Genomic DNA, 115,343 nt, shown 5'->3' on the forward strand with positions numbered 1-115,343 from the left:
TGAGGGTGCTGAACGACGTGTGGCAGCGCTTGGAGCCGTGGGGAGACAGTGTCACTGGCCTTGAACGCTTAAAGTCTCAGTTTATTATTGCCCCTTTATCGAATGGAAATGTGTCGCTTTTAACCCATATGGCGAAACACGCCGGACTGCCGTGGGATCTCATTTTATCGCCGGAGTTTATCAAAAGCTATAAACCGGATCCGGCCGTGTTTCAAATGGCGTATCATTATTTGGGGTTGGATCCTGACGAAATCGTGATGGCAGCAGCGCACCCGTCTGATCTTCAGGCAGCAGCGGAACAGGGCATGAAAACGGCGTATATTTGCCGACCGCTGGAACACGGGATGAACCAGATAACGGAAACGGTAACGCCGGAAGACGACTGCGATTACATGGCGCGGGATATTGTGGATTTAGCCAACCAGCTCATTGACTCGTAACAACACCCACCAAACGTGCCGCCCACGTCATTAAGCATAAAAGGGGCTGGGACATAACTAAAACGTTAGACACTATATACGAACGATTGTCCAAGTAATTTACTACAATGTTGGGATACGTTTTAACCATCGCTGCGGAAAAATACTTCGCTTTCCGGGGGCGGCTGATGAGCCTCCTCGTGCTTATCGCACTGCGGGGTCTCATCTAGGGCCTTTGCTCCCCCAGGAGTCTGCGTATTTTTCCTCCGCTAATTGAGGCAACCCCCGTTATATAAAGAGAAAAATCCGAACTGATTCAAAATCCATCTCTAGAGTTTTGAATCATAGTTCGGATTTTTATTTGACTAAACGTCTTTTGTCCCAGCCTCTTTTCGTCAACGTTATTAACTAAACATATTAATCGTTGTAATAATGATCGGCATGGCAAATACGTCGATTAGAAACGCGCCGACAATCGGTACGACGAGAAAGGCTTTACGGGACGGACCGAATCGGCTGACGATGGCATCCATATTGGCCATTGCATTGGGCGTGGCGCCGAGTCCGTGTCCGGTAAATCCGCCGACCATCACGGCCGCATCGTAATCTTTTCCGAGCAAGCGGAACAAGACAAATGTGCCGAACAAGCCGATAAATAACACTTGTACCAGGACGATGGCCAATAATGGTAACGCGAGATTGGCGACTTCCCACAATTTAATACTCATGAGCGCCATGGATAAAAAGATGCCCAACGTTATATCGCCAATGAGAGAAATGCTTTTCATCTGAATCAAGTCTTTGTTATACAGATCAATGATATTCCGTACAATCACAGCGATAAACATCGCACTGACATAGTTTGGCAGCGAGAATCCTGTTAATTGCGTGAACAAGTCCCCAGCATACGCCCCAACGGCCATGCATAACGTAATAATAAATAATTGCACCATGACACTTTTCGAGTCCATGCTCTCGTTTTCCGTGTTGTTGATGACCGGATTCTCCATCTGCACTTCGGACTCGTCCGCCTTCAAGTTATGCTTGTTGACCAAATAGCGGACGATGGGACCGCCCATCAACCCGCCGGCGACGAGACCGACCGTTGCCGCAGCCAAACCAACAGATAACGCGGAGTCCACACCCATATCCTTGATCGTATTACCAAACGCGGTAGCGGCACCGTGACCGCCTTCCATCGAAACCGCACCGACGACGACACCAATGAGTGGTTCGATGTTGAGAAGCTTGGCCATGGAAACGCCGATCACACTTTGTACGAGCGCCAAAACACCGCAGGATACCCAGTAAATGACCAACAGCTTCCCGCCTAATTTAATCAAACCAAAACTGGCCCCAAGACCGACCGTTGTGAAAAACGTCAACATGAACAGCCCCTGTAAGGACGTATCCAACGTAATCGTCAACAAACCGGTCCCTTTTAATATCGTTGTGATAATAGCAAAAATGAGTCCACCCACGACGGGGGCCGGGATACAAAAGCGACTTAAAAAGTTGATTTTCGAATTTAAATATTTCCCTACTAAAAAGACGGCAACAGCTAAAAATATCGTCGTAACTTGCGTCAGTTCCAGTTCCATCATGACACCTCTTTTCTACGTTTTTTCTGATGTGTTAATGTGTTTCATCGCATAGGCCAATAAATAAGCCGCCAGTTTAACCGTTTTCCCATTCTCATCCACGTCCGGATTCACTTCCGCTATATCAAAACTGAGCACGTTGCTTTGACCAAGACTGTAACGCAATACGGTCCGCACCACTTTCGGATCCAGTCCGAATGGCGATGGCGCACTGACCCCAGGTGCCGCATTGGCCGCAATGGAATCGGTGCAAAACGTCACGATGACATGATCATAGCTTTCCGCAAAAGCCTGAATCGTTTGAAACGTATCGTTAAAATGATTCGCAGCGACGTCCTCTTGCAGAATATACTGACAATTATAATAATCGGCTGTGTTGAATAACGCTTTCGTATTGCCAAATTCCTGAATCCCAAGGCATAAATACCCGGCATTCGGATCGTTTTCCATTATTTGTTTAAACATCGTTCCGGATGACCGAAATGGCTCATCACGCATGTCAAAATGAGCGTCAATATTAATAATGCCTAACGACTGCTCGGCACCGATAAACTGTCTGGCTCCCAAGTAGTGCCCGTAAAGCGTTTCATGACCTCCCCCGAGAATGACGGGTGTCAATCCGCTTTGATAGATGAGCGGAATGGTCGCGCCGAGTTCTTCCTGCGCGGCTTCCAATTGATCATCAACGCAAGCGACATTACCGGCATCGATTAGCTTGGTATCAGAATCCAGCATGAACGGGAGCGAGGCGAGTGCTTTGCGAAGGTCGTTGGGAGCTTTCCTAGCACCGGTCCGCCCTTTATTACGTTTGACCCCTTCATCGCTTTTAAATCCGATAAAGGTAAAACCGCTTTCAAATGATGGTAATTTATTGACGTCTATTAATTTGATCACTTGATGCATTCGAAACGCGTCGATATGGTGTTGATCATCGATTCGTCCTGTCCAATAGCGACTATCGGCTGATGTATACATTGTGACTCACCTCACTGTCGATTTCTGAAAGTACTGTTTTTATTTTATAACAATGATGTGTATAATTCTAATTGACGTTTTAAATGAATGCATAGACGCCATCTATGGAAAGGAAATCGTTGTCATGGAATTACGGGAGCTGCAATACTTTGTCACCATTGTTGAAAACGCCTCATTTACCATTGCCGCTGAGATGCTGCACATCACCCAACCTACATTAAGCGCGACCATTAAAAAGCTGGAAGACCGAATCAGCCTGCGTTTATTGGATCGGGGGGCACGGGACATTCGCTTGACCAATGAGGGGACGATCGTTTATCAAGAAGCGAAAAAACTGCTGAATCACTACGATCATGTATTGGAGGAGGTCGAGCGATTGCGGGTGCAAGGCCCACCGGAAATAGCTGTCGGTATGATTGAATCGGCCAAATACTGGCTGCCGGACGTTCTGGCCGCATTTAAACAACAGCACCCGGACGTCCACTTGAAAATCTATGACATTCTCAGCATGCATAATGTCGAAAAATCGCTCATGAATTTTGACATCCATTTGGCCGTAACCAATCAGTACCTTGATCATCCGGAGATCCAGGCGGACCCGATCTATGAGGAAGACCTCGTCGCTTTAATCCCGCATACGTTCGATGTGCCAAACGACGACCACGTGACCATTCATGATCTGAAAGACACACCGTTTATCGTTTGCAAAGAGGGCTACCAGACACGTGCGGATATTTTAAACGCCTTCCGCAAAGCTGGCATCAAGCCTGATCTCCAGTTTGAAATCGAACGTTTCGAAACCGCCTGCAGCCTGGTGGAAAAAGGACTGGGGATGACAGTCGTTCCTAAAAATTATGTCACCTATACCGACGAACAGCATTTTTTCATTAAACCCATTAAACATTCCCATCTATCGCGAATGGTATATGTCGCCACCAACAGCAACCGCTACCTGCCGCCCATCGTGCAGGAGCTAATTGCCCAGGTGAAACGGCATTTTTAATAATATATCGTCGGTTCAACGCGAGGGGGCTGGGACAAAACACGTTTAGTCAAAGAAAAATCCGAACTATTATTCACAAATAATCTGAATCAGTTCGGATTTTTCTCTTTATATAACAGGTTTTTGCCTCAATGAGCGGAGGAAAAATACGTAGACTCCTGGGGAGCAAAGGCCTTAGATGAGACCCCGGAGTGCGGTAGCACAAAGCAAAGCTTCCATGAGTAGGCTTCGACCTGCGAGGAGCGTAGGCTTCGGCGAATAAGCTTGAAACGCGACGAGCACGAGGAGGCTCATCAGCCGCCCCCGGCAAAGAAGACACTGTGAAAGCGACCAAAGGAAGCTTGAACAGATGTCGCACTTGTGCCTGGTAAGGTGAAAGCGAAGTATTTTTCCGCAGCGATGGCTAAATGTATCCCAATATTATTCTAAAGTATCTGGACAATCGTTCGTATTTAGTGTGTCTAACGTTTTATTTATGACCTAGCCCCTTCGTTGTAAAAAGGTTTTCATGCACGGCTGGCTGCATGTTGTACCAAGCTGTTGACGTCTTATGCAAACCCGCTAGCCGAACAAGCGGTCATCTATCATAATGGAAACAAATCGGGGGTGATACGGTGAAGATTCACATTGACATTGATGAAACCCATGAGGAAACATCAGTCACGATTCATGCCAACGAATGGAGTGACGACTTACATGCGCTGGTAAAGACATTGAAAAACACAGACCCTGGCCGCCTTGTTGGAACGGACGGCGAGCAATCCGTCCTTATCGACCCGTTGGACATCGATTATGTATTCGCACAAAAACGAAACGTATTCGCCGTGATGGGAAAACAGCGTATTAAACTGACCATGAAATTGTATGAAGCGGAAGAATGGCTTCAACCACACAACTTTCTGCGCTTTTCAAAATCCGTGATCGGCAACATCAATCACATACAGCGATTTGAGCTCGCATTCAACGGCAATTTGTGTGTGTATTTTAAATCCGGCAACAAGGAGTATGTCTCACGCAACTATGTATCCGCGTTAAAAAAGCGGATTATGATGGGAGATGATGACGATTAATATTCTATCAAAAGTAATGATTGGCTTCGGATTCGGCGGTATTTACATCTTTATTTACATGACCATCCTGCAACTAGCGGGGGCCCTGCCCAGTTCCGAATTATGGTGGGCAACGCTGGCTTGCCTGTTAATCGGCCTCTACTTCGGCCTGTCGTCGCTTATTTATGACAATGACGATTGGAGCTTGCTCAAACGAACGGTTACTCATTTTTTCTTATCGCTGGTGGTCTTTTACACGATTGCGCTCAGCACCGGTTGGATTCCGCTGATGACTGGGGCCGTACTGTTGAGCCTCATCATATTTGTCGTCATCTACGCCGGCATGTGGCTTGGTCATATGTTGTATTATAAAAAAGTGATTGACGACATGAACAACCGGATTAACTAACCCCTGATGCTGGACTGTCAAGTCATTGCCATTGTGGCGCAGAATACCATGACAATGGAGGGGGCTCGTTTTCCCAATGCTTTGCCGCCAACGTCAATCATACGGTTGTAACGGCGAAAGGTGAATTGTCCGGCTTGATGACTTATCAGCACCCCTTTGCCATGCCATCCCGCAGCAAAGGGGTTTTTTGGATAACATGATAGTGACCATTTCTATGATGGTATCTTCTCAAAAATATCATGCACTGTGAAACGTGCTTTTTAAACGCTGATCCACAACAAACGTCGAAAGAACGCTTAACCTTTGATACCGTGTCGCATTTTTATTGCCCGGGAAATATTTTAGGGGAATATGTCATGTTATTGCACGTATTTTTGAGCGAGGACTGCTGAAATCAATAGATGAGCGGGGAAACGGATTCGAATGGCGCGAGATCGGGCACTTATCGCGTACGTTTGGCCTTAAACTGCGCGAGGTTCGGTCGATACTGCGCGAGTTTTGGCTGTTACCGCGCGACCCTCTCCACGAACGGCGCGACCTCAACCGATTATTGCGCGACTCGCACCCTGAACCGCGCGACCTTCTTGATCACTGCGCGAGTTTTGTACCGAATTGCGCGACCCACACAATAAACCGCGCGACCGCCCCCTCGAACGGCACACCAAAAACAGACCAGCGCCGCGACGCTGGTCTGTTTCGTTATAGTTCGATATCCTGCACGTTTCGTTCGACGATGCGTGCTTCCTTGATCGAAACGACGTCGCCGCCGGATGATGTGAACGCATTTTGGGCGATAATTTCGTCCATGGCTGCTTTGATCGCAACGGGGTCAGCGGGTTCGACCGGTTTTTCCAATGAATACGTAACGGTCCTGCCGTCCTGATTTAAAAATTTCAATTCAAGTTTTTTCATCGTTCTATCCCCTTTCTAATGGTATGTTACTCCTGTGTGATGTCGAAACTGTCATTACGTTCGACATTCATGAGCGGGCGTTGCTGCAATGGTGTAACAGCGTTTGCGATGGTGTAAAGCTGATCCGTTGTCGCATCGGTCTTGACGTTGTTGAAGCCTTTCGTTTTGTGCAGCTGCTTGCCGGATACATCATCCACCCCATCGTCAAGAATGAGACGCATGCGCGAATCCATTTTTTGGGCTACGGCCATGGCGAGCACCTCCTTTCACCCTTACAATCGATTGGCAAGCGAGAAAGGTGCCGCCAAATCATGTATTTTTTCCTCCATCATACGACACATTTTTTCGACATCCTTCGATGATAGGAAACCGATTCATTTTCAATTCGTTTAACAAAAGCGTTTTACGAACAGGCTTATTCATAGTAAAATAACGTTAAGGTTTTGTTTAATGGAAGGATTGGTTGGATGGCACATCGTCGCCATAAAAAAAGAAAATTAAACAAAAAACGCATTTTTCTGGTTTTGCTTATCCCGATTATCATTATTGCGTCAGCGACGATTGCTTATGGTATGCATCTGATGAATAAAGCGGAAAATACGGTGGATGATTCATATCAATCAGTTGATCGTGACAATCAACAGTCCTCTCTTCGCCATGAAACGGTTAATCCCATAGAGGATAATGTATCCATTCTGATCATTGGCGTGGATAACAGCGATAAGCGTGACTATGAGTATGGCCGGTCAGATGCGTTGATGTTGGCAACATTCAATAAGGATAAACAAAATGTAAAGCTCGTAAGCATTCCACGTGACACGTATACGTATATCCCGGAAGTTGGCTACAATACCAAAATCAACCACGCTCATGCGTATGGCGGCCCGAGCGCTACGTTGGAAACGGTGGAAAATTTCATGAATGTGCCGGTTGATTACTACGTCCAAGTGAATTTCAATGCCTTTATCGAAACGGTCAATTCCCTTGGAGGCATTCCGTATGATGTACCATTTGAAATGTACGAAATGAATTCGGATGATGAAGACAGATCCATCCACCTGCTGCCTGGTGAACAGGAGCTCAATGGTGAAGAAGCGCTCGCCCTGGCACGGTCCCGCAAATATGATAATGACATCAAACGCGGCGGACGCCAGCGCGACATCATCAAAACCATTGTCGATCAAGCAACGTCGGTGTCGTCAATCACGAAAATCGGGAATCTCATCGACTCCATCGGGAACAATATGAAAACAAACATTTCGTTCAATGAGATGAAGTCTTTTGCCAAATACGGCCTGAATCAAGAGTTGACTATGGAATCGATCACGCTGAAAGGCGATGGCGGTTATATGGATGACGGATTATGGTATTATCAGGTTCGTGAATCAAGCAGGGCACACGTAGAGAAGACACTACGCAAGCATCTGGATTTGCCGATACAGCATCAGAAAACAACGGAATTTACGAATAAACATCCGGATGCCGATCCTGCTTTCTAACGAATGTATCTATCATCTTTAAAGGAGACCAATCATGAAAACAGTCATTACTTACGGCACGTTTGACTTGCTCCATCAGGGGCATATCAACCTGCTGCGCCGTGCCCGTATTCTTGGCGATTATCTGATTGTTGGCGTCTCAACGGATGCATTTAATGCGACAAAACATAAACAAGCCTATAACGCTTATGAAAAACGGAAAAACATGCTGCGCGCCCTTCCTTATGTGGGAGACACCATAGCTGAGACGTCGTGGGATCAAAAAATACGAGACATCTCGACCCATCATGTGGACGTTTTCGTGATGGGGGATGACTGGAAAGGGGCGTTTGACGGCCTCCGCGCGTTTTGTGAGGTGGTCTATCTTCCCCGGACAGCAGGCATATCCACAACGACGATGAAACATGACCATTTGAAACGCAAATAAACAACGGCGTGAATAAATGGAGGTTGGACAACATACTATTGGATAACTCTGTCTGAAACGTTTCCCCTTCGTCCATCGTCTATTTATTTACGCGTTTATCACGTTGTAATGATATTGTTATTTTACGGTAGGCGTCTTTCCTAGTACAATAATGAATGGTAATGACCATGAAGGGGAATTTTATTATGGTAGATAAATCAACACAATCACGACTGGAGCGTCGAAATCATAAACGAAAACGCCGCAAATGGATGCTGCTGATCGTCATCCCGCTTTTAGCTGTGTTCCTTGGTGTTTCCAGTTATGCAACATATTTATACGTTAAAGCCGAAAGTGTTTTTTCCAAATCCCATGAAGACGATGGACGGGAAAAATCCGAACTTCGCGACAAAGCTGTCGACCCGAGCGAAGATAATGTATCGATTCTTATTGCCGGGGTCGACGCAAGCGATGTGCGTAACAACGCAAGTAATGCACGGACCGATACATTGATGCTCGCTACTCTTAATAAGGAGAAAAAGAGCGTGCGGCTGTTAAGCATTCCGCGTGATTCGTATGTCTACATCCCGGAAAGAGGATACAAAACAAAAATCAATGCTGCCCACCACTGGGGCGGGATGTCGTCAACCATTGACACTGTGGAAAACCTGATGGACATTCCGGTTGATTACTACGTTAAACTGAACTTCGAAGCGTTTATCGATGTCGTCAACGCTCTCAACGGTATCAAAACCAAGGTACCATATGAACTGTATGAACAGAATTCTAACGATGTCGACGGAGCCATTCACTTGCAACCCGGTGAGCAGCAATTAAACGGTGAGCAAGCACTGGCATTGGCCCGTACTCGTAAACTGGATAACGATATCGAACGAGGTAAACGCCAACAGCAAATTATTAAAGATGTCGTCGATAAAGCAACGTCGATCGGTTCCATTACCAAAATTGACAACGTCATCGAAGCCGTTGGCAGCAATATGGCCACCAACATGACGTTTGACGAAATGAAATCGTTTGTCTCATATGGATTGGAAGGGTCTAACATTGATTTTAAGAAGATGACCCTTCAAGGCAGTGACTGGTGGACGGATAGTGGCTATTATTGGAAAGTGGATAAAACAGCATTGGCGGAAACAAAACAAACGTTGAAAGAGCATATGGAACTGATAGAGAAGACGAAGACGGACAAAACGGCTGCACCAAACACGAACAGCCAATCAGACGCGTCCAGTTCGCCATGATGATCGAAAGTGACTGGGACAAAACGAAATAAATTACTTCTAAATACGAACTATATATTTAAGACGTAGTCGCCGCTACGGAAAAACACTACGCTTTCCGCGGGCGCTGCTGAGCCTCCTCGTGCTTATCGCACTGCGGGGTCTCACCTAGGCTTTTTGATCCCGCAGGAGTCTCCGTGTTTTTCCTACGCTAAACGAAAAATCCGAACTGATTCAGATCATTTGTGAATCATAGTTCGGATTTTTGTTTGGCTAAACGTCTTTTGTCCCAGTTCCTTTTCTGACGTGAGAACGGGACGCAAAACTCATAATCGAAAATCTCGCGCGGCTCAGGGACAACCTCGTGCAATAATCGAAAATCCCGCGCGGCTCAGGGACAAACTCGCGCAGTAATCGAAAATCTCGCGCGGCTCAGGGACAAACTCGCGCAGTAATCGAAAATCTCGCGCGGCTCAGGGACAAACTCGCGCAGTAATCGAAAATCTCGCGCGGCTCAGGGACAAACTCGCGCAGTAATCGAAAATCTCGTGCGGCTCAGGGACAAACTTGCGCAGTAATCGAAGTACTCGCGCGGCTCAGGGACAAGCTCGCGCAGTAATCGAAAATCTCGCGCGGCTCGGGGACAATCTCGCGCAGTAATCGAAAATCTCGCGCGGCTCAGGGACAAACTCGCGCGATAATCGATAAACTCGTGCGGCTCAGAGACCATCTCGCGCAATGTCATGACACGCACGCGTCCCTCCCGCACCATACACCTTTTAGTGTTCCATTTGTTTGTGGTTCAATGCCAGGCCGAGCAGCAGCAGTATTCCTGTTACGGCGCCACCGATGGCCAGCGACAGGAGATGGCTGGGCACGGGGATAAACGTCGTGCTGTAAATCACCGGGGCCGAGACCGCGACAAAACCGGCCAGTTTGCCGATGGTTGTCCAATCGCCGATGACCAAGCCGAGTTTTCGTTTGGCCGCCACCAGCAAAAGCACCATATTGACGATGGATGCGACAACGGTTCCCAAGGCGATCGCCTGTGCACCCAGGTCATCGATCAACAGCGTAATGACGGCTATATTGACGCCAAACACCGACATGACATTCATCACAACGGGCGTGTAGGACTGTTCCCTGGCATAAAAAAATCGGGTTACATACGTATTCAAGGCAAGGGCAAACATACCGAGTGCGAATACTTGCAACAGCGGGTACGTGTCGCGAATGGCATCCGCCTGGAAATGGCCATAGCCAAAAATGAGGCTGATGATCTCTTTGGCATAACTAAAGACAAAAACCGTCGCCGGCAACAACAGTATGCTCAGCATGCGAAACCCTTTTTGATACGCGTTTGTCACTTTCCTTTCGTCTTTTTCACCGACCGCTTTGGCGAGCATGGGATAAATGATCGTCGTGACACTCGTCATTAATACCGCCTGCGGAAATTGCGTCATTTTCGATGCGTAGTTCATCGCTGCAATCACGCCTTCGCTTAAGTCCGCTGCAAAGATGCGCTGAATGATAAAATAAAATTGAATGGTGGCACCGCCGAAAACAATCGGAAGCGCCATTTTAATAAACCGTGTCATCTCCGGCATTTTGACAAGCCGAAAACGAAACGGCATGATCGCTTGTTTCCTTATGTATGCGACGAGGACGATGAGCATCAGAAATGAGCCTAGTAAGGCACCGAGTCCATACGAGTAGGCCGACATAAACGGCGTCAGTCCGAAGCCAACCACAAGAAACACAGCATTAAACAGCAATGTAGACGTCGCAGTCAGCCGGAAGTTGCTGTGCACGTTATGCAAACCACTTAAAGCCATCGCCAGCGCCAGGAAGAAGGCCCCTGGTGCCATCAGGGCAAACAGCTTGCTCGTCAGCTTCATCGCTTCCGGGGACAGCCCGCCAAAAAACAGGTTCATCCAAAACCCCGGCCAAACGACAAACAGAATGGTCAACACGCCCATAAGAAGACCGAGCCCACTTAGCACTGTCTGGGCAAATGTGTGTTTCACCGATTCGGTTGTTTTACTATAAACAGAAATGAACGCTGTCGTAATCGCCCCACCGACAACAATGTACAGAAAATTTGGAATGGTAAAGGCTGTAATAATGCTGTCGGCTTCATAGCCTGTCCCGTATTGGTACCCAATGATAACCTCCCGGGCAAATCCGAGCAACCGGGCGATAACATTGATCAGAGCGACCGTTCCGAGCAGCTTCAAAAACGTGCGTTTCATGAACGGCCACCCTCTTTGGACAGACCGTACAGCGCGATAACATCCTGTATCAATTGGTCCTGGTCGTATACTTTCGCTTTTTCCAGACCATTGGCCATAAGCCGGTCGTACGTCGCCTCATCTGAGAGCACATGGTCGATGGTCGCGGCCAATTCATCCGGATCATGCGGCGCGGCCAACAAGCCGGTGTCGTCTGCGAGCAAGTAGCTCAAACCGCCGACGTCGGTTCCGACAACAGGCAGCCCGCATGCCATAGCTTCCAGCGCCACCAGTCCGAAGCCTTCCATATGGGACGGCAGCACAAACACATCGGCAGCGGCCATCCACTCAGCTATCCGCTCCTGCGGCAAGGCGTCATGGATTCGTATAGCGTCGCGTTTTTTCACCTCTTCGCTTAAGCTCGCAAAATAGGTTGCGTCCTTCGCCTCCCCAATCAGATGAAGCGAGACATGGTTGTGACGATTGCTGACATTATCGTACGCAGCGATTAAGTCATCCAACCCTTTCGCACGAATCAGATTCCCGACAAAAAGGAGAACGGTTTCGTCGGCAGCCAGACCGAGCCGCTGTCGCATCTCCGTCTTGTCCTGGCGGCGAAACACATGTCGATTGACACCCATATTGATAATGGAGATTTTACCGGAATCAATGGAAAAAGCCGTCAGCATCTCTTCCCGCAGCCGCTCACCAACGACGATAATCCGGTCCGATTGCTCGAGTATCTTCTTCGTGAACCATTGGACGATACGGTTTTTTTGGCTCATTTGGTCGATATCCCCACCATGAGACGTGACGATCAATCGTTTGCCGAGCAGTTTTTTATACAACAGCCCGACGAGGCCGGTCGGAAACAGATAGTGCGCGTGCACAGCCTGATAATGCCGCCCCTGTGCCACGAGGTTCCACAAGCTGTGAAGAAGGAAGCCTCCGTACTTTTTCAACAGCAGCCACGTACCTTTGCGCGGGTCGTCAATGGCGATGACATCGGTGTGCAGCCCTTTCGTGCGGAGCAGCTCAACCTGATTTTTGACAAAAATACCGAACGTTTGCGAGTGACCGGACGGGTACATGTTGCTTAACACGAGCAGTCGGTCCCGGTCATCGCGGAATGTCTCCTGCACAAGCGTCATTCCCTTGTCCGACATTTGCTTCATGTCTGCTGCAACCGTTTTAAACCGCTCCTGTGTTGCCGGCCAGTCCTGTTGCATCGTGCGCAACGATGACGCAAAAAACGCATCATCCGTATGAAGCTGGCCAATCGGAATCGTATACTCATCACAGGCAACCATGTCCATGAAGTCCTGCACTTTATGGTGATACGACACAGCTATCACCGGCGTATGCGACACTAGAGCCAGGATCAGCGAATGAAGCCGAGTGCCGATCACCATATCCTGCTCGCCAGCGAAACGGGTGATTTCCTGATGGCTCATGCTGACGTTCTGCATCGTACAATGGTCGCTATAATCCATCCTGCGCCTGATCGCCTCCGCAACTTGCAAATCTTGCGGGTACTTTGTTGCGAAAAAATTAACCGTCGCATCCGGATTTTCAGCGAGCAGCGTATCCAGATTGCGGGCCATTCCCGTCACATAGTCCTCATATTTGGCCATATCTTCTTCCGGCCAGTAGCTGCGATGATGATACGGGACCGCTGTCACCCCGATTTGCATCCCGTCATGGCTACGCTCGGATGCAGCAGGCTGACGGACCTGGAAGGCCGGGTCCCCAATCACATGAATGGCGGATTTGACCCCGATGGACTCGAGCAGTTTCTTCGACTTCGGATCACGGACGGTCACCAGTTTTGCCAAATGGGCCAACGACCGGAGTATGGTCTTTCCGATTTTTGTAAGAATCGGCCCCGCTCCGACGCCATACAGCACCACCGGCGTTCGGGACAATTTGGCGAGCCAGCCATACATACCGAACAGGAAGGCTTCACGGCCGTACAGATCCATAAAAATACCGCCACCGCCGATCAGCAGCAAATCCAGATTGCGGATGATCGAGCGATTTTTATGCATGGTGCCCAGCATCGTCGTTAATGAACTTTTGTTTTTGTAATAAAGTTTTACCGATTGCACCCCATACGTTGCCGCTGTTTGTTCCGGCTGATTGGAAAAGACGATAATCTCTTCCCGGCTGATTTGATGGGTCTCCTCCAGTTGCAATAGAATCCCCTCGAGAATCGCCTCATCACCCTGATTATTATTTCCGTAATTGCCTACAATCCCGATTGCCATCGACGTTCAATCCTTCTTCATCATTTTCACTGGACGTGTTCGACATGTTTCCTTAGTATTATTTTAACACGAATCACACTGGTAAGAAATAAACATTCCCCGTCCGACAAATAACCATGCCAACTGTCCATATTTATGTTATACTAGTCACGATCATAACAGTTAAGGAGTACTGGTCATGCAACTTCTCAAAAACCGAAAACAATCAAAAGATTATCGCATGCTCAAAACATATTATAAAACCGTTGATAAAATCAATCAGCTGGAGGCGGATATCGAACGCTTGACCGACCAACAGCTCAGCGATAAAACTACCGAATTCAAGGATCGCCTGCAAAACGGAGAAACGATTTATGACCTGGCACCGGAAGCCTTTGCGGTCGTGCGGGAAGTGTCGCGACGTGTGCTCGGCCTGCGCCATTATGATGTGCAACTCATCGGCGGACTTGTGCTTTTGGAAGGCAACATTTCCGAAATGGCCACTGGGGAAGGAAAAACGCTCGTCGCCTCCCTGCCGAGCTATCTTGTCGCTTTGGAAGGCAACGGGGTGCATATCATTACCGTCAACGAATACCTCGCCCGGCGTGACAAGGATTTGATCGGACAGATCCATGCATTCCTCGGCCTGGACGTCGGATTGAACGTCGCCGGATTGAGCCCTGCTGAAAAACAAGCAGCCTATCAGTGTGACATTACGTACGGTGTCGGCAACGAATTCGGCTTTGACTTTTTGCGGGACAACACCGTGCAGGCGCTGTCACAGAAGGTACAGCGCTCGTATCATTACGCCATCATCGATGAAGTTGACAGTGTGTTGATCGATGAGGCCAAAACACCGTTGATCATTGCCGGCAAAGACAAGCCGAGCGACCGGTTGTATGACGTGTGTGCCCGGGTCATTAAAGGACTCAAGGAAGATGACGATTTCACCTTTGACCTTGAACTGAAGACCGTTAACTTCACGGAAAAGGGAATGAGCAAATGTGAGAGCGTCTTCGGCGTCGATAACTTGTTCGATCTGGAACATAGTTCATTGTTCCATTCACTGCTGCAAGCTTTACGGGCACGTGTGTTGTTTGAACGGGACGTCGATTATATTGTTGAACAGGGAGAAATCAAACTGATCGACATGAACACCGGCCGTGTCATGGAAGGGCGCAGTCTCAGTGACGGCCTGCACCAGGCGATTGAATCCAAGGAAGGCCTAGTCAATACGGACGAAAATAAAACCCACGCCTCCATCACCGTGCAGAACTACTACCGGATGTATCCGAAATTGGCCGGCATGACCGGTACCGCGAAAACGGAGGAAAATGAGCTGCACAAAATTTACGGCATGGGTGTTGTAACGATCCCGCCCAACAAGCCGAACCAGCGCGTCGACCTGACCGATATGGTTTTCATGACGCGGGAACAGAAATACGACCAGCTTGTAAGCGAAGTGCAGAATCGCCATGACAAGGGACAACCCATACTGATCGGAACCACCTCGGTCCGTCAATCGGAACAGGTCGCTGCGTATTTGGACAACCATAGCATATCGTATCATCTCCTGAACGCGAAAAGTGTCGAACAAGAAGCCAACCTAATTGCCATGGCCGGACAAAAGGGACAAATTACGATCGCGACGAATATGGCCGGACGTGGAACGGACATTATGCTCGGCGAAGGGGTTGCTGAACTCGGCGGCCTGCACATCATCGGCACCGAACGCAATGAAAGCCGCCGCATTGACAACCAGTTGAAAGGCCGCTCGGCACGCCAGGGAGATCCGGGTTCGACCCAATTTATTATTTCGCTGGAAGACTATCTGTTCATCCGCTATGCCTCTGATGAGTTGGAACGCATGAAGCCAAAATTGAAAGAAGGACGACATGGGTTCATTAAATCCGACAACGTTCATAAATTGGTCGATACAGCACAAAAAATTAGCGAAGGCATGGCGTATCAATTCCGGGATTTCAATTTAAATTTAGAAGATGTCATCAATGACCAGCGCCGTGTCGTGTACCAGCTGCGGGACCATTTGCTGGAGGCGGATAACCCGATCGCCTTTATTACCCGGCAGACGAGTGATTTGCCCGAGCAGTTAATCGCAACGTACTGTCCAAACGATGTACCGGACGACTGGGACATCAACGGACTGGAGCAAGCATTGGATGCCATTTTGCTTTCCGATGTCGCATTTAGCGACACCGAATTCGAAACTGTGGAAAGTATTAAAACGCATATCCAGCCGTTTATCGACGACCACCGGAAAATGCTGCAATCATTAGAAGAAAACGACCAACTGCAAACAGCCGCACGTGCTCAAGGGTTGTTTGTCATCGATTCCCTATGGAAAAAACATTTGGACCAGATGACCCAGCTAAAAGAAGGCATCGGTATGCGCCAATACCAGCAGGAAAACCCGCTCGATCTCTTTAAAAAAGAAGGGTACCGGCTTTTCGAGGAAACACACGAGGAAATCATGTACCAAATGGTGGACCGCTTGCAACAGATTTATCAGAAAGTACGGAAGCAGGAAACCTCCGACAACACGGCCAGAAAGGAAGGGTAAGCACATGCTTGGTTTTTCCAAAAAGAAAAAGAATAACGACGCGAACGACAGCGTCGACGCCGCTGCCTATATGGATTCAGTTACGGAAACGGACGAACAGGAAGGCTTGGAAACCAACCTGTCCATTCCGGACGACTGGACCATCCCGAACGAGGATCGATACGTTTACGCATTCCATAACACGGAAAGCCCGAAGCTTAAAGCCAACCAAATCTCCATCTACGGTATGGAGTTGTCGAAGCTGAAAAACAACAGCTTCGTCGCCACCGCTCTCATCCGTAATACGGTGACTAAGTCAATCCAATTCGGCCCGACGACCATTTTGTTGCTCGGACCGGATAAAGAAGTGATCGCCAAGAAGGAATTTGACCTCGGCCGGCTCGGTGACATCCCGCCGAATGGGGCACGCCCGTGGACATTGACGTTCCCGACAGAGGACATTATTCAGGACATGGACACGCCACATGAATGGTCCCTCGCCTTCGAGCTGAAGAAAAAACACCAGCTGGATCTCGAGGAATCATGGGAACAATCCATCGCGGATGAAACGAAAGCCAACCTGGAAAAAGTCGTCGAAAACGCGCAGCCATTGAAACCTGGCGAAATGAATTTCATGGGACTCAGTGCGAAACGGCAGGATGATGGTGGACTGGCCGTCACTATTCTCATTCGCAACGGCTCGGATAAAAATGTAAACCTCGAGCAAGTGCCGCTCGGCTTCAAAGATGCAACGGACGATGAAATTGCCAGGGGCAGCTTTAAAATGGACAACTTCACGATCAAGACCAATACGAGCAAACCGTGGACCTTTATTTTTCCCGCTTCCATGATTAAGCAAGACGACATCGACCTGTCCCGATGGCAAGTTTACCCCATTCAATAAGGCTAAAGAGGAAGACTATCGCCCAATGAAGCGATAGTCTTTTTTATATGGTGGTCGCGGCGCGGGAGTTGCGCGAGGTTGAGAGGGAGTCGCGCGAGGTCGGGGTATGCTCATGACCCTGTCAAGTAGACACCATAAAAATCGTGCAAATTATGCTGTTTTCAACCGATAATCAACCGGACTCATTTTTAGTTGGTTTTGTAATCGTTCATTGTTAAAATAGCGCATATAGGCGTCTATTGCGTTTTTAATGTCAGCCAACGTTTCCATCTTATAGAAACAAGGTGCTTCTGTCTTGAAGTGGCTGAAGAAATTTTCAACGCAAGCATTGTCCCAGCAATTACCTCGACGGGACATGGATTGGGTGATGCCCATTTCCTTTAGACGCAGCCTATATCCGGGATTTGTGAATTGGATGCCCTGGTCGCTATGCAGGATGGCACCTTTCTCAAATCCCTTTTTCTGTAATGTATTCAAGGCGTCATAGACCAGTTCTGTTGATTGATTGGTATCCATGGAATACGCTACGATTTCACGGTTAAATAAATCCTTTATGGCGCATACATAAAGCCAGGGATGATGGCTTCCATGGACCGGAACATATGTGATATCCACTCCCATTTTAATGCCGGGTCTTAAAGCTTTGAAATCACGATCCAGAACATTCGGTATGTCCCCATAAGGCTGACGCACGCCCTTTTTACGCTTTCGTCGGATTTGGCAACGCAAACCATATTTTTTCATGACGCGTGAGATGCGCTTTTCGTTAACAATCATGTGATAGGAATGGTCCAGTTCCGTTTTGATTCGCTCACGTCCGTACGTCCCCCCGTGTTTTCGATAAATCTCTAATATCTTCTGGTAAAGCCTCTCATCTGTCTTATCCTGTTCATAGCTTTCTTTACGGGATTTCCATCTGTAATAGCCCGAACGGGAAACAGAGGTGACGTCAACTAATTTAGCTATCGAATACACGCCCTCATATTCTCGTATGAATTCAAATTCAGCCTGTTTACGTCTCACCTCCTTTGAAGATCCAATAACTTTTTTAAATACATCACCTCTAATTTCAAGGACTCATTCTCTTCTTCAAGAGACCGTTCCCGGGCATGATGACGATCTTTCTTTTTGGAACCACGTTGGTCCTTTAAGGCTTCATAGCCGCCCTTAAGAACTTGATCACGCCATTCATAAATGCGGTTACGATGCGTTAGGTCATATTCCTTCACCAATCGGCTGGAGGGGTACCCCTCCATGTACTTCTTAACAACCTCCACCTTTTCGTCATATGAATACTTTTTTAGTTTCTTCCCCATAAATAATCGCCTCCCCATCAACAAACTAACATACATGGTTGCACGATTTTAATGTTGTCTATTTTATGGGGACAATATCAGTAGAGCTGCGCGAGGTTGGAGGGGTGTCGCGCGAGATTGGGGTGGAGCTGCGCGAGGTTGGAGGGGTGTCGCGCGAGTTGAGGCGCTTGTTGCGCGACCTGTCTCGATTACTGCGCGAGTTTCGCCTCGTGCTGCGCGACCTTGCCGATTATCGCGCGAGTTTCGCCGTGAGCTGCGCGACCTCGTCCAATTATTGCGCGAGGCGTGGGCGCGATGGCACACATTGCTGCTTCTGTGCTCAAGTGCGCTATTTTAATTGGTCGATTTTCGGCAGCTGCCGAAAATCATCTTTTAAGATACAAATATACCACGTGAGGAAAGCATACCATTGCGAGAGTTGCGCGAGATCGGCGTGGAGCTGCGCGAGGTTGGAGGGGTGTCGCGCGAGTTGAAGCCCTTGTTGCGCGACCTCCCCCAATTACTGCGCGAGTTTCATCTCGAGCTGCGCGACCTTGCCGATTATCGCGCGAGTTTCGCCGTGAGCTGCGCGACCCCGTCCAATTATTGCGCGAGGCGTGGGCGCGATAGCACACATTGCTGTTTCTGTGCTCAAGTGCGCTATTTTAATTGGTCGATTTTCGGCAGCTGCCGAAAATCATCTTTTAAGCTACGAACATACCACGTGAGGAAGGCATACCATTGTGGGAGTTGCGCGAGGTTGACCAGGAGTTGCGCGAGATCGGGGTGGAGCTGCGCAAGATTGAAGGGGCGTCGCGCGAGTTGAGGCGCTTGTTGCGCGACCTGTCTCGATTACTGCGCGAGTTTCGCCTCGAGCTGCGCGACCTTGCCGATTATCGCGCGAGTTTCATCTCGAGCTGCGCGACCTAGCCAATTATCGCGCGATTTTCCACCTGAGCTGCGCGACCTCCCTCGATGATTGCGTACGTGAGCACTAAAACGATGCGGGCTAGGACAAAAGATGTTTAGTTAAAGAAAAATCCGAACGATGATTCATAAACAATCTGAATCAGTTCGGATTTTTCATTTAGCGCAGGAAAAACACGAAGACTCCTGCGGGATGAAAAGTCTAGATGAGACCCCGCAGTGCGATAAGCACGAGGAGGCTCAGCAGCGCCCGCGGCAAAGAAGACACTGTGAAAGCGACGAAAGGAAGCTTAAACAGATGTCGCGCTTGTGCCTGGCAAGGTGAAAGCGCAGTGTTTTTCCGGAGCGGTGATTACTTCTTAAATATATTGTTCGTATTTAGAAGTGATTTGTTTAGTTATGTCCCAGCCCGCATCGTTTTTCTAGTTATCCTTTTTCTTCCAAGTAATCCTGATGTGCCCACGCTTCATCGCCTTTATAAATGATTTTGTAGTAATCATTCTTTTTGATATAGTCGCCGTTATCGCCAATAGCGCCGCTTACGATATCGCCATTCGTTAAATGGCCGATCGATTCGGTATCTTTATTCGGCTCCGGCCGCACATTCAGAACAGTCCTTATATTGACAACTTCCAATGGGTTTGGTTTTTCAAGGAAATCTCCGGAGACCCAACCGGTTTGTTCATCACTTTTAACTTTGTACCAGTTGCTGTTCCCACTGATAACGACCACGGTGGTTCCTTTAGGAAGCATTGTTTTCACATGGCCCCATGGATACGTGCGGATATTCAGATCAGACGAGGTCGCATAGGTTTCCCCTTCTTCCGATTCATCTATTGCAAATTTATCTTCACCTGTTGGTTTTTGACCGGCATCAGGTGACTGTCGGTATTCCGGTTTCTCAAACTGTAATGCAAAACGGTCCATCAATCCAGCTTTATCGTACATTTTTTCAATTCGTCTGGCTTGAACCGTCGCCCATTCCACATGGGTTGCATATTGATGATTTCCCGGAACTTCCGGATTCCATCGCATTTTATACAGTGTATCCTGCCCTTGACCGATATAGCCATTCGTAATAAAACGGGAACCGCCTATAACGGCTTCTGACGGCGAGAACCACCCTTCTTCATACGCACGTTCGGCACCGCATTCTTTCGGGCAGCTATCATACGCTCCGATACCGAACATATTATAAGTTGTTTTGATGTCTGTTAAATCATCTTTATTGTCAGACGTTACATATTGCGGTTGATGGTTTTTATCGAGACCAACTTTCAGGCCGCCAGCCAATGCGGACGTGCCATCACCTGTTTCATGCAAGGCATGAGCGATCAAATAGATAACATTAATATCATGTTTTTTTCCCGATTCAATAAAAGCTTCAGCCGTTCCTTTTAGGCTGCCTTTATAAGCAAGAATTTGGTCATTGATAGTATCTGCCTTCAAACCTGGTTCATAGGACAGCTTCAGAAATTGAAAAAACTCTGGTGAGCCTTTCTTGAAGTTATTGGGATTGGCGTAGTATGACATTAATTCGTCGCTTGCTATAAATTGACCACCACCGTCCAATTTCGGATACCGTTGCTGACTCATCGCGTAAGAAAAGCTGATATTATACGAGGTGGTCGTATAATTATTTTCAGCTGGGTTATCCGGTTGTGGTGGCTCCTGTCCTGAATCCGACTCTTCATCTGATGAATCGGAGTCTTCATTTGGCTTATCTCCATCCGGGTTATCCGGTTTCGATGAGCCCGACCCTGAGTCCGACTCTTCATCCGATGAATCGGGATCTTCATTTGGCTTGTCTTCTCCCGGGTTGTCCGGATTCGATGCGTCTGACCCTGAATCCGACTCTTCATCTGATGAATCGGAGTCTTCATTTGGCTTGTCTTCTCCCGGGTTGTCCGGTTTCGATGAGCCCGACCCTGAATCCGACTCTTCATCTGATGAATCGGAGCCTTCATTTGGCTTGTCTTCTCCCGGGTTATCCGGTTTCGATGAGCCCGACCCTGAGTCCGACTCTTCATCTGATGAATCGGAGTCTTCATTTGGCTTATCGCCATCCGGATTGTCCGGTTTCGATGAGCCCAACCCTGAGTCCGACTCTTCATCCGATGAATCGGAGTCTTCATTTGGCTTGTCTTCTGGTGTTTCGTCTTCATTCGAGTCATCATTAGCTGATGAGTCCCCGATCATGTCGGTCGAAATCATGGACTGATGTAAAAATGTCGCGAATTGTCCTCGCTTCACCGCTTCTTCTGGCCGAAAATGATCAAGCTGATTGGTTATATCATGCTGTGCCAAAATCTTTACATTTTCGCGGTGCGATTGATTGACATTATCCAGATTGATGTCCGGATTGGTTCCGTCATCCTTTAAGTCAAACGCACTCACAATGGTGGTCGCCATCTGCTCCCGTGTCATATCGGCATTCGGGAGAAATGAACCATTTGATCCCGCGAATATTTCCGGCGTTACCGCTGCAATCTTTGTCGCATACATATCGTTTGCATCGACATCATCATATCGGCTTAAACGTTTCTCCGTGCTCGCTATGTCACTCAGACCTAGCGCCTCATAAAAAAGAATGGCTCCGTGATTTCGCTGCAATTGTTTGTGCACGCCAAACTCACCGTTTTCATAACCGCTTACAACATCTCGTTTTGCCAGTTCCATAATGGCGTCATAATGGGAATTGGACGAATCCACATCATCAAACGATGGGCTTGAAGCCAACGTTAATGCAGGTGTTACCAGTAACATCCCCAACCCAACGACGCCAACCATTATCGTTCGCCATAATTCATGGCTGGTCATGCTTTTTCACCACCTCAAAAAACTCTATTAAACCAATAATAGTCTATTAAAATCTGAAAATAAAGGGGCCTTCTAACTATTTTGCAACCTTTTTAACGGTCATGGTTGCCAACGACCATGGTTCGTGCACTATCCATTCATATAATTATAGAGAAACAGGGAAAAATGCTCTCTACTGATCGGCTGTTCCGGTCGGAATGTGTGATCCGGATACCCTTTGGCCATGTCATTGGCCGCAAGTATATCGATGGAATCATGGGCCCAATGACCGTTCGGGACGTCGGTAAAACGGTCGTTATACGCTCCTGTTAGATCATAGGCTGACACTAACATCGCTGCCATTTGTCCACGGGTAAGTTGACCGCCGGCATCGAAGGATACATCCTCTTTTCCGTTGATAAGATCGAGTTCAGCGGCTTTGGCAATCGCTTCATAGCCATAGGTATCGGCGTGAACGTCTTTAAAGCCGGGGTCGGATACGGTCGCCTGATCACCATCTATGTCCATTTCACTTAATAACATTTGAACAGCTTGCAACCTGGTCACATTTTGGTTTGGTTTGAATGTGCCGTCTGAAAACCCATGAATGATGCCTTGTTGCGTCAGATACTGAATTTCGTTCGCATATCGCTCGACGTCCGGAAATTGTTTGCTGATGCTGATGTCATAAGGGACCGTCGACCAGCGGTGGTGCTTGGTTTGAACATTCAAATAATACGTCCCCGCATCCGCTGTGAATGTATCATGCTCGTCCCCTCCAGCCGCTTGCGCATCCAACGTTGCCATTGGACCATCCGCATCATGTAGTTCTGCCGTCAAATCAAGCGTCTGTGATGGATTAGACAGCTTGATCGTCACTTTACTGCGTTTATCCACCTCCAAACGATACCAGTCGTTATCCATCGAATGATTGATTTTTTCACTGACAGGTTGATCAAACGCCAACGCTTTGGCCGACGCTTGTGTATTCGGTACATCGTCGCTCCAACCGTCCAAATCCATGGTTAAAGCGCGGTGTGCATTCACTTGCCCGTAGCCGAAATAACCAGTCCACTCGGCTTTATCTGGAGACACTGCACTTGCTTCCAATGCTTTTTTTAATTGAACGTTTGACCAACTCGGACGGTGCGCTTTCAGCAAACCACCTATTCCGCTCACAATCGGGGTTGCGTACGATGTCCCTTGATACGTGTCATACCGATCCCCTTTATGTACCGTGTAAATCGATTGTCCTGGTGCTGTCACATCGACTGCATCACCATAATTGGAAAATTCAGCGTGATCGCCTTGTTGGTTTGTTGCAGCAACACCTATAACAGCCGGGTATGCTGCTGGGTAGCTCGGTTCATTTATCGCTTTATTACCGACCGCAGCCACTTGCAAAATACCGGCCTCATAAGCTTTTTGAACAGCATTTTTTTCGAGTTTGCTAGATCGATAGGATACAAAACTCATATTGATAACGTCTGCACCCTGATCGATCGCATACTGAATGCCTTCCAAAATATGATAGACGGATGCCTCACCTGCATTATTAGCAATTTTGACTGGCAGCAATTCAGCGCCTAAGTCAATGCCCGAGACCCCCTCTTCATTGGCGTTGGCAGCAATGACGCCGGCCACAGACGTTCCATGGCCATTATCATCATCCGGATCACGGTCATTATTGACAAAATCATACCCGGATCGGACGCGTCCGTTCAGTTCCGGGTGACCTGCGTCAACACCCGTGTCCAAAACAGCAATCGTGACATCCGATGATCCCGTTTCCACATCCCACGCTTGGGGCATTTGAATGCGGTCCAAATACCACTGTTTGTCATTGCCGATGTCGGATGGGACGGTCGTTTTTTGGCGTATATAGTCCGGTTCGGCCATCGCTACATTGGATGCCTGCTTGATGTCGTCTAACGTCTCTGTGTAATCCATGTGATTCGGAATCCGTACCAGATTATACTGATCGCGCAGAAGTTGTTTGGATGTTATTTCCTGGATCCCCCATTTATCCGCAGCGAAATGGTGATCGTCCTTAACCTGAATAATCACCCGGCGGTTATTCACATCATTTGTCATAGATTGGCTTTCTGCCGCAGCCAATGATCCGGATGGATGAATAAGCATGACGATAAGATTGATCAAAAACATAATAGAAAGTGTTCGTAGGTACATAGGCATCCTCCATGTATAGTAATCTAGTATTTAAGACGACGGCGCTTTGACAGCTCATAACAGTCGTTCCCCTTCCAAACGGCCCGTTAGCTACTGGTTTCAACGTCGACCATGGTGCGATAAATAAAGATGGCAAATTGGGAACGTGTAATCGTTTCGTTTGGCCGGAACGGATCGGCGGTAGTGATATGATTGTGATACATGGTGTTTACTTCCTCCAGATTCCAGATCTTTTTCGCATCGTCAAATGAGTGCATCGATTCAGGTTTCTCGTAGTACGATTCGAACGCTTCACTCATAATTTGAGCCATTTGTGCACGGGTGACATACTCTTTCGGACGCAATTTGCCGCCACCGCCAAGCAAACCATTGTATTCAGCCTTTCGTAACGGCTCACGATAATCGTCAATGGATTCAGCATCCGAGGCTTGTATGTCGTAATCATCCGGGGCGTCCAGGGATAATATGTTAGCCAGAATGACCGCAGCATGCTCTCGTTTCAAACGATCATTGGAACCAAAGTCACCGCTGGGATACCCGTTTGCATAATTTTTCATAGAAACAAAGGCTTGCGCCGCCGCGCGATGATCATCCATCGTGTCGTTAAACACCATATCGTCATGACCGTCATTGATGTAGGCTGATGCGACATACCCTTTAACATCGATCCCTGACACGTGGTAATAAGCAAAGTCGTTGGCGGGGTTTGATGACTCAATGGGATAAGCATTGGTCAACGTTAAAGGGGTATACGGCCATAATGGCGTTGCATCGCCTCTGATGCCGTTATGTCTGATGTTGGCAAAACCTTCCCGTTCATCAATGAAAACCGTGTCGTTCTCGTCATACATTTGCTGGGATGGTGTGGTCGTACCGGTTTCATAATGATCGCTGTCTGGCGGGAAAAAGATCGTGTCGTTATTGTCTTTATAGTTGATATCTATATCCGGGAATTCAAAGTAGGATTCGTTTTCCCCGTAAAGAAGCGATGACTGTTCGATGCGGCGATAGATTTTCTCTTGGTATGTATCGCCTGAATGGATGGTTGGATCATTTGTTTTGGACAGACCATTGTAAGCCATAACGGCAAAATACCAGTCTTCTAAAACGGCTTTATCATGGTCATTCATCTGTGGCAGGAAGTCTAAGTTCCATTTGTTAAGTAACACTTGCGCGCCCACGCGAATGTTATACTCCGAATCCGTTTTCAACTTTTCCTTATCCACATCCATATCAACATTATCCGGTGTCACCTGCATGATGCCAATGCCGCCGTCCGATGATATATGCGGACTCCCGTCGGCATCAAATTGCTTATAATTGGATTCGTTAGCTGCAATCGCTTTTAAAATCTCAGGCGGAATGCCTTGCTCACGAGCCTCATTCGCTATTTTTTGTTTCACGCCACCCACCGGAGGATTCGTATGCCCGTCCGCATAAATCCGGGTAGGCAACAAGACGGTTGTCACAATACATACAGCGGTTACAAATAAAAACGTTTTCTTCACATTTCAAACCTCCTCAAGAAATCAATCACATTTCTATCCATTATAACGTGTTCATAGAATCAGCGCCAGTAGATTTAGAGATTAAGTGCCTGGCACCGAGATTCAGTGCCTGGCACCAAAACGATTGCGAATTGTCTAAATTGTTGAAGTGCCTGGCACCGGAAAGATTCTGAATTGTTAGAGTGCCTGGCACCAAAAAAAACGTTGGAATGAGTGTTGTATCTCATTCCAACGTTTTCTAGATTCAGTGTCTGGCACCTATGGAACATCGACGGATACGGCTGTTGTGTTAATCGTGTTGTCCGTATCGTCTTTAACGGAGAAAATAACGTTGCCTTGGTCGCCGGATTGGACCGTATAGGCTGTGTTATCTGTGATGGTTAAATCTTTATTTCCAGTCCATTCGATTGAACCGACGATCTCATCACCGTCTGTCAGGCCGTCATCACCGTCTTTTTCAATATAGAAGTTATTATCGTCAACGTAAACATTTTCATTCGTGGAAACGTCGACGCCTGTAACGATGCCTGTGTCTTCTTCATAAGAAAGAACCGTTGACGCATTCACGGTTTCGCCGGCTTCTGTCACTGCGTCCGTTGTTTTAAAGGCTATCGCATTCATCTTCGGCGTTGAATTTTTGACAGTCACGGTTTTTTCAGCAACAACCGTACCACCGTAACTGACGTCCAAATCAATCGTTCCGGTTTTGCCTTTAGCCGTCACAACGACGTCATTGTTGCTAACTTGGACATTAGCATTTGTGTCGTTGGAAATTTGAACGGTGTATTCATCAGCGGTTTGTTCTTTTGCAGTGATGGATTCTTGTCCAATTTTAAAGCCGGCTTCATTATATTGATTCAAAGCCAGGCGGACGCTTGAATCCTTATCCCTTTCATCTCCGGTTCCAACGGCATAGGCATCGATGGTAGTATCATCGGACTCGCCTCCGACTACCTCAAATTTACGGTTATCGACATTGAGATCTCCGGACACGTCAACGGATACCGACCCTAATGGATTCCCGTTTTCTTCGTCATATACAGCTACATTGCCTTGACCTTCTACCGAGCCAGTAATAGAAAAGTGTCCCTTGCCATTGTCAATCGCGACGTTGGATGAATGGCCCTCGGCAAATTCAACGATCGGCTTCTGCGTTTCATCCACTTGAACGGTTGGCCGTTTGACGTAAACCTCACCTGTATAAATTTCGCCAAATTGATCCGTCACGGTCAGATCCACTTGCTGCTTACTGCCATTGTCTGCGACGAATTCAACGGAAGACGGATCGACCGTTACATTGGAGGCTTCGCGTGTGTCAGCAGAGACCGTCAATGTAAACGATGTTGTTGTCTCGCCGGTAGAGATGGTTACTTCAGTTGCTCCCGCTTTTATGGTTGTCAGTTCGCCTTCAGAATTAACATACGCAACATCCGGATTCGATGAGTCAATGGAGTAGGCGTCAATAGGATTATTCGCGTCACCTGCTTCTGTTGTTCCTGTAACATCTGTTATGGTCACCGTTTCACCTTCAACAGCTGTTGTGCTGTTTTCAAGAGTGAGATTACCGGCTTGCAACGTGTAGTCATCAATCGATTCGTACGTTGTATCAAAATTTTCCACATTAACGGACACCACGTCGGATTCAGCTACGATGTCTCCATTGTCATCGGAAATAACAACTTGATACTCAAACGTCGTATCTATGTCAAACGAATCTTTTAATTGGCCTGTTGTCGATGTGATGGCCGCACCTTTAACGGCATTGCCATCGTCATCCAGTTTGGTAAAAATCGCACTCGGTGACGTGAATGTAACGTCATATCCGGATTCTTTCAGTTGGTCGACACTGACATTTGTGCCGTCATTGATCGTGAATCCTGCGAGTTGGCCAGGTGTATCATTATCGACGACATCCGTCGTTGCCTCGACACTGTGAACGATGGTCGTGTCAGTAATTTGAAGAGCGCCATGAAGCATGGTTGCAAAGGCACCGCGGGAGATTTCTTCACTTGGATGGAAATCATCGGTTGCAACCGTCAAATCAAGATTAGCCAACACTTGTACGTTGGCTTCATGGGATGGGCCGACGTTGTCCAAATTGATATCGACATCCTCAACCGTGTCGTCATATTGTTTCAGATTAAGACCGCTGACAAGGACGGTAGCCATTTGTGCACGCGTGATGTCGTCGGCCGGATTGAACTTGCCATTACTACCACTGAACGCACCTGCTTCCGTGACCGCAGCAATCTGCTCGGCATACAGGCTGTCAGCGTCAACATCGGAATATGCGCTCAATGCGTCTGACACATCCGATGGCGCTTGAAGATCCAATGCGTTATAAAGCATAACGGCTATCTGCCGGCGGGTTACATTGTCATAAACACCGAATGACCCGTCTTCATAGCCATCAACAATGCCTTGTTCGGCCAAGGCCATAACCCCTTCGTAGTGAGAGTTACTTTCCTGAACGTCCGTAAATTCCGTTGAATCGGCTGATACGGCGGGCGCCACAGCAACAACTGCCGTAGCCGCTGCCATGGATGAGACAGCTACATTACGATATTGCTTCGTATGGGACATATTGGTTTCCCCTCCTGGAATTATGTTCCCCATGATCATAGGGCACGTACTTTATGGTGAGATACAGAACCATCGATTCGTCTATGACTCCATATATCTACCACTATAGCATAATAGAGTTGCAAGCGCCAGTTGCAAGTGCCTGGCACCAAAACAATTGCGAATAGTGCGAATTGATTCAGTGCCTGACACCTTAGTGCATGGCTTGGTACAAAAAGCTGGCTACATGAAGGCGTCTGGTTGGGTCGTGTGGTGAGAATTTTCCGTTTGGCAGTGCTGTGATCCCCTTCTGCGCCATAATACGAATCGTTTCCCTATGTGACGGACTGGCTTGATTTAGATCAGCCACGTCAACGTGTGTGTCTGCTTCGGTCCAGTTAAACGCATTAACCAGCACCGTCGCCATTTGCTCTCGTGTTAGATGTGACGCTGGTTTAAATGCACCACCATCGCCTTGAAATATCCCGTTCTGTTTCAGTGCTGTCACGACTTTTACTAGATACGGATCGTGATAATCAAGCGGTATATCCGTGAAAGGGGCTGATTCGACATTGTCAGGAACGTCCATGCCCAACGCCTGAACAAGCATTTTAGCAGCTTGTGACCGGTCTATATGTTCTCGTGGACCAAAGTGACCATCCGGGTAACCCTTAATAATATGATGACTGTATAACCAAAATGTTTGTCCAAAGTTTGGATGATCGAGCGGTATATCCGTAAAAATGGGTGCCACCGTATTCGTTACTATATTCTTAAATTCTTGGAAACTCGTTGACGGAACGATTCCAAGTCGATTAAGTTGATAAGGGTCATCCCACGATGATACATAACCGTCTTTCACCGTATAGGCTGTTTGAAACCCAGCTTTTTTCAATATCTTTTTAGATTCAGAATTGTACTGACCAAATGGATAAGCAAACAAGGTTACATCGTCATTGTAGTTTGAAAGCGCCTGTCGATTTGCATCAAGATCAGAAATGACAGTATCGGGCGATTTGTATGTAAAAGCTGATTGTCCTTTTATATACCTATGTAACTGATTTGTATGACTTTCCAGTTCAAAAACCTCGTCCGAAATGGCATCAAGCATACGCTCGTCCATATATTGGTGCTTCGCAGGATCCCATTCGTCGCCATAATCTTTATATGTTCGATTGGTAATGATATTTGCGACCCCATGGAGATCATGCTTTTTCATAATGGGCATAGCATAGCGATACACACTTCGAAGACCGTCATCAAATTGAATCATCACACTTTTGCGAGGTAATTGACGATCACCGGCCAAAAAGGCATTCATGTCGTCAACTGAAATTGTGTGATAACCATTTTCCGCCAAATACGTCATCTGCTTTTCAAAACTATCAACCGTGATATAACTTGAATTGTTAGGATGTAACTGTTTTTCCTCTTCCGTCAACAAACCGTGATACATGAGGACTGGAATCTGTGTCGCCGGATCATCTACATCACCCTCAGCTGCATAAGCAATCCTTGGTACCAATACGATAAATGCGAGCAGTACTGCTGATAATCCCGTGATGATATTTCTTTTCATGTTAACCTCCTATTATGACACCATAACGTTTTAAATAGATTATACACCATTTTGGATGGGTATAGGTTCATATATTAATAGAAACAATTTCCACCTAGTGCCTGGCACCAAAACAATTGTGAATAGTTCGAATTGATTCAGTGCCAGGCACCGAGAAAATTTTGAATTGTTAAAGTGCCTGGCACGTATAAACGATTTTCAATAGGGAAACATGTGAGTAAGAATAACGGGGTTTGGACATTTTTTCCTTGAACCTTTTCGGATTTTCAAGCATAATTAATAAGGTATCTAACTTACATGCGAGGTGCTTTGAACTATGTGCAAGTATGAAAGAAATGAGCTTTGTCCATGCGGCAGTGGAAAGAAGTATAAAAAATGCTGCGGAGCCTTTAACATAACCGATTTCAGTTCCCAAGTCATCAACAGAGAACTGGATCGTTTACACCAACAGTTCGTTTCTTTTGCAACGAATAAGCACGACGATACCATTCATAGACAGATAACCCGATATGCGACACGCGACCTCGACAACGATGATATGAATCAAATTTATGAGAGCGGCTTAATGATCTGGATACTGCTGAATGTCGCATGCCTTCAAAGGGGACAAACCCTGTTTGATGCCTTTTATCACACATATCAGTCCCAAATAGAACATCAGGCGAAACATACGTTTAGTCTATGGGGCCATAGCGTTCCTTCTGTGTATGAAGTCATAGACATTGATGAGGCATCCAGCCAATTATTCGTCCGGGAGCTATTGAGTGATACCGCCTACCCGCTTCCAATGGCAGAAGGCGAGACATTCAAACACGGTAGCCTCCTTATCGGAACACTGGTCCCATATTTTGACCGATTCAACTTTTTTTACAGCATCGTCAAGCTGTATGCCTATAATAAAGAAAACGTCATAACGTTATTACAGCACTATTCCAGTAAAGATGATGGTTTGAAGACGCATTTTCCTGACTTTTTAGCCGAGGCCCTTTCACTTGAAACAGACGCGGATGATGCCAATCCGCAACGAGGGCAGGTTGTCCAATTGTTTGCCAATCATATGGTTGACAAAGACATATCCGATGACATCATTCTTCAGGGCATTGACCTGTGGAATGACTATTGCAAACAGGCAAAGCCGTCCTTCGTCAAAAGCGAATCCTATGCGGCGGCCCTGGAATACTTTGTACAAAAAACCATTTTAAATAATACGTCTATGACACAAGGACAAGTGGCCAGTGAATATGATGCTTCCCCAGGAACGGTTTCAGCGCATTACCGGAAACTTTCCCAAACGCTGGCGAGCAATACAACGCCATAACGAAAGACTCTGTGTCACCGACGACAATCAAAAATCCGAACTGATTCAAACGTCTTCCATTTAGATATTGAATCAGTTCGGATTTTTTTATAATCGATACGGTTAAACGTTAACGATCGCTGCGGAAAAATACGCTGTCGCATGGTTCAGCCAGTCCCAGCCTTTAGTCACTAGCATTAGTTTTGCTGGGACTGATAGAGAAACGTAGCGAATTGGCCGCGTGTAACGGGTTCATTCGGGCGAAAGTCGTCCAGCTGGTTCGTAATGCCGAGATTGGCAAGTGTCTGAACGTTTTCCTTATGCGACGGAGCTACGTTCGATAGATTAATATCCACGTCGTCCCCTTTTTTCTCCAAATCAAATGCAGATACCAATGTAGAGGCCATTTGTTGCCGGGTCAGCTGTTTCTCCGGCATATAGTTGCCATCACTGCCGTTGAAGATTCCTGCTTGTCCTACAGCGGCTATATAGGATGCATATAGGTCATCAGCCTCAATGTCTTTAAAATAGTCCGTAACGGCTGATGCATCCGGCCTTTCAAGGTTCTGAACGTTTGTAAACATAATCGCTGCATGCGGGCGGTTCAAAATTTTACCGACGCCGTATGAGCCATCTTCATACCCTTGTATGCCTTGTTTGGTGAGCCACTCAATGCCGTCGGCGTGCGTGTCATCCCGGTTCACATCCGTATACAGATAATAAGGCTTGTCTGATGTCGATACTGCCATCAGCGCCGAAATCACGCCTCGCTGTCGCCCGTCAGATGGCCGGTTTGCCACTTGCACAGTGTCATAGCCCGGGTACCGTATATCCATCGTCGTCGAGCCGCCTCCATCAAGATTCAGCGCCCGATCGGCACCTAATCGGACGGCATACTTGGCAAATTGCGAAAGTGTCATGCCTGCTGCATAGCCTGATTGTCGCCCATCAGCCGTTATGAAAAAGACCGTGTCGCCGGATTCATCAATAGCGACCGCCGTTCTGGGGGCCTTCAATCTAGCGCGCCAGCTGTTCGGATTCATCGACAAGTTGACGTGACCATCCTTCACAAGCATCGGTCCACTTGTGAGCATAAACGATGACCCTTTCCATTTATTGTCAATATCCACATTGAAAGACACGTTGTCACCCTTTTCCATATTGTCAAGTGGGCCCATGGCTTTACGGTGCGCGGATAATACAAACCCATTCTCCGGGATGTCAGCACTGTCGGTGTCGCCGTATTGACGCACGGCTGTTACCGTGCCTTGATACGATGATCCAAACGTAAGAGCCGGTTTTTCATCCGTTTTTACGACGACTTCCATACCGTATTGATTCGTTTGCGTCGTATTCCCATGAAACGCTGAGGTATACAGCGTCACACCGTCTTCGGTCCGGGGTTTATTGGCACTTATCATCTTGTGTTTTTTCCCTTGGTATGTATAATTAAGCGTCAAATGATAATCGTCAATCATTCCTTTGCCGTGTCTATTCATCCCAAAAGCAATCGGCTCATTAACATAACTGTTTTGATTGCTGGATACTTGTTGCCCCGCAAATGTCAATTTATTATCTTTGGATATAAGATACATGGGGATCCGCGGGACCGTGTGGTAAAAGGATGCGTTCACGGCACTGACAACACGATGGTCATTGCGATGGTAGTTCATCACTAGTGACGTGGTCGTTAACAGCTTGTTCAACCCGTCCGGAAATCCTACCTCCACCGATGTATCTGTACGACTTGTGTCGATCGCCGTCACTCGTACCGCTTGTTCGCCTGAACCGTTGGATAAACGGATATCCTTGTATTGAACCCCTTTTGACACGGGGAATTGTTCCTGAACCGATTGCGATGCCGACGCGTCTCCGGGCATACCAAGAACCATCGACCATAGCAACAAAACGGCTGACTGCAATAATAATACGCTCGTCACTCTCTGTCGTTTCATTCGATGTTATCCCTTCTTTATTTCATAGATTTATAGTCTATTATACTACGAAGTAATAAAAAAGAAAAACCCGAACCGGTTCAAATGAGTTATGAATCGCCGTTCGGGTTTTTTCTTAATTAAACGTTTTTTGTTTTAGCTTCGAACTGTTTTGATCAGTCCGGTTACGATACGTCCTGTTCCATTGGTTTTGTTGGCATCATGCCTTCCAATTCTTCCACTGGAACAGTTTCATCCGCATCCGGTGTATCAATGGAAATGTCGCCATTGATATTGCGTTTGGTTTGATCAGCGGAAAGACTCACGCCAAATGTCTCCCCTTCGGCACTCACATCCACGTCCAGATCAACGGTATCATGAACGATATAGTTTTGATCGTTTATCGCCACATATTCTTCAAACGTATTAATCTGCAACGTATCGTCGATTTCGGATGTAATGGTGTCGATGTTTTCTTTCATAGTTTCAAATTCTTTCTGCGCCTGCTTGATGTCTTCTTCCGTCAGACCAAGCGCCTCGGAGTATTCCGGTTTTTCCAGAATGTCAAAGAATCCCGGCACAAAGCCTGTCAGCAATGTTTCCATAAATGGCTGCAATTCGTCATCCGTCAATTCGAAGTGAAGCACGTGCTCAGCATTGACGTCTTCCGGAAGATCGTAGGATCCGGCTTCTGCTTTATCATAGTAGTCATTGCCAAACGTATCGATAAATAGGTCTTGGACAGCCATTGCCAATTCGGTTTGCACATCGGTATCAATGGATGGCTGGCCTTGCATCTCCTGAAGCTCCTGCATGTCAAATTCGATAAATTTGCCATCCAGCTCTTCTGGCATTGGCGCAGCAGGTGTTTGCGGGAACTTCATCCACATTTTTTCTTCCGTCATGATCATCGGAATGGTGATCGTCGTCTCCATATCACCTTTCATAGTAACGTCAACCGACGCGTCGAGCATCATCGGATCTTTTTGATAGGAACCGCTGATGTCCACTTGTATATCCTCAAGCATCATGCCCATTGCTTTTTCTTCCTGCGTCGTCTTCATTGATTCAGGAAGTGACAGCTCGATGTTGGCATTGCCCTCGAACTCATACGAATCCAGTTCCTGTTCGTTCCCGTATGCTTTCTTCAACAGCTCAGTCACTTCGGTATTGTTATCGTTACCGTTGTCATCGCCGTTTCCGTTACCGTCGTCGTTACCATTATCGTTGTCCGTCTCATCGTCCTTACTATCGAGGGACTGCGCAAGCATTACGCTGAACTGAGCCCGGGAGATATTTTCATTCGGGCTGAAATCCTTCAGCTGATTCGTAATCTTTAAATCAGCCAGCACTTGCACATTGTCCTCGTGACTCGAGCTGACATTACTGAGATTGATATCTACGCTCTCTTCACCGCTTTCCAGGTTGAATGCACTGACAAGAACCGAAGCCATTTGCTGGCGTGTCAAATTCTTATCCGGCATAAACGCACCATCACTGCCGCTCATGATTCCCGATTTCCCGGCAGCCGCTATGTAGTCGGCATATGGATGATCGGGTTGAATATCGTCAAAATAGTTGGTCACAGCATCGCTATCCGGCTTTTCCAGATCCTTTGCATTGACCAGTATAATAGCCGCTTGAGCTCTGGTCAGGTTATCATTCACACCGAATGAACCGTCCTCATAGCCGTCTATGACACCTGTATTAGCAAAACGGTTAATCGCATCCGCGGCCCAAAAATCCTCGGGCACATCGGAAAATGACGTTTCGGCGTCCGCCTTCGCACCCGGAGCGAGCAGGCTTACCACAACAGCAAATACAGCAACCCAAATTCCTCTTTTGAACATCTTTCTGTCTCTCCTCTCCTTTATGCTGTGAAATGTGCCAGACACTACGAAACTTTCAAACTATTCGAGTGCCCAGTGTTTTCCAATATAACATAAACTGATAGCGCGTTCCAGAAAATCGATCGTGTGCCTGGCACCGCGTGTGCCTCGTGCCTGGCACCGGGACAATTCTGAATTGTGTGCGTGCCTGGCACCGAAAGAATTGCGAATTGTGTGCGTGCCTGGCACTGTGGAAAATCGGTGGCACCCTGCATCCCTGTGTGATATACTTTGTTCGTGTGTGTGCAGTTCTCCAATAGAAAGAGCGGGGATGATCATTGACCGACAAACGTAACTATGTACCTATAGCATTGTTTACAGGCATTTTTTTATTTTATTTTTTCATTGCTTTCCAGACGCCTTATACCGGTGATGACTGGACGTGGGGCACTGAACGGGGCATGACGCGCCTGGACAATCTTTTCGCCGATTATAATGGCCGGTATCTCAGTAATATCATTGAAATTTTAGCCACTCGCTTCGCATTCCTGCGGTACGTGGTGCTGAGCCTATTTGCAACGGCATTGGTTTATGTCATTGGGCGCGTAACCAGTCAGGACAACAACCTGCTTTATTGGCTATTGGCGTTTCTATTTATGCTGCTTTTGCCGACAGACATTTACGCACAAACCTTTGGATGGACAGCCGGGTTCGTTAATTATGTTCCATCGATGGTGTTACTCATTCTCTATATCATGATGGTAAAAAATATTTTCTCCGACGAGCCGCCCACTTATCGGACGTGGCAAGTGTATGCGGCCATTCCTCTCGGTCTATCCACGCAATTGATCGTTGAGCATGTGACGATATTTTCGATTGTCATCGCGTGCATGGTCGTTGTGTATACCGTCGTTGTGCATCGAACGGTTTGTCGTGTTCATCTCGTCTATTTGCTGTCATCAGTCATTGGTGCGGTTATCATGTTTTCAAACAGTGCGTACTGGAATATACTGAACGGACAGGACAAACATGCGTACAGGGAGATTAAGAACGGAGCGGACGCCGGAATTTTAGGCAAATCCTATGACGTGTTCTCCGGCGATATGTATCGCTATTTATTCATCGATAACCCCGCTATTCATTTATTTATTGGCGTCATGATTATGATTCTCGTTGTGCATGGAGCTTCTCGATCACGCGTGAGTCAAGTCGTAAAGCCAATCGTGCTTCTGGGCGTCGGGGGCTTCGTATTATATGTCGTCATTTTTCAGCACATGTTAGGAAATGCTTATTTGGGACCCTTGACCAATGATGCGGAGGCGTTATTAAGCGCGTTCTATTTCATAGCGGTCAGCCTGTCTGTTATGGTTTTCGTGAAAGATTCTCCGGCTCGCAATCGGCTGTTGCTATATGTGCTTGGTATTGTGTTATTATCCGCGCCATTTGCCTATGTGACGCCTTATGGTCCGAGAGCTGCATTGGCGTCCTATATATTTATGGTCCTACTCGGGTTGGAGTTGTTTGCGTATAACAAAAAATGGCATGCGTGGGGCAGCAAACCGCTTCGTTCCGCATTGATCAGTCTGGTAGTAGCGGCTGTTGTGGCCTATGTCGGTATCTTTTCCACGATTGGGCATGCTAACGAGAAAAGGCTCACCCATTTGCAGACCCAAGCCGTGACGACGGACCAGCCCATCTATCTTCCGGAGCTGCCATTTTCGTCCTTTATGTGGTTTTCTACCCCACCAGACGCGCATTTTAATCGGATGTTCAAACGATTTTACGGCGTACCGGAAAAGCAGGATGTCCGGTTCATTCCTTATGCCGAATGGAACAGAAAACATTAAGTGTCTCACGACTACAAGCAAGGAAGGATTCTGATGAAAACCGTCTCTCTCATCATACCATGTTTCAATGAAAGAGATTCGTTAAAACAAACATATCAAGCGATCAGTGATGTTTTACAGCGGTCAACGGACGTTTCCCATGAAATGATTTTCGTCGATGATGGAAGTCAGGACAACACCTTTTCCATCATTTATGATATCGCCGCTGCTGATTCACGTGTCAAATATGTAACGTTCACAAGAAACTTCGGGAAAGAAGCGGCGATGTTAGCCGGATTAAAAAATGCTTCCGGCGATGCGGTCATTATTATGGATGCCGATTTACAGCATCCGCCGCACTTGATTCTGGATATGCTGGCGGCGTATGAGGATGGGTATCACCAAGTCGTCGCCAAACGAACACGGACCAATGAAAAACCGTTCCGCAAGTGGATGACGATGGTTTACTATAAAATGATCAATAAACTGATTGATGTCGAGTTGGTCGACGGCATTGGGGACTTTCGTCTGCTGAGCCGCCAAGCTGTTGATACGCTCTTACAAATGCCGGAATACAACCGCTTTTCCAAAGGCTTGTTTTCCTGGATTGGGTATGAGAAAAATGTGATTGAGTATGACAACCAGGAAAGGGTGGCCGGCAGCAGCAAATGGGGATTCAGCAAATTGTTGAATTACGCGATCGATGGAATCATTTCCTTTAACAGCAAACCGTTGCGCTTATTAATTTACATGGGCTTGATCATCACGTTGTTAAACATGGTGTATATCGGTGTTTCGTTTGTGCAAATTTTGCTGTTCGGCATCGATGTTCCCGGCTACTTTACACTCATTTCCTCCGTCTTATTCCTGGGAGGCGTTCAGCTCATTTCGATTGGGATTTTAGGGGAGTATGTCGGACGTATCTTTTATGAAGTGAAACGCAGGCCCGAGTATGTCATCTATCATACCAATATCCATTCGAAAGAACACAGAACCGACCGTCAATATACAGTAAAACTTCCGATTGGTGACAAAAAATGATATCCAGGCTCATCCATTTAATCCAAACCAGAGCCTTTATTCGATTTGTCATCGTTGGCTGTATCAACACGTTAACCTATTACACGCTGTATGTGCTGTTTATGTCGCTGGGTGGTTTATATATCATCAATCACTCAGCTGCTTTTGTTATCAGTATGGTCGGGTCTTTCTATTGGAATTGTTATTTCACGTACCGAACGAAACCGACATTGGCGAAGTTTTTTCAATTTCCGCTAACGTATGTCGTCAATTATAGTGTCTCAACTTTGTCCCTTTATGTATTAATCGACCTGCTGCAGTTCAGTGAATTTCTGTCCCCGCTCATCGCGGCCATCATCCCCATCCCATTCACATTCATCATCTCACGGTTCATATTGGTGAAGTAAAAGGTGCCTGGCACTCGTTTAATTCAGAATTGTTTCGGTGCCTGGCACTGACTCAATTCTGAATTGTTTTGGTGCCTGGCACTGATTCGGTGCCTGACATTATGGATCGTAGGACGTCGAGTTGGATGAAGGGGTAGGGACTTGTTCGCTGGTGGTAATAAAGCGGGAACGATGAGTAGGGATACATGTGCAATTGCGACACCATCGGCACCTCCGTCTCGATCGGGTTACGGTGTATATAGTCAGACACCTCAACCATCCCGCCCGGAAGAGGCACTTCTTTGGAATAATAACGATTTTGATAAATTTGACCGGTAAAATGGTATCGATGGCGATAATAGTCGCTGTAGCGTTTGTTTATGAGTGACATGAGTGTGCCAAGTGACACATGAGGGGACCGGAGCAAAAAATGAACGTGGTTGGTCATAATGCAATAGGCATGGACTTCAAAGGGATATTTATAATACACACCATTTAAAATACGATAATACTCGTTAATATCGACATGATCTATGAAAATGTTTTGCCGATTATTGCCGCGCATGGTGATATGATAATAACCATTTGAATGCCAGGCCCGTCTAGGTCTGCCCATGAAAACCAGCCCCAATCGGTCGAGTCACATGAACCACATACTCGGTTGCTCTCAATTTGCACGTCTCGCCTTTATAAATAAAACCACCTACATTCCGCCTCGGCCATTTTTTCATCACGTGTTCATGCATTTCAATCATCCTTTCCTTACGATTCTATTTTCCTATCCTAGCCCTGAATCCAGCCCATGTAAAACAGGCATTATGCCATTTTACAGCGCCCAAAACACCACAAAATTCAAAAACACACAAGACAAACACCCATTTTTAGCGTACCTGGCACCGAAACAAATCAAAATTATCCGAATTGTTTGCGTGCCTGGCACCGGAACTATTCTGAATTGTGTGCGTGCCTGGCACCAAAACAAACAAAAAAATCTGCGGAGGGGTTTTGCCCCGCCGCAGAATTGTCAGAATTGTTAAAGTGCCTGGCACCATTAATCCAATTGGTATTGATCGAGTTTGGTTCCGTCTTGTGCAATGATGATATCGACTGGTTTATCCGGATATTTGTTCCTGATGATGTCTTGGTATTTCGTCTTCAGGTCATCATTCCATTCTTTTTCAGCTTTAAGCTGTATATCAATATTAACCGATTCTTTGTCTTCGCCTTCAACCAATTGAACCATTGCTTTTTTTACTTCGTCTTCCTGCTTAAGTGTTTTTTGCAGGTCATCGTCACTGGATAATTCTTGTGAAGGCTCATTATTTTCTTGATCTTTACTTTGGTCTTTTTCTTCCTGTTTTGGCTCATCATTCTTATCGGATTCATCTCCGGACGAGCACCCAGCTATGGAAATGGCTGCTACTGCCAGTACCATCGTTATCATCCATTTACGTAACGTCATTCTATCGCCACTCCTTCTTTAATAAGTACAGCGTTATTTTACCGTACACCAAACGGAATCGTACAGGGTAGTATGTCCTATTCTGTAAAAAAGATGACTACGGAGAGAGACCCTCCCCGTAGAATTGTCAGAATTATTGAAGTGCCTGGCACCGCTACTTTTCAGAATAGTCAGAAGAGTTAACGTGCCTGGCACCGCTGCACCGCTACTTCAATCCTTTTAAAAGGATGTCGATTTCTCCGCGCATGAGTTCTTCGATGTTATCCTGCTTTCGGAAAACTTGAAAGTAAATGCCGAGTCGGAGAACGTCCTGGATGAGCCATGCTGCGACTTCCGGCTGTACATCCCGGATGTCATTTTGATCCATAAAATGCTGCAGCATCGTGGACAGTCGTTGCATATCCTTCTCTTGATTCTCGGCCATCCATTCCTGTAATTGATTGGAAATCCTTGATAGATCCTCATATATCACAAACGATATTTTTTCGCCGTGCTTATTCAGCATAAATAGTGTCTTGTGCAGCAGACGATCGAAAAATGCTTCAATCGAATGGGACTCTTCAATGGCTTCCATCAACACATCGGACACGTAGGAGACGTTCGTCTTAATCATTTGGACAAATAACTCTTCTTTACTGTCAACATATTGATAGATGGTTCCTTTTCCGACACCGGCACCAACGGCAATGTCATCCATTTTTGTCTTTTCATATCCGCAGTTCAGAAAGACGTCATTAGCCGATGACAGAATGGATTGCCATTTATTAGGCTTTGTCATACGACACCATCCTCTACTCCAATTCCTGGGTCTTCTTCTTCCGTGTTACTAACCGTTTCATCGTATTGGCGGTGTTGTCGATAATCACATACATAACCGGTACAAGAACGAGCGTGAAGACGGTTGATGATAACAAGCCAAAGATAACGACGATGGCCATCGGTTGCTGCGTTTCAGCGCCCTCTCCGATAGCTAACGCAAGCGGCACCATCGCAAGTGCTGTCGTTAAGGTCGTCATGAGAATCGGACGCATACGGCTTTTTCCTGCCTCAATAATAGCTTCCATACGATCGATTCCCTTGCGACGCAGAATGTTAATATAGTCAACAAGGATAATGCCGTTATTGACGACAATACCTGCGAGCATGATCAAACCAATCAATGCCGGCATACTCAATGGTATATTCGTAACAAATAATCCTAAAATGATACCAATGACCATGGTCGGCAAGGAGAACATGATAATAAATGGATAGGTAAATGACTCAAATTGAAAGGCCATGACCATGTAGACTAACACAATGGACAAAATTAATGCCAAGCCGAGTTGTGTAAATGACTCGGTAATCTGTTCCGTTTGTCCGCCCATATCGGTGTCATAGCCGTCAGGTAAATTCATTTGGTCCAGCTTCGATTGAATTTCCTGAGATACACTGCCCAAATCCCGACCTGTGACATCGCTGGTGATGTTCATTTGCCGTTGTTGATCTTGACGATTAATTTCACTCGGTCCTTGCGTCTGTTTCAGATCGGCAACGGCCGTCAGGGGCACATCAACACCTTGAGCATTTTTAATCACCATGGTTTCCAGATCACGAATGGTCTCCCTCTGTTCATCAGGGAGGGCAACCGTGACATCATATTCATTGCCACCTTCTTTGTATTTGGTTGCTGTTTGGCCGCTGAACGCCAAGTTGACTTCACTCATGACTTGCTGGTACGACAGACCATATCGGCTGGCGACATCCCGGTTCACGTCCACTTGAATTTCCGGATTTCCCTCGGATGCTGAGCTGTCAACGTTCATCGTTCCTTCTGTATCTTCAATCATCCAGACAATTTGCTGCGATATGTCTCTTAGCACGTCGAGGTCATCACCGGAAACGTTAACCTGTATCGGGGAGCCTGTGCTCATGCCCGTACTGCCTGCCGAAACGGTAATTTCTGCACCTGGAACATCATTGAGCTTCTCGTCGACATCCGCAATAAATCCATCTGTTGTCGTGTCCCGTTTTTCTGAACTGATTAATTCGATCATAAAACTGGCTGTATTGCTGCTGGAGCCGCCTCCAACACCCGGCGTTCCACCACCGCCTATCGTGACAAAACTGGTTTTAATAATATCGTCATAACCCTTCAGATGGTCTTTAATATTCTTGACTGTGGCTTCTGTTTCTTCAAGTTGTGACCCGTCATCCAAGGTTACCTCAATTTGAGCTTGGCCGTTATCCGAACTTGGTTGCAATTCAACACCTATCGCCGGAATTAAAGCGAGTGACCCGACAAGAAGCAAGCCAACAATTAATACGACCGTTTTCCGTATTCTGAGTGCTCGAGCCAATACTTTTTCGTAAACAGCAATTAACTTATTCAAAAGCCAATTGACCATTCCCTTGCTATTCTCACCGCCAAATGACACATTCGCGTTTGTCAGTAATTTCGACGACAGCATCGGGATTAACGTCAATGCTGCTATAAGAGAAGCAGACAGGGCGAATACAACCGTTAAGGCCAGCGGTTTAAACAATTGTGCCGCTATACCATCGATAAACACAACCGGTAAAAACACGACGACTGAGGTAATCGTCGACGCAATAACCGCTGATGATAATTCGGATCCGCCTTCAATCGCAGAATCCTCGGTCGACAACCCTTCCTGACGCTTTTTAAAGATATTTTCCAAAATCACGATGGAACTGTCCACCATCATACCAATACCTAACGCTAAACCACCCATGGATAAAATGTTAAGCGTTTTGCCGGTAAAGTACATGAGAGTGAAAGTGGAAATAACAGCAATCGGCATCGAAATTCCGACAACCAGGGTTGCTCGAATGCTCCGTAAAAACAGAAGCAGAACGACGGCTGCCATGATCGCACCGACAATCATGTTTTGAACAACGGATTTCATGGAATCCGTAATAAACGTTGATGTATCGATCACGGTCGTCAGTTCCATACCACGTTCGTCAAGATCCGGATTCAACTCGGCAATTTTATCCTGGACCCCTTGAGCCGCATCCACTGTATTGCCGTCGGATTGTTTCGTAATCGAAAAGATGAGTGCGTCTTTGCCATTAACGCGTGTTATGCTGCTTTGGTCCTTGAACGTGTCTTTTACATTGGCCACATCGGCCACTCGAACCGAATTACCATCATTCAAGTCAACCAATGTGTTCCGGATAGCGTCCACCGAGGTGTATTCACCGTCAATCCGTAACTGAACATCTTTATCACCTTGCAGGACGGTACCTGCTGATATGGATCGATTGCCTGAGCTGATCGCCTGACTGACCTGGGATGGTGTTATGCCATAATTAGACAGCTTCCCTTGATCTAGGGCGACACGGATTTCCCGTTCGACACCACCTTGAATGTCAGCCGATGCAACGCCACTGACGCGTTCAAGTTCCGGCTGAATTTCATCTTCTGCAATATCCTGCATTTTGCTTAGATCATCACCGGTCAGACTGGCCCACGTAATCGGCGTACTATTCGGATCCAGCCGCATGACGGTGGGCGAATTGGCGTTATCCGGAAGCGTCCCTGACACTTGGTCGATTTTTTCCCGAACATCGTTTAATGCATTATCGATATCTCTGCCGAAATCAAATTGCATAATGACCAGGGAGGAAGACGGTTTAGAAACGGATTGAACGGTATCAATCCCTTCAATGCCACCAACGGACGATTCAATGGGCTTACTGACCAATTCCTCCATTTCCTGCGGTGCAGCACCGTCATAACTGGTCGCTACGACAGCAACAGGTAGATCCATTTTCGGAAACAGTTCAACAGCCAATCCCCGCAACGAAATCGTTCCCAGTAGCAGGGCCGCTATGATGACCATGACAACGCCGACCGGACGTTTTATTGACCCTCTCACAAGTTTCAACGCTTAGTCCTCCTCCATAATTTTTACTTTATTCCCATCTTCGAGGAGGCTTTGTCCGCTTGTGACGACTTGATCGCCTTTTTTGATATCACCTTTGACAGCCGTGACGTTTGTTCCTTGCCGGATAATGTCGACGTCTTTTTGAACGGCTTTACCATCTTTTGCGATAAACACAACAGATTGTCCTTCCACTTGAACCACGGCGTTGGATGGTACTAAGAGGCTCTTGTCTACCAGCACTTCATCGGTGATTAATGTGGCAACCATGCCGGGACGGATGGTACGGTCGCTGTTTTGGATGTCGGCTTCAACAGTGAACAACCCCGCATCAGAGCTTGTTGAGGCAACATAGGAAATGGTTCCGGTCACGTTGTCGTCCACGCCTGAAACAGCGATTTCGACGCTATCGCCCTTCGACAACCTTTTCAACCGTTCCGGTGATACTTGAACCTCCAGCTTGACCGTGTCCATTGAGACAATGGTCGCGAAAGGTTCCTGAGTTGAGGCCATTTCCCCCTGCTCACTGTTCAACGTGGTGATCTCACCGCTTATAGGGGCTTTAATGATTTTATCCTGTAAATTCTCCCGAGCCGTATCAACCCCTAGTTGGGCTTGCTGAACGGATGACCGTGCTTTGTCAATACCGATTTCCGCCTCGCGAATGGATGACTGGGCAAGGTCAACGCCAACTTCCGCCTGATCAACGGACGCTTTTAATGACGCCAGCGAAATATCACTCGTTGCCTGTTCTTTATTCATTTTCACTTTTTCATACGCATTCTGGGCGTCTTTTAATGCTTTTTCGGCATCCTCATATTCCTTTTTGGAAATTAACCCATCATCAAACAGCGATTTCATCCGTTTTTTATTTTTCTTTGCCTGATCGAGAGCCGTTTTTGCATTTTCTATATCCAGTTCGATACTGTCTTCATTATTTTGCTGTTTTTCTTTCGCTTCTTCCAGAGAAGCCTCCGCTTGACGCAACGACGCTTTCGACTGTTTGCGGTTTGTTTGGGCTTTTTTCTTGCCCGCAATCGCATTGTCCAACGCGATTTTTGCCTGCTCCAACTTGGATTGCTTCTGGTCGAGCGCATTGCGTTCATCCGTCGCATCAATTTGTGCGATGGTTTCTCCATTTTTCACGGTGTCACCCTTTTCCACCGAGACGCTTGTTAATTCACCCGGTGCTTTCGGGGTCGCGTTTACTTCCTGTTCAGGAATAATGGTCCCTGTTATTTTATTCTCATCATTTAACGAACCGAGCGATACGTCCGCAACTTCCACGGGTGTTTCTGTTTCCTTCTGATCGTCTGTTGCGCCTTCTGACTCACTGCATCCCGTGGCGATACCGGTGAAGAGAATAATAGACAAAAGACCTGCTAAACCGGTCTTGGTATTCATAAAATCATACCTCCCCCTTATCAGTTGTGTTTTTACAAAGGCATGGCCAGAACTGACTGGTCAGTTCTGGCTGTATATACATAGCTCACAGACGCTACATCCCACTAGCTCTGAGATACGAGCGACGATGCGATGACGCATTTGTTCTGTCTTGTCATGTCTGCTTATTGTTTGCCGCCGCCTGCGCTCTGTTGTTGACTTTGTTGACTGCCGCCGCCTGTTTGAATCACGCCGTTTCTCAATAACTCAACTTGACGTTTCAGGAGAAAATATTCCTGTTTCGCTGATTTTAAATCCAGTTGCGCCTGATCCACTTTCGTGCGGGCTGAATCATACTTTTGCTGGGATATCAGACCGACATCCAACCGGCGTTTCAGATTTTGATGATCTTCTTTGGCGTAGTCCAGTTCATGTCGTTTTTCCATAAACGATTGGTATTGATTTTTAGCGTCTGTAAATAGACTATCAATGGCCTGGTTTAAATCCTCTTTTAATTGCTTAATATTTTCCTTTTCCTGTTCTACAGCAATTTCAGCCTGATTGACATCTTCGGCTTCAACATCTTTATCGGTATCGGTAACGTCTTTTTTGGCCTGGTCCAATTTGTACTCAGCAAGCTCCAATTTTTCTTTGGCTGTCTTCATGCTATATGAGTTGTTGATTAATTCTTCGGTTGTCTTCTCCTGTTCGATGGGCTCCACTGATTCCAAACCAGGGGCTTCCAAGGATAAATCATCGTGATAAGCAACACCGATATCGGCAGCAAAATCACGCATATTATTTTGCAGTGTTGTTTCTGTCTGGTCGATCTGGGAATCGAGACGTGTCAGTTCCCGTTGGGCGGTGCGGAACTTATCGCGCGATGCAAGCCCGAGATCATAACGTTTCTTGGTTGCTTCCACTTGCTCTCTTTGCGTCTCTAGGGATTCTTTTGTGAACGCCAACTGATTTTTGGTCATCACCAGTTGCATAAAGGTGGAGACGGTCTTGAATTTAATGTTTTCTTCAGCTTCCTGTTGATTAAATTCAAGTTGTATTTTGTTGGACGTCAATTCTTCATATGCGTCTTCAAGTTGATCCAGACTATCTTCCATTTTTTCTATTTGGTTTTGAATCTGATAACGCTGTTGAAAGGTGTGGCCCGGTTTTTCCTTCAGATCATCAAACTTATCTTCCAGATCCTCTATATCATCTTCCAAATCGCTGTAATCATTTTCAGTGCCAGCTAATTGACTTTTCAAATTATCCAACCGATACCGGACGAGCATAAGCGATGTATTGTCTGTTAACGCATGGTCAATCGCAGCATCGAGCGTAAGGGTATCAATCGTCTCAACCGATTCGTCACCTGTTTCTTGCGATTCGTCCCCCGTACTGTCCGGTGCTTGCTGATCGTCATTAACAGTTGACTCATTACCATCAGCCAGAGCGACAGGTGTCATCGTTGTCGAAGCAATCAAAGCGGCTAATCCGGTTGTGACTCCTTTTTTCATGTGATGTATCCTCCCATGTATGAATATTTCCGAACGATCACTAGCATTGTAGAACTGGCACTGTTCTGCCCACGATATGAAACACTTTTGTATGTCTATGCGGTTCTTCATACAGTTATGATGCATGGTAACATATGCAACATGCGACAGAAATCACCTATCCTCTACAAAACTAGTACCATTCCATAGCATATATTCTAACACACATATCAGCGAACGAGAACAATTCTGAATTGGAATTGTGTCGGTGCCTGGCACTTGAAGAATTCTGAATTGTGTTGGTGCCTGGCACGAAAAAAACCCTACGGAGCGTTTCTTCTCCGTAGGGTTCGTCTATTAATCTACCGGACGATTTTCAAACGAATAATTGATAAAATCATCGGCAATATCAAAGTTTGGTACCTTTGGTGTTTCCGGCCGGATAATTTGATAGGCGGCCGCTCCAACAGTTTCCGTCACTTGCTGGAGTTTCTTCTTGCTAATTTTATCCAATGTGTCTGTTGGCTGGTGGTACGATGGCTCAAGAGGCGCATGGGTAAATAACGCCGTCGGTATACCAGCATCATGGAATGGCTGATGATCGCTGCGCCCCATTTGTCCGTATGGCAAGGTGACATCCATCGTTTTGGAGGCCCACGTTGCGCCCATATCCGTTACTAGATTTTTGTTGCCGTCAATCGTGAACATAATCAGTCCACCGGCCGGGTTATCGGCTCCGGCTTCACGGGCACCAATCATATCCATTTGAAAATGTGATACGATCCGGTTCCGTTCATTCTGCAACATGGACTCAACGTAATGTCTTGATCCAATGAGCCCTCGTTCCTCCGCGCCAAACGTTACAAAGCGTACTTCCGTATCGATCGGCTTATTCGCATAAATGCGGGCAAGCTCGAGCACCGCTGATACCCCTGATGCATCATCATTGGCGCCCGGGCCACCAGGAACAGAATCATGATGCGCTCCAATGGTAACGAGCTGTCCTGTCGCTTTATTCGGTTCTGGCTTTAAAGAAGCAACCACATTATGGGACGTCTTTTCGATACGTTTGACTTTGATATCCAACGTCGCCGTTACATCGCCATCGTCCAACTGCTTCACCAAGTCTTGTCCGGTTGAACTGGATACGCCAACTGCCGGAATGATTTGTGCGCCCGGTACCATTCGATAACTGGCGTCGTCGTCACTGGAGTAGACGATAGCGCCAATCGCGCCCTTTTCCTTGACTGTGAACACTTGTTTTAAAGGCGGCATCTCCGTATTGCCCCGTTCAATGAGCGCGATTTTTCCGTCCACATCCGGCATGTCATCGGGATTCGCTTTGCCTACGTCAACAAGGGACGCTGTTTGTTTTCCGTTTGGACCACCACTGATGACATCGACTGCCTTGTCCTCCAGTGCGTTGCCATTGATCGCAACATTGGCTTCAGAGTGGACTTCCCGAATAGGAAATGATTGAATCTCGGTATCGTAACCAAGCTCATCGAATCTATTTTTAATATAATCGACGGCTCGTTTTTCCCCGTCCGTACCAGCTTCACGCGGAACATCGCTCAAATAGTCGATGTCATTATACATATTCGCCGCATCAACATTTTGTATAACTTTTTGGTCGAACAGTTCAAATGTGCTGCCCAGCTCTTGCACTTTTTGATCGAGTGTGACATACATCGTGGCAAATGCGCCGCGGCTAATCGATTCGGCAGGCCTGAAATCATCGGTCTGATTCGTGACACCCAAGTCCGCTAAAATTTGAACACGTTGCTTATGGGACGGGGCCACATTATCCAATTCTATGTTTCTACTCTCGTTTGCCTCATATTCATCTAAATCTCTTGCTGTCAAAAGGACCGATGCCAGCTGTTGCCGTGTGATCGGTTGATTAGGATGAAATGAACCGCCACTTCCCTGAAAAATCCCCGCTTTGGTAACAGCGGCAATCTGTTTGGCGTAGGAATGATTGCTATTCACGTCGTCGTACCGGTTTAACAGGCGATTCATCGTTTGTTCTTCCGGTGCTTTTAAATCAAATGCTTGATACATCATAACAGCTACTTGAGATCGCGTTACATCATCCCACTGACCAAATTGTCCATTGTCGTACCCTTGAACAATGCCCTGTTCGGTCAATGTCATGATCGCTTCATAATGACTCTGCCCCTCGTTTACATCCGGATAGGACGATGATGCTGCCAAAACAGGCGCAGCAGCCATACTTACAGCAGCAGCTGCAGCAAAAACAGACCCTGTGACTTTTTTCCATAAATGGTTATCTGCCATGAATCTTACCCCTCCCCTATGTAAAATCTATACAACAAGCCATTGTAATATTAACACAAAGGACAACGCCTGTCACCTCCAAAAGTTCAGAATTGTTTCGGTGCCTGGCACTCGTTCAATTCTGAATTGTGTGGGTGCCTGGCACTGACTGAATTCTGAATTGTGTGGGTGCCTGGCACTGACTGAATTCTGAATTGTGTGGGTGCCTGGCACTGTGTTGGATGCCTGGCACTTTTTTGAATAACTAAAGCACATTGTGCAAAAGATATGCTTAAAGATGAAAGGGGTTTTGATAATGAGTGAGTTTATCACCGCAGAACCAAGGTCAAATGCCGCTGCAATTGTCTCAATTTCGCTTGCCATTCTTGGTTTCGTTTTTAGCCTAATTCCATTTATTGGATGGTTTTTACTGCCAGTATGGGTCTCAGCGATAGCAATAGGTACTTTAGGCTTATTAAAACAATACAACAGGGGAATGGCACTATTCGGTATCGGGATAGGGTTGTTTACATTTATATATAAGATTTCTTTTCTTCAAGCATTATTTGGGTAATCAAGAGCCCCAAATAATCACAATACATTAAAAGGAGGTAGTTACAAAATAACTACCTCCTCATTGTGTGGGTGCCTGGCACTCGTTCAATTCTGAATTGTTTCGGTGCCTGGCACTGACTGAATTCTGAATTGTGTTGGTGCCTGGCACTTAAATACGAATATCGGGTTTCATTTCGTCAATCGTTGCTGGGCCAATGTAATGGACATTGTCTAATTCTTGTATTGCATCGAATGAGCCATGTTCCTGCCGGTAATCAATGATGTTTCCGGCAATCTCCGGGCCAACGCCGGTGATTAATTGAAGTTTTTCTTTGTCGGCATGATTAACGTCAATCGGATAAGGGTCTGGATTCGGCTCCGGATTTGGTTCTGGATTCGGTTCGGGATCCGGCTTAGGATTCGGTGTGACGGTTTGTTCGTCTGCGTTCACTTTATACGCAAACCGATTGGAATCCACTGTTATATCACCCGATTCCATAGTCGAATATAAATTGGTGCCAGCGTTGTTCAAGCGACTTACGACGTTGTCATCAGGGTGACCATAATTATTTTCTCCATACGACAATATCCCCACTTCTGGCTGAACGTCATTGATAAACGATTGAGATGTTGACGTTTGTGATCCATGATGGCCTACCTTCAGTATGTCAGATGACACATCGTAATTCGACATCATTTTCTGTTCATTAGTGGTCGTTGCATCTCCCGTAAATAAATAATCAACTTCACCTTGTGTCATTTTTAACACGATGGACGATTCATTATTATCGTTGCTTGAACGTTTGCTGTTTAATACTTTAATATCTAAATTTTTATCCAGATTGATTGTCTCGCCAGTCTGTGCGGTATCCATCGGAATGTTCTTATTATTAATTACGTCGATATAATCCGAATACGTTTGTGTCGTATGCGATTTTCCGCTATCCAGCACACGGTTAACGTCAACGTGTTTAAGAACGTCGATAAGACCGCCAATATGATCAGCATCGGGATGTGTTGCCACGAGAAGATCGATGGACTCAATTCCGGATTGATTCAAGTAATCAACCACATCGTCACCTGACGAGTTAGGACCGCCATCAATTAAAATATGTTTCTCATTTGGCGTCTCGACCAGAATACCATCACCTTGCCCCACATCAATAAAATGAGCTGACATTTCATTATATTTATCGGATGTGACTTGCGAGGTCCTATACAAGAACGTCGCAAACTGACCGCGTGTCACATCTTCAGACGGGCGAAAGTTATCCGTCTGGTTGGAAATGCCGTGTTGCAATAACAGCCGAACATTCTTTTTGTGGGACGGGCTGACATTGGAGACATTTGCATCAATGGCGTCCCCGTTGTCCTTAATGTTATAGGCTTGAACCAATACTGTTGCCATTTGCTCCCGTGTCAATGGTTTATCATCATGAAAATAGCCATTGCTTCCTTGAAAGATATCCGCATCATATGTAGCCGCAATTGATTTGGCATAATAATGCGATGGTGATATGTCCTTGAAATGGTTTAATAGATTTGAAAGATCTTTCGATAACGTTAGGTCTTTCGACTCGGAAAACAATGCTGCCGTTTGTTGTCTGTTAATGTTTTCAAAGGGATGAAACTCATTTGACGGATAGCCGCTAATGACACCTTCCTCCGTTAATGTTGTGATCCCCATGTAATGCGAATTATCCTGAGACACATCTTCAAAATTAGATGCGGCGTCGACTGGAGATGCCAGAAAAGCAAACGTCATAGCAACCAGTACGACAATAAAACTATGTCTCAATCGTATTCCTCCCTATCAATATAGTACCAATGTCATGGTACTATTTGCATAGGAATAAAATCAAATGTTTCGGTGCCTGGCACTTAAACAATTCAGAATTGTTCGGGTGCCTGGCACTCGAATTCTCTATGGCATGAGTTTGGCTAGTTGGACGTTCGATACGGCTAGTTCTGCCAGTGTTGTGTTATTTTTTGGTTGGAAATTGTTGTTGTCGTCTCCTTGAACAAGTCCAAGTGCTTGTGAGAGAGCGACATAGCCTTGATAGTCATCATCAATAGCATCGGCGTCCGCAAAATCAAGCTTATACACATCGCCTTGTTTGGCTGCTGAGTCCAGGTTGAGCATACGGATATACCAGGCTGCAAGCTCCTGCCGTGTCAACGTTTCATCAACCGGGAATGTATCCTGATCAGTGTTAATAATCCCCTGGTCTGCTGCCCGTTCCACAACGTGATACAAGTCGTCTTCAGGTGCGATATTGTCAAATGTCTGCTCCTGCTGTCCTTCCGGAGGTACAACCGGTCCAGGCAGCGGCCTATCAGGCATTTGTGTCACTGATCGCATGAGCACGTTTAACGCTCTTCCTTTAGACAACGGGGCATCCGGTTTTAAAGATTCCGGATCATCCACTTGAATGATTCCCGCTTCGATCATAAAGTTCAGTTCATCCTCGGCCCGTGGATGCGAAATGTCAATGTTTGCGTCTTCCTGCTGATTTGGCATCCTTGGATCATTCATCCATTCCCCATTAACAGCGTCATATGTTTGCGCATCATGTCCAAAGTCCGGCCGGTAAATAAGCTTGTAGTCGCCATCACCTGAACCACCATTATAAGGAACCGGCCTTACCGGATTGGCTTGCAATGCTTGCGAATTCATATACACAAGCGAAACCCCCAGGTCTTCAAGAAAGTCGTCCCTGGCCTGTTTCTTATCCACCACATCCGCTTTGGACGGCCAGTCTTTCACCGCTTGGGTATCCGCATGGAACATGACCACCTTTCCGTCTTCTGCTGAAATCCCGACGCGAATGCTGTCACCGGTTACCCGGATGCCGTCATGAATACGCGGGAATTGAAAGTGATACGACCCATTCGGTGAAATGTCGCCCGCTTTAACGACCGGTTTGCTGTACTGATTAAGTTTTGATGGGGCATAATCCTTAATCGCTTCCACCGCTTTATCCAGCGCTTCCTCTTTCGACACATTCTTTTCAACGTCTTCACCATCACTCATGCGCAATCGGTTAATGTCACGGAATTGCACGACTTCCCCGTTGGCTTTAGCAATGGAAATACTCGATCCGTAAGAAGCAGAACCGGTTTGATACTCGTATTGAATGCGATAAATCATTTGGCCGCTGCGATTTTCCCTTTTCCGTACAGATTCAATTCGCAATTTGGTATCCTCATCATCATTTTTCAAAATCGTTTCCGCTCGTTTCTTCGCTTCATCGCTGGAAATCGGCTCAGACTCAACATCTGCCGGTTCGTCCTGAATCGGTTTGAGGTCATCGGCTTCCGGAATTTCCTCAACGAAGTCGCCATTGACGATGAATTTTCCGTCTGTTGCATGAACCCCTGTGATGGCCGGATCAAAATTATACACGAGCCGGGCATTCGTATCGCCACCTCGTGAGTCAACAACATAATGAAGGCCAAGCTGGAGGTTGTCTTTCAGTTGTTTCAAAGCTTTTTTCTGATCGACCGTTTGTTTCAAATCGTCATAAGAGACGTCTCGTGATTGATTCACTCCGCGGTACACGCGCGAAATGTCACCGTTTCCGAGAATGGTAACCATCACGGTATCCCCCACAACCGGGACGTCTTGTTCCAGCCTTTCATACTGGAAACGGTATTCAATCGGTTCTCTTAACGACTGGTTCGTTGGCAACGGGCGAGGGAACGAGTCTGTCTGACGATACGTCGCATCAGCCGTTAACTGATCGACAACGGTATTCGCCTTTGATTGGGCTTCATCTTTGGAAATCTCTGCCGGAAAGAGAGCATCGTTTTCATGAGGTGATCGGTAGCTGAAACGTTTCAGCTCTAAATCATCCCCGGAAAATGTAGCGTTGCCATGCATGCGCTCTCCATCGACTTCTTTGTTAAAGGACACCCGGTATTGAACGATTTTATCATCCTGTCCTTCCGGGTAGCGATAGCTGGTTCTGACGCGGACATCATCGTCGCTCAATCCATCAAGTTGGTCGGGAACTACCGCTTGCAACCGATCAATCACCTTTCCAACATCAACGTCCGTTTCGGCATCCGGTACGTCAACCACGTGCGAACGATCCATTTGGTATGCCCCTGGCGGAAACTGTTCAGATCCCGCCGCTGCACTGGCGCCAAGCGGTATCCCCGCTATTAGCAATGACGCAGCCAAGGGCGTGACACCTAATCTCTTAAACGTCAAATCTCTCTCCCCCTATAATAAAATTTCTCACAACTACCATTCTAGGTATATTCTCACCCATACGCAACGCCTAACAATGTAAAATTATGACTATTTTTGGTGCCTGGCACTTGAACAATTCAGAATTGTTTGCGTGCCAGGCACCGGAATAATTCTGAATTTTGTATGTGCCTGGCACTGGAACTAAGCGGGATTTTTTTCATACACTATGTTTGGGGTGAGAAAATGTCATTCATTAGATACACAAGTAAAGACGTTGACTTAATGGCGAGGATGATGCGAGCCGAAGCGGTCGGTGAAGGAAGACTGGGAATGATGTTTGTCGGAAATGTCATTGTTAACCGTGCAAAAGCGGATTGTTTGGATTTTACCGATATAAGAACAGCTCGAGAAGCCATTTATCAAGTGCAAGGAGGAAATTATGTCTTTGAAGCTGTTCAAAAAGGGAGTATGTTTTACCAGCCAGCACGAGAGTCCACAAAACGATTGGCAAGAAAAAACTTGAAATACTGGAGGCGTCATCCAGCAAAATACTCACTCTGGTACTTCAACCCATTTGAATCATGTCCTGCCACATGGTATGGGGAGCCGTTTGCCGGTCAATATAAAAATCACTGCTTTTATGAACCAGCAGCCGGAACGTGCGAAAGTGTTTATTAACGTGCCAGGCACCGAAACAATTCTGAATTGTGTCGGTGCCTGGCACTAAATTATGGTGTTTTCAACAAGGATGGGTCAAGGATTTTATAGCCTTGATCGCGCAGGCCTTTCACGATGTCTTCCAATGCTTTGTTCGTCCAGTCGCGGTCATGCATTAAAAGGATGGCGCCGTCACGCAGCAAGCCTGGCGGATCCGGTTGCAGCATGATGTCTGTGAGTTTATCCGCATCCTGATAACCGGGTTTAAAATCATAGCCGTATGACCAGTTCATCACCAGCGCATCCCGTTTTTCTGCCATTTGGGTCGACACATCGGTGTTCACCCCATGCGGCGCACGAAAAAATTTCACCGGATCGCCCGTTATGTCTTCAATTTGGTCATAAACCGGTGCCAACTCTTCCCGCTGCTCCTTTTCTGACAGATCGGACAGATTGGGATGGGTATCCGTATGGTTGCCCAGCGGAAAGCCCATGTCATGAAGTTTTTTCACCTTTTCTTTGCCGCCATCTTGATCGACAAACATTTTGTTTATGTAAAAAATAGCGCCCGCATCCATCTCTTTCAGTTTTTTTGCCATTTCCACCGCATGATCTTCCGGTGCGTCATCAATGGTCAAGAGCACCACATTCGGATCTGCATCATCAATGGGCTCAATGTAATAGTTATCCGTCATTTTGTATTCTGGATCCTTCTGTTCGGACTTGGTCTCCTCTTGCTCGTCATCGTTTTCTTTCGGTTCATCCTCCTCTTTCGCCTTCCCCTCGTCTTGATCCTCCTCATCTTCGGCTGTTTGATCCGAATTTGTCTCCGCCTTTTCTGAATCATCCGGTGGAGACTCCTCAGAATTCGATGTCGCCGAACATGCGGATAAAACAAGTAGTATAGCAAACAGCCATATCGTATACGCCCTCATATGCTTCCCCTCCATATATGCATTTACCCTTCCCATTATAAACGAAATCAAGTGTCGGCGCCAGGTGCCTGGCACTTAAACTATTCAGAATTGTTCTGGTGCCTGGCACTCGCTCAATTCAGAATAATTGCGTTGGTGCCTGGCACTCGCTCAATTCAGAATTGTTCTAGTGCCTGGCACCATGTCCCGGTGCCTGGCACTTGAGCATCCGTATTTCTTATGTTTAATTGGAATAGACTAAGAATTGTTTTCAATGAAGGAGTTGTGACCATGATAGACACAAAATCATTATTTGAGACCGCTACATTAGGTTCGACAACCTTAAATAATCGGGTAGCGGTTTCGCCAATGACACGCACGAGTGCCACACCTGAAGGATTGGCCACCGATCAAATGGCATCCTATTATGCATCTTTTGCCCGGGGTGGATTTGGTTTAATTATTACAGAAGGAACGTATATTGATGACAAATATAGCCAGGCCTATGTCAATCAACCGGGGATTGCATACGATGAACAAGCTCAAGCATGGAAAAACGTTGTTGATTCCGTCCATCAGGAAGGGGCGAAAATCGTCATGCAGCTGCAACATTCCGGTGCCCTTTCTCAAGGAAATCGTTTCACCCGGGAAACACTTGCTCCTTCGTCTATCCAACCACAAGGGGAACAATTAAAAATGTATTCAGGGGAAGGTTCATTCAAAACCCCAAACGAAGCAACAAAGGCAGAGGTTCAAGAGGTTATCGATGGATTTGTTCACGCCGCTGAACGTGCCCAATCGGTCGGATTCGACGGGGTTGAATTTCATGGAGCTAATGGCTATTTACTTGATGCGTTTCTTACTGATTATACCAATAAACGTACCGATGAATACGGTGGTTCTTTAGAAAACCGCACTCGGTTATTAGTTGAAGTGTCTCAAGCGGTGCGTGAAGCAGTCGGGAAGGAGTTTATCATTGGTATTCGAATTTCCCAAGCTAAAATAAATAACTTCGCACACAAATGGACTGGAAAAGAACACGATGCTGACGTCATCTTTCGTCAATTGGGGCAAGCCGATTATGACTATATCCACGTTACGGAATATAAGGCGTGGGAGCCTGCATTCGATACAAACGAAGCCCCCCTTGCAGCTCTTGCAAAAAAATACGCGGGACTACCTGTCATAGCCAATGGTCATTTAGAAGATCCTTCCCATGCGGAAGATATGATAGCAAACAAAGAAGCCGACGTCATCGCCTTAGGTAAAGGTGCCTTGGCTAACCATGATTGGGTCAACAAAGTCAAACATAACGAGCCACTAGCAGCGTTTGAAGGAGAAAAAGTACTAAACCCAAATGCGAAAATTAAAGACTTTGAGGTGCCTGGCACTTAAACAATTCAGAATTGTGTCGGTGCCTGGCACTGGCTCAATTCGGTGCCTGGCACTCACTTACCGCTTTGTCATAGTCGGAGGCAACATCGCTGGATGGTTTACCGGCCAAACTGACGACCACAGCAACCATTAAGTTGAGAAGAAACCCTGGTACAACTTCATAAAGCTCAAAAATCCCGCCGGAGAGAAAATCGCCCCACACAATAACGGTGATGGCGCCAACAACCACGCCGGAAAGGGCTCCGGTGCGCGTCGTGCCTCGCCAGAAAAGCGACAGCAGAATCGTTGGTCCAAATGCGGCTCCGAACCCTGCCCAAGCATAGCTTACCAAGTTAAGTACGGAACTTTCCGGATTGATAGCAATCAAGGCGGCAATCAACGCAATAACGAGCGTCGCCAGCCGGCCGATCCACACCAATTCGTTATCGGTTGCCCGCTTCCGGAAAATAGCCTTGTAAAAGTCCTCGGCCACAGCGGATGATGATACAAGCAATTGCGAGTCAATCGTACTCATAATGGCCGCCAAGATAGCCGCCAGCAAAATACCGGAAATGGCTGGATGAAACAACAGCTGTGAAAACGCGATAAAGATTTTTTCTGAGTCCGCCAGCATTTGCACGCCATTTTCGGTCATCGTTGATATCCCATACTCACTTAAAACCGACACATCCTGGGTATTGATGAACGCCAACCCGGCAAGACCGGTAAAAATTGTTCCATAAAGCCCAATAATCATCCAAGTGGTTCCGATAAAACGAGCTTTGGGAACATCTTTCGGTGAGCGTAATGCCATAAAACGTACAATAATATGCGGCTGGCCAAAATAGCCAAGTCCCCACGCAATGGATGAAATAATAGCGATAATTCCAACATCCTCAATCATGTTCAAATGTCCCGGATGGATGTCACCAACCGCCTGAACCGTTGCATCCCATCCGCCCATTTGATTGATGGCAACGATTGGTACAGCGATCAGTGTCATAAACATGAGTATTCCTTGCAGAAAATCCGTCCAAGCGACGGCTAAAAAACCCCCGAGCAATGTGTACGATACTATGACTAGGCTTACAATCCACAGCGACGATTGATAGGGCAAACCAAATGATGCTTCAAACAACTTTGCGCCCGCCACCATTCCCGACGACGTGTAAAACGTAAAAAATAATAGAATAACCAGTGCTGAAATAACACGAAGAAGATGAGAATGGTCCTTGAAGCGATTTTCTAAAAAGTCCGGAATCGTAATGGAATTGTTGGCCAACTCCGTATAAACGCGCAGTCGTTTAGCGACAAATTGCCAATTCAAATACGCCCCCGTAGATAGTCCAATAGCCATCCACGCTTCGGCCAGTCCCGATGCATAAATAGCACCGGGAAGCCCCAGCAGGAGCCAGCCGCTCATATCCGACGCACCGGCGCTGAGCGCAGCCACACCGGGACCCAATTTACGTCCGCCAAGAACATAATCTGATAAATTATCAGTCATTCGATACATGATAATGCCGATCACAAGCATTCCTATAAGATAAACTATAAATGTTATAAACGTCCCCGATTCCATCTACTTTCGCCTTCCTTCTGTCAATAATGTAATGATGGATAACACAATCAGTAAGGGCATCGGTATAAGCAGCCACATCCATGTCGCCGTTGAAATAGCATAATCCAAAACGCATCACCCCCCCTGTTTCGGTGCCTGGCACTAATTGTTTTGGTGCCTGGCACTTGTATGTAACGAAATACGCAAATTTTTACCTGGGTATTTTTCTTTTAGCTTCTCATGATATTTCTCTTTCAATTGATCTTTTGTTTCTGACTTTGTGTCCGGCTTCACTTCGATTTCCATCTTTACGATACTGTCACTATCCTCAACATAACCACTCTTAACGTGTTCCTCTTCTAATAAGTCCGTTGATAAGTCCCGGTCTAGTTCGCCTTGAATATCTTCTTCGATCTTATCTAATTTTTCCGTGACCTCATTATTCTGTGAGCATGCGATCAGTGAAAAAGTGGTTAATATCGCTAAAAAGACTAACTTGGATTTAGTCAAGATGCATTCTCCTTTTTATACCTATTTTATACTTATCTTGACATTATCCGTTAGTATTATACATTAGTGCCAGGCACCCGCACAATTCTGAATAGTTTCGGTGCCTGGCACTAAAGTGGCGGGGGATGACTCCGATATGCCAGCACCCGGAGAAAATCCCTCTCTTCCATGGCTCGTCGTTGCGCCTCATGAACGTTAACCGGGTAAAAGCGAATCTTGCTTCCAGGTGGCAGCTGTGCGACTTTAGGGATATCGACGGAGATGACTGTGGCAATTCGATTATACCCTCCAGTTGTTTGCCGATCGGCCATTAGGATGATTGGCTGTCCATTTGCAGGAACCTGGATCGTTCCAAGTGGTACGGCGTCCGACCATATATCGGCATTATGTTTATGAGGTATCTCGGTCCGCTCTAATCGATACCCCATTCGATCCGATTCAGGGCTAATCGTATGTGTGTCGTTATAAAACGATCGGATGCCCTCGTCTGTAAATCGATCCAATTCAGGGCCTGGCACCACTCGGATAGACGTTTGGTTATGATAATCGGGAATAGCCGCCTGACTCAGTCCCACACCAGGACGAGAATGGACATGAAATCCATTGATAACCATATCCTTTTTTATAACTGTTCCAAAATGTGCCCGTTCATATGTTGATTTGCTGCCCATCATGACCGGAACGTCATACCCGCCTGCAACAGCCAGGTAGGCGCGCACCCCCGATAACGGGCGTCCAAAAGTGATGCGATCACCCTTTTGAACTCGAAACGATTTCCACATCGGTGCTCTTTTGCCGTTGACTGCAGGACTCAAATCGGCACCACCAATGGCTATAACGGCTGGTGATAATACATCCAGTTCCGGTCCCATCAATGCGATCTCCAGCGCAGCTTCATCCTGTTGGTTGCCAACAAGCAGATTCGCTACTTGCAACGCAAATGGATCCATCGCCCCGGAGACGACAACACCATATTGCTGGAGACCTTGTCGTCCCAAATCCTGAATCGTCGTTTGCAAGCCTGTTTTCCTAAATTGAAAAAGTGGTTGAGACAATGGACTACGCTCCGACACGACGAATATCAATCCCTTCTTCATGCAAACGCCCACGCAACTGTTCCACAAATGTCAAAGCATGCGGATGATCACCATGAACGCAAACCGTATCCGCTTCGATAGCAACAGGTGTACCATCCACAGCCATGACACGGTTATCATAAATCATTTGCAGCACCTGTTGTACCGCTTGGTCCGGATCTGTTATCAAAGCCTGTCCTTCTGAACGTGGGCTCAGCGTCCCATCTGGCTGATACGTACGATCGGCAAACACTTCCGATGCAGTCGTCAGCCCATGATTTTTTCCAGCGCGTGTCAACTCACTCCCGGATAGCCCAAACAAAATCAGATCACGATCAACATCCTTCACCGCTGTAGCAATCGCATCAGCAATGTCCGCATCCGTAGCTGCCATATGATACAGCGCGCCATGAGCTTTCACATGATTCATCGCCACCTGATGCACGTGACAAAAGCCTTTTAATGCGCCAATTTGGTATGTGACAAAACGGTACACATCCTCCGGGTCAACCATGATATGGCGGCGACCAAACCCCTGCAAATCAGGTAATCCAGGATGGGCGCCAATACCAGCGCCATTTGCTTTCGCTTTCTTGACGGTTTCGTACATCGTATTATGATCGCCGGCATGATAACCGCACGCTATATTGGCCGACGTTATTACCTTTAATATGTCTTCATCAAGACCAATGGTATACGGACCGAAACTCTCCCCTATATCGCTGTTTAAGTCAATCTGAACGTTAGCCATCCTGAATCACTTCCTTCTCGATTTGGAACGTGTTGTTTTGAACGTGTGTTTCGATTCTTTCGTATTCCCGTTCTGAAATGGGTACGAACCTTATTCGGTCACCTGCCCTGTATAAAAATGGGTCATCACGACTCGGGTCAAATAATTTGACAGGGGTCCTCCCAATGATATTCCATCCCCCAGGCGACGCCAATGGATAGATGCCGGTTTGACTGCCCGCGATTCCAACAGCCCCTTCAGGAACATGGCTTCTCGGATTATCCAATCGTGGTGTGGCCAAGTCCTCGGGCAACCCCCCTAAATACGGGAAACCAGGCAAAAAGCCAATCATATAAATAAGATAATCCACACCTGCGTGTTTTTCCATCACCCTTTGTTCACTCACTCCGCTACTGTCAGCCACTTGTGCTATATCGGGGCCTGCTTTCCCACCGTACAAAACAGGTATTTTTACACGTGTCACGGTTTCTTTCGGACACTCCGAATCGCTATACGCTATATCCAGCAATCTATCGTGGAGGTTTTCATAGGAAACGACATCGGGTTCGTAATAGACATGCACGGTGTGATAGGCAGGCACCCATTCGGTCACACCTCTAACAGCATGGTCACTTAACCGCTTGCAAAAAGCTCTGATTTTACGGTTCAGTTCAGGCGATACCTCTTCATTAAACTGAATACGAATAGCCGCATCACCTGCCACCTGACATGTGATGGTCGTCATCATGGATCACCTTCTTCTATAGAGTGCCTGGCACCCACACTATTCTGAATTGTTTTGGTGCCTGGCACTAAGATAGCATATACGCTGTCATACGAAAACGATAAAATGCCATCCGCTATTAAAGCGACGGGGGGACTGGCCCCGAAATGTCAGAATTGTCCCGGTGCCTGGCACGCGCACTATTCTGAATTGTTTTGGGTCAAGTAGGAGTGAACCTCTCAGCCTAACGGCTGATTGTGTATCACTCCCCTCTCAGAACCATGCGAGCGGTTTTCCCGCACACGGCTCCACCTATCATCTTCACAGAATGTAACTAATATGATCTCTAAGTTGGTATATATTCACTTTCACAGTTGGTCTTGGAAGTGGAAATTTCTTTAGAAATAAAACGAATTTCTCCCATGTAAAAGACTTCTTCTGGCTTCTTCGATTGAGCCATTTAAAGAGTAACGTTCTTATATTGTCACGAAACAAATCAACCGTTGGCGAATTGTCTGTAATACAATAATAATTATAGTATCCTATAAGTGACTTTCGAATTCTATCCATGATAAATTCGGCACCTTCGGTTCTGTTTTCTTTTAGCCATTTCTTAGTTTGACGCAACTTCGCTCTCATCTTCTTGTTGTCAGTTTTCCGTTTAACTCTGAACTTGCCTTTCTGACTTTGGCTGCAGTAATGCGTGAAACCCAGAAAATTAAACGTCGGGGGTTTCCTATTTCCATTCCGCCTACTGTTCTTTTCCGCAAATCTGCCAAAGGGAATAATGTTCGTCTTGTCCTCTGCAACTTCAAGGTTAAATTTCGCCAATCTCTGTTTGAGGCCTTCAAAGAACTTATACGCGTCCTGCTGATATTGAAAACAGCACACAAAATCGTCCGCATAGCGGACGAGGTACGCTTGTCCTTTACATTCTTTACGTACTTTACGCTCAAACCATAAGTCCAGGACATAATGGAGATAAACATTTGCCAGAATAGGCGAGACAACACCACCCTGTGGTGTGCCAAACTCCTCCTTATATCGCTTGGTTTCCTCCATGTATCCGGCCTTTAAGAATCTGGCTACGAGCCTCAGTATACTGGGATCTTTAATTCGATGTTCCAGAAATGCCAGCATCCAATCATGATCCACATTGTCAAAGAATCCTTTAATATCTACATCTACAATGTAGTTCGTGTACCTCTGTTCAATGTAGACATTAAGAATCTTCAAGGCATCATGACAATTTCTTTTGGGTCTAAAGCCAAAGGAGCAGTCGAGGAAATCATTTTCATAGATTGTGTTAAGAATTTTAGCCAACCCCCGCTGCACGATTTTATCCTCGTGCTCCGGTATCCCCAATGGGCGTTTCTTCCTTGAACCAGCTTTATCAATATAGGTTCGTCTGACCGGTTGGGGGCGATAGCTTTTCTTCTTCATTCTATGAACGAGGTTCTCGACATTATCATTCAATTCTTCACCGTAGTCTTCCTTTGTAACCCCCATAATACCTGCAGCTTTATTGCCGGGTAATTCATAGTGGCATTGCTTTAAAGACTCCTCATCCAACAAATGCGCCAGTGATGTGAATTGCATCCTGGGGTGAGATCTAGCTAATTCCGCTATTCTCGATAGTTTTGTTTCCATTATAATTCCACCTCTGTGTGTAGATAATGTGTCCCTAATAAGAAATGATAGGGGGCTTACCTTTCCTCCACCGGAATTACCCGGCTTCAACGGTACTATGTAGCCCTCCGACTTCCTATCAGACATTTGGTTTCCTCACTTTGTATCGCTTGTACGCCATACTCCCTGCTTCCGCAGGAAGACCCGATAGGACCTCCCGGGTTGCCGTAACATATCCATGTCTAGCGTGCCGTGGTCACCGACCCCGGAAAGGTCTTAATAAGCTCGCCTATTTCACTTATCAAGATGTTGCATTCTGGACTGGCAAAACCATCTGCCCTTTCATTGAGTATTTCGGGGCTCAATCCCTTCAACCGTCGTTTACGGCCCACTAGCTAACAGTTTACGCTTAATGATGGAAGTTACCTTCCATCATCCAAAACTTGCTACGAGCGAGTGGCTAACTCTTACTCGGCGGGCATCCCACCCACTATATGTTACGACCTAAGCCCGGTCGCTCTGCCAGGCACTCATCCCGATCTGACACATAATGGTCATAGCTTTGTGACAAAAAACGAAATGATACGTTTCGTATATTCCAATGGCCAATTTGGTTTGGTAGTCTGAAAGTAAGACGTGGTTCTGATAAATTTTTCCGGACACGTCGATAAACCATTATTTGTTTTTCTAAAAGAGAGCCACGAGCCATAACTGTCTGATGCAGTATGGCGACATGTCGAACCAGAAGGGAGGATTGTGTGATGTCACAAAACAAGCCGGACAAAGAGACTTCAGATCATGCGTCGTACAGTCTGAAGGGCACCTTTATTTCCGTCATGCTTGTGGGGGCCTTTATTATTGTCAGTTGGGCCGGTGTTTATGGATTGTTTATTTCCAGGTAATCTCATCATTGGAGGAATGACTTATGCATTTGCATAAATATGAGAAAATATGGCTCATTTTTGGGATCGCTTCTCTCGTCGCATTTTTGGCGATTCTTGCCTATGGAGCCTTTTGGAAAGGCACTCATCCGCAGAGCGGTGCCGAAACCATTGATCCGGAAAATGTCGAAGCCAATGAAAATTTTCAGGAGGAGCGGCTTGGCCTTACTAAAATTGACGATGGCAAGTATGCTGTGAATGTGATTGCCTCCGCGTTCAACTTTGACATGGGAACGGACGATGAAGGTAACTCAGTGAAAACGATTCGAATTCCTAAAGGATCAGAGGTTCTGTTTCAAATCACGTCGACGGATGTCGTGCATGGCTTTAACGCGGCGGGCACGAACGTAAATATGATGGTGGAGCCGGGTCACGTTAGCCGCTACGAAGCCACCCTTGATAATACTGGCACTTACACGATTGTATGCAACGAATATTGCGGCATTGGTCACCACCAAATGTATGCGAAATTGGAGGTGTATGACTGATGGCACTTTCTAAAAAAGTTGGTCAGGAAGAAGAAACAGCGTATATCACATTGTCTAAACCAGAAAAACGCTTATATATGTCATTTATCTATGTTGCCATTATATCGTTATTAATCGGCGGTACGATGGGTCTCTTGCAGACGCTCGTCCGCTCTGGCCAATTCAACCTGCCATTTGGGATTGGGTATTACCAGATCCTGACATTGCACGGTGTTGTATTAGCTCTTGTCCTCACAACATTTTTTATTATCGGTTTTCAGTATAGTTTAATGGGCAAGACCGTCGGTATGTCCAGTAAACAACGCATGTGGGCCTGGATATCTTTCTGGGTCATGACCGCCGGCACGATCATGGCTGCCGTGATGATTCTGTTGGGCAGGGCAAGTGTCCTGTATACATTTTATGCGCCGTTAAAGGCACACCCGATATTTTATATTGGCCTGTCCCTGATTTTTATTGGCAGCTGGATCTCCGCCATTGTTAACTGGCGTCAGCTTTATTTATGGAAAAAAGCCCATCCGGGTGAAAAATCACCGTTGCTTGCGTTCATGGTTGTCATCAACATGCTTATGTGGGTGATTGCTTCGCTGGGTGTAGCTGTGGCCGTTATAGTGCAATTTATCCCGTGGTCACTGGGCTATGCCGCGACGATTGATGTGCTTATCAGCCGTACCTTGTTCTGGTACTTTGGCCATCCGCTCGTTTATTTCTGGCTGCTGCCGGCTTATATGGCCTGGTACGCGATTATTCCCAAAATTATTGGCGGACGTATCTTCAGTGATTCACTTGCGCGCTTGGCGTTTATCCTGTTGATATTCTTTTCCATTCCTGTCGGTTTTCACCACCAGTTAACCGAGCCGGGCATCGATCCGACATGGAAATTCGTTCAGGTTGTGCTGACCTTTATGGTCGTCGTTCCTACGTTAATGACAGCCTTTTCCATATTTGCGACGTTTGAAACGACAGGCAGGAAAAAAGGCTTTAAAGGCCTGTTTGGCTGGCTGAAGCATTTACCGTGGAGAGATGTGCGTTTTCTTGCACCATTTATTGGGATGCTGGCATTCATACCGGGCGGAGCAGGCGGTATTATTAATGCCTCGCATCAGATGAATGAAGTTGTGCATAACACAATCTGGGTAACCGGGCATTTTCATATAACGATAGCTGCAACAGTTATCTTAACCTTCTTTGGCATCAGTTATTGGCTCGTGCCGCATTTAACCGGACGGCGCCTGACGAAGCAAATTAACCGGCTGGGGATTATCCAATCGATTATTTGGGCTGTGGGGATGCTGATCATGTCTGGTTCGATGCATATCGAGGGTCTGCTTGGTGCACCAAGACGTTCAGCTTTTTCAACTTATGGCGGCACCGAACAGGCACATGTATGGGAACAATACCAATTAGCGCAGGCGATTGGCGGTTCTATTCTCTTCATCGGGATCATTTTAATGGTGTACATCTTTATCAAAATGGCTTTCTTCGCACCAAAAGGCGAAGAAGAGTATCCAATTGCGGAAGAAGAACCGGACGCCAGACCCACACCGAAATTTCTGGAAAACTGGAAACTTTGGATTGGCATTACGATTGCGCTTATTCTGTTTGCCTATACGATTCCGTTCATTGATATTATTCAGAACGCACCACCGGGATCACCGCCATTCCCGAATTTGATCGGCAACAATTAAACTGTTATCAAAAGAGGCCGGGACATAACTTAAGGGATTAACATTAACGACGAATGAAGCTCAGATTTAGCTCCGGAAATGTACGCAGCCGCCGCGCGACGCGTATTTCCGGAGCATGTTTTTAAGTGCCAGGCACGCGCACTATTCTGAATTGTTTTGGGTCAAGTAGGAGTGAACCTCTCAGCCTAACGGCTGATTGTGTATCACTCCCCTCTCAGAACCATGCGAGCGGTTTTCCCGCACACGGCTCCACCTATCATCTTCACAGAATGTAACTAATATGATCTCTAAGTTGGTATATATTCACTTTCACAGTTGGTCTTGGAAGTGGAAATTTCTTTAGAAATAAAACGAATTTCTCCCATGTAAAAGACTTCTTCTGGCTTCTTCGATTGAGCCATTTAAAGAGTAACGTTCTTATATTGTCACGAAACAAATCAACCGTTGGCGAATTGTCTGTAATACAATAATAATTATAGTATCCTATAAGTGACTTTCGAATTCTATCCATGATAAATTCGGCACCTTCGGTTCTGTTTTCTTTTAGCCATTTCTTAGTTTGACGCAACTTCGCTCTCATCTTCTTGTTGTCAGTTTTCCGTTTAACTCTGAACTTGCCTTTCTGACTTTGGCTGCAGTAATGCGTGAAACCCAGAAAATTAAACGTCGGGGGTTTCCTATTTCCATTCCGCCTACTGTTCTTTTCCGCAAATCTGCCAAAGGGAATAATGTTCGTCTTGTCCTCTGCAACTTCAAGGTTAAATTTCGCCAATCTCTGTTTGAGGCCTTCAAAGAACTTATACGCGTCCTGCTGATATTGAAAACAGCACACAAAATCGTCCGCATAGCGGACGAGGTACGCTTGTCCTTTACATTCTTTACGTACTTTACGCTCAAACCATAAGTCCAGGACATAATGGAGATAAACATTTGCCAGAATAGGCGAGACAACACCACCCTGTGGTGTGCCAAACTCCTCCTTATATCGCTTGGTTTCCTCCATGTATCCGGCCTTTAAGAATCTGGCTACGAGCCTCAGTATACTGGGATCTTTAATTCGATGTTCCAGAAATGCCAGCATCCAATCATGATCCACATTGTCAAAGAATCCTTTAATATCTACATCTACAATGTAGTTCGTGTACCTCTGTTCAATGTAGACATTAAGAATCTTCAAGGCATCATGACAATTTCTTTTGGGTCTAAAGCCAAAGGAGCAGTCGAGGAAATCATTTTCATAGATTGTGTTAAGAATTTTAGCCAACCCCCGCTGCACGATTTTATCCTCGTGCTCCGGTATCCCCAATGGGCGTTTCTTCCTTGAACCAGCTTTATCAATATAGGTTCGTCTGACCGGTTGGGGGCGATAGCTTTTCTTCTTCATTCTATGAACGAGGTTCTCGACATTATCATTCAATTCTTCACCGTAGTCTTCCTTTGTAACCCCCATAATACCTGCAGCTTTATTGCCGGGTAATTCATAGTGGCATTGCTTTAAAGACTCCTCATCCAACAAATGCGCCAGTGATGTGAATTGCATCCTGGGGTGAGATCTAGCTAATTCCGCTATTCTCGATAGTTTTGTTTCCATTATAATTCCACCTCTGTGTGTAGATAATGTGTCCCTAATAAGAAATGATAGGGGGCTTACCTTTCCTCCACCGGAATTACCCGGCTTCAACGGTACTATGTAGCCCTCCGACTTCCTATCAGACATTTGGTTTCCTCACTTTGTATCGCTTGTACGCCATACTCCCTGCTTCCGCAGGAAGACCCGATAGGACCTCCCGGGTTGCCGTAACATATCCATGTCTAGCGTGCCGTGGTCACCGACCCCGGAAAGGTCTTAATAAGCTCGCCTATTTCACTTATCAAGATGTTGCATTCTGGACTGGCAAAACCATCTGCCCTTTCATTGAGTATTTCGGGGCTCAATCCCTTCAACCGTCGTTTACGGCCCACTAGCTAACAGTTTACGCTTAATGATGGAAGTTACCTTCCATCATCCAAAACTTGCTACGAGCGAGTGGCTAACTCTTACTCGGCGGGCATCCCACCCACTATATGTTACGACCTAAAAGACCGGTGAAAAACTATATTTTCTATCCATCGAAGATGTAATCAAAGACACGAATTTTTCTCGGATTCCCTTAAATATAAGGGAAATAAAGTGATTGTTGTGGTTTTTTTCATTCCGTTTTTTCGTTTCAGCGCATGCTGAAACACCGGTCCCGGGTCTTTTTCCTTTGAACCGGCTTAACTTCTTTAGATTCTGAACGATGGCGGTACAGAGTGCCTGCTCCTGCATGCAGTCGAGTTCTCTGCTTCTGGCACGATCCAGCCCATGCACTGTCTTGGCTTCAGCGAAGCCATGTTCACACTGGACACGCTTGTTTTGGATGTTCTGGTATTTGCCGTCAATCTGGATTTGCTTTGCTTGATTTTTGGCCTTGACGTTATTGACCTTTTCCTGCCGTTTTCTTTGGTGCTCAGGGTTATGGGTTTTCCTCTGCCAAGTCGGGGTCTCTTCCAATTCATGGTCTCGCAAAGAAATCAAAGGAATGATGCCTTGAGAAAATAGATAGGCCAAATATGCTGGTGTGCCATAGGCCTTGTCACCCGATAACGTCCGAATATGGATCTGCGGGTGCTGAAAACGAACAGCTGCCAGCTGTTGTTGGCTTATTTCTCTTTCCGCTTTACCGGAAGCAATGCTTGCATTGGTCTTTAAAATAACGCCTGACTCAACATCTGCCAGGTTGTGCACAAGGTAACGCGGATAGGCCTCCTGTCCTTTGCTCTTTTTGTACAGACGGGCATCCGGGTCTGTCGTACTCCGGTGGGTTTGATTGGAAAACGTTTTGCCGTGAAAGTCTTCATGGCTGGCATTTTCCTGAAGCTGATCCGATTTATTATTTTCCTTTGATTTCGGAGGCCGAGGGTTTTGGTCATCATCGTCGCTGTTCGGATTACCTGATGGTCTTAAAGACGCTTCATCACGTTGCTTTTTAACTTCCAGGTAAGCTTCAATGGTTTGAACCGGGGCCAGCTCTATTTCTTCCAGACTATGAATGGACGCGTTTGCATGCACTTGTGTGCCATCCACACCGGCATGAACGTCTGGGCGAACGAGGCCGGAAGCAATGCACTGATTAACGACATGCATCATGATATCATCAAAAATACCATGGCGACGCCAAAGCGCTCTTGTTTTAACAAGTGTTGTTCGATCAGGAAGTGACGACTCAAAATCCAGGCCGCAAAACCACAGGTAGCCTGCATGCATGGGGAGCGTTTCAAACAGTTCCCGTTCCGAGTGATTAAATAGATACTCAAGTACAACCAGCCGCACGACCAATTCAGCATTCGTAGATGGCCGGCCTGTCTTTTCGGAGTAGAGAGGTTTCACCCGATCGTGGACAGCTGAAAAGTCAATAGCATCTTTCACCCTTCTCAGGATATGGTGTCCGGGAACGAGATCCTCCATATCAATATATTGAAACATGTTAGGTTGAATGTGATTTTGCTTTGGCGAATGCATAAATGAATCACCCTTTTATAAGTGTTCTATAGACTATATTCGACATAAAGCAATGAAATTCCTAGTACAATTTGACTTTTTCACCGGACTTCTAAGCCCGGTCGCTCTGCCAGGCACGAACACTATTCTGAATTGTTTTGGTGCCTGGCACTAAAAAAAGAAGCCCTGCAGAGACTTTCTCTCCACAGGACTTCCAGAAATCCATCCACTTTAGCACTTAAAGCGGCAAGGGGTGACACCGTATGCTAATTTAACACAAACCCTTGAATGGATACGAATAAAGTAAATAAAAACACAGCTATAAGAAACCAACCAATTAATTTATTAGTAATACGAAAATGTTCGAGTCCCAATACGAGCATCAAAAAACTTAACAACAACATCACTAGTGGTTGAAGCTCAAAGTCATTTGTAATGAATTGATACAAAGTAATGATTATAATTACTGGTGATAAAATAAAAATAAATATCTTAAACATAAGTCTCCTAGCTAATCACATGTTCTGCAATTTAGGCCCGATAAAGGCATAGTGGAGGCAATAATTGTCCCCCGCCTGTTAACGGAAGAAAACAGCATTAAATTTAAGTACAACTGGTTTGAAGTCTTCTTTCATCCTAAAAGTCCGGTGAAAAAGTCAAATTGTACTAGGAATTTCATTGCTTTATGTCGAATATAGTCTATAGAACACTTATAAAAGGGTGATTCATTTATGCATTCGCCAAAGCAAAATCACATTCAACCTAACATGTTTCAATATATTGATATGGAGGATCTCGTTCCCGGACACCATATCCTGAGAAGGGTGAAAGATGCTATTGACTTTTCAGCTGTCCACGATCGGGTGAAACCTCTCTACTCCGAAAAGACAGGCCGGCCATCTACGAATGCTGAATTGGTCGTGCGGCTGGTTGTACTTGAGTATCTATTTAATCACTCGGAACGGGAACTGTTTGAAACGCTCCCCATGCATGCAGGCTACCTGTGGTTTTGCGGCCTGGATTTTGAGTCGTCACTTCCTGATCGAACAACACTTGTTAAAACAAGAGCGCTTTGGCGTCGCCATGGTATTTTTGATGATATCATGATGCATGTCGTTAATCAGTGCATTGCTTCCGGCCTCGTTCGCCCAGACGTTCATGCCGGTGTGGATGGCACACAAGTGCATGCAAACGCGTCCATTCATAGTCTGGAAGAAATAGAGCTGGCCCCGGTTCAAACCATTGAAGCTTACCTGGAAGTTAAAAAGCAACGTGATGAAGCGTCTTTAAGACCATCAGGTAATCCGAACAGCGACGATGATGACCAAAACCCTCGGCCTCCGAAATCAAAGGAAAATAATAAATCGGATCAGCTTCAGGAAAATGCCAGCCATGAAGACTTTCACGGCAAAACGTTTTCCAATCAAACCCACCGGAGTACGACAGACCCGGATGCCCGTCTGTACAAAAAGAGCAAAGGACAGGAGGCCTATCCGCGTTACCTTGTGCACAACCTGGCAGATGTTGAGTCAGGCGTTATTTTAAAGACCAATGCAAGCATTGCTTCCGGTAAAGCGGAAAGAGAAATAAGCCAACAACAGCTGGCAGCTGTTCGTTTTCAGCACCCGCAGATCCATATTCGGACGTTATCGGGTGACAAGGCCTATGGCACACCAGCATATTTGGCCTATCTATTTTCTCAAGGCATCATTCCTTTGATTTCTTTGCGAGACCATGAATTGGAAGAGACCCCGACTTGGCAGAGGAAAACCCATAACCCTGAGCACCAAAGAAAACGGCAGGAAAAGGTCAATAACGTCAAGGCCAAAAATCAAGCAAAGCAAATCCAGATTGACGGCAAATACCAGAACATCCAAAACAAGCGTGTCCAGTGTGAACATGGCTTCGCTGAAGCCAAGACAGTGCATGGGCTGGATCGTGCCAGAAGCAGAGAACTCGACTGCATGCAGGAGCAGGCACTCTGTACCGCCATCGTTCAGAATCTAAAGAAGTTAAGCCGGTTCAAAGGAAAAAGACCCGGGACCGGTGTTTCAGCATGCGCTGAAACGAAAAAACGGAATGAAAAAAACCACAACAATCACTTTATTTCCCTTATATTTAAGGGAATCCGAGAAAAATTCGTGTCTTTGATTACATCTTCGATGGATAGAAAATATAGTTTTTCACCGGTCTTCTAAGGAATTCGCCAAGAGTTATCATGAACGAAACTAGCCCCTTATCGTAACGACGTGGGTTAATTTGGTAATACTTTCTTACTAGTAAGACATACCAAAACAGAGCCATAATACGAAAGGAGCTAGTTATATGTATGATAACCCAAAATGCGTAGGTTTAAACGCATCAAAAGAAAAAATTGCGGTCGCTGTTGCGGACGAAGAGCGTTCAAAGCACGCACACTATTCTGAATTGTTTTGGTGCCTGGCACTCGCACTACGGTGAAAAATTCACTTGTTTTTTCAGCATTAACAGTACAATAACAAACCCAAGTGCTATCGCTGGATAAGTTCCACTGAACACAACTGCAATGAGGAATAAAACTCCGGTACCGTCTTCAAATTGAAAATAACTCGATTGTTTTGCTAGTAAGGTGATTGTTTTGTTCATGTTTATATGATAAAAAAACAGAAAAACACAAGCGTAAAAAACTAACTTTATAGGAGTCCACATGGAGAAATTCATCATCGCGTGTACTATAATCGGACTCGACACCAAACATGCACCAGCAACAACCCACTTAAAATAGGATTTTTTAAATGATACCAAATTCCATGGCAAAACCTCCAAAATATCCGCCCGCATCCGGTCGTTGAAAAAATTGACTGCGATGGTGGCATAAGCATAAATGGCTACCGCAATTCCGATGTGATAAATCATTTCATTCATAAAAATAAATACGATTAGCATCAGCATAAGTGCACCGACTAATCGGAAAAGAAGCTGCAAATTTTTGGCCAGATAAACCCGCCACAACCTGTTATGTATGGATTTATCTGATTGAAAGGGCTTCCTTGTCCTTGATGATTTTTGAAAGATACTGAACTTCTTCTCGCGCTTAACCTTTGTTTTCGACGCCGTTGAAATCAGGAACATGTTCCAAATCCGAAAATCATTCACTTCGGTTACCTTGGACCATTGAACTCGATCGAATATCGAATGTGAAAGCAGAAAATAATTAATCACAATAATCAGTACAAGCTGAGTTAAGCCAACTAAAGGTGAAGCCGACAATATGCCGATTCCATTGATTATCAAAACCGCCACAAGCCATTCTACTTTAATCCAAAATCCTTTCTGAAAAAGAACCCATTGTGGAACAGTCAACACAATTTCATATAATAAAAAGGTAGATAAATAAGCAATGACGATTAATGCGGAAATTGGAGTTAATAAGATTACCAGACTTGCTGCCACAGCACCTATCAGAAATTGCTTCATTAATTTTTCCAGAAATACATAGAACCATATTCGCCCTGGACTGTATGGAAGCAATGTCAGTTGGTATTCTGTACTGGAAAATAATACGCCCGGTTCACCGAATGACTTGAAAATATAACGAATCGGCAGCGCTATCAGAATCACCCAGAAACCCTTTTGTGCATTTGCCTCGAAAAATAAAAACTCTTCCTGAAAGCTGTCCAACACATCACCAAAAATAAATATACTTGCAAACACATACCCACCGAGAAGCGCCAAATAAACAGCTGTCGTTTTATCAATCATCACTTCCATTGCCATCTTGTTTATTATTTTCTTTTTACGGAAACGGCTTTTCCGTATGAAAAAATATGTATTTGCTTCACTTCTTCCCCTATTCATCGACTGACCTCCGTTTGATCGTCTGGAAGTCGGCTATTGGTCCATGACTTTGTATCTTGCCATGCTGCAGCATAATATAATTCTCAGCAATATCCTTTACACGTTCCAACTGGTGGGAAGTCAACAAAATACTTGTACCATTTTTCGCCTTTTCTTGAATCAATTCCTCCAAATATTCCATTGCGTAAATATCCAGCCCCATAAACGGCTCGTCGATAAAGAGAAGTGGCGTATCCGGCAGCAATGCACAGATTGTCTGCACTTTTTGTCGCATCCCTTTTGAAAGTGCCTCCGGATATTTATCCAATTTGTCTTCCAGCTCAAACCCGGGAACCAGCCGTTCGAGTGAATTCTGCAATTTTTCTTCAGGAACCGCATAACTCATTGCATACAACTGAAAATGTTGCATTACAGTCAATTCGGTCAAAAGCAGTGGCTCTTCCGGCAAATAGGAAATCAGTTGCTTAAAGGTGAGAAAATCATCATCCTGACCATACTTCTCGTTAATCCAAATTTCACCCTCTGACTTAGCCATTACGCCCATAACCGTTTTAAACAGTGTCGACTTTCCAGCACCATTATGACCGACAAGTGCTGTTACGGAAGAAGGTTTAATGTCAAAAGTGATTCCATCAAGCAGGACTGCCTGGTTCATTTCTATCCGGAGATTCTTTATCTGTAACACGTTCATATGTGCTCACCCTTTTGGCTTTTCATTCCACTGCTTCATACGTTTTTAATAGATCCAGTTCTAGTTTTGGGCAAAGGAATGACAATAACGACATCTTCGCCTTCCGTTACTAATCAAGAAAAACACATTCATATTCAAGAAAAGCGCCTGATCGTATTGTAGCAACTACAACAAAAAAGCAAAAAAACTAATTTAAAAATGGAACGTTTTGAAAGGCTTGAACGGTCAATACTAACGTCAGTAAAGAACCTGCAGACATTAAAGGTATTGTTTTTCGCCAGCTAACTTCCTTTGAAGGTTTAATTAGTTCATAAATCACTGCAATCCATATAAACATCGATGCTAGGGAAATAATACTCATAGACATATTTCATACATCCTTACTGAAACATTTACTTAGCAATAAAATATTTGTTTTACAATATGACCCGGTGAATAAACACTACTTATTATAGAATTGCGCCTGTTAACGGAAGAAAACAGCATATATTACAATGGCTATAATTATCACAAGAAAGGCTATACTAAAGCCCTTCCAACCTAAGCCAGCAATAATGTCGTATTGCTCTTTTCTTTGATTCATTTTACTTTGTTCCTCTAACGTATCTTCAGTCGTTTTACTATTTGTGCTCATTATACCCCTCCCTCAATAAATTAATGTTTTCTTGGAATTCCTTCGTTTTTCTCCCGATTTCTTTTGATTTATTGAAGCTCACAATGGTCGTGTATCCTTTATATTACAATTAAGGATATATATGGAATCAGTAAGTTATGCCGAGTACGCTCTAACAGGGTAATTTCCATTAAATGGATAACTAATCTTATGATCGCACCTTGGATCTCCACGTTTTCATGGCGGTGGACCCTCCCATGTCTCTCGGCGTCTATGCGCGCAAATTCCTTCGTTCAACCTGACCATGGTGGATGCCGGAAATGCTCCTAAGGTGGGTCTATGCCCTAACGGATGGAATATCGACCGGCTAATCCGTGCTTCAATTGTTAAAAGATGGTTCAGAACGATAGCTGTGTGCCTTCTTAAGCAACGTCCTGTAACGTCGACATCATGGGGATGTCACGAATCATGCGTTCTTCTTGGAACGTACACTTTCGTGTCCCTAATACATAAAAGATTTTGATGAGTTTTCGGCTTAACGCGATAAATGATTGTTTTCCTGTTAACGGATTATCGGATCGATAACGATAATAACGGTATAGTTGCTTGAATCCTTCATTGTGCAGGGATAATGGGCGTGCCACTAGATAGAGTAAGCTTCGCAATCGTTTGCGTCCTCGTTTAGTTATGGTTGTTTGGCCTTTGAACATCCCTGATTGATTCATCTTTAGATTGAGTCCCGCTAATTTAATGATTTGGCGTGGATCCCGATAATTCGATAAATCACCAACTTCGGCGAAGAAACCGGCGACTGTTATGGCACTGACACCTTTAATGGCTATCATCTGATCAGCTCCAGGGATGTGACGAACAAGGTCTTCCAGTTGTGCTTCAAGAGCTATAAGACGTGCTTCAAGAGCTTTATACTGATCAATCAAATAACGCATTTCCTGACGTGCCATTTGTAATCCCACTGTGAGGCCAATGCTGCCTTCAGCCGCCTGTTTCAAATCCTGAATGCGTTTGATGCCCACACCGCGTTTGGCGGCCTTCTTGACTTCAAGAAGCAAATCTTCTTCCGAAGCTTTACGGATATCTTCCGGTAAATAGCCTCGTTCCAATAGATGGAGGGCAGCCTTTCCAGTCCAGTCTTTAAAGACATCGAGAAACTCTGGAAAGTATCGGTCTAACGCATTATGCATTTGGGCTTTGACCGAGGACATATCCTCTTGGATCATGTCATAGAGTTTCATGCCTTCACGCAATTCAGCGTACACATCCTCCGGTAAGGTCGGTTCATGATAACGGCCATCACGTATGATCTGAGCAATAACTTTGGCATCTTTGGTGTCATTTTTCGTTGGTGAATCGTCATCCATTTCCTTGGACCGTTTAACCTTCATCGGATTGACGACAACCACTTGAATACCCCGGTCTTTCAAGTAATAGGCTAGATTCAGCCAGTAGTGACCGGTTGGTTCCATTCCAATGATAATGTTGGGGCGCTTGTGGTCACTGGACAAGTTATCAGCCCATTCAATAAGGTTTGAAAAACCCTGCTGCGAATTGGTAAATACCAACCGTTTAACGAGGTCTCGGCCCCGATCATCTATCGCTCGAGCCACATGTTTGCGTTTGGCTATATCAATCCCGATAATTAATGTTTGGTCATTGATTTGCGCTAAGCGATGATTTTGTGTAGAATCCATGGTAGAAGTCCTCCTTCGGTACTAAATTCGAGGTCATTGCAATGACACTCTCCATCGTACCAAGGGGGACTTTTTTATGCATTTGGCGTTTTCGTCGATTTCACATCAAATTTTTTCATTACAGGAATGCTCCTAAAACATCATTCTATAATCTGCTGCCCCGATAACTACCTTTTTAAAATTCTTAATTAATTTTAACATAAAAATAGAATGGATTAATCAGAATATTCCCGGTGCCAGGCACGCAAACGGCACGCAAACTATTCTGAATTGTTTCGGGTCAAGTAGGAGTGAACCTCTCAGCCTAACGGCTGATTGTGTATCACTCCCCTCTCAGAACCATGCGAGCGGTTTTCCCGCACACGGCTCCACCTATCATCTTCACAGAATGTAACTAATATGATCTCTAAGTTGGTATATATTCACTTTCACAGTTGGTCTTGAAAGTGGAAATTTCTTTAGAAATAAAACGAATTTCTCCCATGTAAAAGACTTCTTCTGGCTTCTTCGATTGAGCCATTTAAAGAGTAACGTTCTTATATTGTCACGAAACAAATCAACCGTTGGCGAATTGTCTGTAATACAATAATAATTATAGTATCCTATAAGTGACTTTCGAATTCTATCCATGATAAATTCGGCACCTTCGGTTCTGTTTTCTTTTAGCCATTTCTTAGTTTGACGCAACTTCGCTCTCATCTTCTTGTTGTCAGTTTTCCGTTTAACTCTGAACTTGCCTTTCTGACTTTGGCTGCAGTAATGCGTGAAACCCAGAAAATTAAACGTCGGGGGTTTCCTATTTCCATTCCGCCTACTGTTCTTTTCCGCAAATCTGCCAAAGGGAATAATGTTCGTCTTGTCCTCTGCAACTTCAAGGTTAAATTTCGCCAATCTCTGTTTGAGGCCTTCAAAGAACTTATACGCGTCCTGCTGATATTGAAAACAGCACACAAAATCGTCCGCATAGCGGACGAGGTACGCTTGTCCTTTACATTCTTTACGTACTTTACGCTCAAACCATAAGTCCAGGACATAATGGAGATAAACATTTGCCAGAATAGGCGAGACAACACCACCCTGTGGTGTGCCAAACTCCTCCTTATATCGCTTGGTTTCCTCCATGTATCCGGCCTTTAAGAATCTGGCTACGAGCCTCAGTATACTGGGATCTTTAATTCGATGTTCCAGAAATGCCAGCATCCAATCATGATCCACATTGTCAAAGAATCCTTTAATATCTACATCTACAATGTAGTTCGTGTACCTCTGTTCAATGTAGACATTAAGAATCTTCAAGGCATCATGACAATTTCTTTTGGGTCTAAAGCCAAAGGAGCAGTCGAGGAAATCATTTTCATAGATTGTGTTAAGAATTTTAGCCAACCCCCGCTGCACGATTTTATCCTCGTGCTCCGGTATCCCCAATGGGCGTTTCTTCCTTGAACCAGCTTTATCAATATAGGTTCGTCTGACCGGTTGGGGGCGATAGCTTTTCTTCTTCATTCTATGAACGAGGTTCTCGACATTATCATTCAATTCTTCACCGTAGTCTTCCTTTGTAACCCCCATAATACCTGCAGCTTTATTGCCGGGTAATTCAAAGTGGCATTGCTTTAAAGACTCCTCATCCAACAAATGCGCCAGTGATGTGAATTGCATCCTGGGGTGAGATCTAGCTAATTCCGCTATTCTCGATAGTTTTGTTTCCATTATAATTCCACCTCTGTGTGTAGATAATGTGTCCCTAATAAGAAATGATAGGGGGCTTACCTTTCCTCCACCGGAATTACCCGGCTTCAACGGTACTATGTAGCCCTCCGACTTCCTATCAGACATTTGGTTTCCTCACTTTGTATCGCTTGTACGCCATACTCCCTGCTTCCGCAGGAAGACCCGATAGGACCTCCCGGGTTGCCGTAACATATCCATGTCTAGCGTGCCGTGGTCACCGACCCCGGAAAGGTCTTAATAAGCTCGCCTATTTCACTTATCAAGATGTTGCATTCTGGACTGGCAAAACCATCTGCCCTTTCATTGAGTATTTCGGGGCTCAATCCCTTCAACCGTCGTTTACGGCCCACTAGCTAACAGTTTACGCTTAATGATGGAAGTTACCTTCCATCATCCAAAACTTGCTACGAGCGAGTGGCTAACTCTTACTCGGCGGGCATCCCACCCACTATATGTTACGACCTAAGCCCGGTCGCTCTGCCAGGCACTCGCGCTCTATTCTGAATTGTTTCGGTGCCAGGCACTCGCGCTACCCCGGTATCGGCACTCGCGCTCTGGCCCGATTTGACAGGGTATTCCCTTTTTTCGTTTCCCATGATATAATCCTGAGGGTATTGAAAATTATGATAGTTAGAAAACATGTAAGGGGGAGTTATGTGCGTAAAATTTTCTTATTTTTTTGTGTATTGGTGTTGAGTGCGTGCTCGTCGGATGAATCCGGTGCGGAGAACAGGAATCAGGAGGGCGAAGGAGAATCGGCGGTAAATGACGGAGACGCGGAAGATTTTCCGGAACCGGAAACGATTTTCACATATGAATATAATGAAGATGATGATTATGAATTCCGCAATATCGAAAGCGCCACCGACGCAAGCACGGTTCTTTTCAGCACCGAGGAAAAAATCAAGCGCGAAGAAACGAGAACGCATTACATAAAGTATGGTGATAACGATCCCGTGGACCTGAAGGAATTGTCCGAGGCGGACGAAGAAGAACTAAAAGACAGACGGTGTAGAGAGACAGAAGTATCCCCTGACGGACAATATGTCACATTCAGCTGCGCCGATGACGACAACTGGTTCGTGGTCTACGATACCGAAGCTGAAGAGATTGTGCATCGAGAAGAGGAACCCGATCCTTTTCATAGCCTCAGTCTACTGGGGATCTCTGATGATATGGACGTTTTCATGAGCGATACGCTGGAAAATAAAGAACTGATCATTAAGGATCTTAAAAGCGACGATACCGAAGAATTCGACATACCGGAGCTTGTCGGGGAAGAAAATGCGCTATTCAACTCGATTCATCCGGCGGATAGCGGAAGTAAATTTTTCCTAGAGGGGCCCTACGGATTATTCATGCTGGACACCGAATCAAAAGAAGCCAAGGAGATCATGGATGTATCCCCGTATGAGGACCGGTTCGAAGGCGATACGGATGAAATCCACATCACCAATGTCCATGTATCCCCCAACGGACAATATGCTTTTTTCCTGATGAGCGATTCGTCAGGACATGATGATGTCTACCGAAGCTTCAATTTCGTGGACGTGGAGTCGGGTGACGTCACAGCCTACACCGATCCGGATTATAAATGGGGGCACAACCCTGTCGATAATGAGGGGAACGTGGCGCTCAAAGACGGCGAAAACCTGTTTCTCTACAATATTGGCAAGGATAAAACCCGTCACATCCCGAACATGGAGCCCGGGGTGAGGACCGACCGCATCACCTTGTCGGGGGACGGCAACACGCTGCTGTATGAAGATCAAATCGACGACGCATCGGACGGTAAAAAAGCATACGAATTGTATGAACTCGCCATTGACGACCTGAGCGATTATGAGGAAGTGGCATTCGACGCGGAAAAAGAAAACACTGAAGAACTGCTCTCAGAAGCAGGTGCCGGGGCTTCCGATAATGACGGATTTGACCTCCATCCGGTGAAGGAAGATGCCTCGGAGCTGATTGAACAGGAGTGGGAAGCAAGTGCCGATGTCCCTTTCCCTTCCATTTTCCCGGAAAAAGTGGACAGCATCATATCATACTTCTCGTTAGACTCGCACAGTCAAACAATTTTAATGGACTCTGACGAATTGTCCTCGAGAAACGAATTGGAATTTGAGGCGAACGATTATACAGGTGATGAAAACCAAGATATCTGCATCGCTGATGATCTGGAGCTCGAAAAGACAGAAGATGGCATCGAGTATTATTTCTACCTGTTTTCCAACGATGAAGCCGAACTCGCTTTCGTTGACGATGGTTGGTGCTACGCCCTGAAAGGGGATGGTATCACCAAGGATGAGATGTTTGACGTGATCGATTCCATGGAAACGCAAGGTAAGCAGCCGGAAGAGTTTCTGCTCGATGAGGTAGGTTTCCCGGCAGAATTGCCCATGCAGAATCCGGAAATCGGCCGCATCTATTCATCCGACAGCTTTTACGTTCTGGGGTACGGAAGCGATCAGGACGACATCGCGATAGAAGTAAAGGTGGACAACGGCAGTGAACCCGATTTCTTCGATGATGATGACACTGAATCCGTCGAACTCGATATCGATATGGAAGGTTACTACTACGACGATATCGATAAGCCGCGACTGTTCATGTATGACGGGGACTATTACTATACGATCATCGCCAAGATCGACAGCGACGAGATCAAGGCCCGAGGCGGCAGGGACAAATTGAAAGAAACCCTGATCGAGGTAGGCAATTCGGTGGAATAAGGTTTGAAGAGGTATATATTCAAGGAAAATTGAACGTTACGAAAGTGATTCGTAATAATGAAACGGGTGTTTTGTATATGGCCTACCAAGAAGGGTCCGGAATGGGATTGACAGCTATGCTTGATCAAGATGGACCCCCATTGGTTGATAAAGAATTGTAAAAATATTGAATAGGTTTAGGTAAGGCCTTTGCATGGGAATGATGCTTCATTGTATGGAATCGTCAAGATGAAACATCATTCCCGACAGTTATTCAGCCTGCGGATAAGAAAGGGTTTGATTTTCCCTGTCTTGTTTAAACGTTTCATTTCTTTAACATGCTGCTTACATTGGTTCTCCATGTGTATCCGATCGCTTTAGCGCTTTAAAGCAACCGGGGACTGACCCCGCCCATCCGAGGAGATTTAGCGTAAAATCCCCCCAGATGGACTTTCTGATGTACACAAGTCTTTTTATCCTATGTTATTCATCTTCGTCTTCATCATCATTTTCTTCCTCGTCTTCATCGTCTTCATCTTCGTCCTCATCGTCGCTGTCGTCCTCTTCCTCGGCTTCAGCCTTTTCATTTTCATCTTCTTCTTCGTCGTCTTCTTCGTCGGCCTCTTCATCTTCGGATTTTTCATTTTCGAATTCGAGCTCATCATCAGTGTTATGGAAACTGATTTCAACCTCAATGTTCTCGTCATTTTCATCAAGATTAAAGGTACTAGTGATTTGATTTAATGTCTCTTCTTTACTGGATTCTAGCGTAAGGTCCAGCTTTTCTACCATCGGATAGACTTGATCGAAAGCTTCCTGACCTTTAGTCTCGCCATTGGCATCTTCCAGTTCAGATGTGTAGACGCCTGAATCTTGTTCAATGTTAGCTTCAAATTCTCCTGACTCAACATTAATTTCTCTAATGTTAAGCTGGTCCATCTTTTCAGCTGATTTATCGTTTACAGCATCTTCTGAGTCAGCATTTTCACTTTCAGACTGATTGATGATCCATGCATCGTCATCATTTTGAATAGCGTTAAACATTGCATTATCCATCGTCAGTTCGAATCCGTCCTCTAACTGAGCCTTATCAAAAAATTCATCATCAATGGTCAGCTGAATATCATTCGCATCATCAGCAGAAGCCACCATAGGAACACTCACAACCGCTGCAGCTGACATCGCGTAAACAATCGATTTTTTATGCTTCATACTTTGCCTCCTTCAAAATTATGAAACTACTCTGTAAAGTATTACATGACTCGTTCCAAAATGCAACTGGTGATTTATTTATCGCTACGGGCGCCATTCTTATTCCAGATAGGCGCCCCGTTTAAGTAAAATATTCATAAGCTTGTTTTCTCGGAATAACTTAAATTTAGGGGGACTGACCCCAATATTCCTGGTGCCTGGCACTCAAAGCAACCTCACTTCCACATCAAGCTGTTTCGTACAAGAAACCGGTCATCAAATGCAATAGGAACACCTTGTCCATTTTTCTCGGCGTGGATATGCAGATGGGGCTCTGATGTATTGCCCGAATTTCCTACGAGGCCGATTGGTTGCTTTGTTTTAATCCTACCCCCAGCCTCGACGGCTGCACTACCTTCCTGCATATGAGCTATTAACACATTAACCTCATCCTGATTACATTTGATTTGAACATAATTGCCTTTTGGGTGTTCCGAATTCGTTTCAGGCGGGTTCAAATCAGACATATTCTTTCGTATGTCAACAACCTCACCTGAACAAGGACTGACCAACTTTGCACCATAGATCTCATAGCGATCCAATTCCTTAGGGTAAATTCCCGCCGCTCTTACACCAATCTTGTTCAATTGGACAATATCCAGCGCGTATTGTTGTTCAGGGTGTTCATTGTGGTGGTTAATTTCCGTTGAATCCCCGCCATGTGCAACATAATAGATTCCATTATGTAAAGGAAATTCGAGCTCAATAGCTTTATCATTCGTGGAATAACCCGCAAAAATCGGAACATGGTAAAAAGCAAATATTAATGCTAGCAAGATATAAAAGGCAAATGCCACCTTGTCTTTACCTGTATATGAGATATCCAACGGTTTTGACCGGATTCTGCGCCAACTGAAGTATAAAGCTATAATTAATAACACGGGCCACAAGAAACGTAAATAATAAATGGTCCAATCCCATCTGCCAGAAAAAAACACCCAGGAGATATAAATGGTAAACATTATAGATTGCAATGCCCAATCAGTTTTCCCTTTAAATTTGCCTTTCAACAGAGCAAAAATAAATAAAGCTGGTAAAACCAACTGAAAAATAGCTAGCTGTATAATTGTGGATGTCACTTTAATTCACCTTCTTCCAGAAGCGGGGGACTCGCCCCGATATTTGTGGAGAAAAAGATGGTACTTGAAAAAAGTCTTTAGTTTCGTTTCGGTGTTCTAAATGCCCCTTCTTGCCAACGATGATATCCATAAACGATAAGGGAAATTGTTATGGTTATAAAAAACCATTGCCAATACCCTAGGTTTTTCATTGTTGCAACTCCTGGATATTTTACAATTAAATCAAATCCAAAAAGAACCCAAAGAACATTGATCACTACATTTGTTAAAAAGTATATCCAAAATTTATGTGAGGTTAAATAGAATACCCATAACGTAGCAACTGGGAAATATCCGTAGGCAATCGTAGGATGTGTGATATATCCCCAAGGTGTGATGTACTTATGAATAGTCCACCAGCCATACGTATAAGCGACTTCGAAAATAATGGTTATGATTAATGCTGTGAAAATGGTAACTGGCATATATCGTTTTATTGCTGTTTTTTTAATAAAAAATAATGAAAGCCAACAAAGGATTAAAACTATCCATAATAGCACCTGCATAAACATGTTAAGCATACCTCACTAGTTGATCTTAAATTTCTCTATCTAGTTAGTTTTACCAAGTGTTAGTGATGTATACATAACACCTGAACGTCTTACACATTACCAAGAAACGTTAAAATTATACCCAGTGCCAGGCACGCACACTATTAAGCAGCGGGGTCCACCTAAGACTGATCCCGATATTCCAAAAAGAGCCACTATTGTAATGGCTCTTTTTTTATTTGTGACTTCACATCTATAACCATCATCTTCAAAAAATAATATGCTACTGCTAACCCCAAAAACCAGCCTATATTGGCGAATAGTACTGCTAATAACCCAAAGATCGCACCACTAAAAAACCAATCCCCATCGCCAACAAAAGACAAATACTTCTCAACTGATACTCCTAAATAGAATGCGAAAAACATGAACAACATAGGCATCGACGATACCGCTTTTTGTATACTTTGTGTCATATAAACTCCCTTCCAATAGAGTCATTACTTTAGTAGTGCTGCTACCTTTTTTATTTTTGACGTCAAAGCTAATACCAAAATCTTCAAGAAATAATACATTGTTATTAAAGCCACAAACCAACTTATATTATCAATATGAAACATCATGCTTATTACCGTAAATAAGTCGCCAAATCCAAAAAGAATTCCTTCACCAATAATATATAAAGCCTTTCCACTGTTCTCGCCCACTTTAGTGCTTTAAAGCAGCGGGGGACTGACCCCGATATTCTGTTAAAGATCATCATCTCCGCTTAATAAATCCCCTACTGTATAATAGCGTGGGCCTGCATTATTTATTTTTGGCAAAGGTTCATGGTTTAATTCTTTTACCAACGATAGAACATAAAACTTAAAAGCAATGGGCTTTTCAAACCCAAACCCTTTACTACGTTCTATAATATAATTCTTAACCCTCTCTTTAACATTTGTTGGAAAACCCATTCGATCTAATTCGCTTTTCCAGTCAAATGGATCTAAGATAAAATCTGAATCGATTTGGTAAATAGCATCCATTTGACCACCTTTGGCTTGTCTGAATGTAATCAAATTCTCTAACTGTTTATAGTTGCGATCATTTGGATGTGCGTGAATTAAATACTTACTAACCAATTTGTGCGTACCACCAGCTGAAACAGATAAAACTACTTTTTCTCGATCTATCTCTTTAAATTGAAGATTATTTAATTCCGCTCCCCAATTATATGATGTTACTTTTTTTGATTTATCGTTTTCAAGATAGTCCTCCGTAATTTTCATTTCAATCTCAACTTGATCATCTGTAATTGAGAAATCACCTTGGTCTAGTATTTCTTTAATTAATTGATCTTTATATTCTAATATTAGTGATATATCTTCTGGATCGGTTGGTTTTAATAATAACTCATGATTTTTGTTCAGAGCCTTATGAGTAAAATTAGCTGAGCCCACCATACAATTTTTATTATCAAAAATATATACCTTTGAATGAAGGTCTTTTAGAGCTAATAATGTAATGTTATTTTGGATTAAAATTTTTAATGCTTTTAGACTACTAGCCCCATCAATAAAAGCTTTCCTTTCAAAGCGAGTTATAACTGTGCAACTCAGGTTTTTCCTCAAAACAATTTCTATTAACTTTTCAATCGTATTTGTACTTAAAAATGGGCTAATTATCACTATACTTTTATTACAGTTTTCTATTTCCTTGAATAGATGACTTTCAAATTCTTTAGTGAGTAAATCCAATTAAAATCACTCCGTTATATCTTCAATAATATTTTTTATAATACTCCTCATCTAACACATTACCAGTATATTATTATTAACGTACTATTAATAGGAAGAAGCTAATAAAAGGGGGCGTCAACAAGTTTGTGTAAATGACCCTATCCCTTTTGAATTTCGTTAGCCAGTGTTTTTATCGTTTAAACTTTCTCCTCTAGCGATTCAAACATTTGCAGTAATTCAGGCTTTGCCTTTCCAAAGCCTCTGTGGCACCGCATGCCAAACTTATGGTTATAATCTCAACTTTCGCATCTAAAAAACGCTAATAATTCCTTGATATGACTGAGCTAATCCGGAAAACAATATTAAAAAATCACACAAAAATACATCCCAATTTGGTAAAATATAGTCACCACAACTAAAACCAGAAAGGGATGTATTTATGGCTACTATTTTACCAAATTCTGAACCAAAAAACGAGGCTAATTCTTATATTTCACGCTTTTTCAAGGAAAATAAACTGGGGTCACTGCTTAATCAGGCGAACATTCGAAAAGAAGATGGATTTTCTCCCGTGTTCCTTCTCCAGTTTATTTTTTCGCTTGTCCTGCACGGCAAGAACCTTTTTCGAATTCTTGATTCGGACCGTGTTTCAGATGCTCCAAGAAAAGATGCAGTCCACCGTTTTCTCAACAATCCCAGATACAACTGGCGAAAGTTTCTTGTGTTGTTGAGCAGGAATGTGATTGTAACCAGCCTGTTGTCTCTGGTCTCAAGTGACCGTGAACGCGTCCTTATTTTCGATGATTCTTTATACAGCCGTGCTCGCAGTAAGACCGTCGAACTGCTTGCTCGTGTGCATGACCATACCACAGGGCAGTTTGTCAAAGGGTTTCGAATGCTTACACTTGGCTGGTCAGATGGGAATACGTTCATTCCATTGGCTTTCTCGTTATTAAGCTCCAAACAGCGCAAGAACCGGTTTCAGGAGATAAACTCCAAAATTGACAAGCGCACGGTTGGCTACAAGCGACGTCAGGAAGCCCTGCAAAAATCAACTGAAGCGATGTTTGATCTCTTGGATGACGTTAATCCGTTACAGCTTTGTGCCAGAACCTTGTTGTTTGACAGTTGGTTTGCCTTTCCTAAAGTGATTAAGCGCGTTGTTTCTGACTATCCTCTTCATGTCATCTGTATGCTCAAAAGCATGCATCGGGTTTACTACACCTACGAAGGCGAGAAATATACCTTGAACCAACTCTATAAAAAAGTGCGAAAAAAACGGGGACGTGCTAAGATTCTTGCTTCTGTTGTTGTCAGCCTGGGATTAGATGACAATGGTAAGGATATACAAGCCCGTATTGTTTTTGTACGGGATCGAAACCGCTCTAAACAATGGTTGGCGCTTCTTTCTACAAATCTGGATTTGCCGGAAGAAGAAGTTGTTCGCCTTTATGGGAAGCGTTGGGATATCGAGTGCTTTTTCAAGGTCGCCAAATCCCATCTACGTTTAGCGAAAGAATGCCAGTCACGTCATTATGATGCGCTCGTAGCCCATACGACAATCGTCTTCACACGCTATATCATGCTTGCGATAAGCTCCCGTGAAGAGAAAGATCCAAAAACGATTGGACAGCTCTTCTATTTGTGCTGCGATGAAATGGAAGACATTCGGTTTGCCCAAGCGTTCATGATGATCATAGATGCGTTAAAGTCAACACTTTCAAATGAACCAGTGCTTTCAGAAGAAAAAGTCAAATCCATCATCGATGAGCTATTTGATAACCTCCCGCAATTTTTAAAGAAAACATTTCTTGGCAATGAGGAATTTAACGCACAAGCAGCATAGTCAGTTTGGTTTAGATCAAGGCATATCAAGGGTTACAGGCTCATTCTGCGGTGCGAAAGTTGAGTTATAATCTAAAAACTGGGTCACCAGGAAACGTTCCAGGGCATCTTCATTGGGAAATTGTTCTTTGCGTTTGACGTAACGTTTGATTTCTTTATTAAAACCTTCGATGAGGTTTGTTGTATAGATGCTGGGTCGGATGGATGCCGGAAAATCATAGAACGTTAATAAGCGGTCCTGTTTCATCACCGCATCGACAGCACGTGGATACGTCTTATGCCATTTGTCTTGAAATTGGTCCAGGGCATTTAGAGCCTCCTGGCGGCTTTCAGCCTCGTAAACAGCCTTGAAGTCATCCAGAATGGCGGCACGATCTTTCACACGCACTTTATTAGCGATATTGCGGGAAACATGAACACAGCACACCTGATGTTTAGCTTTTGGGTAGACGCGATGCAGCGCATCCGTCATACCGTTCAAGCCGTCTGAAATAAAAAGAAGAACGTGCTCGACACCGCGTTCAGATAAACGCTGGACCAGCTCTTCCCACACCTCGGCAGATTCCGTTGGGGCGATGGTAAAGTCCAGCACTTCTTTGCCGCCATCTTCTGCGATGCCAATGGCAATATAGACCGATTCTTTTTCAACGCTTTGGCGCCGGATCGGAATTTGCGTGGCATCCAGATAGATGCAGACATAACGCTGTTCCAGCGTTCGCTCATGAAAAGCCTGCACATCTTCTGACACGAGACGAGTCAGGTTGGATACGGTCTGTTTAGAATAATGCTGGCCATACATCTTTTCGATTAAATCGGCGATTTCATCCGTCGTGATGCCCTTTTCGTACAAATGGATGATAAACTGTTCCAGTGTGTCGTTGGAACGTTTATAGGGCGTCAGAGTTTGTTGCTGAAAGGCACCGTTGCGGTCTCTGGGAATATGCAGCTCAAGGTTGCCGTATTCCGTTTTGAACGTCCGGCCGTAAAATCCATTACGGGAATTACCAGAGTTAACGCCAGCCTGCTCATAAGGTTCATAGTCCAGAAAAGCCGTTAGTTCATGTTTTAAAAGCTGATTGATCGCCGTTTCCAAATGGCAGCGAAAAACTTCTTCAATATCTTGTTTTTGGGCTAGTGCTTCAAGCAAATCTGTAGTAAGATGGCTCATAGGGAAGACCTCCTGTGGGTTTGTTGTGACTAACTCTATTCTACAGGAAAGGGTCTTCCTTTTTCTATGACCATCTTTCATCATAGCCGTTTACACAAACTATGTTACGCTCTCTAATAAAAACACCTTAATAATTTTAAATTATTAAGGTGTACCTAGATTTAGTATTCCAGAAGCGCGCCCGTGGGACATCGATCCCGTCCGTAATACTGTCCACCCACTTCTTGTAGAAACATGTTTGTAAGCAGCGGGGGACTGGCCCCGATATTAGGGTTGTCCCGGAAATGAACCCGATATTTTAAAATGGTTTTCTATCAGAATTAGCGATTTTAACGATATGCTTTTCTTATAATTCCTATTTATGTCAACCAAACGAAAAAAGCCCCGCAGAGACTTTCTCTCCACAGGACTTCCACTATATCCGTCTGCTTTAGCGCTTTAAAGCAGCGGGGGACTAGTATGGAAAATAAATGATACACGTTATTAAAAAAGACCACCATTTTCTAGTAAAATAGAAGCACCTAGCACAGAACTTCCAATTACTATTCCACAAAGGAGACGAAAATGATGGTATATTCACTATTTAATCATATCAAAGGTAAAAATGGAAGTAGATGGGCGGGCTTTATTAGGGAAACAGGTATAGATCATATGTTGATTGTTACAATTGATGCAGCTAAATATACGCATAAAGCGATGATATGTAATTTTTATGGAGATGTGTTGTCTTCGATCCAAAAGGGCCGTATATAAGCTAATGGAAAGCAGCGGGGGTCTGTCCCCGATACTTGAGGGGGACTGAGGCTTATGACCAGTTAAAATGGGGCCTTGACTTATTTACCATTATACGCTGTCCCCCGATATTCTTGTAAACTCACCATTTTCATTAAAATTCACAGGACTTTTGTAGTTACTAGTCGAATACATAGGTAAGGGGGTGATTTAAATGTACGATCATTATTACTACAACAAAAATACTGATAATAATGGAAACCAAGAAGTCCATAAGAATGACTGTTCTTATTTACCGGATCTCCAAAACCGTAAGTACATTGGATACGAGAATAGTTGTCATTCCGCCATCCAAAGGGCAAAAGATGATACAGGTGAAACGAACTTTGATGGTTGTTATCATTGTTGTTACGCATGTCACAAAGGCTAATAAACTTTAAGAGAAGAGTATCCCTTTTAAAGTAATCGGGCACTATCCCCGATTTGTTCATTTTAGTCCAAGAAATTATTCAGAATATCTCCTATAAAATTGGCCCTAACTCCTCGAAAGGAATTAGGGCCAATTGTGTCTATCACAAACACAATATATATTTCATAATGTTGTTAATAAAGAACAAAAGGAAGCCCTGCAGAGATTTATTCTCCACAAGGCTTCCAATACATCTATCCACTTTAGCGCTTTAAAGCATCTGGGGACTGTCCCCGATATTCCAATTAACTGATGGTCTGTTTCTCACTTAATTTTCATAATAATAAGAGACAAGCATTTATTATGAATGAGGTGCAGCGAGACCATGAATAAACAATTAACCAATTTCCTGACGTGGATAACGGCACTTTTTATTATCCTCCATTTGCTTATAGAAGGAATTCATTCTGCATGGAACTGGTTTCTTTCACTTTTAACTAGTATTGGTATTTGGGTAGAAACACATATTCAAATAATTATGATTGGTCTTATCATAATGACGTTAATACCTCTCATTGTTCGAGCCTTGTATGCAAAAAAACTGCATCAGAATAACCCGACTGATGATAATGAAAATAACATCTTTTTAACCGAAGAAGAAGAACAAAATAAATCTTTTGAGCGATGGTTTGAAATTAAAAAAAACCCAACTTTAGACAGAACAAATCAAATGATTGATATTTTAAATGAAATGCTTAAATCTAAGCGTCATAGGAAGCAACATGAAAACACTTATAGGAACCTATTAAAAGAAAATGGGTTAGGGTATGTTTATTTTATTAAGGCGCCTGATGAAACAACTAAAATTGGTCAAACACGCGATCCCATCAGACGTATTATGAAAATTTTCGGAGGTGTTAATACCTCCCTCAATAAATTAATGTTTTCTTGGAATTCCTTCGTTTTTCTCCCGATTTCTTTTGATTTATTGAAGCTCACAATGGTCGTGTATCCTTTATATTACAATTAAGGATATATATGGAATCAGTAAGTTATGCCGAGTACGCTCTAACAGGGTAATTTCCATTAAATGGATAACTAATCTTATGATCGCACCTTGGATCTCCACGTTTTCATGGCGGTGGACCCTCCCATGTCTCTCGGCGTCTATGCGCGCAAATTCCTTCGTTCAACCTGACCATGGTGGATGCCGGAAATGCTCCTAAGGTGGGTCTATGCCCTAACGGATGGAATATCGACCGGCTAATCCGTGCTTCAATTGTTAAAAGATGGTTCAGAACGATAGCTGTGTGCCTTCTTAAGCAACGTCCTGTAACGTCGACATCATGGGGATGTCACGAATCATGCGTTCTTCTTGGAACGTACACTTTCGTGTCCCTAATACATAAAAGATTTTGATGAGTTTTCGGCTTAACGCGATAAATGATTGTTTTCCTGTTAACGGATTATCGGATCGATAACGATAATAACGGTATAGTTGCTTGAATCCTTCATTGTGCAGGGATAATGGGCGTGCCACTAGATAGAGTAAGCTTCGCAATCGTTTGCGTCCTCGTTTAGTTATGGTTGTTTGGCCTTTGAACATCCCTGATTGATTCATCTTTAGATTGAGTCCCGCTAATTTAATGATTTGGCGTGGATCCCGATAATTCGATAAATCACCAACTTCGGCGAAGAAACCGGCGACTGTTATGGCACTGACACCTTTAATGGCTATCATCTGATCAGCTCCAGGGATGTGACGAACAAGGTCTTCCAGTTGTGCTTCAAGAGCTATAAGACGTGCTTCAAGAGCTTTATACTGATCAATCAAATAACGCATTTCCTGACGTGCCATTTGTAATCCCACTGTGAGGCCAATGCTGCCTTCAGCCGCCTGTTTCAAATCCTGAATGCGTTTGATGCCCACACCGCGTTTGGCGGCCTTCTTGACTTCAAGAAGCAAATCTTCTTCCGAAGCTTTACGGATATCTTCCGGTAAATAGCCTCGTTCCAATAGATGGAGGGCAGCCTTTCCAGTCCAGTCTTTAAAGACATCGAGAAACTCTGGAAAGTATCGGTCTAACGCATTATGCATTTGGGCTTTGACCGAGGACATATCCTCTTGGATCATGTCATAGAGTTTCATGCCTTCACGCAATTCAGCGTACACATCCTCCGGTAAGGTCGGTTCATGATAACGGCCATCACGTATGATCTGAGCAATAACTTTGGCATCTTTGGTGTCATTTTTCGTTGGTGAATCGTCATCCATTTCCTTGGACCGTTTAACCTTCATCGGATTGACGACAACCACTTGAATACCCCGGTCTTTCAAGTAATAGGCTAGATTCAGCCAGTAGTGACCGGTTGGTTCCATTCCAATGATAATGTTGGGGCGCTTGTGGTCACTGGACAAGTTATCAGCCCATTCAATAAGGTTTGAAAAACCCTGCTGCGAATTGGTAAATACCAACCGTTTAACGAGGTCTCGGCCCCGATCATCTATCGCTCGAGCCACATGTTTGCGTTTGGCTATATCAATCCCGATAATTAATGTTTGGTCATTGATTTGCGCTAAGCGATGATTTTGTGTAGAATCCATGGTAGAAGTCCTCCTTCGGTACTAAATTCGAGGTCATTGCAATGACACTCTCCATCGTACCAAGGGGGACTTTTTTATGCATTTGGCGTTTTCGTCGATTTCACATCAAATTTTTTCATTACAGGAATGCTCCTATAATTTAGAAGTCATTCACTTAATTCGTACCGATCAACCAGTAAAAGTAGAGAAAAAGTTTCATAAACTTTTTGCAGAAAAAAGACATGTTAATCAATACGATACCACGGAAAAGAGTGAATTTTTTCATTTAAATGAGGAAGATTGGAAATGGATCAAACGACAATTAACTATAGAAAACAAAGGGAAGTGATAAGCACCTCACCTAGCTTCGACAAGGGATTGTATTATCCTGCCACTTTCTAGTACTCTAGTTTAAAACTGCGATTTGAGGATGTTGCATTTGATTTGTTAAGAACTGATATCCAAATACTGGATGTTTTTGAAATAAAGACCCATGGTTGTCTGAATGCTTGATTAGCTCTTGGTGTTGGGAGATGCTTCTTTTCGTAGTAATGGATATAAAGAGACAATTGACTTCTTAAAGCCATAATCTTGTGTTTACTTTTAACCCTAGTTTTATGAACTGCCACAAATAGCTAACGATAAAATTCGAGATCTTATATGTATTTGTTATCATTCACCATAAGAAACGCAAAACCGTTCATTTAGGCGTTACCAAGATAACGATCCAGTTTTCCGTTCCGTTCGGGCGGTGGGGACTAGTATGGAAAATAAATGATACACGTTATTAAAAAAGACCACCATTTTCTAGTAAAATAGAAGCACCTTAAAGCAGCGGGGGACTGACCCCTATATGTTAAGTGAACTGCTGAATCGTTGTCCTTAGCTTGTCTGCTACTGAATGGACACCTTGGTTGATTTCACTATCTGTGAATGAAACACTTATAAAATCTTCATCCATATCCAATGCTTCTGAAAGCAGTCCGCCCAGTCCTTTTGCACGACGGTCAACCTGAAGGATAAGTTCGACTCTGTCCTCTTTCATAAAAAACATTGCTTCCAATTCATCCAAATCACCGTGGAAATCGCTACCCGGCATGAACTCAAACTCTTGAACATAGCGATGACGTTTGGAATACTCCATTTCCACTTTACGCATACGAAATCCAAGTTCATTTGTCAAGGCTTCCAATACGGTATTCATATTCCGGTGCGGCTCAACGTTAATAAAGTCTTTGTCTTTTGGATCGATTGCGTTTGGCACATCCATTCCAGTCTGAAACCATACACTCGTTTTTCCTATCGTAGGTGGGGTGTGCACAGGAAGCGTGAAACTGAAGTCAATTTCCTTGCTTTCCCCTTCACCAATGGTAAACGAATCACCTACAGCAAAAGAATCCAGCTTAACGTCCTCGTGCACTTTTCTGTCGTTTACTTCTCGAACTGCTTCCGTCATCAAGAACAAATTCAGCTGATCAACCTGCTGTTCGGTGCTACCACCTTCAATAACAATTTTTCCACTGACTTCTTCTCCCGGTACAAGCCGGTCGTTATCAAGCTGTGTATCAACTTTTGCACTTCCAATTCCCACGCTTGCAAGCCATTTCTTTAACATGTCATAATCCCCCTATTTAATCACTTCATTTATATTTTCGACATAGCGGGAAGATAATCCTACTATGTTTTTCGTATTCAAAAAATTAATACTTCATTTATCATTCTTCACAAAATTTTCAGCAAGTTAACCTGACCCCGATATACTCCTATTTTTTAACGGTGAATCGTTAAGCGGGGGACTGACCCCGATATATCACAAAATAGCAATCAAAATTACAGTTTTACGCACTTCTACCTAATGTATTTGAAAGCGGGAACAGTTGATAGACCGTAACTAATCATCCGCCGGTAGCATGTAATAAATCCATTTCCGTATAATCATTTGTTTTTCCCATAACCTCTATTTATGTAACCCAAAAGAAAAAGCCCTGCAGAGATTTTCTCTCCACAGGACTTCCGCTTTATCCGTCCACTTTAGCACTTTAAAGCAGCGGGGGACTGACCCCAATATTTTATTCTCTGGGTTAACAACACTGTCATTTGTTGAAGTTAAGGTGAAGTCATCTTTGCCAACATAATCATCAGGATCGACTTCATTGCCGTATTTATCCATAACATTCAAGCCAACAACTTTGGAACCACCTTTGGAGATTTTTGTTGCTGAATCATCCAATGTTACAGCATATGGCGTGCCAGCTTCTTCATTGACATCAAATGTAACAGTGGCTGTTTCGCCATTCACTTTGTTTAGAAGTGTAATTGTAGCTGTTCCTGTTTTATCTCCAAATTTGGCAACGTTCAATTTCGTCTCGTCATCTTCTGTAACAAAACTTACATCACTTGTATCCACGATATTGGAATCAGAAGAAATCATTTCTACATTATTAGCATTATCTTCTAGATTCATCTCGTTACCATACTGATCCTGAGCCGTATATGGCACTTTCACGCCTTCAAGATCTTCTGTGATCATGTTTGTGTCTTCAGGCAGTTCAACATCACCTAAAGATAGGCTATCAAGATGTGCACCTGATACAACAGTTAAGGTTTTGGTTTCTTTAAGACCTGTTGCGTCATGCAAGAATGTTACCGTTACCTCATCATCGACTTTGAAGGCGTCAGGATTCTTTTCTGTATCAATATAGAATGAATTAGACGCAGGATCAAACTCTACATCCACATCATTATCCTGTGACCTAATAGATATCTTAATTGTATCTGCTAAACTAATAAATGGTGAGAGCGTAACATAGTTTGTGTAAACGGCTATGATGAAAGATGGTCATAGAAAAAGGAAGACCCTTTCCTGTAGAATAGAGTTAGTCACAACAAACCCACAGGAGGTCTTCCCTATGAGCCATCTTACTACAGATTTGCTTGAAGCACTAGCCCAAAAACAAGATATTGAAGAAGTTTTTCGCTGCCATTTGGAAACGGCGATCAATCAGCTTTTAAAACATGAACTAACGGCTTTTCTGGACTATGAACCTTATGAGCAGGCTGGCGTTAACTCTGGTAATTCCCGTAATGGATTTTACGGCCGGACGTTCAAAACGGAATACGGCAACCTTGAGCTGCATATTCCCAGAGACCGCAACGGTGCCTTTCAGCAACAAACTCTGACGCCCTATAAACGTTCCAACGACACACTGGAACAGTTTATCATCCATTTGTACGAAAAGGGCATCACGACGGATGAAATCGCCGATTTAATCGAAAAGATGTATGGCCAGCATTATTCTAAACAGACCGTATCCAACCTGACTCGTCTCGTGTCAGAAGATGTGCAGGCTTTTCATGAGCGAACGCTGGAACAGCGTTATGTCTGCATCTATCTGGATGCCACGCAAATTCCGATCCGGCGCCAAAGCGTTGAAAAAGAATCGGTCTATATTGCCATTGGCATCGCAGAAGATGGCGGCAAAGAAGTGCTGGACTTTACCATCGCCCCAACGGAATCTGCCGAGGTGTGGGAAGAGCTGGTCCAGCGTTTATCTGAACGCGGTGTCGAGCACGTTCTTCTTTTTATTTCAGACGGCTTGAACGGTATGACGGATGCGCTGCATCGCGTCTACCCAAAAGCTAAACATCAGGTGTGCTGTGTTCATGTTTCCCGCAATATCGCTAATAAAGTGCGTGTGAAAGATCGTGCCGCCATTCTGGATGACTTCAAGGCTGTTTACGAGGCTGAAAGCCGCCAGGAGGCTCTAAATGCCCTGGACCAATTTCAAGACAAATGGCATAAGACGTATCCACGTGCTGTCGATGCGGTGATGAAACAGGACCGCTTATTAACGTTCTATGATTTTCCGGCATCCATCCGACCCAGCATCTATACAACAAACCTCATCGAAGGTTTTAATAAAGAAATCAAACGTTACGTCAAACGCAAAGAACAATTTCCCAATGAAGATGCCCTGGAACGTTTCCTGGTGACCCAGTTTTTAGATTATAACCATAAGTTTGGCATGCGGTGCCACAGAGGCTTTGGAAAGGCAAAGCCTGAATTACTGCAAATGTTTGAATCGCTAGAGGAGAAAGTTTAAACGATAAAAACACTGGCTAACGAAATTCAAAAGGGATAGGGTCATTTACACAAACTTGTTGACGCCCCCTAAATGGTACTACATATAGGGTTATAGATAATATTAAACACCAAATGTTTCTAATAATAACTTTTTGATGTGAGAAGAAAATTGAATTTGCAATGAAAGAAGACTTACGAATCATCCATATCCTCAATAAATTTTAATAACCTTTTTAATCTGATATTTTATTAAAACCTTACATGTTGATACTCCATCGTGATAAGCTAAATTTAATACGATAAAAATGATGGCTAATAGAAAAGGTAGTTATGAAATGTCATATATAAAAATCAACCCACATGCAACAGAATCCCAACTTGTTGGGATTATTCCCAAAGTTATTGTTAAATACTACGGAATAAAATGTAGTTCCTATGAAGTGTATTTGCCACCAGGTGTTTTGAAACATCTTAAGAAACGTGGACACTGGGATGACTTTATTAAATACCATGAAAATCTACCGAATATGATTTCTAGTCCCGATTATGCCGGACAAAACCCAGACGAGCCTGATAGCGTTGAATTATATAGTATTATGGGAGACAGGATACTAATTGCCATCAAATTGAAGCCGTCAACCGATTTGTTTTTAGGAACATTTTTTATTTTGAAAAATGGGGATAAAAAGATACAAGGTCGATTAAATACGGGGAGAATACATCCGTTTTCATCCTTTTTTTAAATCAAATTCGCTTGTATATGTACCATAAATGGTTTATAATAAACCTGTAAGGACATAATATATAGTGTAAGGGTTAATGAGGTGGGAAAGGTACCCCACGCGCTACACTTTCATCAGTATAGTTACCAGAGATGCAGGATACACCGCCCTGCCATTAACCTTTACAATGAACGCTTAGCCCCTTTCTTTCAAGATAGGGGCTTTTTGCATGTTCTAATACACACACTATTATATCCCTCCAATTATTTAATTCTTTTGCTGCTTATGAAGTGTTGCCAATTGTTCCTCATTAACGCTCCACGTCTTCTTTCAAATACAAACGAACTAATCCACGTTTTTCTCCATACTCATAAAACGGCTTTAATCGTCCTGACAAGTCTAAATGAGGTGTGTATTACAGAACAAAAAAGAAGCCCTGCAGAGATTTTCTCTTCACAGGACTTCCACCATACCCAATCACTTTAGTGCTTTAAAGCGGTGGGGGACAGGCCCGCGATACAAAAAAAGTTACTAGGCACTAGCTAATGAATTAGTTTTCCTCAAATTCGATGGATGATATATGGGATGGATTTACGTACACTTGGTTTAGTACTTCGAAAAAGTAATTTGGAACTGCTTTATCTCTCAAATAATCTAAAAAGTCTTCTATTACATCGACATCAGTGATTATATATTCAATTCCACTATTCATGCAAAGTTTCATATACATTTAAACATTCCACCCCTCTTATTACATTTGTATGAAATGTCAGGGATATATAAAACCATCAATTTTATTAGGTAAAAATGATGACAGACAACGGACTTTAATGCTTTAAAGTTGCAGTCGGTCTTTAAAGCAGCGGAGGACTGACCCCGATATTTCACGGGATTAATCACTACAACCGGGCTATGGCATTGCGCTGTCAGGTGGGCTTCCTTGCTGCTCAAATGTTCTAATTGCGAAATCATTCGATAGGTGGCGGCCTGGTTACCGCTGCCCCGGTGTCACTGTGATATAGCCCTTATCCTACAGTTTAGTACGTGCGCGTTTGAAGGTTGTGCCTTTGACGCCGGCTGGCAAACCGACATTTTCCGTCCCATGATACAGCTCAATGTTAGCATTACTGGGCCAGTCCCCCATCGCTTTACACGTTAATGCATTTCAATAATGCTGTGGGGGGCTGTCCCCGATATTCACGCTGTCCCCGGTATTCCGGCGACTGATACTTAACCAATTGCATTAATACCAGCAATTCATGTATAATATAGACATAATCAACATATGATAAAAAAGACTGAGCGTTGTGAGCGCCCAGTCAATTAGCAACATTCAAGCCGCAAGAAGAGCGGCTGACCAACAAGTTAAGTAATACTTTAGAAAAAAGTAACCCATCCTAACCTTTGGTCGAGGCGGAGGACGGTTACTTTTTTCTGTTCATGACAAATGTTAAGACTCCTATCAAAACCAAATTTGATGTGAGTGCAATCATTAGTGCTTCATATGTTGTCATTTTTACCACCTCCCTTCTTTTCGGGAAGTGGTCAACCGCCCATCCGCTTTATATCGTTGCTAAAACTGATTGTATCAATATCCCCCATAAAAAGCTATAAAAATACAAAATGAGAGTTAACGAGACGCCACCCTTTTTAAGCCCGCATGCTACATCCTATTCATCGCCATCTGACGGCTATGGGGACTACCCCCCGATATTAAAACCGATACCGCTTGAGTGGCATCAGTGTCTGGCACCAGTTCTCTATAATAGATGAACCCCGGCGGTTCCTTTAACGAATTCCACCTTGTCATCGGAAGGGACATGCTTCCCCATAATCCCTATTTATGTCAACCAAACGAAAAAAGCCCCGCAGAGACTTTCTCTCCACAGGACTTCCACTATATTCGCCTACTTTAGCACTTTAAAGCAGCGGGGGACTGACCCCGATATTAAAAAGGAGACCGGACGCATCCAGTCTCCTTAGGTGAAAGCCTTAGCTATTCACCGCTATTACTAATTAGTATGATACCATATTATCTTATTATGTACAAATATAAAATAATGTTTAAACATAATTTTTTAGACCTTCTAATTTCACATTAAGGTCTGTACCGACAATCTGGTTATGCACTGATACTGGAATTGAACTTCTTAATTTTTCCGATTCATCTTTAAAATTGCTTATGGTTTGTTTTAATTCAGTTTTTGATTTTCCCAATTTTTTAACAAAATTACTATTAAAATCATATAATCAATGAGTTGCTTAAAATGAATACCTTTAATTTCTGTCTCCAAATTCACATATGATTTGAGATTACGATTTACGTTTGTATTACCACTAAATCTACAGTCAAATATCACATTATTATGAGCAATAGCATTTCGAAGGCCCTTCAGATTAAATATAATATTTTCAATCAATCTTCCATCATCTTCTAAAGAGGCGTGTGTTAAAGCTAAATTTTGGCAATTTTTGATTCGAATAGATTTATTAAGACATTTCAAAAGCAACCCAAAATTCCCCATATCCAATACTTCAAAAACTGCCCACAAAGGAATCGCATCCCCATTATGTAAATGATGAGTAATAATTTCATTTTTAGGATAATTAAACTGAATTTGGCTGTAAACTTTTTTCTGTAGTTTCAAATAATCCTTCATTTTATTTTTGTGTTGTTGGCTATTAGTTATTTCTGCTCTATAGTCGTTAAAGAAGTTTTTAAAGGCTGATTCTAAATCCATTTTTCCAAAGGAAACCAATGTGTTTAACGTGTAGTTTTTTACTGCTGTTTCAATTGTCATGATATATGGATAAAAAAGCGTTTTTAAGTTCATATCAAAATTATAAATCGCTGAAACTTCATCAAAGTCGGTAAAAGGAATAGGATTGGTTGACTTTTTTATGAAACGATAACCTTTATAACCATGATAATACCCTATATTTAATAACTCCTGTTTTTGTTTACTACCACTAATATTAATACCTGCATTATCTCTTAAATGTATCATTAATCCATCAGTTCGTTTCCCTTTAACCAAATTTTTTCTAGCCCTCCCTTAGTTACGAATGCCACTCCTTATAATAGTGCAACATTATACATATCTATATAATAACATTAATTTTTTTAGTATATAATAGTTATAATTCCACTTAATTTTCTACTTAATTTATAACTTTATACGCAACGGTGTATTTCTCTTTACTTGCAACTAACGAAGCCATAGCTATCAACTCTTAAGCAGCGGGGGACTAGTATGGAAAATAAATGATGCACATTATTAAAAAAGACCACCATTTTCTAGTAAAACAGAAGAACCTAGCACAGAACTTCCAATTACTATTCCACAAAGGAGACGAAAATGATGGTATAGTCACTATTTAATCATATCAAAGGTAAAAATGGAAGTAGATGGGCGGGCTTTATTAAGGAAACAGGTATAGATCATATGTTGATTGTTGCAATTGATGCAGCTAAATATACACATAAAGCGATGATATGTAATTTTTATGGAGATGTGTTGTCTCCGACCCAAAAGGGCTGTATATAAGCTAATGGACCCTTGCTTGTCTCTTCTAGATGGACGGACGACTATGGGGAGACTGAATCCGATATGCAATTAAATTTCGGACAGTACTTTTGCCGCTTCCATTATTACCGGCGAACACAAACAAAGTCGGTTGAATGTCATTCATTTTTATCCGAGTCATCCTGTATGGCAATGTCTCCGTTATAATATTCCTTTACAGTCCTTCCCTCATTATTCTGGTATATGATATAGGACTGACTTGCTTTTGCATCAATTTTGGCCCGTTCGCCTGTCATTCGGATATACCTTTTCAAGTCTTTACGATTGATACCTGCCAAGCAGCGGGGAACTGTCCCCGATATTGCAGGACTTCCACTGTTCCCGCCCACTTTAGCGCTTTAAAGCAACGGGGGACTGACCCCAAGCAGCGAGAAACTGGCTCCGATATGTTAAGTGAACTGCTGAATCGTTGTCCTTAGCTTGTCTGCTACTGAATGGACACCTTGGTTGATTTCACTATCTGTGAATGAAACACTTACAAAATCCTCATCCATATCCAATGCTTCTGAAAGCAGTCCGCCCAGTCCTTTTGCACGACGGTCAACCTGAAGGATAAGTTCGACTCTGTCCTCTTTCATAAAAAACATTGCTTCCAATTCATCCAAATCACCGTGGAAATCGCTACCCGGCATGAACTCAAACTCTTGAACATAGCGATGACGTTTGGAATACTCCATTTCCACTTTACGCATACGAAATCCAAGTTCATTTGTCAAGGCTTCCAATACGGTATTCATATTCCGGTGCGGCTCAACGTTAATAAAATCTTTGTCTTTTGGATCGATTGCGTTTGGCACATCCATTCCAGTCTGAAACCACACACTCGTTTTTCCTATCGTAGGTGGGGTGTGCACAGGAAGCGTGAAACTGAAGTCAATTTCTTTGCTTTCCCCTTCACCAATGGTAAACGAATCACCTACAGCAAAAGAATCCAGCTTAACGTCTTCATGCACTTTTCTGTCGTTTACTTCTCGAACTGCTTCCGTCATCAAGAACAAATTCAGCTGATCAACCTGCTGTTCGGTGCTACCACCTTCAATAACAATTTTTCCACTGACTTCTTCTCCCGGTACAAGCCGGTCGTTATCAAGCTGTGTATCAACTTTTGCACTTCCAATTCCCACGCTTGCAAGCCATTTTTTTAACATGTCATAATCCCCCTATTTAATCACTTCATTTATATTTTCAACATAGCGGGAAGATAATCCTACTATGTTTTCCGTATTCAAAAAATTAATACTTCATTTACCATTCTTCACAAAATTTTTCAGCAAATTAACCTGACCCCGATATAAGTTCAAACTACACCGATACCTCAGAAACCATAATTTAAAGCCAAAAAAGAAGCCCTGCAGAGAGTTTCACTCCACAGGACGTCCACTGGATTCCGACTGCTTTAGCGCTTTAAAGCGGCGGGGGACTGGCCCCGATATTGCTCAAGGGATGGTTCTTGATGAAGCAAAAGAACCATCCCTGTGCTTCCATGGTTAAATTGCCCTCCTTATCGTATTATAGGGATGAGGGGGTAACTTGATAATGGAAGATATTATTAAAGATATTGTTAAAGATATTGTTACCTTTGATTTTATCCAAGGGTTATTAACGGGTATCATATTAAGTCTAGTGAGCTTTTTAGGAAGAACAGTATGGAATAAATTCAAGAGTTATCGTGAAAATAAAAAAAGACTATTTTACTACATTTGGAAACCAGAAAATCCTATGCTCAATGATGATAAAATAATTAAGAAAATATCGGATTACAAAAAAACTTGGAAAATGACAATGAATGAAGAAGGTTTTGATGTCGTTATTGACTCTTCAAAAATGATAGATGGGTTTGATGCGTTTGAGCAGGGCATCATAAAATTATTAAACACTGAGAGAGACAAGTATGAAATATACAGCACAAACTACGGTGTTAGTTATATATTAACAGATGCTAACAGCGAAGGAGAATTTAAATCAATGGCTTTTATTGTTGCAAAAGAAATAATGAAAAACCAAGAAGAATGGATTAAAGAAATTCACTCAATTAAAAAAGTAAAAGATAAAAACATAATAGTGATTGAGTTGGGTTTAAAAGGAATTCATGAGATTGTAAAAATAAAAGCTATTGTTATACCAAGCAAAATGAGGCATAAAGAATGAGATTGAGTTTTTTGTCCAAAGTAAAGGGCTTTGTCCTCTCTTGTCGAATAGATAGATGGGAGGGGATATGAATGGGAATGGAAAGAGACAATGAAATGATTAAATACCTATTAATTTGGTTTAGAACTACTTCTACACCAAACGCTTTTGCGTATTCATAAGTTTCTAGTTCTTATAACGGGCAATCTGGGACTAACCATGCCTAATGAGGACTCACTGAAAGGGATGAGGAAAATTAGAAGACTTAATGATAACAAGGAATTTTGCCGTTTTTGCAGGGCAGCTCTACAGGATGAACCGATACCCGAGGAAATACAACATCACTACGGTGCAACTCATTTTACTAGAAAAGTCGGCATATCAAGTATAGAGGAAGGCCGTATTGTGAAATGACAATGCCCGGATTGTGAACGGGAATTGGGAGCGGGAGTGATTTGAGAGCACAGCTGCTGCGATTTTGCTCTTTTTCGTTATTCATAAATACAGAAGGAAAAAGAAAAGCCCGGCAGAGATTTCTCTCCACGGAGCTTATCCGTTAGTGGTTGGGTTTGAAGTACTGCTCGTACGCGCGATCAGACCCCAATATTAGAATAGCTCTTCAATCCAGTTAACAAGCTTATTCCAAAAGGAAAACAAGAGAATAAAACCTACAATAAAAGAAGTTATAAATCCAGTGATAATAGGATGCTTAGAAGCAAAGCCTTTTTTCTTAGGGGGAGTAGAGTAAATATGACCTACATTAGAATTTTTAAACTTATTCCTATCACCTATCTTAATGCTCATTACACTTCACCCTTATGACCAACATTACTAGTTTTTATTTTGTTTTCGTCTCCAATAGTAATGGAATTATCATAAATAACAGAAATAATATATTGTTGAATACTTTCTAATTCCTTCGGAGAACCTTCTCCAGAAAAAACGTCCAAGGAGTCCAAGTTTCCAAAGTCTTTCTCTAATTTCATAATAATATTAGTTACCTTGTTTTTTATATTGGCTACTATCCCCTGAAGTTGATTTGGGCTAACCTCGATTCTCATTCCCGATAAATAAAAGCCAACATGAGATAGTCGTTGACAGACTTCAGCAGGAACAGGTCTGCCAACTTCACTTGTACTATCTAATAAACTTTTTATGCCAAGAGCGCCATCTGTTATATTAATAGTTAGCATCTGCTCTCTAAGCTCTGTACTTATATGATTAAGAGGAATCGAAGCGTTTGTATGCTTCAGATTCCCTAGCATATACGTTCCAATAGGGCGACCCTTAAGTACACGATAAGGAGGTACATCATTTACTGTTTCATACCCTTGTATTTCACTATTAATCCACTTATTTATTTCTTCATTTTCAAGGTCAGCTAAAATTACCTTCAGCCTCATAAGTACACTTTCAAGCCTTTCTTCCCCGCCTACAAGATCTTTTAGAATTTGACTCTTTGACATTCTTTTTCAACTCCTATCATTTTCTTCTTACTACCTTTATACTATTTTTAGTGTGTTTATGGCAGAATAAAATTACATAAATCGGCAGCGTAAAAATACACAATTGCCATTATAAAAAAAGAGCCTTGCCAGTCATCCCAAAATCTATTAACCTCCTGCATGTAAAGACCAATAAACATGGGGGAGGAATGAAAGGATGCTAGCAATGGCTCAAGTTGACTATATCAATTTTTTACGGGAAAAGGAAGGGTTATCCGTCAATTCCTTAAAGCGGTGGGGGACTAGTATGGAAAATAAACGATGCACGTTATTAAAAAAGACCACCATTTTCTAGTAAAATAGAAGAACCTAGCACAGAACTTCCAATTACTATTCCACAAAGGAGACGAAAATGATGGTATATTCATTATTTAATCATATCAAAGGTAAAAATGGAAGTAGATGGGCAGGTTTTATTAAGGAAACAGGTATAGATCATATGTTGATTGTTGCAATTGATGCAGCTAAATATACGCATAAAGCGATGATATGTAATTTTTATGGAGATGTGCTGGTTAAGCCTTTTGAATTTGATGCATCGGAAACGGGCTTTGAGTCGCTAAAATCATTTATTCAACAGGAGAAGCATGAGGATATTAAAGAAATTGTGGTCGGCATTGAGACAACGGGGCATTATTATGAAGATGTAGTCAGGCGTTGCCATCAGGAAGGTTATCAGGTACGCATTCTTAATGCAGCCACAACGGCACAAGAAAGACAAGGACTTTTGAATTGGTCCAAGACAGATAACCTGGATTTAATGGTGATAGTCCAAACCATTATAAATGGCAAAGGAACATTTGGAGAATGGCCTTCGGGAAATGGTCAACAGCTACAAAAGCTTACTCGTGCACGGCGCTCTTTGGTAAAAGAACGAACAGCTCTGCAAAATCTTATTCGTTCTCATATGGATCAAATATTTCGTGAGATGCAAGGGAAGAACATTTGGGTTGAAGGCAAGCGAACATACATGAAACCATTCTCTCAATTCTTTGGGAAAGCATCCCGTTATATCATGCGTTATTACCCTCATCCGTCTGATATTCTTACGTTAGGTGCCGAGGGGTTGCGCGACATTTCCATAAGGGAAAATTTAAAAATACGGGAAAATTCTATTGATATTCTATTAAAACTGGCGGAAAATTCTATCTCACAGCCCAAACAGGCAGTTGAAACAGAGATATTTCTGCTCAGCCAGAACTTGGATCAACTAGATTTATTAGACCAGCAGATCAGCAACCTGGAAGGTAAAATAGAAGATTCATTTATACAAACTGAAAGTGCCGTACTTCTTAGTATCACTGGCATTGGGCTTGTCACTGGAGCAGAACTAGCTGCGGAAATGGGGGATCTATCAGATTATGAACATGCGGGGCAATTAATTAAAATGGCCGGCACAAATCCCATTGTAAAACAATCAGGATGGCACAAAGCCTCCTATCACGGTGTTTCGAAACAAGGAAGAAAAACGTTTAGAGATGTTACGTACCAAGTTGGAAAATCTGTTGCCCATAATAACCCTGCCATGAATAACCATTATCAAAAGCTTAAAGAACGCGGTAAACACGTCAATCAAGCTTACATTGCATTAGGAAATCGAACCATACGACTGGCGTTTGCGATGATTCGTAAGCAGACCCTGTATCAAGCACAGCATAATAATTATGTATTATATCATGAACTTAAAAAGAAGCTGCGTATAGCTAATGTCAAAGAATTCTATGATCGATTTGTTTTAGCCGAGCAACCATCTGCCTAAAAATCAAGCGTACACAAGGTGCTTAGGATGAGCAAAAGACGATTCAAGAGTACCCATGAATGACATTATAAGTTAGACAACCGGTAAAAAAGTAGGGCTCCTCTAGGACGTTAGATCACATTGTACAAGGGGACTGAGGCTTATGACCTCGCGGGACAGCACTATGGATCTTGTCCTTCAAGTACGAATAATACGTAAAACATTAATTTGAATTTACTAGTCGGTATCCTCTGTTGGATGAAAAAGCAAGATCCACCTTTTCACGTCCTAGAGGGGCTCTAACATAAGGTTCTGTGTTAGTTGAACTTGTCAAAAAATGGTTTTGAGAGTTTTAGTTCAGTTTGTTCTTTTTTAAGTAAATTGGCGCCTTGACTTATTTGCCATTATACGCTGTCCCCGATATATATGGTGAGTCGACTTCACAAATTATGGAATTATATTGTGTTGCATTTATTATTGCAATTCAGGTTGTTATTTTGTTTCAATTAATTGCGACATGTACGTTGTCAATTTCACGACCGGTAATATATACTATAATAAGTGTATCATAAAATTTTAAATGGACATAGAAAACTTTTTATAAAGTATGTGTCAATCTTTTCTCGATGTGGTTGTCACACCAATATATCTGGCACTTTATCTTTGTACACTTTTTCCGGCTACCGCGCTGTCGCTTGGTGGCCTGCATATTTTCGTCACGTTCCAAAACCCGGAACCTGACAAAAACATGCAGGATATTACCTAAAACTCTTCATCAAGTTTCCTATCGCTGATGAATGGGCTGTATATAAACTGATGGATCCTTCTTTTGCGCCAATCGATGGGCGTGTTGGCTGATTCAAGTATTCCGTCATACGAATGGTCTTTTCAACGTCTCGCTGCTTGCGTGCGCTTCGTTTTTGGGATGTGAGATAAACATCTCGCAACGTGTTATTGAGGATACCCTGTTTTACTTTCACCATAGCTTCACTGCCGTCGGCGCTCCAATGCATCCCACGTCTTTTCATCCGGAAAGAAACGCGGCGCTGATTGGATTCCATAGCCCCTAAGCCTCGTGCGTCTTCTGGCGGGTCTTCCACTTTCTCACGCCAGTCAAATAGACGATTCCAATTGTGCTGAATGTAAGTTCGAAAACCGTTTACCTTTTCCAGCTGTTTCGCGTCTTCCAGGGTACTTTCGTATGTATCCAGCCAAAGTATGACCTGTTGCCAATCGTGTTGTTCTAACGCTTTCCTTATCCCATCCTTAAATTCACTCTTTTCACCGCCTAATGCCCGATTTAACGCCTGGGCTATATGATACGTGTCAAGTTGATTCAATACGGGGTAACGGGACTGGGAAAAGGCTTCTTGAAATCGTTCAGCTGTATAGCCCTGCCCGCCATCACTATTGGTCACAACCTGCGTATTCTCCAGCGAATAACCATGGGCTGCATATGACTGTACCTCTTTCCAAAAGTCATCAGCCGGTTTGGTTGTCATGATCACATGTTGATTGCTGAGTGATACTCGTTTGCCATTTTTGACCCAGCCTTCATGCATCATCGCATGCCGGATCTCATGGCTTTTCTTCTTTTTCGTTGAACGTACAAATACACCGTCAGCCTCTGCATACAAAAAGTCTACTTCTCTTGCCTCCGGAAGGGACGCTGCTTCCTCCAGTTCAGCCGCCATTTCCATATCAGCCTGGGACTGCGCCTCTCCAACACGCTTTACGATACTCCCGACTGTTTGATGACTCATCGTTACGGGTGTCCATTCCTTCAAAGTTTGGGCTGATGCACGATACGTGCTCTCACTAGCCAATTCAGCCACTTTTACCTCCGTCAGGGGACTGTACCGTTGACTTTTCCGAAGACCAGCCCACTCATCAAAGGGATAGTGAGAATCACCTTTCAGGTCATGCATTAATGTATGCCGAAAACGAACCGCCCCAAACGTGAATTGAACCGTTTTCCAATCTTCGCGCTCGACAGTCCAGCCCAACTTCTGTTTCTCAGCTTTAATCACCTTATTAATCTGTGTGAACACTTCTCCCACCTGGGAAGCGAACACCTCATACATATAGAGTCGAATGCTTTCTTCCAAATCAACTAAGTTGTTTGTTTCCTTTATTAATGCGTATAATCTTGATATAATAGTTTCCATGAGAAGGCCTCTTTCGAAATGTATTTGCCCGTCAAAGCATACATTTCATGATAGAGTGCCTTCTCTTTTTTGACTAGAAAATTGCCTCAGGTGGCCCCGAGAATTATTTTACACATATTTTTATAAAAGAATTAGCTTGAACGATGTATAAATTAAAATAAATGTTATAAAATATAGAAAAGAAGTGGTCAAATGCTTAAATTTAATGCAGACGGCAATGTAAATGGAGGTATCATAAAAGGACTGACAATCGCAAATATAAAAAGCGAATTAGTTGATTCTTTCCCTAATTCCCAAACACGGGAGAGAAATTTTAAAGGTTTGAAAAATTTTTTAGTTTCTTTAAAGGACGGAGATGTTCTTCCTCTTTTGAGCAAAATATGGTTAGATGGAAGCTTTTTAACAAATAAAATCAATCCTAATGATATAGATATGGTTCTTTTATTCAATCCATCAGATGATAATATCCCGAAAATAAGCGAATTCTTTGAGCAAAGAAGACAATACTTTAGACAAATCGGAGAAACATTTTATTGTGACGCTTACTTTACTGTAGACCACACCCTTATACCACCAAATGATTCGGCAAAAGCGTCCTTCGATAAACAAAATAAATACTGGATGGGGCAATTCGGTTTTGATAGAGAAGGTAAAAATAAAGGAATGTTGGAAATTGGTTGTCCAGAAGGGAGTGAATTGCAATGAATGAATACAGCTTTAGCCCTTTACCTTTCAATAATAAAGATGAGTCCCCTTCTGCATCAGAATTAAATTCAGAAATACCTAAAGACAGTAAATTCAAAAGCATTATTAAACATACTAACAATGAAATATTAAATTTTGAGAAGAAAAAAAAGCAGAAGAAAGAGGACCTTCTTGTGAAGGTGAAGTCCCTACAAGAATCTGGGAGAATTGGATTAAGAGAGCTAAACGTAATATCTTCGGGTATCCAACGAGTTTTTACAAGCATGTATAATAACTTGTTCGGAAAAGGAAATAGTCGCGGTCCAATACCTAAAAATATACTTGAATCCAGTGAATTAATTCTTAATAATACTTCACCTGGTTCATTCAACATGCATTTAGGCCTCACAGAGGACAATCCTATTATTGAGAGTTACGATTATGACTCAATTAATTATTTCTATGACCTTATGGAAGATATAAATTCGCAAGAAGATTATACAGAAATAGCCGATAACTATGGAATCAGGACATTCAATATTTTAAAAAATTGGTTTCAGGACTTAGAAAACGAACAAGTTGAATTTGATTTAACTTATTTGGATAAAGGAGACAAAGTCTCTTTATCTAAAAATAAAATAAGTAGTATTACGAAGACACTTAGTAACATTAAAACCAAAGAAATATCTGAATCAATCCAGGTTGATGGTAAGCTTTTAGCAGCTGACTATTCTAAACTCTCTTTCTCAATTAGTTGGAACGGAAAAGAAATAAAAGGCAAAACTAATGCAGAAGTATTTAATAAGGGATTAACTATTAATAACACATATACTTTTAAATTAACTAAAAAAATAATAACAAATATTTCTACAAATGAAGAAAAGGAAAGTTATTATTTAAATCAAGTTATTGAGTAAATAAATCCAATTCAAATCCCCTCTTCATTACAATCACGGTAATGAAGAGGGGATATTCGCAGCTGGAAGAGAGACCTGATAAGCGGTGGGGGACTGTCCCCGATATGTTCAAGCAGTCACAGCGTTTAGAAATGTACCAAAACAAGCTACATAAAGAGAAAATGAACCATGTACTGCAAGAAAAACAAACTAAATCTGGACAAGTTCAATGGGAGTGTATAGCTGATGGGACAATTGACCCTTCAAAACTAGGAGAAGCTTGTTTTCTTAGGCCCAATAAGTTATTTGAAAATACACCGATACCCCTGAGCCCATAATTTAGAGCCATAAAAGAAGCCCTGCAGAGACTTTCTCTCCACAGGACTCCCTTACACCCATACGCTTTAGCGATTTAAAGCGGTGGGGGACTGTCCCCAATACTCCTTCAGCAATGAAAGACAAATCGGCGCCTTTCGCAAGCAGGGGGGTTGCAAATGTATGTCGGCATACATGCGGATATAAGGTCTGTGATAACCCGGCTTGTTTACCGAGTTTGGTTGTGACTTTATAGATGCCAGTCGATTTTAAACGTCCACCAAACTTATTCAAAAACAAAGGATCACCTTCACGACAAGCTCTCGTTTCCAAATAATCTTGCATGACAAGGGCACATTCTTCGGAAAAATGAACGTGGCGTATATGTCCCCCTTTCCCCAGAACCATGGCTGTACGTTTTTCCAACTGTACATCCTCAATATTTAAGTGGGAGGTTTCCGTTTTACGGCAGCCGGAGGAAAGCAAAAGAAGAATGAGAGCACGATCTCTAAGTGGTAGATCTTCAGCCTCCCGTTTCACACGTGCCAGTTCTTCTCCATTGAGAAATTGGGGTAAGCTTTCAGGTATGGCTGGTTTCCAACGACTTTTAATTACTGGAGCATTCAAGTAATCCTCAGCTAAACAAAAGTTGGTAAAGGATTTTAAAGCCGATAGATAAAGGTCTATCGTTTTGGGTTTTTTCCCTTCACTTATGACGTATAGCCAGTTCCGAATATGTTCAGACGTTAAATTTCCGATGGATACAGAACATTCACTAAGAAATTTCTCAAGTACCCATTTATATTTCGTGATCGTAACCACAGCCTTGTTAGCAAGTTTTAAGCTTAACAGGAAGTCATTTAAAATTTGCCGATTGTTTTCTGGGATTATCTTTTTAGTAGTCACCCAGTACTTTTGAGATGTACTCATAAATATCCTCGTTTCATTGATTACTTGTCTAGAAGTAGTGTTAACATATTTATCCGAATATAGACACTTACATTAAAATAATGTATTTTTAAACGGTGGAAGACTGTCTCCCGAAAAATTTATAAACAAGAAAACAAAAAGAAAGCCCTGCAGAGATTTATATCTCCACAAGGCTTCCATTGTAACGTCTACTTTATTGCTCTAAAGCGGCGGGGGACTGTCCCCGATATTCACAAGGCTCCCATTGTACCGGCTACTTTATTGCTTTAAAACGGTAAGGGACTGTCCCCGATACTCTATAAACAATTCAGAATTGTGTCGGGTCAAGTAGGAGTGAACCTCTCAGCCTAACGGCTGATTGTGTATCACTCCCCTCTCAGAACCATGCGAGCGGTTTTCCCGCACACGGCTCCACCTATCATCTTCACAGAATGTAACTAATATGATCTCTAAGTTGGTATATATTCACTTTCACAGTTGGTCTTGGAAGTGGAAATTTCTTTAGAAATAAAACGAATTTCTCCCATGTAAAAGACTTCTTCTGGCTTCTTCGATTGAGCCATTTAAAGAGTAACGTTCTTATATTGTCACGAAACAAATCAACCGTTGGCGAATTGTCTGTAATACAATAATAATTATAGTATCCTATAAGTGACTTTCGAATTCTATCCATGATAAATTCGGCACCTTCGGTTCTGTTTTCTTTTAGCCATTTCTTAGTTTGACGCAACTTCGCTCTCATCTTCTTGTTGTCAGTTTTCCGTTTAACTCTGAACTTGCCTTTCTGACTTTGGCTGCAGTAATGCGTGAAACCCAGAAAATTAAACGTCGGGGGTTTCCTATTTCCATTCCGCCTACTGTTCTTTTCCGCAAATCTGCCAAAGGGAATAATGTTCGTCTTGTCCTCTGCAACTTCAAGGTTAAATTTCGCCAATCTCTGTTTGAGGCCTTCAAAGAACTTATACGCGTCCTGCTGATATTGAAAACAGCACACAAAATCGTCCGCATAGCGGACGAGGTACGCTTGTCCTTTACATTCTTTACGTACTTTACGCTCAAACCATAAGTCCAGGACATAATGGAGATAAACATTTGCCAGAATAGGCGAGACAACACCACCCTGTGGTGTGCCAAACTCCTCCTTATATCGCTTGGTTTCCTCCATGTATCCGGCCTTTAAGAATCTGGCTACGAGCCTCAGTATACTGGGATCTTTAATTCGATGTTCCAGAAATGCCAGCATCCAATCATGATCCACATTGTCAAAGAATCCTTTAATATCTACATCTACAATGTAGTTCGTGTACCTCTGTTCAATGTAGACATTAAGAATCTTCAAGGCATCATGACAATTTCTTTTGGGTCTAAAGCCAAAGGAGCAGTCGAGGAAATCATTTTCATAGATTGTGTTAAGAATTTTAGCCAACCCCCGCTGCACGATTTTATCCTCGTGCTCCGGTATCCCCAATGGGCGTTTCTTCCTTGAACCAGCTTTATCAATATAGGTTCGTCTGACCGGTTGGGGGCGATAGCTTTTCTTCTTCATTCTATGAACGAGGTTCTCGACATTATCATTCAATTCTTCACCGTAGTCTTCCTTTGTAACCCCCATAATACCTGCAGCTTTATTGCCGGGTAATTCATAGTGGCATTGCTTTAAAGACTCCTCATCCAACAAATGCGCCAGTGATGTGAATTGCATCCTGGGGTGAGATCTAGCTAATTCCGCTATTCTCGATAGTTTTGTTTCCATTATAATTCCACCTCTGTGTGTAGATAATGTGTCCCTAATAAGAAATGATAGGGGGCTTACCTTTCCTCCACCGGAATTACCCGGCTTCAACGGTACTATGTAGCCCTCCGACTTCCTATCAGACATTTGGTTTCCTCACTTTGTATCGCTTGTACGCCATACTCCCTGCTTCCGCAGGAAGACCCGATAGGACCTCCCGGGTTGCCGTAACATATCCATGTCTAGCGTGCCGTGGTCACCGACCCCGGAAAGGTCTTAATAAGCTCGCCTATTTCACTTATCAAGATGTTGCATTCTGGACTGGCAAAACCATCTGCCCTTTCATTGAGTATTTCGGGGCTCAATCCCTTCAACCGTCGTTTACGGCCCACTAGCTAACAGTTTACGCTTAATGATGGAAGTTACCTTCCATCATCCAAAACTTGCTACGAGCGAGTGGCTAACTCTTACTCGGCGGGCATCCCACCCACTATATGTTACGACCTAAGCCCGGTCGCTCTGCCAGGCACTCGAACCCAAAATTCAAACCCATATGGTCATCGGAATCCGACCTATCCTTACCTTCATACAAATAAAACAAAGAAGCTTATAACGTTTTGTAACCGATGGGAATATGAGTTCCGAGGAATTCCTCACGCATTTCAACGTTTGAATGTCTGTCACTTTTTTATCTAGTCGTCAGCCGGTTGTACGCCTGGACGGAAGAGCTGGTTATCCTCAGAAGCTTCTCTTTGAAATTACGCTCCAGTCTGTCCGTTGAGATTCCAATCCAAAACAACTATCCTAGAACTTCATACATGCCAAAAACAGTCGTTCAACATATCCCGGGATTGACCACAGGAACCCCGCACTCTTTCTTGAATGCCATGCTCCAAATAAATTTAAATAAACATATAGAGAAGGCTTACCCCTTCATAGGTGAGAATTTTTTGTAAGCCTATGGGTAAAGCCTAAAAACGAAAGCCCTGCAGAGACTTTCTCTCCACAGGACTTCCACTGTATCCAGCCACTTTAGTGTTTTAAAGCAGCGGGGGACTGACCCCGATATCGAGATTTTCTCTCCACAGGACTTCCACTGTATCCGACTGCTTTAGCGCTTTAAAGCAGCGGGGGACTGACCCCGATATTCTCATACACACCGACCGCATGAAATCCTTCAAGGACAGACACCTATGCCAACACCAACCCATCTACCTGTAAAAGCAGAAGATGTGGAACTAAAAGCAACACCAGTCATGAATGGACTCTATCATACTTACAAATGATCCGCGTAATTTAATGGCATAACATAACTTGCTAGCCTTTTAAAAATGACTAAATAAAGGGGTTTTTTGGCATGCCATATTTTAACGCTCTATATCTTTATACTTCTCAAAATATCCCCCCCTTTAAATTTCTTATTATATTCCTGATTAAATATCATAAAAAAAGAAGCCTACCCGAGAAAATTTAGAGTAAAATCTTCCCGGATAGACTTTTTGAAGCGTACACCCCGATATTTTTGTTTACAACAGTAATTTGCTTATTTTATTACCTTAAATGAAGCGTTAATGGTTACCGTAACATCGTCTGCGTTGTCTGCAGTTAATGCAAACTCATACGTATTTTCACCTGTCTTACTAACGCTATTGGTTGCGCCATTTCCGGCAACTAGGTGATCAATAACTCCTGCAACAGCTGATTCTTTCGTGCTATCTTGTTCATCTTGGATTTCTATATTAGCAAATTGGTCTTTGTTTTCATATTCTACTATCTTCTGCTTTAATGTTTTAAGAGTTCCGGCTGCTTGGGTTAAATGGAACTTAGCGCCAGTTTCTACCGTAACGTCTTCTGCTCCATCTGTAGATAGTGTAACGTTCGATCCATCTTCATTAACTTCAGCAGTTACGCCTTCTGCCAGATCTAGACCTTCAATAACACCTTCAACGGCTGATTTTTTGTTCCCAGCAGTTTCGCCTTTAATCTCTAAATTCGAGAAATCAGTACCACTTACAGTGTCTTTAGCGGCTTGTAGATCTTGAGCTGCTTGGGTTAAATCAAAGGAAGCTTCAACTGTTACCGTAACATCATCTGCGTTGTCTGCAGTTAATGTAAACTCATACGTATTTTCACCTGTCTTACTAACGCTATTGGTTGCGCCATTTCCGGCAACTAGGTGATCAATAACTCCTGCAACAGCTGATTCTTTCGTGCTATCTTGTTCATCTTGGATTTCTATATTAGCAAATTGGTCTTTGTTTTCATATTCTACTATCTTCTGCTTTAATGTTTTAAGAGTTCCGGCTGCTTGGGTTAAATGGAACTTAGCGCCAGTTTCTACCGTAACGTCTTCTGCTCCATCTGTAGATAGTGTAACGTTCGATCCATCTTCATTAACTTCAGCAGTTACGCCTTCTGCCAGATCTAGACCTTCAATAACACCTTCAACGGCTGATTTTTTGTTCCCAGCAGTTTCGCCTTTAATCTCTAAATTCGAGAAATCAGTACCACTTACAGTGTCTTTAGCGGCTTGTAGATCTTGAGCTGCTATTTGTTCTTCA

93 protein-coding genes (2 of these 93 running past the window's edge) are annotated in these 115,343 nt (G+C 44.0%); 35 read left to right on the forward strand and 58 right to left on the reverse strand.

Annotation, left to right across the window (positions count from 1 at the left end; genetic code table 11):
* Positions 1-440 carry the 3' portion of a haloacid dehalogenase type II gene (locus tag ACZ5Q7_RS02445; RefSeq protein WP_343752170.1) on the forward strand. Its footprint begins 280 nt before the window's first position, so 440 of the gene's 720 nt are visible here — the last part of the coding sequence; its start codon lies off the left edge, out of view; its stop codon occupies positions 438-440.
* Positions 441-823: 383 nt separating this feature from the next.
* Here the strand turns inward: ACZ5Q7_RS02445 and gltS are convergent, their stop codons facing one another.
* Positions 824-2,020 carry a sodium/glutamate symporter gene (gene gltS / locus ACZ5Q7_RS02450; protein ID WP_343752147.1) on the reverse strand — a complete coding sequence of 399 codons (1,197 nt, stop codon included), beginning with the start codon at positions 2,018-2,020 and terminating at the stop codon, positions 824-826.
* A 15-nt stretch (positions 2,021-2,035) separates the two neighbouring features.
* A complete protein-coding gene (gene hutG / locus ACZ5Q7_RS02455) occupies positions 2,036-2,995 on the reverse strand; it encodes a formimidoylglutamase (RefSeq protein WP_343752149.1) in 960 nt (319 codons plus the stop codon).
* A gap of 124 nt (positions 2,996-3,119) precedes the next feature.
* Between hutG and ACZ5Q7_RS02460 the strand changes: the two genes are divergently transcribed.
* The 3 genes from ACZ5Q7_RS02460 (at position 3,120) to ACZ5Q7_RS02470 (ending at position 5,456) form a co-directional block, all read left to right on the forward strand.
* Positions 3,120-3,998 carry a LysR family transcriptional regulator gene (locus ACZ5Q7_RS02460; protein ID WP_343752151.1) on the forward strand — a complete coding sequence of 293 codons (879 nt, stop codon included), beginning with the start codon at positions 3,120-3,122 and terminating at the stop codon, positions 3,996-3,998.
* Between the two features lie 614 nt (positions 3,999-4,612).
* Positions 4,613-5,068 (forward strand): LytTR family DNA-binding domain-containing protein, encoded by a 456-nt coding sequence (locus tag ACZ5Q7_RS02465; RefSeq protein ID WP_343752152.1) that lies wholly within the window; start codon positions 4,613-4,615, stop codon positions 5,066-5,068.
* On the forward strand, positions 5,055-5,456 hold the full coding sequence (locus tag ACZ5Q7_RS02470) for a DUF3021 domain-containing protein (protein WP_464433066.1): 402 nt from the start codon (positions 5,055-5,057) through the stop codon (positions 5,454-5,456). The genes ACZ5Q7_RS02465 and ACZ5Q7_RS02470 overlap by 14 nt, the downstream gene beginning before the upstream one ends.
* 699 nt (positions 5,457-6,155) lie before the next feature.
* Here the strand turns inward: ACZ5Q7_RS02470 and ACZ5Q7_RS02475 are convergent.
* A complete protein-coding gene (locus tag ACZ5Q7_RS02475; protein WP_343752155.1) occupies positions 6,156-6,368 on the reverse strand; it encodes a DUF2922 domain-containing protein in 213 nt (70 codons plus the stop codon).
* 26 nt (positions 6,369-6,394) lie between these two features.
* Positions 6,395-6,619: a DUF1659 domain-containing protein gene (locus tag ACZ5Q7_RS02480; RefSeq protein WP_343752156.1), complete on the reverse strand. Its 225-nt coding sequence runs from the start codon at positions 6,617-6,619 to the stop codon at positions 6,395-6,397.
* A gap of 216 nt (positions 6,620-6,835) precedes the next feature.
* On the opposite strand from ACZ5Q7_RS02480, the gene ACZ5Q7_RS02485 reads away from it, so the two are divergent.
* The 3 genes from ACZ5Q7_RS02485 (at position 6,836) to ACZ5Q7_RS02495 (ending at position 9,535) form a co-directional block, all read left to right on the forward strand.
* Complete coding sequence (locus ACZ5Q7_RS02485; protein WP_343752157.1) at positions 6,836-7,867, forward strand: LCP family protein; 1,032 nt, start codon at positions 6,836-6,838, stop codon at positions 7,865-7,867.
* Positions 7,868-7,901: 34 nt separating this feature from the next.
* Positions 7,902-8,294 (forward strand): glycerol-3-phosphate cytidylyltransferase, encoded by a 393-nt coding sequence (tagD, locus tag ACZ5Q7_RS02490; protein WP_343752158.1) that lies wholly within the window; start codon positions 7,902-7,904, stop codon positions 8,292-8,294.
* A gap of 185 nt (positions 8,295-8,479) precedes the next feature.
* A complete protein-coding gene (locus tag ACZ5Q7_RS02495) occupies positions 8,480-9,535 on the forward strand; it encodes an LCP family protein (protein WP_343752159.1) in 1,056 nt (351 codons plus the stop codon).
* 758 nt (positions 9,536-10,293) lie between these two features.
* Here ACZ5Q7_RS02495 and murJ read toward each other — a convergent pair.
* Together murJ and ACZ5Q7_RS02505 are read right to left on the reverse strand one after the other, a co-directional pair.
* Positions 10,294-11,766 carry a murein biosynthesis integral membrane protein MurJ gene (gene murJ / locus ACZ5Q7_RS02500; protein ID WP_343752161.1) on the reverse strand — a complete coding sequence of 491 codons (1,473 nt, stop codon included), beginning with the start codon at positions 11,764-11,766 and terminating at the stop codon, positions 10,294-10,296.
* Positions 11,763-14,012, reverse strand: a complete 2,250-nt coding sequence (locus ACZ5Q7_RS02505) for a glycosyltransferase (RefSeq protein ID WP_343752162.1) — start codon at positions 14,010-14,012, stop codon at positions 11,763-11,765. The genes murJ and ACZ5Q7_RS02505 overlap by 4 nt, the downstream gene beginning before the upstream one ends.
* A 178-nt stretch (positions 14,013-14,190) precedes the next feature.
* Between ACZ5Q7_RS02505 and secA2 the strand changes: the two genes are divergently transcribed.
* The gene (secA2, locus tag ACZ5Q7_RS02510; RefSeq protein ID WP_343752164.1) at positions 14,191-16,572 is read left to right on the forward strand and encodes an accessory Sec system translocase SecA2; all 2,382 of its coding nucleotides are present in this window, start codon (positions 14,191-14,193) and stop codon (positions 16,570-16,572) included.
* 4 nt (positions 16,573-16,576) lie between these two features.
* Positions 16,577-17,455: an accessory Sec system S-layer assembly protein gene (locus tag ACZ5Q7_RS02515; protein ID WP_343752165.1), complete on the forward strand. Its 879-nt coding sequence runs from the start codon at positions 16,577-16,579 to the stop codon at positions 17,453-17,455.
* A 150-nt stretch (positions 17,456-17,605) separates the two neighbouring features.
* Here the strand turns inward: ACZ5Q7_RS02515 and ACZ5Q7_RS02520 are convergent, their stop codons facing one another.
* Entirely contained in the window at positions 17,606-18,478 is an 873-nt protein-coding gene (locus ACZ5Q7_RS02520) for an IS3 family transposase (protein ID WP_464433047.1), read from the reverse strand.
* Positions 18,475-18,771 (reverse strand): transposase, encoded by a 297-nt coding sequence (locus tag ACZ5Q7_RS02525; protein ID WP_464433048.1) that lies wholly within the window; start codon positions 18,769-18,771, stop codon positions 18,475-18,477. Before ACZ5Q7_RS02525 ends, ACZ5Q7_RS02520 begins: the two co-directional genes overlap by 4 nt.
* A 720-nt stretch (positions 18,772-19,491) precedes the next feature.
* Here ACZ5Q7_RS02525 and ACZ5Q7_RS02530 point away from each other — a divergent pair.
* Positions 19,492-19,680, forward strand: coding sequence for a hypothetical protein (locus ACZ5Q7_RS02530; RefSeq protein ID WP_343751526.1), 189 nt, complete (start codon positions 19,492-19,494; stop codon positions 19,678-19,680).
* 423 nt (positions 19,681-20,103) lie between these two features.
* On the opposite strand, the gene ACZ5Q7_RS02535 is transcribed toward ACZ5Q7_RS02530, so the two are convergent.
* The 5 genes from ACZ5Q7_RS02535 to ACZ5Q7_RS02555 all read right to left on the reverse strand — a co-directional run bounded on the left by ACZ5Q7_RS02535 (position 20,104) and on the right by ACZ5Q7_RS02555 (position 30,315).
* A complete protein-coding gene (locus tag ACZ5Q7_RS02535; protein ID WP_343751527.1) occupies positions 20,104-22,497 on the reverse strand; it encodes an S-layer homology domain-containing protein in 2,394 nt (797 codons plus the stop codon).
* Between the two features lie 129 nt (positions 22,498-22,626).
* The gene (locus ACZ5Q7_RS02540; protein WP_343751528.1) at positions 22,627-24,666 is read right to left on the reverse strand and encodes a S8 family serine peptidase; all 2,040 of its coding nucleotides are present in this window, start codon (positions 24,664-24,666) and stop codon (positions 22,627-22,629) included.
* 86 nt (positions 24,667-24,752) lie between these two features.
* Complete coding sequence (locus ACZ5Q7_RS02545) at positions 24,753-26,174, reverse strand: S-layer homology domain-containing protein (protein WP_343751529.1); 1,422 nt, start codon at positions 26,172-26,174, stop codon at positions 24,753-24,755.
* Positions 26,175-26,432: 258 nt separating this feature from the next.
* Positions 26,433-28,757, reverse strand: coding sequence for an S-layer homology domain-containing protein (locus ACZ5Q7_RS02550; protein ID WP_343751530.1), 2,325 nt, complete (start codon positions 28,755-28,757; stop codon positions 26,433-26,435).
* A gap of 193 nt (positions 28,758-28,950) precedes the next feature.
* Positions 28,951-30,315: an S-layer homology domain-containing protein gene (locus tag ACZ5Q7_RS02555; RefSeq protein ID WP_343751531.1), complete on the reverse strand. Its 1,365-nt coding sequence runs from the start codon at positions 30,313-30,315 to the stop codon at positions 28,951-28,953.
* 316 nt (positions 30,316-30,631) lie between these two features.
* Here ACZ5Q7_RS02555 and ACZ5Q7_RS02560 point away from each other — a divergent pair, with 316 nt between their 5' ends.
* On the forward strand, positions 30,632-31,633 hold the full coding sequence (locus ACZ5Q7_RS02560; RefSeq protein WP_343751532.1) for an SEC-C domain-containing protein: 1,002 nt from the start codon (positions 30,632-30,634) through the stop codon (positions 31,631-31,633).
* A 176-nt stretch (positions 31,634-31,809) separates the two neighbouring features.
* On the opposite strand, the gene ACZ5Q7_RS02565 is transcribed toward ACZ5Q7_RS02560, so the two are convergent.
* Both ACZ5Q7_RS02565 and ACZ5Q7_RS02570 read right to left on the reverse strand, forming a co-directional pair.
* The gene (locus ACZ5Q7_RS02565) at positions 31,810-33,567 is read right to left on the reverse strand and encodes a phosphodiester glycosidase family protein (RefSeq protein WP_343751533.1); all 1,758 of its coding nucleotides are present in this window, start codon (positions 33,565-33,567) and stop codon (positions 31,810-31,812) included.
* A gap of 164 nt (positions 33,568-33,731) precedes the next feature.
* On the reverse strand, positions 33,732-35,396 hold the full coding sequence (locus ACZ5Q7_RS02570) for an S-layer homology domain-containing protein (RefSeq protein ID WP_343751534.1): 1,665 nt from the start codon (positions 35,394-35,396) through the stop codon (positions 33,732-33,734).
* A gap of 317 nt (positions 35,397-35,713) precedes the next feature.
* Here ACZ5Q7_RS02570 and ACZ5Q7_RS02575 point away from each other — a divergent pair, with 317 nt between their 5' ends.
* The 3 genes from ACZ5Q7_RS02575 to ACZ5Q7_RS02585 are packed head-to-tail and all read left to right on the forward strand — an operon-like array spanning position 35,714 to position 38,628.
* Positions 35,714-37,222, forward strand: a complete 1,509-nt coding sequence (locus tag ACZ5Q7_RS02575) for a DUF6056 family protein (protein ID WP_343751535.1) — start codon at positions 35,714-35,716, stop codon at positions 37,220-37,222.
* Between the two features lie 33 nt (positions 37,223-37,255).
* Positions 37,256-38,242: a glycosyltransferase family 2 protein gene (locus ACZ5Q7_RS02580; protein WP_343751536.1), complete on the forward strand. Its 987-nt coding sequence runs from the start codon at positions 37,256-37,258 to the stop codon at positions 38,240-38,242.
* A complete protein-coding gene (locus ACZ5Q7_RS02585; protein ID WP_343751538.1) occupies positions 38,239-38,628 on the forward strand; it encodes a GtrA family protein in 390 nt (129 codons plus the stop codon). The genes ACZ5Q7_RS02580 and ACZ5Q7_RS02585 overlap by 4 nt, the downstream gene beginning before the upstream one ends.
* A 52-nt stretch (positions 38,629-38,680) precedes the next feature.
* Here ACZ5Q7_RS02585 and ACZ5Q7_RS02590 read toward each other — a convergent pair whose 3' ends face one another.
* From ACZ5Q7_RS02590 to ACZ5Q7_RS02620, 7 genes are all read right to left on the reverse strand, one after another.
* Positions 38,681-39,223, reverse strand: coding sequence for a transposase (locus tag ACZ5Q7_RS02590; RefSeq protein ID WP_343751539.1), 543 nt, complete (start codon positions 39,221-39,223; stop codon positions 38,681-38,683).
* 435 nt (positions 39,224-39,658) lie between these two features.
* On the reverse strand, positions 39,659-40,069 hold the full coding sequence (locus ACZ5Q7_RS02595) for a hypothetical protein (RefSeq protein ID WP_343751540.1): 411 nt from the start codon (positions 40,067-40,069) through the stop codon (positions 39,659-39,661).
* Between the two features lie 205 nt (positions 40,070-40,274).
* On the reverse strand, positions 40,275-40,847 hold the full coding sequence (locus tag ACZ5Q7_RS02600; protein ID WP_343751541.1) for a TetR/AcrR family transcriptional regulator: 573 nt from the start codon (positions 40,845-40,847) through the stop codon (positions 40,275-40,277).
* Between the two features lie 13 nt (positions 40,848-40,860).
* Entirely contained in the window at positions 40,861-43,953 is a 3,093-nt protein-coding gene (locus tag ACZ5Q7_RS02605) for an efflux RND transporter permease subunit (protein ID WP_343751563.1), read from the reverse strand.
* A gap of 12 nt (positions 43,954-43,965) precedes the next feature.
* Positions 43,966-45,363, reverse strand: coding sequence for an efflux RND transporter periplasmic adaptor subunit (locus ACZ5Q7_RS02610; protein WP_343751543.1), 1,398 nt, complete (start codon positions 45,361-45,363; stop codon positions 43,966-43,968).
* Between the two features lie 164 nt (positions 45,364-45,527).
* Positions 45,528-46,856: a TolC family protein gene (locus tag ACZ5Q7_RS02615; protein ID WP_343751546.1), complete on the reverse strand. Its 1,329-nt coding sequence runs from the start codon at positions 46,854-46,856 to the stop codon at positions 45,528-45,530.
* Positions 46,857-47,192: 336 nt separating this feature from the next.
* Complete coding sequence (locus ACZ5Q7_RS02620; protein WP_343751548.1) at positions 47,193-49,136, reverse strand: M28 family peptidase; 1,944 nt, start codon at positions 49,134-49,136, stop codon at positions 47,193-47,195.
* A gap of 295 nt (positions 49,137-49,431) precedes the next feature.
* Here ACZ5Q7_RS02620 and ACZ5Q7_RS02625 point away from each other — a divergent pair, with 295 nt between their 5' ends.
* Positions 49,432-49,689: a hypothetical protein gene (locus ACZ5Q7_RS02625; protein WP_343751550.1), complete on the forward strand. Its 258-nt coding sequence runs from the start codon at positions 49,432-49,434 to the stop codon at positions 49,687-49,689.
* Positions 49,690-49,839: 150 nt separating this feature from the next.
* Here ACZ5Q7_RS02625 and ACZ5Q7_RS02630 read toward each other — a convergent pair whose 3' ends face one another.
* Both ACZ5Q7_RS02630 and ACZ5Q7_RS02635 read right to left on the reverse strand, forming a co-directional pair.
* Positions 49,840-51,468 (reverse strand): S-layer homology domain-containing protein, encoded by a 1,629-nt coding sequence (locus ACZ5Q7_RS02630; protein WP_343751552.1) that lies wholly within the window; start codon positions 51,466-51,468, stop codon positions 49,840-49,842.
* 126 nt (positions 51,469-51,594) lie between these two features.
* Complete coding sequence (locus ACZ5Q7_RS02635; RefSeq protein WP_343751554.1) at positions 51,595-53,886, reverse strand: S-layer homology domain-containing protein; 2,292 nt, start codon at positions 53,884-53,886, stop codon at positions 51,595-51,597.
* A 225-nt stretch (positions 53,887-54,111) separates the two neighbouring features.
* On the opposite strand from ACZ5Q7_RS02635, the gene ACZ5Q7_RS02640 reads away from it, so the two are divergent.
* The gene (locus ACZ5Q7_RS02640; RefSeq protein ID WP_343751555.1) at positions 54,112-54,546 is read left to right on the forward strand and encodes a cell wall hydrolase; all 435 of its coding nucleotides are present in this window, start codon (positions 54,112-54,114) and stop codon (positions 54,544-54,546) included.
* 50 nt (positions 54,547-54,596) lie between these two features.
* Here ACZ5Q7_RS02640 and ACZ5Q7_RS02645 read toward each other — a convergent pair whose 3' ends face one another.
* Positions 54,597-55,460 carry a polysaccharide deacetylase family protein gene (locus tag ACZ5Q7_RS02645; protein WP_343751556.1) on the reverse strand — a complete coding sequence of 288 codons (864 nt, stop codon included), beginning with the start codon at positions 55,458-55,460 and terminating at the stop codon, positions 54,597-54,599.
* Positions 55,461-55,730: 270 nt separating this feature from the next.
* Between ACZ5Q7_RS02645 and ACZ5Q7_RS02650 the strand changes: the two genes are divergently transcribed.
* Positions 55,731-56,834: an NADH:flavin oxidoreductase gene (locus ACZ5Q7_RS02650; RefSeq protein ID WP_343751557.1), complete on the forward strand. Its 1,104-nt coding sequence runs from the start codon at positions 55,731-55,733 to the stop codon at positions 56,832-56,834.
* Positions 56,835-56,868: 34 nt separating this feature from the next.
* Here the strand turns inward: ACZ5Q7_RS02650 and putP are convergent, their stop codons facing one another.
* The 6 genes from putP to ltrA (ACZ5Q7_RS02680) form a co-directional block, all read right to left on the reverse strand.
* On the reverse strand, positions 56,869-58,395 hold the full coding sequence (putP, locus tag ACZ5Q7_RS02655) for a sodium/proline symporter PutP (protein ID WP_343751558.1): 1,527 nt from the start codon (positions 58,393-58,395) through the stop codon (positions 56,869-56,871).
* A gap of 141 nt (positions 58,396-58,536) precedes the next feature.
* Entirely contained in the window at positions 58,537-58,884 is a 348-nt protein-coding gene (locus ACZ5Q7_RS02660; protein ID WP_343751559.1) for a hypothetical protein, read from the reverse strand.
* Between the two features lie 110 nt (positions 58,885-58,994).
* Positions 58,995-59,939: a 5-oxoprolinase subunit C family protein gene (locus ACZ5Q7_RS02665; protein ID WP_464433070.1), complete on the reverse strand. Its 945-nt coding sequence runs from the start codon at positions 59,937-59,939 to the stop codon at positions 58,995-58,997.
* A 4-nt stretch (positions 59,940-59,943) separates the two neighbouring features.
* Positions 59,944-60,711, reverse strand: coding sequence for a LamB/YcsF family protein (locus ACZ5Q7_RS02670; RefSeq protein ID WP_343751561.1), 768 nt, complete (start codon positions 60,709-60,711; stop codon positions 59,944-59,946).
* A complete protein-coding gene (pxpB, locus tag ACZ5Q7_RS02675) occupies positions 60,704-61,438 on the reverse strand; it encodes a 5-oxoprolinase subunit PxpB (protein ID WP_343751562.1) in 735 nt (244 codons plus the stop codon). The genes ACZ5Q7_RS02670 and pxpB overlap by 8 nt, the downstream gene beginning before the upstream one ends.
* A 297-nt stretch (positions 61,439-61,735) precedes the next feature.
* On the reverse strand, positions 61,736-63,190 hold the full coding sequence (gene ltrA / locus ACZ5Q7_RS02680) for a group II intron reverse transcriptase/maturase (RefSeq protein WP_464432767.1): 1,455 nt from the start codon (positions 63,188-63,190) through the stop codon (positions 61,736-61,738).
* 614 nt (positions 63,191-63,804) lie between these two features.
* Between ltrA (ACZ5Q7_RS02680) and ACZ5Q7_RS02685 the strand changes: the two genes are divergently transcribed.
* From ACZ5Q7_RS02685 to ACZ5Q7_RS02695, 3 genes are read left to right on the forward strand one after another with little or no spacing between them, the layout of a single operon-like run.
* Positions 63,805-63,945: a cytochrome c oxidase subunit 2A gene (locus ACZ5Q7_RS02685; RefSeq protein ID WP_343751035.1), complete on the forward strand. Its 141-nt coding sequence runs from the start codon at positions 63,805-63,807 to the stop codon at positions 63,943-63,945.
* A gap of 23 nt (positions 63,946-63,968) precedes the next feature.
* The gene (locus tag ACZ5Q7_RS02690; protein ID WP_343751036.1) at positions 63,969-64,472 is read left to right on the forward strand and encodes a cytochrome c oxidase subunit II; all 504 of its coding nucleotides are present in this window, start codon (positions 63,969-63,971) and stop codon (positions 64,470-64,472) included.
* Positions 64,472-66,160 (forward strand): b(o/a)3-type cytochrome-c oxidase subunit 1, encoded by a 1,689-nt coding sequence (locus tag ACZ5Q7_RS02695; RefSeq protein WP_343751037.1) that lies wholly within the window; start codon positions 64,472-64,474, stop codon positions 66,158-66,160. Before ACZ5Q7_RS02690 ends, ACZ5Q7_RS02695 begins: the two co-directional genes overlap by 1 nt.
* 262 nt (positions 66,161-66,422) lie before the next feature.
* On the opposite strand, the gene ltrA (ACZ5Q7_RS02700) is transcribed toward ACZ5Q7_RS02695, so the two are convergent.
* The 3 genes from ltrA (ACZ5Q7_RS02700) to ACZ5Q7_RS02710 form a co-directional block, all read right to left on the reverse strand.
* The gene (gene ltrA, locus ACZ5Q7_RS02700; RefSeq protein WP_464432767.1) at positions 66,423-67,877 is read right to left on the reverse strand and encodes a group II intron reverse transcriptase/maturase; all 1,455 of its coding nucleotides are present in this window, start codon (positions 67,875-67,877) and stop codon (positions 66,423-66,425) included.
* Between the two features lie 357 nt (positions 67,878-68,234).
* A complete protein-coding gene (locus tag ACZ5Q7_RS02705; RefSeq protein ID WP_464432814.1) occupies positions 68,235-69,701 on the reverse strand; it encodes a transposase in 1,467 nt (488 codons plus the stop codon).
* Between the two features lie 245 nt (positions 69,702-69,946).
* The gene (locus tag ACZ5Q7_RS02710) at positions 69,947-70,180 is read right to left on the reverse strand and encodes a DUF3953 domain-containing protein (RefSeq protein ID WP_425542393.1); all 234 of its coding nucleotides are present in this window, start codon (positions 70,178-70,180) and stop codon (positions 69,947-69,949) included.
* Between the two features lie 231 nt (positions 70,181-70,411).
* Between ACZ5Q7_RS02710 and ACZ5Q7_RS02715 the strand changes: the two genes are divergently transcribed.
* Positions 70,412-71,878, forward strand: a complete 1,467-nt coding sequence (locus ACZ5Q7_RS02715) for a transposase (RefSeq protein WP_464432814.1) — start codon at positions 70,412-70,414, stop codon at positions 71,876-71,878.
* Positions 71,879-72,131: 253 nt separating this feature from the next.
* On the opposite strand, the gene ACZ5Q7_RS02720 is transcribed toward ACZ5Q7_RS02715, so the two are convergent.
* The 6 genes from ACZ5Q7_RS02720 to ltrA (ACZ5Q7_RS02745) all read right to left on the reverse strand — a co-directional run bounded on the left by ACZ5Q7_RS02720 (position 72,132) and on the right by ltrA (ACZ5Q7_RS02745) (position 78,366).
* Positions 72,132-73,517 (reverse strand): hypothetical protein, encoded by a 1,386-nt coding sequence (locus tag ACZ5Q7_RS02720; protein WP_343752471.1) that lies wholly within the window; start codon positions 73,515-73,517, stop codon positions 72,132-72,134.
* Positions 73,510-74,208, reverse strand: a complete 699-nt coding sequence (locus ACZ5Q7_RS02725; protein WP_343752472.1) for an ABC transporter ATP-binding protein — start codon at positions 74,206-74,208, stop codon at positions 73,510-73,512. Before ACZ5Q7_RS02725 ends, ACZ5Q7_RS02720 begins: the two co-directional genes overlap by 8 nt.
* A gap of 187 nt (positions 74,209-74,395) precedes the next feature.
* A complete protein-coding gene (locus ACZ5Q7_RS02730) occupies positions 74,396-74,575 on the reverse strand; it encodes a hypothetical protein (RefSeq protein ID WP_343752473.1) in 180 nt (59 codons plus the stop codon).
* Positions 74,576-74,674: 99 nt separating this feature from the next.
* Positions 74,675-74,842 (reverse strand): DUF6366 family protein, encoded by a 168-nt coding sequence (locus ACZ5Q7_RS02735; RefSeq protein WP_343752474.1) that lies wholly within the window; start codon positions 74,840-74,842, stop codon positions 74,675-74,677.
* A gap of 401 nt (positions 74,843-75,243) precedes the next feature.
* Positions 75,244-76,530: an IS110 family RNA-guided transposase gene (locus ACZ5Q7_RS02740; protein ID WP_464432921.1), complete on the reverse strand. Its 1,287-nt coding sequence runs from the start codon at positions 76,528-76,530 to the stop codon at positions 75,244-75,246.
* A 381-nt stretch (positions 76,531-76,911) separates the two neighbouring features.
* A complete protein-coding gene (gene ltrA, locus ACZ5Q7_RS02745; protein WP_464433072.1) occupies positions 76,912-78,366 on the reverse strand; it encodes a group II intron reverse transcriptase/maturase in 1,455 nt (484 codons plus the stop codon).
* 551 nt (positions 78,367-78,917) lie between these two features.
* Between ltrA (ACZ5Q7_RS02745) and ACZ5Q7_RS02750 the strand changes: the two genes are divergently transcribed.
* A complete protein-coding gene (locus ACZ5Q7_RS02750) occupies positions 78,918-80,993 on the forward strand; it encodes a hypothetical protein (RefSeq protein WP_343754354.1) in 2,076 nt (691 codons plus the stop codon).
* Between the two features lie 29 nt (positions 80,994-81,022).
* Positions 81,023-81,154 carry a DUF6440 family protein gene (locus ACZ5Q7_RS02755; RefSeq protein WP_464433073.1) on the forward strand — a complete coding sequence of 44 codons (132 nt, stop codon included), beginning with the start codon at positions 81,023-81,025 and terminating at the stop codon, positions 81,152-81,154.
* A gap of 301 nt (positions 81,155-81,455) precedes the next feature.
* On the opposite strand, the gene ACZ5Q7_RS02760 is transcribed toward ACZ5Q7_RS02755, so the two are convergent.
* The 5 genes from ACZ5Q7_RS02760 to ACZ5Q7_RS02780 all read right to left on the reverse strand — a co-directional run bounded on the left by ACZ5Q7_RS02760 (position 81,456) and on the right by ACZ5Q7_RS02780 (position 85,574).
* Complete coding sequence (locus ACZ5Q7_RS02760; RefSeq protein WP_343754352.1) at positions 81,456-82,184, reverse strand: YusW family protein; 729 nt, start codon at positions 82,182-82,184, stop codon at positions 81,456-81,458.
* A 215-nt stretch (positions 82,185-82,399) separates the two neighbouring features.
* Positions 82,400-83,302, reverse strand: a complete 903-nt coding sequence (locus ACZ5Q7_RS02765) for a M23 family metallopeptidase (protein WP_343754350.1) — start codon at positions 83,300-83,302, stop codon at positions 82,400-82,402.
* 77 nt (positions 83,303-83,379) lie between these two features.
* Positions 83,380-83,853: a hypothetical protein gene (locus ACZ5Q7_RS02770; RefSeq protein WP_343754348.1), complete on the reverse strand. Its 474-nt coding sequence runs from the start codon at positions 83,851-83,853 to the stop codon at positions 83,380-83,382.
* A gap of 194 nt (positions 83,854-84,047) precedes the next feature.
* Complete coding sequence (locus ACZ5Q7_RS02775; protein ID WP_343754346.1) at positions 84,048-84,308, reverse strand: hypothetical protein; 261 nt, start codon at positions 84,306-84,308, stop codon at positions 84,048-84,050.
* Between the two features lie 273 nt (positions 84,309-84,581).
* Positions 84,582-85,574: a phospholipase D family protein gene (locus ACZ5Q7_RS02780; protein ID WP_343754344.1), complete on the reverse strand. Its 993-nt coding sequence runs from the start codon at positions 85,572-85,574 to the stop codon at positions 84,582-84,584.
* Between the two features lie 421 nt (positions 85,575-85,995).
* Here ACZ5Q7_RS02780 and ACZ5Q7_RS02785 point away from each other — a divergent pair, with 421 nt between their 5' ends.
* Entirely contained in the window at positions 85,996-87,402 is a 1,407-nt protein-coding gene (locus ACZ5Q7_RS02785; RefSeq protein ID WP_464432720.1) for an IS4 family transposase, read from the forward strand.
* Between the two features lie 15 nt (positions 87,403-87,417).
* On the opposite strand, the gene ACZ5Q7_RS02790 is transcribed toward ACZ5Q7_RS02785, so the two are convergent.
* A complete protein-coding gene (locus ACZ5Q7_RS02790; RefSeq protein ID WP_464433074.1) occupies positions 87,418-88,569 on the reverse strand; it encodes an IS256 family transposase in 1,152 nt (383 codons plus the stop codon).
* Positions 88,570-89,133: 564 nt separating this feature from the next.
* Between ACZ5Q7_RS02790 and ACZ5Q7_RS02795 the strand changes: the two genes are divergently transcribed.
* The 3 genes from ACZ5Q7_RS02795 (at position 89,134) to ACZ5Q7_RS02805 (ending at position 90,740) form a co-directional block, all read left to right on the forward strand.
* Complete coding sequence (locus ACZ5Q7_RS02795) at positions 89,134-89,322, forward strand: hypothetical protein (protein ID WP_464433075.1); 189 nt, start codon at positions 89,134-89,136, stop codon at positions 89,320-89,322.
* Between the two features lie 257 nt (positions 89,323-89,579).
* Positions 89,580-89,741: a hypothetical protein gene (locus ACZ5Q7_RS02800; protein WP_343752566.1), complete on the forward strand. Its 162-nt coding sequence runs from the start codon at positions 89,580-89,582 to the stop codon at positions 89,739-89,741.
* Between the two features lie 354 nt (positions 89,742-90,095).
* Positions 90,096-90,740, forward strand: a complete 645-nt coding sequence (locus tag ACZ5Q7_RS02805; RefSeq protein WP_464433077.1) for a hypothetical protein — start codon at positions 90,096-90,098, stop codon at positions 90,738-90,740.
* Positions 90,741-91,028: 288 nt separating this feature from the next.
* Here ACZ5Q7_RS02805 and ACZ5Q7_RS02810 read toward each other — a convergent pair whose 3' ends face one another.
* A complete protein-coding gene (locus ACZ5Q7_RS02810) occupies positions 91,029-92,315 on the reverse strand; it encodes an IS110 family RNA-guided transposase (protein WP_464432921.1) in 1,287 nt (428 codons plus the stop codon).
* Positions 92,316-92,391: 76 nt separating this feature from the next.
* On the opposite strand from ACZ5Q7_RS02810, the gene ACZ5Q7_RS02815 reads away from it, so the two are divergent.
* Positions 92,392-92,643, forward strand: a complete 252-nt coding sequence (locus ACZ5Q7_RS02815; RefSeq protein ID WP_464433079.1) for a GIY-YIG nuclease family protein — start codon at positions 92,392-92,394, stop codon at positions 92,641-92,643.
* A gap of 507 nt (positions 92,644-93,150) precedes the next feature.
* Here ACZ5Q7_RS02815 and ACZ5Q7_RS02820 read toward each other — a convergent pair.
* Positions 93,151-93,909: a sporulation protein gene (locus tag ACZ5Q7_RS02820; RefSeq protein ID WP_343751072.1), complete on the reverse strand. Its 759-nt coding sequence runs from the start codon at positions 93,907-93,909 to the stop codon at positions 93,151-93,153.
* A 342-nt stretch (positions 93,910-94,251) separates the two neighbouring features.
* Positions 94,252-95,031, reverse strand: coding sequence for a hypothetical protein (locus ACZ5Q7_RS02825; RefSeq protein ID WP_343751071.1), 780 nt, complete (start codon positions 95,029-95,031; stop codon positions 94,252-94,254).
* 172 nt (positions 95,032-95,203) lie between these two features.
* On the opposite strand from ACZ5Q7_RS02825, the gene ACZ5Q7_RS02830 reads away from it, so the two are divergent.
* Positions 95,204-96,397, forward strand: a complete 1,194-nt coding sequence (locus ACZ5Q7_RS02830) for an IS256 family transposase (RefSeq protein WP_464432734.1) — start codon at positions 95,204-95,206, stop codon at positions 96,395-96,397.
* Positions 96,398-96,713: 316 nt separating this feature from the next.
* Entirely contained in the window at positions 96,714-97,121 is a 408-nt protein-coding gene (locus ACZ5Q7_RS02835; protein ID WP_464433081.1) for a PBECR3 domain-containing polyvalent protein, read from the forward strand.
* A 2,171-nt stretch (positions 97,122-99,292) separates the two neighbouring features.
* Here ACZ5Q7_RS02835 and ACZ5Q7_RS02840 read toward each other — a convergent pair.
* The 3 genes from ACZ5Q7_RS02840 to ACZ5Q7_RS02850 form a co-directional block, all read right to left on the reverse strand.
* A complete protein-coding gene (locus tag ACZ5Q7_RS02840; RefSeq protein WP_343754340.1) occupies positions 99,293-100,138 on the reverse strand; it encodes an Abi family protein in 846 nt (281 codons plus the stop codon).
* Between the two features lie 647 nt (positions 100,139-100,785).
* Positions 100,786-100,923: a hypothetical protein gene (locus tag ACZ5Q7_RS02845; protein ID WP_343754338.1), complete on the reverse strand. Its 138-nt coding sequence runs from the start codon at positions 100,921-100,923 to the stop codon at positions 100,786-100,788.
* Between the two features lie 153 nt (positions 100,924-101,076).
* Positions 101,077-101,835, reverse strand: coding sequence for a sporulation protein (locus tag ACZ5Q7_RS02850; protein WP_343754336.1), 759 nt, complete (start codon positions 101,833-101,835; stop codon positions 101,077-101,079).
* A 388-nt stretch (positions 101,836-102,223) separates the two neighbouring features.
* Between ACZ5Q7_RS02850 and ACZ5Q7_RS02855 the strand changes: the two genes are divergently transcribed.
* Positions 102,224-102,835, forward strand: a complete 612-nt coding sequence (locus ACZ5Q7_RS02855) for a DUF2634 domain-containing protein (protein ID WP_343754334.1) — start codon at positions 102,224-102,226, stop codon at positions 102,833-102,835.
* A 585-nt stretch (positions 102,836-103,420) separates the two neighbouring features.
* On the opposite strand, the gene ACZ5Q7_RS02860 is transcribed toward ACZ5Q7_RS02855, so the two are convergent.
* Both ACZ5Q7_RS02860 and ACZ5Q7_RS02865 read right to left on the reverse strand, forming a co-directional pair.
* Positions 103,421-103,618 carry a hypothetical protein gene (locus ACZ5Q7_RS02860; protein WP_343754332.1) on the reverse strand — a complete coding sequence of 66 codons (198 nt, stop codon included), beginning with the start codon at positions 103,616-103,618 and terminating at the stop codon, positions 103,421-103,423.
* Positions 103,618-104,280, reverse strand: a complete 663-nt coding sequence (locus tag ACZ5Q7_RS02865) for an AbiTii domain-containing protein (protein ID WP_343754330.1) — start codon at positions 104,278-104,280, stop codon at positions 103,618-103,620. The genes ACZ5Q7_RS02860 and ACZ5Q7_RS02865 overlap by 1 nt, the downstream gene beginning before the upstream one ends.
* A 196-nt stretch (positions 104,281-104,476) precedes the next feature.
* On the opposite strand from ACZ5Q7_RS02865, the gene ACZ5Q7_RS02870 reads away from it, so the two are divergent.
* On the forward strand, positions 104,477-104,614 hold the full coding sequence (locus ACZ5Q7_RS02870) for a hypothetical protein (RefSeq protein WP_343754328.1): 138 nt from the start codon (positions 104,477-104,479) through the stop codon (positions 104,612-104,614).
* A gap of 57 nt (positions 104,615-104,671) precedes the next feature.
* On the forward strand, positions 104,672-106,078 hold the full coding sequence (locus ACZ5Q7_RS02875) for an IS110 family RNA-guided transposase (protein ID WP_464432995.1): 1,407 nt from the start codon (positions 104,672-104,674) through the stop codon (positions 106,076-106,078).
* Between the two features lie 737 nt (positions 106,079-106,815).
* On the opposite strand, the gene ACZ5Q7_RS02880 is transcribed toward ACZ5Q7_RS02875, so the two are convergent.
* On the reverse strand, positions 106,816-108,225 hold the full coding sequence (locus tag ACZ5Q7_RS02880) for an ISLre2 family transposase (RefSeq protein WP_464432896.1): 1,410 nt from the start codon (positions 108,223-108,225) through the stop codon (positions 106,816-106,818).
* 192 nt (positions 108,226-108,417) lie between these two features.
* Between ACZ5Q7_RS02880 and ACZ5Q7_RS02885 the strand changes: the two genes are divergently transcribed.
* Both ACZ5Q7_RS02885 and ACZ5Q7_RS02890 read left to right on the forward strand, forming a co-directional pair.
* On the forward strand, positions 108,418-108,930 hold the full coding sequence (locus ACZ5Q7_RS02885; protein ID WP_343752081.1) for a DUF6932 family protein: 513 nt from the start codon (positions 108,418-108,420) through the stop codon (positions 108,928-108,930).
* A complete protein-coding gene (locus ACZ5Q7_RS02890; RefSeq protein WP_343752082.1) occupies positions 108,927-109,826 on the forward strand; it encodes a hypothetical protein in 900 nt (299 codons plus the stop codon). The genes ACZ5Q7_RS02885 and ACZ5Q7_RS02890 overlap by 4 nt, the downstream gene beginning before the upstream one ends.
* 318 nt (positions 109,827-110,144) lie before the next feature.
* Here ACZ5Q7_RS02890 and ACZ5Q7_RS02895 read toward each other — a convergent pair whose 3' ends face one another.
* The 3 genes from ACZ5Q7_RS02895 to ACZ5Q7_RS02905 form a co-directional block, all read right to left on the reverse strand.
* Positions 110,145-111,050, reverse strand: a complete 906-nt coding sequence (locus ACZ5Q7_RS02895) for a tyrosine-type recombinase/integrase (RefSeq protein WP_343752083.1) — start codon at positions 111,048-111,050, stop codon at positions 110,145-110,147.
* A 424-nt stretch (positions 111,051-111,474) separates the two neighbouring features.
* Complete coding sequence (gene ltrA, locus ACZ5Q7_RS02900) at positions 111,475-112,929, reverse strand: group II intron reverse transcriptase/maturase (protein ID WP_464432767.1); 1,455 nt, start codon at positions 112,927-112,929, stop codon at positions 111,475-111,477.
* A 1,396-nt stretch (positions 112,930-114,325) separates the two neighbouring features.
* Positions 114,326-115,343, reverse strand: partial view of a hypothetical protein gene (locus tag ACZ5Q7_RS02905; protein ID WP_464433082.1) — the 3' portion only. The gene runs 4,997 nt beyond the window's last position; the window shows 1,018 of its 6,015 coding nt (coding positions 4,998-6,015); the start codon falls outside the window, past its right edge; the stop codon is at positions 114,326-114,328.

It is taken from the genome of Lentibacillus halophilus (genome assembly GCF_055395055.1).

Coding starts and splice junctions, on each gene's coding strand:
- ACZ5Q7_RS02715 (WP_464432814.1), top strand. CDS start 70,412: ATGCATTCGCCAAAGCAAAATCACATTCAACCTAACATGTTTCAATAT.
- ACZ5Q7_RS02815 (WP_464433079.1), top strand. CDS start 92,392: ATGCATTTGGCGTTTTCGTCGATTTCACATCAAATTTTTTCATTACAG.
- ACZ5Q7_RS02480 (WP_343752156.1), bottom strand. CDS start 6,619: ATGGCCGTAGCCCAAAAAATGGATTCGCGCATGCGTCTCATTCTTGAC.
- ACZ5Q7_RS02590 (WP_343751539.1), bottom strand. CDS start 39,223: ATGGGCAGACCTAGACGGGCCTGGCATTCAAATGGTTATTATCATATC.
- ACZ5Q7_RS02525 (WP_464433048.1), bottom strand. CDS start 18,771: ATGGGGAAGAAACTAAAAAAGTATTCATATGACGAAAAGGTGGAGGTT.
- ACZ5Q7_RS02810 (WP_464432921.1), bottom strand. CDS start 92,315: ATGGATTCTACACAAAATCATCGCTTAGCGCAAATCAATGACCAAACA.
- ACZ5Q7_RS02595 (WP_343751540.1), bottom strand. CDS start 40,069: ATGACGTTACGTAAATGGATGATAACGATGGTACTGGCAGTAGCAGCC.
- ACZ5Q7_RS02760 (WP_343754352.1), bottom strand. CDS start 82,184: ATGAAGCATAAAAAATCGATTGTTTACGCGATGTCAGCTGCAGCGGTT.
- ACZ5Q7_RS02740 (WP_464432921.1), bottom strand. CDS start 76,530: ATGGATTCTACACAAAATCATCGCTTAGCGCAAATCAATGACCAAACA.
- ACZ5Q7_RS02775 (WP_343754346.1), bottom strand. CDS start 84,308: ATGACACAAAGTATACAAAAAGCGGTATCGTCGATGCCTATGTTGTTC.
- ACZ5Q7_RS02640 (WP_343751555.1), top strand. CDS start 54,112: ATGTCATTCATTAGATACACAAGTAAAGACGTTGACTTAATGGCGAGG.
- ACZ5Q7_RS02585 (WP_343751538.1), top strand. CDS start 38,239: ATGATATCCAGGCTCATCCATTTAATCCAAACCAGAGCCTTTATTCGA.
- ACZ5Q7_RS02615 (WP_343751546.1), bottom strand. CDS start 46,856: ATGAAAAAAGGAGTCACAACCGGATTAGCCGCTTTGATTGCTTCGACA.
- ACZ5Q7_RS02620 (WP_343751548.1), bottom strand. CDS start 49,136: ATGGCAGATAACCATTTATGGAAAAAAGTCACAGGGTCTGTTTTTGCT.
- ACZ5Q7_RS02790 (WP_464433074.1), bottom strand. CDS start 88,569: ATGAGCCATCTTACTACAGATTTGCTTGAAGCACTAGCCCAAAAACAA.
- ACZ5Q7_RS02685 (WP_343751035.1), top strand. CDS start 63,805: ATGTCACAAAACAAGCCGGACAAAGAGACTTCAGATCATGCGTCGTAC.
- ACZ5Q7_RS02880 (WP_464432896.1), bottom strand. CDS start 108,225: ATGGAAACTATTATATCAAGATTATACGCATTAATAAAGGAAACAAAC.
- ACZ5Q7_RS02475 (WP_343752155.1), bottom strand. CDS start 6,368: ATGAAAAAACTTGAATTGAAATTTTTAAATCAGGACGGCAGGACCGTT.
- ACZ5Q7_RS02570 (WP_343751534.1), bottom strand. CDS start 35,396: ATGTTCAAAAGAGGAATTTGGGTTGCTGTATTTGCTGTTGTGGTAAGC.
- ACZ5Q7_RS02710 (WP_425542393.1), bottom strand. CDS start 70,180: ATGTTTAAGATATTTATTTTTATTTTATCACCAGTAATTATAATCATT.
- murJ (WP_343752161.1), bottom strand. CDS start 11,766: ATGAAACGCACGTTTTTGAAGCTGCTCGGAACGGTCGCTCTGATCAAT.
- ACZ5Q7_RS02885 (WP_343752081.1), top strand. CDS start 108,418: ATGCTTAAATTTAATGCAGACGGCAATGTAAATGGAGGTATCATAAAA.
- ACZ5Q7_RS02535 (WP_343751527.1), bottom strand. CDS start 22,497: ATGACCAGCCATGAATTATGGCGAACGATAATGGTTGGCGTCGTTGGG.
- ACZ5Q7_RS02725 (WP_343752472.1), bottom strand. CDS start 74,208: ATGAACGTGTTACAGATAAAGAATCTCCGGATAGAAATGAACCAGGCA.
- ACZ5Q7_RS02860 (WP_343754332.1), bottom strand. CDS start 103,618: ATGAGCATTAAGATAGGTGATAGGAATAAGTTTAAAAATTCTAATGTA.
- ltrA (WP_464433072.1), bottom strand. CDS start 78,366: ATGTCTGATAGGAAGTCGGAGGGCTACATAGTACCGTTGAAGCCGGGT.
- ACZ5Q7_RS02580 (WP_343751536.1), top strand. CDS start 37,256: ATGAAAACCGTCTCTCTCATCATACCATGTTTCAATGAAAGAGATTCG.
- ACZ5Q7_RS02505 (WP_343752162.1), bottom strand. CDS start 14,012: ATGGCAATCGGGATTGTAGGCAATTACGGAAATAATAATCAGGGTGAT.
- ACZ5Q7_RS02795 (WP_464433075.1), top strand. CDS start 89,134: ATGATGGTATATTCACTATTTAATCATATCAAAGGTAAAAATGGAAGT.
- secA2 (WP_343752164.1), top strand. CDS start 14,191: ATGCAACTTCTCAAAAACCGAAAACAATCAAAAGATTATCGCATGCTC.
- ACZ5Q7_RS02470 (WP_464433066.1), top strand. CDS start 5,055: ATGATGACGATTAATATTCTATCAAAAGTAATGATTGGCTTCGGATTC.
- ACZ5Q7_RS02845 (WP_343754338.1), bottom strand. CDS start 100,923: ATGACAGGCGAACGGGCCAAAATTGATGCAAAAGCAAGTCAGTCCTAT.
- ACZ5Q7_RS02550 (WP_343751530.1), bottom strand. CDS start 28,757: ATGTCCCATACGAAGCAATATCGTAATGTAGCTGTCTCATCCATGGCA.
- ACZ5Q7_RS02785 (WP_464432720.1), top strand. CDS start 85,996: ATGGCTACTATTTTACCAAATTCTGAACCAAAAAACGAGGCTAATTCT.
- ACZ5Q7_RS02875 (WP_464432995.1), top strand. CDS start 104,672: ATGATGGTATATTCATTATTTAATCATATCAAAGGTAAAAATGGAAGT.
- ACZ5Q7_RS02495 (WP_343752159.1), top strand. CDS start 8,480: ATGGTAGATAAATCAACACAATCACGACTGGAGCGTCGAAATCATAAA.
- ACZ5Q7_RS02895 (WP_343752083.1), bottom strand. CDS start 111,050: ATGAGTACATCTCAAAAGTACTGGGTGACTACTAAAAAGATAATCCCA.
- ACZ5Q7_RS02515 (WP_343752165.1), top strand. CDS start 16,577: ATGCTTGGTTTTTCCAAAAAGAAAAAGAATAACGACGCGAACGACAGC.
- ACZ5Q7_RS02800 (WP_343752566.1), top strand. CDS start 89,580: ATGACTGTTCTTATTTACCGGATCTCCAAAACCGTAAGTACATTGGAT.
- hutG (WP_343752149.1), bottom strand. CDS start 2,995: ATGTATACATCAGCCGATAGTCGCTATTGGACAGGACGAATCGATGAT.
- ACZ5Q7_RS02485 (WP_343752157.1), top strand. CDS start 6,836: ATGGCACATCGTCGCCATAAAAAAAGAAAATTAAACAAAAAACGCATT.
- ACZ5Q7_RS02805 (WP_464433077.1), top strand. CDS start 90,096: ATGAATAAACAATTAACCAATTTCCTGACGTGGATAACGGCACTTTTT.
- ACZ5Q7_RS02870 (WP_343754328.1), top strand. CDS start 104,477: ATGCTAGCAATGGCTCAAGTTGACTATATCAATTTTTTACGGGAAAAG.
- putP (WP_343751558.1), bottom strand. CDS start 58,395: ATGGAATCGGGGACGTTTATAACATTTATAGTTTATCTTATAGGAATG.
- ltrA (WP_464432767.1), bottom strand. CDS start 63,190: ATGTCTGATAGGAAGTCGGAGGGCTACATAGTACCGTTGAAGCCGGGT.
- ACZ5Q7_RS02560 (WP_343751532.1), top strand. CDS start 30,632: ATGTGCAAGTATGAAAGAAATGAGCTTTGTCCATGCGGCAGTGGAAAG.
- ACZ5Q7_RS02600 (WP_343751541.1), bottom strand. CDS start 40,847: ATGACAAAGCCTAATAAATGGCAATCCATTCTGTCATCGGCTAATGAC.
- ACZ5Q7_RS02645 (WP_343751556.1), bottom strand. CDS start 55,460: ATGAGGGCGTATACGATATGGCTGTTTGCTATACTACTTGTTTTATCC.
- ltrA (WP_464432767.1), bottom strand. CDS start 112,929: ATGTCTGATAGGAAGTCGGAGGGCTACATAGTACCGTTGAAGCCGGGT.
- ACZ5Q7_RS02820 (WP_343751072.1), bottom strand. CDS start 93,909: ATGTTAAAGAAATGGCTTGCAAGCGTGGGAATTGGAAGTGCAAAAGTT.
- ACZ5Q7_RS02890 (WP_343752082.1), top strand. CDS start 108,927: ATGAATGAATACAGCTTTAGCCCTTTACCTTTCAATAATAAAGATGAG.
- ACZ5Q7_RS02730 (WP_343752473.1), bottom strand. CDS start 74,575: ATGTCTATGAGTATTATTTCCCTAGCATCGATGTTTATATGGATTGCA.
- ltrA (WP_464432767.1), bottom strand. CDS start 67,877: ATGTCTGATAGGAAGTCGGAGGGCTACATAGTACCGTTGAAGCCGGGT.
- ACZ5Q7_RS02850 (WP_343754336.1), bottom strand. CDS start 101,835: ATGTTAAAAAAATGGCTTGCAAGCGTGGGAATTGGAAGTGCAAAAGTT.
- ACZ5Q7_RS02720 (WP_343752471.1), bottom strand. CDS start 73,517: ATGAATAGGGGAAGAAGTGAAGCAAATACATATTTTTTCATACGGAAA.
- ACZ5Q7_RS02695 (WP_343751037.1), top strand. CDS start 64,472: ATGGCACTTTCTAAAAAAGTTGGTCAGGAAGAAGAAACAGCGTATATC.
- ACZ5Q7_RS02830 (WP_464432734.1), top strand. CDS start 95,204: ATGAGCCATCTTACTACAGATTTGCTTGAAGCACTAGCCCAAAAACAA.
- ACZ5Q7_RS02565 (WP_343751533.1), bottom strand. CDS start 33,567: ATGAAACGACAGAGAGTGACGAGCGTATTATTATTGCAGTCAGCCGTT.
- ACZ5Q7_RS02690 (WP_343751036.1), top strand. CDS start 63,969: ATGCATTTGCATAAATATGAGAAAATATGGCTCATTTTTGGGATCGCT.
- ACZ5Q7_RS02650 (WP_343751557.1), top strand. CDS start 55,731: ATGATAGACACAAAATCATTATTTGAGACCGCTACATTAGGTTCGACA.
- ACZ5Q7_RS02555 (WP_343751531.1), bottom strand. CDS start 30,315: ATGAAAAGAAATATCATCACGGGATTATCAGCAGTACTGCTCGCATTT.
- ACZ5Q7_RS02865 (WP_343754330.1), bottom strand. CDS start 104,280: ATGTCAAAGAGTCAAATTCTAAAAGATCTTGTAGGCGGGGAAGAAAGG.
- ACZ5Q7_RS02625 (WP_343751550.1), top strand. CDS start 49,432: ATGAGTGAGTTTATCACCGCAGAACCAAGGTCAAATGCCGCTGCAATT.
- ACZ5Q7_RS02460 (WP_343752151.1), top strand. CDS start 3,120: ATGGAATTACGGGAGCTGCAATACTTTGTCACCATTGTTGAAAACGCC.
- ACZ5Q7_RS02670 (WP_343751561.1), bottom strand. CDS start 60,711: ATGGCTAACGTTCAGATTGACTTAAACAGCGATATAGGGGAGAGTTTC.
- ACZ5Q7_RS02610 (WP_343751543.1), bottom strand. CDS start 45,363: ATGAATACCAAGACCGGTTTAGCAGGTCTTTTGTCTATTATTCTCTTC.
- ACZ5Q7_RS02835 (WP_464433081.1), top strand. CDS start 96,714: ATGTCATATATAAAAATCAACCCACATGCAACAGAATCCCAACTTGTT.
- pxpB (WP_343751562.1), bottom strand. CDS start 61,438: ATGATGACGACCATCACATGTCAGGTGGCAGGTGATGCGGCTATTCGT.
- ACZ5Q7_RS02540 (WP_343751528.1), bottom strand. CDS start 24,666: ATGTACCTACGAACACTTTCTATTATGTTTTTGATCAATCTTATCGTC.
- tagD (WP_343752158.1), top strand. CDS start 7,902: ATGAAAACAGTCATTACTTACGGCACGTTTGACTTGCTCCATCAGGGG.
- ACZ5Q7_RS02705 (WP_464432814.1), bottom strand. CDS start 69,701: ATGCATTCGCCAAAGCAAAATCACATTCAACCTAACATGTTTCAATAT.
- gltS (WP_343752147.1), bottom strand. CDS start 2,020: ATGGAACTGGAACTGACGCAAGTTACGACGATATTTTTAGCTGTTGCC.
- ACZ5Q7_RS02735 (WP_343752474.1), bottom strand. CDS start 74,842: ATGAGCACAAATAGTAAAACGACTGAAGATACGTTAGAGGAACAAAGT.
- ACZ5Q7_RS02770 (WP_343754348.1), bottom strand. CDS start 83,853: ATGTTTATGCAGGTGCTATTATGGATAGTTTTAATCCTTTGTTGGCTT.
- ACZ5Q7_RS02855 (WP_343754334.1), top strand. CDS start 102,224: ATGGAAGATATTATTAAAGATATTGTTAAAGATATTGTTACCTTTGAT.